We start from the raw sequence: 115,343 nt of genomic DNA, 5'->3' as shown, positions 1-115,343 counted from the left end.
TTCTTCCCGAACATTCGCTGGCTATGAGTACCGTACGGAAAGAAGGAATCTTCCCCGAAGCGGTGCTGAGTTATGAACAGGCAGTGGCTTATTTGCGCAAGGAAGCCGTGACTCTTTCGCCTGAAGTTCCACGAGGCTATGTGCTTCTGACTTACCGCGGAATTCCTTTGGGATTTGCCAAGAATATAGGCAACCGTGCCAACAATCTCTATCCGCAGGAATGGCGTATACGAAGCGGATATTTGCCGGAGAATCTTGTTTTCCCTTTGTAATTACTAAAAAATAAAGACAATGTCACTGATAAGAGTTATTCTTGCTATTATTTTCCCACCTCTTGCCATTATAGACAAGGGATGTGGTTCCGTCTTGATTATTCTGCTTCTTACCCTTTGCGGTTGGGTACCCGGAGTAATTGGAGCACTTGTCATACTGAACGGAAAGAAGCAATAAAAACACATAAAAAACGCGACTTGTATCGTCACCCTTCGATACTTGTATCGTATGCTATCGATACAAGTCACGTAAGCCATCGATACAAGTCGCGTTTTTACGTATGTATCCGAAAAGAATTCTTCCGGTATAAATGATTATTTTTCCAGTTCAAATCCCAGTCTCAGTCCGTCGTATGTACTGATAAGCGAATTAATGCTGGATGCCGTGTCGTTTACTTTCGATACTGCTCCGGTGATGGTCTGCAAGGCAGACATCAGTTTGTCTGTATTGAAAACCAGACTCATGTTGTTTCCTGCTACAGTGACTTGGGCAGTCAGTTTGATACCCAGTTTGGCAGACATGGTAATGGTTTTATCGGTATCATTGAACGTATAAGTGCCGCTTACGGTACGGTTCTTCAACTTATAAGAGTAGCTGCCGTCTTCGTTGAATGTAAACTGGCATCCACTCAGACCTATCTTGTCGTATACAGTCTGCATCTGGTCTTCTACTTTTTTCGAAGCCACTTCTCCTCCTGCCTTTGCCAGCAGGTCGTCACTCTCAAACTGACATTCCGGTGCTACATAATTCCATGTTCCTACGATAGAAGAAGCTGTTGTAATTTTGTCTCCCACTACCTCTTTAGCTACTCCGGTAAGGATCGATTTCCAGTCCTGTGCATAAGTTTTGCCTGATATACAGCATAAAAGCAATGCGATACAGAAACTTTTTAATAACATTCTTTTTTTCATTTCTTGTATATTTAGTTTGTATTTAATCAGAAAACAAACAAATATACAATGAAAATTGTTTTTTTGTCAAAAAAAATCTGCCAACTTCTTTCTTTTCAAGACAGGAGCAGGATATTTACAGTTGTTTACTTAACTGCCAGTTTCTGAATTTTTTCTACCTGATATACTCCGTCGTATTCTGCAGCAAAACCTTCGTCCGATTTTCCCATGTCAATCACTTCCAGTTCTGCGTATACGGGAGTCCCGTTTTTCACTCCTCCGGTCAGTTCGTCGTATTGGCGTGCAAGTTCTCCTGTCTTGTCAATCACCCAGTAAGTCAGTGAGTCACCTGTAGCCGTAAAAGCCCGTACTTCGTGTGCAATGACCAATTCTCCTTTGACTGTGCGTATCTGTTTGGCTGGAGTAAGTGTAGCGGCCGGTATACTTTCTTTGGTCTGTATTTCTTGAGCACGTGTATAGGTGCAGACAACTTCTCCCCGTTTCAGAATCAGGCTGTCGGCAGTCAGCTTTTCGATAGTCAGCGTGTCGGAAAAATCAATTGTAAGATGATTCCCGATACTTTTTCCCGAAAGAATCAGTTGGTTTCCTTCTTTTTTCCATGATTCATATTGCAGGGTTGCCATCTCGATAGAAGATGCTTTTCCATTGGCTTCGAGCGTAAATCCTTGCTGCATATCGGGCATACCCGGTACCGGTTCTACCCATGAACCTTCAATAGAGACCTGTTCGCTGCAGGCAGGTAATAATAAGAGTGCGGAAAGAAGAAATAAGTAATTTTTCATAATCGGTTAAATTTAAAAAGTTTAAGAAAGAATATCCAAAGATAGATATTCTCTCTCAAACTTTTGTGCAATTAGATACGATGGAAGAAGTATTATTAGTCAATTAACCTTAATTTTAGTTTCTGTGTTGTTTCTTTTGCTCATGATATCAAATGAATAGTCTATTATTCTTTCATTATCTAATTCGTATATATAATGTAAGTTTTTGCAAGTGACTGCTTGATATCCCTGTTAATAAATGTTATTTGTAATGGCGGGGCGAAATTTATTCTTGAGAAGTTTTGAAAATAAATGGCCGGTTTCAGACAAATTGTTAGAGCTGAGAAACCGGCCATTAGTTCCTGTAGAAAGGAAGTTGATAAGATTAATATTATTGTTTTTCCTTTTTAATAAAGTTGTTGTAAATCCTCTGATTTTATTTCTTGTACAGGATGGAATTGCTCACTGCTCATATAGGCCTTCAGGCTATTAAGCAGCTGACGTGCAGCCGGACGCTCATCCATTTTCTGCCAGAAGTCTATACCGGATAGCACAAGTTTTCCTTTACCTACCTTGAATTCGGTTATCAGTCCCAGTGAGCGGTTTGTAAACCAATCATCGATGACACGTACAATCGGTTGAGCCCCTTTGGCAAGCTTATCCATTTCGATGGCATTGGAGTAAGACATTGCATCCCACCACTGGTAATCGCTGTAGTAATTTGTAGGAAACTGTGAAAGCGCCGGATGATGTGGGTTACATAAAATACCTAACGTATGAGGCGCTTGTCCCAATGTCCAGGCTGTATTCCAGAATATGCTGGAGAATCCTATTTGAATGTCTCCTCCCATATCAGCACGCAGTTTGCCTTTAGGTAATGATAAAAGTACCTTGCCTCCTTTTTCCAATACTTCTTTTGCCTTGTTGTCTAAGCTGTTTGTTACTAAGATGTCATTGTCTGCATACTGGTTTCGGGGAGTAGAGGGATATACCCAAATGTGCCATTCGTTTTCAAAATCATTCACATATACCTTTAGAGACAATTGTTTGGGCTCTGTAATTCCTGACAGAGGGAAGTTGATATTGCCTAATGAAATATTGTTTCCTATAGAAATCTGATTTGCATTCCATTGTCCCTTACCTATTGTTTTTCCATCGTCTGTGGATAGTATCCATCCTAATTTTGGATTTGATAACTGCTTATCGCCAAAATGAGCCACTTCGACGGAAGCAGTCAGGCTTTCATTGTTCGTATAAATCAGTTTGGGCAATCGTGCAAGAGGCACAGTGGTATTGCAGAATTGACGGTATTCTTCGGGAGAAATATATCCTTTTTCTTCTCCGAAGACATTCAGAACTCCTACCAGTGCAGTACCTTGTCCAGGGAAATCGTACAATCCTAAGAGCTGGAATCCTCCAAAATCGGGTGTGCGAAGAGCAGCTTCGATGTCTGCTTTGTAGCAAAGAGCCTGTAATTTACCCGAAGCCAGTAGAAAACTGTCAGCCAAATGAATCATTCCGTTCTTTTTCAGATCATCACGGAATATTTCAAAGTTATGAGCCTTCATCAGTCCGGTATATTTGCTTATTTCCTTGAAATCGGGGTAGACACACCATTGTCCTATTTCGTGGCTGATTACAGGCTGGTTGAACTGTTGTACGTAATTGCTCCAATCGTAGTTGGTACGGGGAGCTTCGGCATTGATAATACTTGTAAGTCCTTGTCCCCATCCTTGTATACGTGGAGTAGGGTCATTTAAGAAATCGTTTATCGGTAAATTAGGCCAGCCTGCAGCAGTAGAATACAAACGGCGTGTATCTTTTTCTTTCCAATGAGTCACAAAATCTGCCAGATAGGGAGTGCTTTTTTCTCCAGACGGTTCGTTTCCGTATAACATCATACAGAAAGAGGGGTGGTTTCCGTATTCACGTACCATACGTTCGCTTTCATCCCGTATGAACTGATCCAAAGAAGTTCCGTCGCCGATTGTTATTCCCTGATTAGCCCATGAAGAACATTCTATTTGCAGATAGAATCCCATTTCGTCGGCTACTTGAAAGGCTATTTCCGGCGGACACCAGGAGTGGAATCGTACATGATTCAAACCATGGTTCCGACAATTGGTGAACATTTTCACCCAATACTCTTTGTCCATGGAGGGGTAACCTGTAAGGGGGAAAGCGGCACAGTCGAGCATACCACGGAAAAATACTTTCCGTCCGTTTATCAGAATATGATTCTGGACAACTTCCAGTTTGCGCATACCAAATTGTTCCGAACAGTGGCTCAGTTCTTTTCCGTCTGTTCCGGAAAGATGCACATTCAGTTGGTATAAATGGGGGTGGAATTCGTCCCAAAGCAAAATACTGTCTCCCATTTCTATTTCTGCATATACGGGAGATGTTCCTGTAGGAAGAGTTTGGCTCTTTTCGAATGCTCGTCCGCCTACTTCCATTTTAAATGTAACTTCTTGTGCTGTGCTGGTAGAATTGAGAGCTTCCAGTTCCACCTTTACCTTCTTATGGTCTATGTCGGGGAAAATATCCAAATGGTTTATCCGTATTTGTGGCAGTGCTTCCAATGCAATTTTTCCAATCACCCCATTCCAGTTGCCTTGAGTATGATCGGTAACACTATGAGAGTTGATACCCGGATTTACGGTCTTTAAGCTATTGTCTACTTTGAGCAAAAGTTCATGTTTGCCGGGAGTAAGCCATTGGGTGAGCAAATAACGATGTGGGGTACCTAAGCTGTGCCCACTTCCTGCATAGCTTCCGTCTATCCACAGTTCTGTATCCCAGTGACAACGCTCAAGTGTAAGCATGACATCGTATTTATCCCAGTTTTGTGGTATTTCTACCGTTTTTTTGTACCAGGCTTCTCCCCGGAAATATTTTTCAGGTTGCAACCAAAAAGGAACTTTGAAATTTTCGGCTGTACGGTATTCTGCATATTTGTCGGCAAAGAAAAAAGACGAGTCGACAATGGTGCCGGTCCATGGAGTAGACATTGAAATGTCCTCTCCCAGACGATTGGAAGTAACACTTCCCGGCAGGATAAGTGACTGGTTCCATTGTGATGTGTCTGTAGTAAACTCCCACGTACCGCTTAAATCTATCTGCTGTATAGAGGGCTTGCACGAAAAACAGCAAATGCAGCTTAATAGAACGAATAAATTTTTCATGATACTATAAATAAGATTCAAAATAAACAAATCGCTTATTATACATTTTCATGTAGTTAGATAATTAATTTTAACAGGACAAAAGTAGGGAGTAAAAGAGATGTAAAAAATAGAATCTTTTCAGGAAAACATGGACAATCTTATTTTTTATATTACTTCTACTGTAATCTTGTAAGATAAAACTTTATGGCGCTGTTTATTTTATGTTGACCTCACGTTATCTTATTGATATTTAACATTTAAAAATGCAGGCTTTCTTGAGGGTTTTCATTTTCTAAGTGAAGAACAGAAGATAAGTTTAACTCTTAAAAGAATAATGTGATGAAAGTATATTCGCTATTGCAGAAAGGATTGATGGCCGTGCTGGTGGTGGCCGGAAGTATGGGAATACAGTCGTGTCAGGATGACGACGACAATAGATATTACGTCAGAGTACCCAATGCACTTGTTACGGCAAAAACCGATGCCGACGAGACTTTTTTCCTGCAGCTGGACGAGGAAACTACCTTGTTGCCTGTAAACATGGCTTCTTCTCCTTACGACGGAAAGGAAGTACGTGCGCTGGTAAATTATGAGGAGGTAGACCAGGCAAGCGGGAGATACACCAAGGCGGTGCAGATAAACTGGATAGACAGTATTCTGACCAAACCGATTGCTGCCGACTTGGGTGAGGAGAACGACGAGGTTTATGGTAACGACCCGGTAGAAATAGTAAACGACTGGGTAACGATAGCAGAAGACGGTTATCTGACCTTGCGCTTCCGTACACGTTGGGGAAATTCTTCCCAGCCGCATTATGTCAACTTGCTCCGTACCAATAATCCGGACAATCAGTATGAAGTTGAGTTCAGACACAATGCCTACGGAGATACTTATGGGATGGTAGGTGATGCGCTGGTTGCCTTCAAACTGGACGGACTGCCCGATACGAACGGAGAAACCGTGAAACTGAAATTGAAATGGAACTCTTTCTCCGGAGAAAAATCTGCTGAATTTGATTATTGTACCCGAAAAGAAGTGAATCCGAACCCCGAAGCACTGACTTCGATGAGAAGTACCTTTAAGGTAAAATAACCTCGGATTGACACGACTGATGGTGTGAGCTCACGGTATTAGTATCGTGGGCTCACGCTATTAATACCGTTGGCCTTCGATACTAATAGCGTAAATCCACATTTCAGGATTGATTTGTGTTGATTACGCATCGAAGCTTTTTCGGAATGTGCATCCGTTTTTCCACTCCGAGCAGCCATAAGCCGTTTTTCCTTTCAGTATCGTACCTTTTCCACACAGCGGACACACTGTACCTACAATGGCATCGCCTTCGGGGAGGGTAGGAGCTGTTTCGGCTTTTGTCTTTTTGGTAGTAGAGCGGGTACGTTTCGGTTTAGGCTCTTCGCCGCTGCTTTCCTTTTTCCGGCTGCTTGTCTTTTTGGGAGCCTCTTTCGGTTCCTCCGGCATCACTGTAATCCGCCGGTTGGTATTGTCGCTCAATACACTATTTACTATCTCCGTCACCATCTGTTTCAGTTCGGCCAGGAATGTACCGGCATCGTAGCTGCGTCGTTCTATTTCGCGCAGTTTCTTTTCCCAAAGACCGGTCAGCTCTGCCGATTTCAGCAACTCTTCGTGAATCAGCTGAATCAGTTCTACTCCGGTAGGTGTGGCTACCAGATTCTTCCGTTCCTTCCGTATGTAGTGTCGCTTAAACAAGGTTTCGATGATGGCTGCACGTGTAGAAGGACGTCCGATACCGTTTTCTTTCAATGCATCACGCAGTTCGTCATTGTCTACCAGTTTTCCGGCAGTTTCCATGGCTCTCAGCAGAGTAGCTTCGGTATAAGGTTTGGGTGGCTGGGTCCATTTCTCGTTCAAATCGGGGACGTGCGGACCACTTTCGCCTACTGTAAACAGCGGCAATACGCGTTCTTCGTCTCCTTCTTTCGGCTCTTCCTGCTGTTCCTTGTTGAAAATCACGCGCCATCCCGGTTCTACAATCTGTTTTCCCGTCACCTTAAACTCTACCTTTTCCACTTCTCCCAGTACGGTGGTCGTAGAAAATTTACAGTCGGGATAAAACACCGCAATAAAACGGCGTGCAATGAGGTCGAACACCCGTTTTTCCATATCGGTCAACCCTTGAGGCTGCACACCGGTAGGAATGATGGCATGGTGGTCGGTTACCTTCGAATTGTCGAATACCTTCTTCGATTTCAACAGCTTTTTCCCTGCAAGCGGTGCGGTATATGCTGCATAATCCTTCAGTCCTGCCAGAATATTCGGACACTTGGGATAGATGTCGTCGCTGAGGAAGGTAGTATCTACGCGCGGGTAGGTAGCCACTTTCTTCTCGTAGAGTGACTGGATAAGTTGCAGCGTCATGTCGGCTGAATAACTGAATTTCTTGTTGCATTCTACCTGAAGCGAAGTCAGGTCGAACAGACGCGGAGGTGCTTCCGTACCTTTCTTTGCCGATACATCCGTTACGGTAAAGTCGGAGTGGCGTACGGTTTCCAGAAACTTTTCTCCCTCTTCTTTCGAGGTAAACTTACCTTTGGTCGCACTGAACGTGGTTTCACGATATACTGTTTTCAGTTCCCAGTAAGGTTCGGGTTTGAAATTTTCTATTTCCTGCTGACGTTTCACAATGAGTGCCAGTGTAGGAGTCTGCACACGTCCGATAGACAGAACCTGCTTGTTCTGTCCGTATTTCAGTGTATACAGGCGGGTGGCATTCATTCCCAGCGTCCAGTCGCCGATGGCACGGCTCAGTCCGGCTTCGTACAGCGGCTGAAATTCAGCCTGATCCTTCAGGTTGGCAAACCCTTCCCGGATTGCCTCTTCCGTCAGCGAAGAAATCCACAGGCGCTTGACGGGGCACTTGGCTCCCGCTTTCTGCATCACCCAGCGTTGTATCAGCTCTCCCTCTTGTCCGGCATCCCCGCAGTTGATGATTTCATCTGCATGCTGCATCAGTCCTTCGATGATGCGGAACTGTTTTTCGATACCCGGATCATTAATCAGTTTGATGCCGAAACGTGGCGGAATCATAGGCAGACTTCCCAGGCTCCACGACTTCCATGAAGGGGTATATTCGTGGGGCTCTTTCAGTGTACACAGATGGCCGAATGTCCAGGTCACCTGGTATCCGTTTCCTTCTATGTATCCTTCTTTCCGGTTTCTGGCGCCGAGCACTTCGGCGATATCGCGTGCCACACTGGGCTTTTCGGCTATGCAAACTATCATGTACGGGTTCTGATGTAATTAAGCAAGTTTAGAATGAGGGTAAAGTAATAAGAGAAAAGTAGGAGTTGAAGCCTCACTGTAACAAAGTATCCGCTTTAACTCCTATCTTGTATATTTTAAGACAAACCGTCTTTCTTTTCTTTTTTCGGAAGAAAGAATCAGTTATGTACCAGCGTACCGATGTTTTCGCCAGACATTACTTTCTTCAGGTTTCCTACTGTATCCATATCGAATACGATAATCGGCAGGTTGTTTTCCTTACACATGCAAGTTGCAGTCAGGTCCATTACTTTCAAGCCGCGAGCCAGCACTTCATCGTAAGTGATTTCGTCGAATTTGGTAGCAGTCGGGTCTTTTTCAGGGTCGGCTGTATAGATACCGTCTACACGTGTACCTTTCAGCATAACGTCGGCTTCGATTTCGATACCGCGCAAAGAAGAACCAGTATCGGTGGTGAAGAACGGATTTCCTGTACCGGCAGACATGATGACTACTTCACCGTTTTCCATGGCTTCAATGGCTTTCCATTTGGTATAGAATTCTCCGATAGGTTCCATACGGATGGCAGTCAGCACACGTGCTTTTACACCGGCAGCTACCAGTGCAGAGCTCAGTCCCAAGCTGTTGATAACTGTAGCCAGCATACCCATCTGGTCTCCTTTCACACGGTCGAAGCCTTTGCCGGCTCCACTCAGTCCGCGGAAAATGTTTCCTCCACCGATTACGATACCAATCTGTACTCCCATTTCGTGTATCTCTTTAATCTGCTGGGCATATTCTCCCAGACGTTTTTCGTCGATACCGTATTTTTTCTCACCCATAAGGCTTTCGCCGCTGAGCTTTAACAGAATGCGTTTAAATCTTGCCATAAGAATTAAGTTTTAGTTATTGAGTTTGTAAGTAGAGGTTTCCATTCGGAGCGCTTCTTACTTGCAGGCAAAGGTAAGAAATTTAGCAGTCTTTTCGGGGTACCGTGTAAAATAAAATTCGTTATTGAGGGATTCTTTTTCCGGATTGGGACTATGGAATGTTACAAAGCAAGCCATTTTATAAGGGCTGAAAACTGTTAAATCTGTTAAATTGTTGAATTTCTGTCGTCTATTTGCTACTTTTGTGAAAACTATGTTAAAAACACTTGCTATATGCATTACTATTTATTGGTAGAAGGTCTGAAGAAAGGGCCTATACCGTTGGAAGAATTAAAAGAAAACGGACTAAGTGCAGAAACCTTGGTTTGGAGAGAAGGACTGACGGAATGGGTAAAAGCTTCCGAACTGGAAGAACTGTCGGAGGTTTTGGCTAGTATTCCACCTTGTCCGCCTTCATCCTCTCAACCAGAAGAAAATGTGAAACAGCCGGAATGTCCCAAAACCTGGCTTCCCGAATCCATTATATCCACGTGTTTATGCTGTCTTCCTTTGGGAATTGTAGCCATTGTCTATGCTGCAAAGGTTGATTCTGCTTATTTGCAGGGAAACTACGAACAGGCTTTGCAGTACTCCAAACTGGCACGTAACTGGACGCTGGCAGCAGCGGGAAGTGCTTTGCTGATAGCTGTGCTGTATGTGATTTTTATTTTTATGATGATTCTTTTGGGAAAATCAAGTTTCGATAACTCTTTAATGATAAGCGTATGAATGAACAAGTTTGTCCTAAAACTTGGATGGTAGAATCTATCCTTGTTACATTGTTTTGCTGCCTGCCTTTCGGTATTGCAGGTATTGTGTATGCCAGTAAGGTAAGTTCTTTGTTTGCTGCAGGCAATTATGAAGCAGCTCTTCAGGCAAGTAATGATGCCGGTAAATGGACTAAAATAAGTTTTATTGTAGGACTTGTAGTAGGGGTAATCTCTTTGATTTTCAATTTATATTATGTCTTGTATGCCTCAATTCACTGAAATGAGCCGTACGATAAAATACATTGGGGGAATTGTGCTGATTGGAGTGCTTGCTGTGTATGCTCTTTTAGACCCGGCTCGGTCGGCATTATTCCCCAAATGTCCTTTTTATGTGCTTACCTCACTGAAATGTCCGGGATGTGGTTCGCAGCGTGCCCTCCATGCTTTACTCCACGGAGATGTTCCCGGAGCCTTTTCTTATAATGCGCTGCTGGTAGTGTCGGTTCCTCTTGTCTTGTTGTTGCTTTATGCCGAACTGCTTCGCAAAAAGAATCCTCGTCTGTATTTCACACTTCATAAGCCTGGGTTTATCCTTTCCTTGGCCGGACTGATTGTACTGTGGTGGATTTTCCGGAATATCTTTTCCTGGTGACTTAAATCTTATTCCGTAGCAGATAGCCCTGCATCAGTCCTCTTACTGCCAGATACACAAGGAAGGCCATCCACAACGCATGATTGCCCCACGAACCGGAGCATAGAAAGTAAACTCCGAAAAACAGGGTGGAGGCAGTAGCCATCGACTTCAGCATGATGCGTGTAGAGGTGGTGCCGATACAGATTCCGTCGAGAATAAAGGCGGAGAATCCACAGAAAGGAATGGCTACAGTCCACAATAAATAAGTCCCGGAGGCTGCAATGACCTCTGTATCGTTGGTAAGCAGTTGTAGAAAATTCTGTCCTCCCCACAGGTAGGTCAGGGTAAAAAGAAGTGCCATTGCGCTTCCCCATCCAAACAAATTCCGTACCGTCTGATGCAGGCGGATTTTATCGTTACTACCCGTATATTTTCCACTCAAGGCTTCTCCGGCATACGCAAATCCGTCCATGATGTAGGAAAAGAGTGTAAACAACTGCATCAGCAGCGTGTTGACAGCCAGTACTACATCACCATAAGTGGCACCGGTAGAAGTAAAAAATACTGTAACCGCTACCAGGCAGAGTGTACGCAGAAAGATATCACGGTTCACCAGGAAAAAACGTTTCATGGCATTCCGTTCAAACAGTTGCATGCGTCGTACCTGTTGCCGGAACGGATGGTAGTGTGAAATACAGAGCAGATAAGCCATGATTACTCCGGCATATTGTGCAATGAGTGTACCTAAAGCTACTCCTTCTACTTTCATGTGCAGTACAAATACAAAAAACAGGCTGGCCGCAATGTTTACAATGTTTTGGGTAATGGCAATGTACATGGGGTAGCGGGAATTCTGCATACCGATAAACCAGCCGGTAAAACTATACAATCCTAGTGTAGCAGGAGCTCCCCAGATGCAAATATGAAAATAGCGGGTAGCCAGTTCCTGTACTTCGGGACTGGCATCTATCAGCATAAAGGCGATGAGGCGGATGGGATACTGGAGTACGAGGAGAACCTGTGCCAACAGCAGGCTGACGCTGAGTGAGCGCAGCAGAATACGGGTACCCTCCTGTGTGTTGTGCTGTCCGTAAGCTTGTGCCGTAAGTCCTCCGGTACCCATACGGAGGAAACCGAATATCCAGTAAATCATATTAAACAGCATACCTCCTACGGCAATGGCACCAATATAGGAAGCAGAACCTAAGTGACCGACAATGGTGACATCGACCAGTCCTAACAGTGGAACGGTGATGTTTGAAATGATAGACGGGATGGCTATGTGTAAAATCTGTCTGTTGATTGGGCTCATAAAACGTAGGATACTTCTTTAAACATGTATTCGCGTAACTTTCCTTGTTCGTCCTGCAAAATCAGTTTCCCGATAGGGTCGATAGCGTGTATGCGTGCCTTGAATGTACCTGTTGCATCCTGGTACATATAGAAACCGTCCCGGCGGTATAAGACTTCGAAGTAACGGCTGGCAATTGTTTCGTATTCTCCTTTCCGGAGCAGGTCGTAATAATAGGCAATACGTTCCATCATCTGATGAAGTATCTCTTCCCGGTCGTAATGCTTCCCTGTAATCTGAAACAGCGAAACCGGATTGGGGGCATCACTCATAAACGTCTGCTGGTTAAGGTTTACTCCCGTTCCGGAAATGGAACGGCTGATGTGCATACCGGTCAGATCGTTTTCTATCAAAGTGCCGCAAATCTTTTTATCTTTCCAGTAAATGTCGTTCGGCCATTTGATGGTGATGGAGTCTGTGTAGCGTGACAAGACTTCCTGTAGGCCCAAAGCGGTAACTTGCGACAAAAGGAACTGTCGGCGTACTTCCAGAAAATCGGGAAACACCACAAAACTGAATAACAGGTTGGCCCCCTGTTCCGATTCCCAGCTATTGCCCCTTTGTCCCCGTCCGGCCGTTTGAAAATCGCTCCATACGTTAGTCAGGTCGGCAGGTTGTGTATCCCGGCACAGTTCGCTCAGATAACTGTTGGTCGATACGGTTTCTTGCAGATGGATAGGTTCAGGGTAGTTCATGATAAGCCTCCTTTTGTTTACGGGTGAATTTTTTGATTACTTCTTCGTACGAGTGGTCTATCAGTTCCAGAATCAGAGATTCCGATACATCACTCATCAGGTGTATCTGGTTCCAGTATTTCTTGTTGAAATGCCACGCACCCTCTATGCCGTTGTACCGGTCGCGCAGTTCTATGGCATAATCAGGGTTACACTTTACAGTCAGCTTGTCCGGATGATCTAAATCGATTACGGCAAACATACGGTCCATCACTTTAAAGACCAGTGTCGTTTCGTCGAAGGGAAATCCTTCGCTCGCAGCTTTCTTTTCCAGACAATAAGTTCGGATTGTTTCTATATCCATATTCTTATATTACCAGATAGGAGGAAGAAAAGCTTCCTCGATGTGTTCAATTTCGAATGGCGGGCAGGTACCCACTACGGTAATGACATCGAAGCGTACCGGCAAGTCGATGGCAAACAGCTTGATGTATGCATCGGCTGAGGCTACGATGTTTCGTATTTTGCGTGGGGTAATGGCATCTTCCGGATTACCGAACACATCGTTGCGTCGTGTCTTGACTTCTACGACAACCAGTGTCCCGTCTTTTTCGGCCACAATATCCAGCTCCTTCCTACCGGCATGCCAGTTGCGGTGTAAAATTGTATATCCTTTGTCTCTGAGGTAGGCTGAGGCTTCTTCTTCCCCTTCCTTACCCAGTTTGTTATGTGCTGCCATTTTTCCCATTTTTTGCAAAAATACGGATTTTATACTTTGATTTTAGGGGAAGTAACTTTAATTTTGCACTAATTGAGTATTCAGTGATTTCGTTTTTGAGTTGGTAAGTTTATAAGTTCTTGTTATACTTCGACTTAAAAACTTATGAATTTGCAAACAAATAAACTCGTTTATGGTGAATAACGGAAAAAGACGGAAAAAGGTACCCTCGACGGTCCAGCCTCGCAAGCAGCGTATGGTGTGCCTGATGAGCGAAGAAGAAGTACAGATTGTAGACCGCTATCTGGAGAAATATCAGATTACGAACAAGGCGCGCTGGCTTCGGGAGACGATTTTGTCGTTTATTCATCAGAACATGGAAGAAGATTATCCCACTTTGTTTAAAGAGCATGATATGCGCAGATAATCCCCTCTATACATATGGCAGATGATAATTTTTACATGAAGCAGGCCCTGATGGAGGCCGAAAAGGCAGCCGCACGCGGAGAAGTACCTGTAGGAGCGGTGGTGGTTTGTCGTGACCGTATCATTGCACGTACACATAATCTGACGGAAACGTTGAATGATGTGACTGCTCATGCCGAGATGCAGGCCATTACGGCTGCAGCTAATGCGTTAGGAGGAAAATATCTGACCGACTGTACGCTGTATGTCACAGTGGAACCGTGTGTGATGTGTGCCGGAGCCATTGCATGGGCACAAACTGGCCGGCTGGTGTTTGGAGCAGAAGACGAAAAACGGGGATATCAACGTTTTGCCCCTCAGGCCCTGCATCCCAAAACGGAAGTGGTGAAAGGTTTGATGGCCGATGAGTGTGCCGCCTTGATGAAGGATTTTTTCAAGAAAAGAAGATAAAAGAGAGGGAAACCCGATGAACAATCACGGGGTTTCCCTCTCTCTGTTTGATATGGGATTTACTTATTGTACTTTTACATAATCTTCTCCACCAATCAAATCATGGATGTGGGTGGCATCGAATATTTGGAAATACTCTTTGCCATTGTAGTATATTTTGTCTCCATGTATGGAGTATTGTTTTCTATAGCTGCTTTTACTTATATCAGTCCAGTATACTGTTTTTCCGTCACTGGCATAAATGGTTTCCAGTACAATTGCACCGGTATTATGAAATGCTTTCATTTGTGCATCCACTTCTCTGGATTGTCCGTTACTATTGAACTGTAGACCGTATACTCCGAAATCGCCATTGTAATACGCACTACTCGGTTGTTGCTGTTGTTTGTACAATTTAATGATAGATACACAATCTACGTATTTGCTTCCCATCCATACACCTTGCATTTGTTCCCAGCTATATGATGTCGTTTCACCAGAGCCTGATCCGCTTCCTTCTCCAGCTTTGATAAGTGTCCATAGGTAATCATCAGAACCTACAAGCATATTTCCAGACAGTGTAGTAGTGATGCTGTATCCTCCGTCCTGGTCGGTCAAGGTGATTTGATTTCCTTCCACGGTGTAACTGTAAAAAATAGTACTTGTTCCGGAGTATGGCTTCAGTTCATTTACATCTTCATCGTAGTTGTATCGCCAATCCTCTCCGTGATAGTTTACGATTTCCTGTGCTTCCCGTGAACTGGTAAAGGTCAGTGTTCCTTTTCCTTCTTCCCAGGCTGCATCATCGCCTATCCACGAATAGTTGCGTTCCCATTGGCTGCCAATTAGCTGAGCCATGTCGAAATTTCCTCCTTGGTCATCATTGGATGAACAGCTTGACAGATAAGAACATAATAAGATGCTTAATATTATGTTCCACTTAAACATTGTCTTCATAATTTACTTGTTTTTACTTTTATTCTGTTTTAACAATGCAAAGTTATGGCCGTGTAAAAAAATATGAAAAAAGGAATAAAAGCGAACAGTACCATCCGGACAGAATGAAATACTAAGAAATGAAAAAATGTAACTAAAGTGCAGATGTTTATAAGCGCACAGCCACATATCCATGAAATAAACATAAGATATGTGGCTGTGTCATACAGATAAAGTGTCAGTATTATGAAAGATTGACTGGTTTCAGTCCCATCTGTTCAGCTTTTTTCAGCATGTATTCGAAAGCTGCATCATGCTCGTTGGGAATGATGCCATCCAGAATTGCATCTTTGATAGAACTCTTCAGGCTTCCTATTTCGCGGCAAGGCTGCAGATTGAATACTTTCATGATCTCTGCTCCGTCTACCGGTGGCTGGAAATTACGGATGCGGTCTTTCTCTTCCAGATCCTTCAGCTTCTGTCGTACCAGTTTGAAGTTGTCGAGGAAACGCTGTTTGCGTGCTTCGTTCTTCGAAGTGATGTCGGCTTCACAGAGCATCATCAGGTCGTCAATATCATCGCCGGCTTCGAACAACAGACGGCGTACAGCCGAGTCGGTCACTTCTTCGTCGGCAATTACGATAGGGCGCATGTGCAGTCCCACCAACTTCTGTACATACTTCATCTTTTCGTTCATCGGCAGCTTCATCTTACGGAAGATATCCGGTATCATTTTCTCGCCGATGTAGTTGTGGTTGCGGAATGTCCATCCTGTGCGAGGTTCCCAACGTTTGGTACGTGGTTTACCAATGTCGTGCAGCAAGGTTGCCCAGCGCAGCCAAAGATTGTCGGTCACCTTAGAGATGTTGTCTACTACTTCCAGTGTATGGTAGAAATTATCTTTATGTCCTTTCCCATTTCTCACCTCTACACCTTGCAAAGCTACAAGTTCAGGGAAAATCAATTCAAGAAGTCCGCAGCGGTCCAGATCGACAAACCCTTTTGAGGGAACGGGCGACAACAGAATTTTGTTCAGTTCGTCGGCAATACGTTCGCGTGATATAATCTTGATACGTTCCTTGTTGCGCTCCAAGGCCTGGAAAGTATCATCGTCTATATAGAAATTGAGCTGAGTGGCAAAGCGGATGCAACGCATCATGCGGAGTGGATCATCGCTGAAAGTGATGTCCGGATCGAGTGGGGTACGTATGGTACGCTCTTTCAAATCGTCCAAACCACCGAACGGGTCGACCAGCTCTCCGAAACGTGTCCGGTTGAGGCAGACCGCCATGGCGTTAATGGTAAAGTCGCGTCGGTTCTGGTCGTCTTCCAGCGTACCGTCTTCAACGATAGGCTTCCGGCTGTCGTGGCTGTAAGACTCTCTGCGTGCCCCTACAAATTCCACTTCTGTATCTCTGTATTTTACTTGTGCGGTACCAAAATTCTTGAATACGGATATATGAGCTCCACGTCCCAGTTTCTTTCCGAACGCTTCGGCTATCTCTATGCCGCTTCCTACTACTACAATGTCAATGTCTTTCGAAGGGCGGTTCAGGAATATGTCGCGTACATATCCACCTACCACATAACATTCCAATCCCAATTCGTCGGCTGTTTCGGAAATCAGGTTGAATATTTTGCCAGTAAAGTGTTCTTTCAGTTCCATTCTCGTTTGTTATAATTGGAATGCAAAATTACAAAAAAAACACCATTCCTTCCTAATGTTTGAAAGTTGTATGTATTCCAGTGAAGATGATTCTGCTTTTCTTTCTATCCGCTGAGTGGTATGAACATGAAAAAAGTCATGAATTTAAGGTAGATAGGCGAAATAATTGTAATTTTGCCCCATGAAAAATAAGTATAGTAATATGAAGAAGGCAGGATTGACAACCTTGGTATTGGCAGCGTTGCTGACAGCGTGTGGCAGCGACGACAAGAAAGCGGGTGAATTGTTTCAGCGTGCAGAACTTTCGTTTGCTGATGGAGACTATAGTCTGGCTAAATTGCAGATTGACAGTATACGTACTTTATATCCCAAAGCATTTGATGTCCGAAAATCAGCTGTGCGTCTTATGCAGCAGGTCGATTTGAAAGAGCAGCAGAAAACTCTGGTTTATCTGGATAGTGTAATGGCGGTGAAGCAGGCAGAGCTGGATTCAATAAAGGGACGTTTTGTGCTGGAGAAAGATACGGCTTATCAGGAGGTAGGCAATTATTTCTATCCAACTCAGGTTGTAGAGAAAAATATCGGACGTTCTTTCTTACGCGGACAGGTCAATGAATTGGGAGAAATGTCGCTGACTTCCATCTATTGTGCAGGAGGAAATATTCATCATACGGCAGTGAAAGTGACAGCCGGGGATTTGTTTGCCGAAACACCTGCTTCGCTGGATAGTTATGAAACCACCGATTTGGGAAAGGCTATTGAGAAAGCTGATTATAAATTGGGTAATGACGGAGGGGTAATAGCTTTTCTGGTTGCCAACCGTGATAAGAAGAATATCCGTCTGGAATTTATCGGCGACCGTAATTACAAGACTGTAATGCAACCTAATGATGTAAAGGCTATTGCTGAACTAAGCGAACTGGCCCGCATTCTGACAGGTATTGAAGAGATAAAGAAAGAACAGAAAGAGGCCAATCTGAAGATTCAGTTTGTTACCCGTAAAATAGAAGAGGCCGAAGAAGGTAAGGAGCAGGGTAAGGAAGGATGAAGACACTGATTGCAGGTATGATGGCATTGTTGCCATTAGGAGTGATGGCACAGGAAAAGCCGGAAGTAGATTTTGGGATAGACTTTACCAGTGCATATATCTGGCGTGGACAGGATTTAGGTGGAGTAAGTATACAGCCTGAGATTACGGTATCTTATAAAGGATTTTATTTGTCCGGATGGGGAAATGCTGGCTTCGATTCGGAAGATCCAAAGGAAATTGATTTGACTTTGGGCTACGAAACCGGTGGATTTTCTGTTTCGGTAACAGACTATTGGACGGCTGGAGATACAGGCTATTTTCACTATGGAGCTACGAATACATCGCATACTTTTGAAGCACAGGTTGGTTATGATTTCGGTTTCCTTGCATTAAACTGGTTTACTAATTTTGCCGGATATGACGGAGTAAATGCAGAGGGAAATCGTGCTTATTCATCGTATGTATCGCTGGAAGTTCCTTTCCGGTTAGGAGGATTCGAATGGACGGCAGAAGTGGGAGCCGTACCCTATGCAACCAATTTTTATAACGACGGAGTCAATGGATTTGCTGTATCGGATGTAGGATTGAAAGTACAGAAAGAGGTAGCGGTGACTGAACGCTTCTCTCTTCCTTTGTTTGCAAGAATCAGTTGGAATCCGGCTACAGAGGGAGCTTATTTTGCTTGTGGATTAAGTTTTTGATATATATCTGATGTCTCTTAAGAGTATGATATAAAAAAGATTTCCTTCGGAAAGAAGGAAATCTTTTTGTTTTTTGGATATTTAGCTTAGCAGCGTGCTGCTACCTTTCCCCAGTCTACCAAATGCCAGAACGCTTCAACGAATGCGGCGCGACGGTTTCTATAATCTATGTAATAGGCATGCTCCCATACGTCGATAACCAGTACAGGTTTCAGTCCCTGACGCAGTGGATTTCCTGCATTGCTTTCTGCTTTTATTGACAATTTACCTTCTGCATCGGCAACCAGCCATACCCATCCGGATCCGAACAATCCTACAGCTGCTTTGGAAAATGCTTCCTTAAAGGCTTCTACCGAACCGAAATCGCGTGTCAGCAAATCGGCCAGTGAGGCAGGTATGTCGGTCTGTGCCGGAGTCAGGCTTTGGAAGAAGAAAGTATGATTCCATGCCTGAGCTGCATTGTTGAATACAGGTCCTTCTGCCTTGCATACCATTTCTTCCAAAGTACTGTTTTCATAAGGTGTGCCTGGAATCAGTTTGTTCAGGTTGTCTACATAAGTCTGCAGGTGTTTGCCGTAGTGATAGTCTAATGTTTCTTTGCTCATGTGTGGAGCAAGTGCTTCCATCAGATAAGGAAGTTCGGGCATTGTGTGTGTCATAGTGTTTTGTATTTAAATGATTAGTAATATATATAGAACAAGCCGGCAGCAGTAAAAGTTTTATCTGCTACCGGAAAAGTCTCTATAATCTTTTCAAAGCTAGTTTGATGACTTGCTCTACGGTAGCTTCCGGAGTTTCTTTCAGAATGGCGGCAGTTACCTTTTGCGACGGAGCTTGCGGGAATCCCAACATGGTGAGTGCGGCTACAGCCTCTTCGTATATTTCGGAGTGAAGCATGGTATTTGCTGCTGTTCCAGTTTCTGCAGGCTGGATGCCGGTTGAGGCGATTTTGTCTTTCAGGTCGACAATGATGCGTTGCGCTGTTTTCAGTCCGATACCCTTTACCGTTTTCAGCAGTTTATCGTTTCCGCTGCTGATGACATTACACAGCTCCGACGGACTCAGTGCCGAAAGAATCATGCGGGCAGTGTTCCCTCCGATACCCGAAACGGTGATGAGTAAAAGGAAGAGCTCTCGCTCCTGCTTGGTAGCAAAACCATATAATATGTAGGCATCTTCGCGTATCGCTTCATAAATATAAAGCTTTACTTCCTTTTTTCCCTGAATGGCAGAAAAGGTGTTGAGCGATACATTGATGGCATAACCTACTCCGTTACATTCTACTACTGCTACCGCCGGAGTAATTTCGGTAAGTTCTCCTTTGATATATTCAATCATATTTTACTGATAAATTATAAATTCAATACAAAAATAACCATAAGAAAGTTATAAATTGTAAGTTGGGGCAGAATATTTTCAAAAACGTAGCCTATCTATTAGTTTAGAATGATTCTAATTCTGTATTTTTGCAATATCAAAATTCATCCCTCTTTTGTTATATAGATAAGAGGAAAAACAAATTAAGAGTATTCACTAAATAAAAGAAGAAATATGAAAAAAATTAGAGCAGCTGTAGTAGGTTACGGTAATATCGGTAAGTTTACAATTGAAGCACTGGAAGCTGCACCCGATTTCGAAATTGCAGGTGTGGTTCGTCGTCATGGCGCAGAAAACAAGCCGGCAGAATTGGCTAACTATCCGGTGGTAAAAGATATTAAGGAATTGCAGGATGTAGATGTAGCTATCCTTGCTACTCCAACTCGTAGCGTAGAAGAATATGCAAAACAGATTTTGGCTATGGGTATCAATACTGTAGACAGTTTCGACATCCATACACAGATTACTTCTTTGCGCCGTTCTTTGGACGAATCGGCTAAGGCTGGTAATGCGGTAGCCGTTATTTCTGCAGGATGGGATCCGGGAAGCGACTCTGTAGTACGTACATTGCTGGAAGCAATTGCTCCGAAGGGTATCACTTATACTAACTTTGGTCCGGGCCGTAGTATGGGACACTCTGTGGCTGTCCGTGCTATCGAAGGTGTAAAAGATGCATTGTCTATGACAATTCCTGTTGGTACTGGAATCCACCGCCGTATGGTATATGTAGAATTGGAAGAAGGTGCTGACTTCAAGACTGTAGAAGCTGCTATCAAAGCTGACCCTTACTTTGTAAACGACGAAACACACGTAATCCAGGTACCTTGCGTAGACGATTTGAACGACGTAGGTCACGGTGTGAACTTGGTTCGTAAGGGTGTATCAGGTAAGACTCACAACCAGTTGTTCGAGTTCGATATGAAGATCAACAACCCTGCATTGACAGCTCAGGTTTTGGTTTGCGTTGCTCGTGCTTCTATGCGCCAGAAACCGGGATGCTACACCATGATTGAAATTCCGGTAATCGACCTTTTGGCTGGCGACCGTGAAGAACTGATTGCACACTTGGTATAATCTCTATCTAGATAAAAATAGAAAACGCCACGAACGGTAGTCTCCGTTTGTGGCGTTTTTTTTGTGTATATATCTCGGAGTGCAAAGGAATTTTCTGCTTCTGTTTCTTTGCAAAAACGCGACTTGTATCGTGAGCTTATGATACAAGTATCGTTGGCCTTCGATACAAGTCACGTGAGCTCACGATACAAGTCGCGTTTTTAGAGGGTATATGATGAGTGCTGAGTGAAAATTCGCATCTTATCTTAAAAGTATTAGGAAAGAACTAGTACTTCTTTTGGAGGTTTGTTTGATTTTTGTAATTTTGGCAGATATTTTTATCAAACAAAGTTTTTTCCGGGGAATATGATGGATCCATTGATTTTGAAGCAATTGAGGGCGGGAGATGAAAAAGTCTTTCGTGAAATATACGACCGTCATTATGTACTTCTCTGTCGTTTTGCCAACCAGATATTGAATGATGCAGCACTTTCGGAGGAGATTGTAGATGATGTGATTTTTTACCTGTGGGAACATCGGAAAGAGGTAGAAATCACGTATTCTATACGTGCTTATCTGATGAAAGCTGTACGGAACCGTTGCCTGAATGAGCTGAATTCGAGGGCTCGTCGTGAAGAACTGCTTTTTTCCTCTTTTTTACTTCCTGAGAATATGGATTTTCTCGATACCTTATTTACTGAAACCGAACATCCGTTGGGAATGTTGTTGGAGCAGGAACTGGAGGATGAATTATACCGGAGCATTGAAGAACTTCCGGCAGAATGTCGTACCGTGTTCAAAAAAAGTCGGTTTGAGCAGAAGAAATATGAGGAAATAGCATTGGAATTGGGAATATCGGTCAATACCGTGAAATATCATATCAAGCAGGCACTGGCTTTTCTTCAGAAGCGTCTTGGAAACTATCTGAAGCTGTTGTTGGTGTATTTGTTTATGGAAATTTGATATTTTGTCTATCAAGAAAAACGAGGGAGAAAACAAGGTTTTTAGAGAAAAACGAAAAAAAATAATATTTTCACTACCCGCTTATTCATTTTTTTTGTCTTACCTATAAAAGCACTTGAATTATGCAGCACGATAAGCATACACAGATAGATGAATGGATTGTAGATTACCTGAATGGTACATTAGATCGGAATGCCTTCGACCGTTTGACACAATGGGCTTCGGAGACAGAAGAAAACCGTCGGTATATCCGTCAGCATTTGGAATTGTGGTTCGCTTCGGAAGAAGCAGCTAAAAATATCTCTTTTGATAAAGAAAAAGCATTTCAACGTTTTCTTGAGCGGACTGCCGTGGCTAAGGAAAATGAAATTCCTGTTGCAGATATACATGTGTTTGAAAAGAGAAAGGAGAGAGTATATTTCGGCTCTTGGAAAACTTACCTTCGGGTGGCAGCTGTGATACTGATTTTGTTGCTTCCGTTTGTAGGTTACTGGCAAGGCAAAGAAGCAGTCAGACATTCTTTTTCGGATATTGTGGTAGAAGCCCCTATGGGAGCCCGTACAAAATTGTATTTGCCTGACGGTACATTGGTGTGGCTGAATGCAGGTTCTCGTTTAGCCTATTCACAAGGCTTTGGGGTAGACGACAGACGGTTGAATATGGAGGGAGAAGGTTATTTTGAAGTTTCTCGTAATGAAGCGCTCCCATTCGAAATACAGACTCGTGAAGTCGGTTTGAAGGTGTTAGGAACCAAGTTTAACTTCCGTAACTATTCGGATGATGAAGAAGTGACTGTAAATTTGATGGAAGGAAAGGTATCTCTGCACAATGAAGTAAAATCAATGCCCGAACTTTATCTGGCACCCAATGAAAAAATGGTGATGAACAAGTTGACAGGAGAAATGATAAAAACACGTACCGATGCTTCTCGTTCCAATGTGTGGATAAATGATGAATTATTTTTTGATGAAGATTTACTGGAAGATATAGCCAAGCGTCTGATGCGGAGTTATGATGTGCAGATAGAAGTGGCCGATTCTTTGCGTGATCGTCGTTTCTATGGCAGTTTTACGGTGATGGGAAATACCATAGAAGAGGTCTTATCCACCATTGCTTCTACCAATCAGATGCGTTATCGTTACGAAAATGGAAAATACATATTATATTAATTAATTTGCATGAATGTTAAACCTTAAAAGCCTATTGCGTATGAAACATTGTAAAAAAACGGGATAAAAAACAAATCGGAGCATGTGGACACATCCTCCGATTGAATAGAAGTTGTTTTTGGGACGAAACAACTTAAATTTAGGACTTTACAAATATAGTAAATCCTTAATTCTTATCAATTAGAAATTATCTTTTTTAAACTTAAATCAGAAGAATTATGAGATCTATTAGTAAGGCTATGCTAATAGCCTCAACAGCCTTTTGCTTTCATTTATCGGCCTTCTCTCAAGATATATCGTTGAAAGTCAATGATGTGACGGTGAAAGAAGCAATGGAGCAGTTGAAAAAAACATCCGGTTATTCGTTCGTATTTTCTTCGAACGATGTGGATACCAAACAGCGTATTTCGATTTCGGCGGACAATGCTACATTGGATGAAGTAGTGAAACAGATACTGTCCGGACAACAAGGGGTCGGTTATGAAATTCAGGGGAAGAAAATTATAATTAAAAAAATACAGTCCGTTCAAAAACGGACTGGTAAGCGAACCAAGGTTACCGGTAAGGTTGTAGATGCAAAAGGGGAACCTGTTATCGGAGCAACAATTAGGGAAGACGGAACCTCAAACGGTACAATCACCGATTTCGATGGTAACTTTTCATTGGATGTATTTGCTAATTCGTTGTTGGAAGTTTCTTATGTAGGCTATAAGAGTCAGCAGCTGAGAGCCGATGCGAATGGAATACTGAATGTAACACTGAAGGAAGATACCGAAGTGTTGGATGAAGTCGTGGTAACTGCATTGGGTATCAAACGTAAATCGAAAGCGCTGGGCTATAATCTGACCGAAGTTAAATCGGATGAGATTACAGCTGTAAAAGATGCGAACTTTGTTAAGTCATTGGCTGGTAAGGTTGCCGGTTTGCAGATTAACAGTTCGGCTGCGGGTGTAGGTGGTAGTACCAAGGTCGTATTGCGTGGAGCCAAGTCTATTACTAAAGATAATAATGTACTTTATGTTATTGATGGCGTACCTTTGTTTAATACGAATTCTGGAAGTGTACAAGGTATGTTTGATCGTCCCGGAGGAGAAAGCATTTCCGATATTAACCCTGAGGATATTGAAAGTATGTCTGTATTGAATGGTCCTTCGGCGGCAGCTCTCTATGGTAGTAATGCAGCCAATGGTGCTATTTTGATTACAACAAAAAAAGGTGCAGCTGGAAAGGCAAAGATTACATTTACCCATGCTACTGATTTTATGAAGCCTTTTGTTACTCCTAAATTTCAGAATACTTATGGAAACTTGCCAGGGGAATATACGAGTTGGGGAGCCAAATTGGATCAGCCTTCCGATTATGATCCGTTGGATTTCTTCCGGACAGGATACAACGTATCTAATTCCTTTACTTTGTCTACTGGTACGGAGAAAAATCAGACTTTTCTGTCTTTAGGAACAAATAATGCAGAAGGTATTATGCCTGGCAATACCTATAACAGATATAATTTTACTATTCGAAATACGTCTAAACTCTTTAACGATAAAATTACACTTGATTTAGGGGCAAGTTATGTCAAACAGAATGATAAGAACATGGGTACACAGGGACAGTATTTCAATCCGTTGATTCCGTTGTATCTGTTTCCGCGTGGAGAAGACTTTGATAAAATCAGAACGTATGAGCGTTATGATGAAACCCGAAACATCTATACCCAGTACTGGCCTTATGGAGACGGAGGTACCAGTATGCAAAATCCTTATTGGATTATTAACCGTAATCTTTTCCTCGGGGATAAGGACCGATATATGTTTAATGCTGGTGTAACCTGGAATGTTGTTGATTGGTTTAATTTGTCTGCACGTGCCCGATTGGATAATGATATAAAAGTTTCAGAATCAAAATATTATGCGGGTACATCCGGTAAGTTTGCACAAGAAAAAGGATATTTTTCTCATGCTGAAACAACGAATATGCAGGCTTATGCCGATGTGATGGGTAATGTAAACAAGTCGTTTGGCGATTTTGATTTAACAGCTCATGTGGGTGCCAGTTTATCTCATTTGAAGCACAGCGAAATGGGGTACTATGGTCATTTGAAACAGATTCCTAATTTCTTTGCGGTAAAAAATGTGGATTTGAATGCAAGTGCTTCAGGAGTCAGTCACCAGCGTTATACAGATGTAACCCAGTCCATTTTTGCCAGTGCTGATTTGGGATACAAAAGTATGGCTTATCTGAGTGTAACAGCCCGAAATGACTGGGCTTCTGCTTTGGCTAATACTGAACAGCTTTCATTTTTCTATCCATCGGTAGGTGGTTCCGTGATCCTTTCAGAAATATTTAAAATGCCAAAGTGGATTACTTTCTTAAAGCTACGTGGTTCATACAGTGATGTAGGTTCTGCTATTCCCCGTTTCCTGTCTATTCCTACCTATCCATACGACAATCAGGGAATTCTTGGTACCATCACTCAGTATCCGGTAGGAAAACTTTATCCTGAAAAAACACGGTCTTATGAATTAGGAGTAAATTTCCGCACTTTTGAAAATCGTTTGAATTTGGATGTTACCTATTATAAGTCGAATACATACAACCAGACTTTTACCGCTCCTATTTCGGCTTCTACCGGTTATTCCAGTATTATTGTTCAAACAGGTAATGTGCGCAACTGGGGTATTGAAGCTTCGTTGAGTTATAGCGACACTTTTGGTAAAGATTTCTCTTGGGATTCCCAGTTGACCTTTTCTATGAACCGAAATAAGATTGTATCTTTAGTGGATGGATTCAATGACCCAATAACAGGATTGCCTCTCAATATGCCGGAAATGGAGTTTTCGAAGGCTGGTACTTATTTGATGAAGTTGGTTCCAGGTGGATCTATTGGTGATATTTATGCTACTAGTTTTTTACGTACCGATAATCAGGGAGATATATGGGTAGATCCAGGGAGCAATACTTTGGGAACTCCAGTAGATGAAACTATTAAGGTGGGAAATTCTAATCCTGATTATAATCTTGGTTTTCGCAATAGTTTCTCATGGAAAGGAATTAATTTGAGTTTCTTGCTCTCTGCTCGTATTGGCGGTGAAGTGGTTTCTGCTACTCAGGCTGCTCTCGACAATTATGGAGTATCGGAGGCATCTGCTATTGCTCGTGATAATGGAGGTGTACAGGTGAATAATGGTAAACTGGATGCACAGTATTTCTACCAATTTATCGGTGGAGGTGAAACCGGTATGATTTCACAATACGTGTATAGTGCTACTAATGTACGTTTGCAGGAGTTGACCTTGGGGTATACTCTTCCACGTGAATGGTTTAAAAATAAATTAGGATTGACGGTTTCTTTTATAGGAAGAAATCTGTGGATGATTTATAATAAAGCTCCATTCGATCCTGAACTGACTTCTTCTACCGGTACTTATTACCAAGGATTTGATTATTTTATGCAACCCAGTACACGTAACTTAGGATTTAGCGTAAAGTTTGACTACTAATTTATAATACGTATGAAAAAGACAAATTATGTAAAGCTCATAGCAGCTTCTATAATAATAGTATTTACCTCGTGTACAGGTCGTTTCGAGGAGTTTAATACTAATCCGGATGAGCCGACAGACGATATGTTGGATGGTGATAATTTTAAAGTAGGAGCTTTTTTCCCTACGATGCAAAATTGTGTAATACCCACTCATCCTCATCAGTTTCAGGTATCCCAAAATTTGGTAGGTGATGTGTATGCCGGTTATATGGCAGGTATTGGGGAGTGGAATCAAGGGAAAAATGGTACGACCTATGCCTATATCATTGACGACTGGACGGATATTCCGTTTAAGCAGACTTTCGTACAAGTGATTGGAGCGGATATGAATGTGCGCAAGCTGGTAGGAAACGATATAACTAATCCTACTGTGGCTCTCTCTACTATCATCAAAACGGCTTCAGTGCATCGTTTGTCCGATTTATATGGTCCACTTCCGTATTCAAAGATAGAAGTCGGTGGATCACTGAATATCGAGTACGATTCCCAAGAAGTATTGTACAAGAAGTTTTTGAGTGACTTGGATGAAGCCATCAATACCTTAACCGATTTTGTAACTCAATATCCTAACAGCCGCCCTTTGGAGGATTATGATTTGGTGTATGATGGTGACTATACCAAATGGATTCGTTTTGCAAATTCATTGAGATTGCGCATTGCCATGCGTTGTGTCTATGTAGACAATCAGTTGGCATATGAGCATGTGAAGAAGGCTTTAGAACATTCGGGCGGTTTAATTGAAAAAAATGACGATAATGCTGCTTTGAAAAGTGGGAAGGGTTTTATAATAAAGAATCCTATTCAGACTATGTGGGATACCTATTCTGATATTCGTATGGGAGCACTGATGCAGTCGTTTATGAATGGGTATGAAGATCCGCGTTTGAAAGTTTATTTCCAGCAGGCTACAATTAACGGAGCGACCGGATATTTTGGAATGCGTACAGGAGTGGCTGTAACAAATAAAACGAAGTGGAAAGACTTGTCTTCACCTGCCGGTCTGTTTACCGATCCAATTGTATGGTTTTCGGCGGCAGAAACTTCTTTTTTAAAGGCCGAAGCAGCCTTGCATTGGCCGGGTGATTTTGGCGGTGAAGAAGCTATGCAGACCGCTTACGAAGAGGGTATTCGTCTTTCGTTTGCCGAAAAGGGAGTGGACGGAGCCGATACTTATCTGCAAGATGATACGAAAACGGCTGTGAAATTTGTCAGCAAGATAGATGGAAGTCATTCCATCGAAGCGAAAAGCGATGTAACCATCAAATGGAATCCTTCTGACAGTGAAGAACGTAAGTTGGAGCGCATTATTACTCAAAAATGGATTGCCCTCTATCCTAATGGAGCGGAGGCTTGGTCGGAATACCGCAGAACTGGCTATCCGGCACAATATCAGGCTATCAATGACTATAGTAATGGTACAGTAGATGCCAAGATTGGTCCGCGCCGTATTCCGTTCCCGCCCTCAGAGAGACGTTTGAATCCTGAAAATATTGAAAAGGCAACCCAACTTTTGGGAGGACCCGATGAAGCCGGTACTCCGCTGTGGTGGGATAAAAAGAAACATTAATCTAAATATATTATCATATGAAAGCAAAATATATATTTGCCTCTTTATTGCTGGCATTGGGTGTCAATTTATTTGTGTCGTGTGACTCTTGGACCGAATTGGAGAATATTAAAATACAAGATGTAGAAGATAATTCTTCCTTGAATCCGAAATCGGAAGAATATTGGGAAAATTTGCGTGCCTACAAACGTTCGGACCATCAACTCTGTTTCGGGTGGTTTGGCTATTGGGATGGAGGAGTAGGGGCTTCTGGGCGTTCCAGTTTGTCCTCGGCTCCCGACTCTATTGATATTTTTTCGGTATTTGGTAAATATATGTTTAATCTGACTCCTGAGCAGATTGCAGATATGCGTTATGTACAGGAAGTAAAAGGTTCGAAGGTGGTATTCACTTTTCTGATGCAGAATGTGGGCTTTGGTTTTCCTCAGACACCGGAAGGGGTGATACAGTATGCCCATGCTCTGTGTGATACGGTCAGAAAGTATGGATACGATGGGATTGACTTAGATTATGAACCCAACTATGGAGGGGCTGGTTATTTCTCTGACAAAAAGGAAGTGGCTCGTTTTGTAAAGGAGTTGGGTAAGGAGTTAGGTCCTATGTCGGGAACAAATAAAGTGTTGTATCTGGATGGAGAGTATGATTATATATTGCCTGAGATCGTGCCTTACTTTAATTTGGCTATTTCGCAAGCTTATAATGCGACTAGCAATTCAACTTTGGATAACAGAATGAGAAAGGCGGTAGCGATAGGCTGGAAGCCCGAACAATTCTTGGTATGTGAGGAATTTCAGAAGTATGCCAGTACAGGAGGAGTGGATTTCCGTCTTCCCGATGGTACGGTTGTCCCTTCTTTGATAGGTATGGCAATGTGGCAACCCAAGGAAGGACGGAAAGGCGGTTGCGGTGCTTTCCATATGGAGTTTGATTATAATAATTATCCGGACTGGAAATATATCCGTGAAGCAATACAAATTATGAACCCTGCTGCTAAATAATTATTAAAGATGAAAAAATTATTTGTTTCTATATGTGCGGTAGCACTTTTCTGTCTGGCGGGATGCAAGGCAGAATACGATCCGATTACGGAAAATATTTACATTGCAGATGCAGAGAATGTAAACTATAAGCGATTGACTATAGATAATGAGGGAGGGAGTACTTCTTTCTCAGTGCGGATGTCGGCTCCCGCTCAGTCACAAGTGAAGGCAACCTTGCATAGCGATCCTGCTGTATTGGAGGAATATAACAAGTTGAATGGCACCAATTATCTTCCGTTGCCGGAACATTTGTATTCTTTGAGTGAGGAAGAGATAACGATTGAGCCGGGTAAACTTTCTGCTTCTCCAATCAAAATCAATATTAATCCCTTGGATGAAACGGTAAATGATGCCGATAAATATGCTATTCCGGTAAGTATTGCTGGAGTCAGTGGTACTTCTTTATTGGAGGCTTCTTCACATTTGGTTATTGTTTTAGATAGGGTGATTGTAACTAATATTCTAAAAAATGCAAAGTTTTCAAAATTTGAACTGCCTAGTGATACCGAAGCAGCAAAAGATATGAGTAAATGGACAATTGAGTTTTTGTTTCGAGTTGATCAATTGTATAGGAATCAGCAGTTATTCTGGGTAGATGACAGGAAAAATGTTAATAGTGTATTCGTGCGATTAGCTGAATTTGATCATCCGGTAGACGAACTTCAGTTTAAGCTAAATAATACCCCGTGCTATGGACCTACAAGGTATCAGGCAAATGTATGGCATCATGTTGCTATTGTGTATGATGGTGTTTCTTATCGAATATTTAAAGATGGTAAACTCGATTTGCAAATTGGAGCGGGAACAAATGCGGGGTTAACATGTTCATGGAGATATTTTGAGATTACGGCAAAGTCAATGAGTGAATTAAGAGTTTGGTCATGTGCCCGTACAGAGTCAGAGATTGCTAATAATATGTATGCGGTGAATCCTGATACAGAGTATCTGGAATTATATTGGAAAATCAATGAAGGAGAAGGTAGTGTAATACATGATTATGCTAAATATCACCATGATATGACAGCAACAGGCACTTGGGTTCCAGGACAACGCTTCCCTGAAAATATGGAATAATTTTTGTTTTATAAAAAAGAAAAGCCATGTTAGCTGAGGAAATGATTAAGCTAATGTGGCTTTCTTTAAAATAAGTATTTATTAGTAGAATATTATGTGGATTGGAGGTGTTGGGTATATAAATACCATAATACGATTTAATTCACTTACTTATCAATTTATTTATGAATTATCGAAAACTATTAACCTGCTGTATATGTATTTGTGGTTTTTCGACCTCTTTTTCTACTGTTCACAAACTATGGTATGAACAACCAGCTAATCTTTGGGTAGAGGCTCTGCCATTAGGTAACGGCCGAGTAGGTGCTATGATGTTCGGTAACCCTCATGAGGAGTGCTTTCAGCTTAATGAAGAGACTGTATGGGCAGGTTCTCCCTATAATAATACGAATTCTCAGGCAGCTGCTTATCTTCCTGAAATAAGAAAGTTGATTTTCGAGGGAAAGAATAAGGAGGCACAAGATTTGTGTGAGAAAGCTATTCTTGCTCCCAACAAGGCATACGGTATGCCGTATCAGACAGTAGGAAGTTTACAACTGACTTTTCCTGATATCGCATCGTATGATGACTATTATCGGGAGCTGGATATAGAAAAAGCTGTAGCAAAGGTAAAATTCATTTCTAAAGGTGTGGAGTTTGAACGGGAATCTTTTGTCTCGCTGGAAGATCAGCTATTGGTAGTCAGACTAAAAGCGTCAGAAAAAGGTAAGATAACTTTTTCTGCACGTTATCGTACTCCTTACGATCGGACAAATGTATCTGTTACTTCTGATGGGTTATTGCGCTTGGATGGGAAAGCCGACAGTCATGAAGGTATAGAGGGAAAGATACAGTTTACTACATTATTAGATGTAGATATACAGGGGGGAAAGCAAATACAGCAGGGGGATTCACTATTATATATAGAGGAGGCTGATGAGGCTACTCTTTACCTTTCTATCGGTACGAATTTTCTTAGTTATAAGGATGTATCAGGTAATTCAGAAGAAAAAGCTGCTTTTTATTTGAAGGGGAAAAGGTCGTTTGCTGAATTAAAGCAACGTCATGTCGCTCGCTATTCCAGCTTATTCGATAGAGTGAAACTGGATTTGGGACATACTTTGCAAGGTAATAAACCGACTGATGTTCGTATTAGGGAGTTTGCACAAGGAAACGATCCTGATTTGGTCGCTTTATTCTTTCAGTTCGGACGTTATTTGCTGATTTCATCTTCGCAACCTGGGGGACAGCCTGCTAACTTACAAGGAATATGGAATGAGAAAAGGTTGGCTCCTTGGGACGGTAAGTTTGCCAATGATATTAATATAGAAATGAATTATTGGCCTGCTGAAATTACCAATTTGTCAGAAATGCACCTACCATTCATTGATTTGGTTAAAAATACAGCTATACAGGGTAAGGAAACGGCTCAGATGTATGGTTGCAGAGGTTGGACCTTGCATCATATAACAGATATTTGGTGTGCGACGGGAGCAGTGGATCATCCGTATTATGGAGTATGGCCTACCTGTAATGCATGGTTTTGTAGTCATTTGTGGGAACGGTTCCTTTTTTCAGGAGATGTCTCTTATCTGAAAGAAATTTATCCACTTATGAAAGAGGCATGTCATTTTTATTTTGATTTTTTAGTAAAAGAACCTGCGCATGGGTGGCTTGTTGCAGCTCCATCTTATTCACCAGAAAACAGTCCCATGATAAATGGTAAACATTCTTCTGTATCGATAGCTGCCGGTGTAACGATGGATAATCAGATGATCTTTGATTTGTTTAGTAATACACTACAAGCTGCAACTTTATGCAATGAACATGAAAATTTTAAAGATAGTGTAAAGAATGTATTGTCTCAACTTCCACCGATGCAGATAGGCCGTTGGGGACAATTACAGGAATGGATGGATGATTGGGATGATCCGACAGATGATCATCGCCATGTGTCTCATCTGTGGGGAGTATATCCAGGCCGTCAAATTAATGGCTTTGATACACCGGAACTTTTTGAAGCAGCAAAGAAGTCTCTTCGGGCCAGAGGAGATCATTCTACCGGATGGTCGATGGGATGGAAAGTCTGTTTGTGGGCAAGATTCCTTGATGGAAATAAGGTATGGCAGATTTTGAAGGAGCAGCTTACTCCTACATTAGCACAAAAGGGAACACATGGAGGTACTTATCCTAATTTGTTCGATGCTCATCCTCCTTTTCAAATTGATGGTAATTTTGGAGCGACTGCTGGGATTGCTGAAATGCTGGTTCAAAGCCATGCGGGTGCAGTACATTTATTGCCTGCTTTGCCGGATGCTTTACCGGAAGGTGAGGTGAATGGACTTCGTTGCAGGGGTGGTTTTATTCTTGATAAACTTATCTGGGAGGATGGCAAGGTGAAGGAAACTCATATTATTTCTCAGAAAGGTGGTGTATTGCGTGTTCGTACCTCTGTTCCTTTGAAGTTAAAAAATGGTAGACTGAAAGAAGCAAAAGGAAATTGTCCCAATTCTTTTTTAGCAGCTCAACAAATAGCCTCTCCCCTTATTTCTAAAGAATGGAAAGGGGATAATGAGTATAGAACTCCCACATATTACGAATATGATATCAATACAGAAGTTGGAAAAACTTATGTGTTATTGCGATTATAATATAACGAAACAAACCTGCGAAGGCTTGCTTTTTTTCATAGATTGTTAAGGTTCAGAATGGGTGAGGAGAGTGCTCCTTTCCCATTTTGTTTTATTGGTTATTGAGGATAATATAAATAAAGTATGTCTAAAAACGTGACTTGTATCGTGAGCTTACGATACAAGTATCGTTGGCCTTCGATACAAGTCACGTGAGCTCACGATACAAGTCGCGTTTTTAGAGGGTATAAACTTTACTTTCCGGTTATGATTTCTATCTCTGTATTTCCCTGATGAGGTGCAAGGACTAAGGCTGTTTGTCGTCCTGCATACCTACCGTTAATTCTGATTTCCTTGATTGTATTTCCATTTCCGGTGCGTCTGATTCGGAGTGTTCCTTGCTGGTAACGTAAGTCGGAAATTGTTTCGAATCCGAAATGCTTCATCAGATAAGGGTTGGGAGTCAGTTGCAGTCCGTTTTCTGTGAATTGCAATCCCAAGATTCCCCGGAATACCATGCGCAGGAAACCTGTGGCCGACCAGGTCTGGTCGTGTATGGAGTCCCATTCGTAGTCTTTTCCGGTTTCATGTCCGGTCTGCCATCCTCCGCAGACTCTTCCTGTATACGTATCATAAATTTCGTAAAAGCAGGACTTGCTGTCTAAAACCAGATTGCATAGGTTCTCCAGTTCGAATACAAACTTATCTGCTCTTCCGGTTTGCAGAGCTGCATCTGCCCAGAATGCGTTGACAAACGGCCACACCAATACATTGTGTCTTCCAGGTCTTTGTTTGGAGAATCTTTTGAATGCGGGATAAACCGATGGCAATCCGTATGGACCTACATACGCTTTATCGACTATTTCTTTAGCTTCATTGGAATCTACAATCCCGAACATGATGGCAAATGCCATACCCAGTCCTTCTTGAAAATGATGTGTGTTTCCTTGTCCGTCGATGAGATAACTCAGCTGACAGGTAGCTGTGTTGAACAGATGTTTCCGTATAGCAGCTTTCAGAGTTTCTGCCTGCTGGCGATAGGTCTCAGCTTCTTGGGGAGATTCCAGTCTGTCGGCCATTTCCGCCATCAGTTGGTAGGCATGATAATAAATACAGTTTGTGCTGAGGCATTTGATAGGCTTGGCATTGGGGTAATCCAATACATAGCTGGAGGTGTTCTTGGGGTCGAAAATCGGCTCTTCGTATCCGGCTATTCCATCATTGAATACAGAGGGACCTGTAAACAGGCCATATTCAGAATCGAAGACTTCGTTTTCCAACTTTTGCATTGTATTTTTAGATGCAATATATGCCTGTTTCAGAAAAGCCTTGTCTTGAGTAGCCAGATAGTGGTCGTAGGCACCTGTTACCCAGATAATCTGATCCCAATACTGATGTCCGATTTGTGTCCTGTGGTTGGTAGTTACATGCCATAAAGAATATTCGGAAACTTCGGGTAGTAGCAGATTGGCGGCATTCCAAGTGTTGATTGAAATATCTCTTGTCCATTCTCCTCCATAAGAGCCTCCAGCCTTGATGATGCTGTCTTTTACATTTTTGTATAGGGTCTGTGTGGCAATTTGGAATACTTTATCCAGTTTCTCGTTGTGAGTGTCGAGCTGTTGTGCATGGCCTTGCATAGCAAGAATTCCGGCCAGAATAGCAGGGATGATGTGTTTTTTCATAATGTGTGTTTTCTGTTCTTTGTGAATGCAAAACTAATAGTTTTGGCTATAAAAGCAAACGGGCTCTTTGGAAAATATGAGTATAAAAAAACAAGGCTACCTCAAATCGATTGAGATAGCCCTTGTTCTGATTTATGAAGAAAAGTAGTTGTTATTTCTTGTGTGCTTCAACCCACTTGCGTGCGTTTACGAAAGCTTCCATCCACGGAGTGATCTGGTCTTCGTGTACACGGTCGAGTGGATAATATGCATTTTCCCACGGGAAGCAAGCACGTTCCAAGTGAGGCATCATTGCCAGATGGCGTCCGTCCTGACTTGCAATACCTGCTACGCTGTAGTCTGAACCGTTCGGATTGCCCGGATATTCGTCGTATGAGTATTTCAATACTACATTGTAGTGATCTTCCGGGTAAGGCAATGAGAATTTACCTTCTCCGTGTGCCACCCAGATACCCAGTTTCGAGCCGCTCAGCGAACCGAACATTACACTGCGGTTCATTGGTACGGTTACACCCAGGAAGTTAGATTCGAACTTGTGTGAATCGTTGTGCAGCATCTTGCCTTTTTTCTTGTCTTCCGGTGTGATAAGTCCCAGTTCCATCATCAGCTGGCAACCGTTACATACACCCAGTGACAAAGTATCCTCACGTGCGTAGAAGTTGTCGAGGGCTGCTTTTGCTTTCGGGTTGAACAAGAAGCTACCTGCCCATCCTTTTGCAGAACCCAATACGTCGGAGTTAGAGAAACCACCGCAATATACTACCATGTTGATATCTTCCAGTGTTTCACGTCCGCTAATCAAGTCGGTCATGGTTACGTCTTTCACATCGAAGCCTGCCAGATACAGCATGTATGCCATTTCGCGTTCGCCGTTGGTACCTTTTTCGCGGATGATAGCTGCCTTGATACCACTTGGAGTACGACGGTCTGGGTTGAGACCGAACTGCGACAACTTACCGGTAAATGATTTGTCGAATACCAATTCGATAGGTTGCTGCTTGTAGTTTTCGAAACGTTTCTTGGCACAGCCGTTCATGCTCTGCTTGCGGTCGAGCAGGTAAGAAGTAGAATACCATACATCACGCAGATAGTCGATACCGAACTGATAAGTTGCACCGTCTTTCGATACAAGAATGTGGCGTTCTTCGCTTGGAGTACCCAATTTGATATAACCTACACCTGCATCTTCCAGAATCTTCTTTACTTCTGCCTTATGCTTGTCGGCTACCTGAATAACGATACCCGGATTTTCTGCAAACAATACTTTTACGATATCGTGGTCTTTCAGCTTGTCGAGGTTGATTTCCATACCACCTTCTACGTTTGCAAAGCACATTTCCAGTAAAGTAGTAATCAAACCACCGGCAGAAATATCGTGACCTGCCAGAATCAATCCCTTGTTCACCAGTTCCTGAACAGCAAGGAATGCGTCGCGGAAGTATTCCGGATTCTGTACAGTAGGAACGTCGTCGCCTACCTTGTTCAATGACTGTGCAAAAGCAGAACCTCCCAGACGGAGCTGGTCGAAACTGAAGTCGATATGATAGAATGTAGATTTTGCTTTGTTTACCATTACCGGAGAAACTACCTTCTTGACATCAGAAACTTCACCTCCTGCAGAAACGATAACAGTTCCCGGGCTGATGATTTTCTCGCCGTTCGGGTATTTCTGAGTCATAGACAGAGAGTCTTTACCGGTCGGTACGTTAATCTGCAATTCGCAGCAGAAGTCAGACAAGGCTTTTACTGCAGTATACAGACGTGCATCTTCACCTTCCTGAGCACGGCAAGGCCACATCCAGTTGGCAGAAAGTGATACGCTGTCCAAGCCTTCTGCAAGCGGAGCCCATACCAGGTTGGTCAATGCTTCGGATACAGCCAATACAGAGCCGGCAGCCGGATTAGCCAAAGCAGCCTGAGGAGCGTGTCCCAATGCAGTAGCAATACCTTTTTCACCACGGTAGTCGAGAGCTACAACACCACAGTCGCTCAACGGCAACTGAAGCTCGCCCTGACACTGCTGGCGTGCAATCTTACCTGTTACAGAGCGGTCTACCTTGTTGGTCAACCAGTCTTTACAAGCTACTGCTTCCAACTGCAATACGCGGCTTACGTATTCGTTCAGTTTAGCAGGGTCGTAAGAAACATTTTCGTAATGACGTTCTACAGTCTTGTCTACCATGTAAGTCTTAGGAGACGAACCGAACATCTGGTCTACTGCCAGATCGAACGGACGTACACCGTCAGCTTGTTCGAAAGCAAAACGATGGTCACCGGTTGTTTCACCTACCACGTACATCGGAGCGCGTTCACGTTCTGCAATCTTCTGTACATGTTCGATGGCTTTTTCGTCGATAAGCAAGCCCATACGTTCCTGCGATTCGTTGGCAATGATTTCTTTTGCCGACAAAGTTTCGTCGCCGATAGGCAACTTATCCATATGAATCAATCCACCACAGTCTTCCACCAACTCAGACAGACAGTTTACGTGTCCTGCCGAACCGTGGTCGTGGATAGATACGATTGGGTTTTCATTTTCTTCGCAGAGTGCACGTACTACGTTGTAAGCACGTTTCTGCATTTCTGCATTGGCACGCTGGATAGCGTTCAACTCGATACCTGAAGAGTAGCGTCCGGTTTCTACAGAAGATACAGAACCACCACCCAAACCGATGCGGTAGTTGTCTCCACCCATTACTACTACTTTGTTACCTGCTTCAGGTGAGCCTTTCAGACAGTCACGCTGTGTACCGTATCCTACACCTCCTGCCAGCATGATTACTTTGTCGTATGCATACTTTTCGCCGTTTTCCTGGTGTTCAAAAGTAAGCACAGAACCACAAATCAGCGGTTGACCGAATTTGTTACCGAAGTCTGATGCACCGTTTGATGCTTTAATCAGAATCTGTTCCGGAGTCTGGTACAGCCATTTGCGGACTGGTAGAACATTTTCCCATTCACGTCCTTCTTCAGTGCGTGGATAAGAAGTCATGTACACTGCTGTACCGGCAATCGGCCATGAACCTTTACCACCACCCATACGGTCACGGATTTCTCCACCAGTACCGGTAGAAGCTCCGTTAAACGGTTCTACAGTAGTCGGGAAGTTGTGTGTTTCGGCTTTAAGCGAAATTACAGTCTTGATATCTTTGATTACGAAATAGTCGGAAGTAGAGTGATCCTGTGGAGCGAACTGTTCTACTACCGGTCCTTCTGCAAAAGCAACGTTGTCTTTGTATGCAGAAATAATTTTGTTCGGGTTTTCCTGAGTCGTTTTTTTGATCATTTGGAACAGTGAAGACTCCATTTCCTGTCCGTCGATGATGAATGTTCCCCCAAAGATTTTGTGACGACAGTGTTCGGAGTTAATCTGTGCGAAACCGAAAACTTCGGAATCAGTCAGTTTACGTCCCAAGTCTTTTTCTACCTTCATCAGGTAGTCCATTTCTTCGCGTGAAAGAGCCAGACCTTCTTTTTCATTGTATTCTTCCAGGTTGTCAATATATACAATGGGCTGCGGTTTGATGTCTACATCAAAGATTGTTTGGTCGAGTCCTTTGTACATACGTTGCAACATCGGGTCGTAATCGGCATTTTCATCCTTTACAGGGAAATACTCTTCAATTCGGTGGATACCGTTGATGCCCATATTTTGGGTGATTTCAACCGCATTGGTACTCCACGGAGTTATCATTTCGCGGCGTGGACCGATGAAATAACCTTTCAGATTATCTTCTGTTTCGAGAGTGGCTTCGCTATAAAGCCAACACAGTTTGTTGATGTCCTCAGCATGAAGCTCCTGATTGCATGCTGTGGCAATTACGCTGTTAGTGGGTGTTCTGAAAAATAGAATCATAGCACTTATAGATTATTAATATATAGTTCGAACTTACTAATGCCTTGCAAAGGTACGGAAATTCTGTGGAATAACCGCGCCGAAATGCAGATTAGTGTGTGTGATTTGCTTTGCGTTGGGCTTGTATAGATGCATAACTTGAATTTGTATGAAAAAGGTAATATGTAAAATGTGTGATATAAATGTTTCATTTCTATGAAAAATAGGGGTTGCTTGAAGGAAATACGGTAATGAAGATATACTGATAAGATTAGAAATGGTACTTTTAAAGTCAAAAAAAATGTATGAAAAAGATATGGATTATAATGGCCCTATGTCTGTTTTCCGGAATGGTATGGGCCCAAAGTGCAAAGGACGAGATTAAGAGAAATCAGGATTTGTCTGCCGGAAAGTATTATGCTTATCAGGTACCTGATGTTACATTGACAGAAGCTCCAGAAGGTTATGAGCCTTTTTATATTTCGATGTTTGCACGTCATGGTTCACGTTATCTGACAAAACAGAAAAAGTATGATAGACCTCTGGCTGTACTAAGAGAAGCGAAACGTTGTGGTGCATTGACTAAAGAGGGGAAAAAGGCTTTAGAGATAATAGAGAGTTTGGCAAAGGAGGCCGAAGGACGTTATGGGGAACTTACTCCTAAAGGAGCGCAGCAGCATAGAGATTTGGTAGCAAGAATGTTTCATCGTTATCCTTCTGTCTTTACAGACGGTGTGCATGTAGATGCTCGTTCTACTTATAAAACGCGGGCATTTTTGTCGATGGCTGCAGCTTGTGTGGAACTGAAAGGGTTAAATCCTGCTTTGGATATTACAATGGATGCCAGTGAGCATGATGCCTATTATATAAAGTATAAGAATCCGGCATATGAAGAAATGCATCTTTCCGAAATGGATGAAGTCTACCGTCTGGCAGACAGTGTCTATATACATCCGTCTCATCTTATGAAGACTTTATTCAACAATCGGAAATATGCCGATTCAATCGATTCTGTCACCTTAATGAAAGATTTATTCGAGTTACATGGAATCAGTCAGAGTAGTTATGGGCAGAAAGATTTGTCTTTCCTCTTTACTTTGGATGAAAAATATGACATGTGGCAAAGAAATAATTTCGAATGGTATTATGAGAAAGGAGCTTCTCCGTTGAGTGATGCCTGTATGTATAAATTGGAGCGTAACTTGCTTGAGAATTTTGTGGTGACAGCCGATTCTGTGATCGCTTCAGGACATCCTGCTGCTACATTGCGTTATGGACACGATACAAATTTGGCTCCATTGACAGTACTGATGGGTATTGATAATTTATCAGCATCCACGTCCGACTGGCAGAAAATAGCAGATACTTTCCGTACTTACCGTATTATTCCGATGTGTGGAAATGTTCAGTTGATTTTTTATCGGAAAAAGAAGAATCCGCAAGATGTTATTGTAAAGTTGTTGCTTAATGAGCGTGAGGTTACACTTCCAATGGTAAAAACAGATATTGCTCCTTACTATCATTGGAAGGATGTAAAAGATTACTGGCTGCGGACAGTAAACAGCATAACACTTCCGGCTTGCGAAAGAGATTCGGAATAATATCGGAGAGGGTGGTTTCTTTTTCCATGAAATTGATACCTTTTCGTTTTTATTTCAATGATATTTTCTTGATGTGAGCATACACTTGGAAAAATCAATATGTCTATGGAGTCTGTAATACTGATATAATAATTATAATCGCCATGATAAAAGCCTTTATCTGAGGTTGCACTTGGAAAGAAATTTCTTGTGCTCCAATTCGATAAAGGCTTTCTTTTTGAGCTTTTCTCATTTATAGGTTAATAATAAATCTGATTTTGGGAGGTAGGATGTAATAATTTTGTAAAACAAATGTGATGAATTTTTAAATAACCTGAAAAGACTATGAAACTGGAATAGTCGACCTTTGTCGCAGTATTTAAAAGATTATAATTATAAAAGCAATGAAAAAAACTTTTAGGGTAGCAGCGATGCTGTTTCTTTCTGCGGCATCTTTAAATGTAGCATGGTCTGAAAATAATGTGGTTTCTCCAGAGTTGGGAGTAATACGTGGACGTGTGGTGGATGCTGGCAAGCATGTTTTGCCGGGAGCATCTATTTATGTAGAAAACTTGAAAACTGGAGTAATCAGTGATATGGATGGTTTTTATACACTTCCCAATCTGAAACCAGGCACTTATAAAATTAAAGTTACTTATGTAGGATATGCTCCCACCGAAATGACAGTGACAGTTCCGGAAGGAAAGACTTTGGAAAAAACAATTATACTGAAAGAGGGATTGGAACTTCAGGAAGTAAGCGTGAAGGGTGTATTCACCGGACAGAGAAAAGCATTGAATGCACAGAAAAATAAAATGGGAGTTGTAAATGTTGTATCTGCCGACCAAGTAGGTAAATTCCCTGATTCCAATATTGGTGATGCTTTGAAACGTATCAGTGGTATCAATGTACAGTACGACCAGGGTGAAGCTCGTTTCGGTCAGGTTCGTGGTACATCTGCCGATTTGAGTTCTGTGACAATCAACGGTAACCGTCTTCCTTCTGCAGAAGGAGATGTGCGTAATGTTCAGTTGGACCTGATTCCTTCTGATATGGTACAGACTATAGAAGTAAATAAGGTAGTTACTTCTGATATGGATGCAGATGCCATTGGTGGTTCTATCAACTTGATTACAAAGAGTACTCCTTATAAGAGAGTGTTGAATGCAACAGCCGGTACAGGATATAACCCTGTAAGTAAAGATGCACAGATGAACTTTGGATTTACTTACGGTGACCGTTTCTTTAACGATAAACTGGGTGTGATGGCTGCTGTTTCTTATCAGAATGCACCTATTGGTTCGGATGATGTGGAATTTGAATACGATCGTGACGAAGAAACAGGTGAAGTTTTCATTACAGATGCTGAAACTCGTCAGTATTACGTAACCCGTCAGCGACAGAGTTATTCATTGGCATTGGATTATAACTTCAACCCCAATCATAAACTGACATTCAAGAGTATTTATAACCGTCGTCATGACTGGGAAAATCGTTATCGTATTTCTTACAAAGATTTGGATGCTGCTGCCGATGGAGAAGCTAAAGTAGAAGTTGAAACAAAAGGTGGTTCGTCGGATAATCGCAATGCTCGTTTGGAATTGCAGCAGACAATGGATTATTCATTGGAAGGTGAACATTTGTTTGGAAAACTGCAGATGGACTGGGGAGCTTCATATGCCCGTGCAAGTGAAGACCGTCCGGAAGAACGTTATTTCAATTTGAAGCAGAAAGACATTTCTCTGGATGTGGTAAATGCCGGTACTCGTTTCCCGTATGTCACCAACTTGATAAATACAAGAGAAGGTGAATGGGAGGTAGATGCATTGACAAATTCAAATCAGAAAATTCATGAAGATGATGCTAAGTTTCATTTGAATTTCGAACTTCCCTTGGCTTCCGGTTTATATGGCAATAAATTGAAATTCGGTGCAAAATATGTGCGTAAGTCTAAAACAAAAGATATAGAAGCTTACGATTACAAAGATGCGTATGGAGAAACCAATACTGATTATTTGAATCATTTGGCTTATCAGGTACGTGATGGATATATGCCGGGAGCACAATATAAAGGTACTGATTTCGTGAAAAAAGAATACCTGGGAGATATGAACTTTGCTTCTATGGAAGGTGAACGCTTGTGGGAAGAATCTTCTGGTAACTATGATGCAACCGAAAGTGTTACTTCTGCATATGTTCGCTTTGACCAGAATCTGGGAAAACGTCATCAGTTGGTATTGGGTCTGCGTATGGAAGCTACCAACTTGAAATATAGCGGATGGAACTGGTTGAAACCGGCGGATGGTGATGAATCACTGGAGCCTACTGGTGAAAGAAAGAACAATTATGTAAACTTCTTGCCAAGTGTGTTGTATAAGTTTGATGTAAACGATGACTTGAAGTTGCGTGCTTCGTTCACCGAAACATTGGCAAGACCGAAATATTCTGCATTGGTTCCGAATGTAGCATTGGATTTGGATGATGAAGAAATTGTTATTGGTAACCCTGATTTGACTCCGACCATTTCGTATAACTTCGACTTGAGTGCAGATTATTACTTCAAGAGTATTGGTCTTGTATCGGCTGGTTTGTTCTACAAACGTATCGATGACTTTATCGTAGATCAGCGTACTCGTGGCGGTTATCCTGGATACGAAGATGTGAACTTTAAAATTACTCAGGCTGTAAACGGTGGTGATGCTGACTTGTTTGGTGTAGAATTGGCTTATCAGCGTGACTTCGGATTCATTGCTCCGGCATTGAAATGTGTAGGTTTCTATGGTAACTATACTTATACTTATACCAATGTGAAGAACTTCAATTTCGAAGGTCGTGAAAACGAAACCGGACTTAGCTTGCCGGGTTCACCGGAACATACAGCAAACCTTTCACTGTATTTCGAGAAAAAAGGATTTAACTTACGTCTGTCTTATAATTATGCTTCTGCCTTTATTGATGAAATGGGCGAACATGCAGAATTGGATCGTTACTACGATGCTGTAAATTATATGGATTTGAATGCAGGCTATACTTTTGGAAAGAAAGTGAAATGTACAGTGTATGCAGAAGCTACCAACCTTTTGAATCAGCCTTTACGTTACTATCAGGGAACAGAAGAACGTACCATGCAGGCAGAATATTATGGTGTAAAAGCTAATGCAGGTATTAAAGTAAGTTTCTAATTTCGAATTGAGACATTTGTAAAACATAGTAATCTCTCTGCAAAACTTATTTTCGTATGAGTTTTGTGGAGAGATCATACAATTTATAATAAATAAACAATAGATTTTTATGAAGAAGATAATTGCTTTATGTTGGGTTGCTTTGATTTCGTTGGCATCATTTGCACAAAACCCACAGGCTTGGAAAGCTTTGGAAAAACCTCTGAACTTTTTCATGGCAAATGATTTGGGACGAAATGGTTATTACGATCAGAAGCCTATTGCCGAACTGATGGGGACAATGGCCGAAAATGTGGATATAGAGTGTGTGGTAGCTGCAGGAGACGTACATCACTTTGAAGGAGTACGTAGTGTAAACGATCCTTTGTGGATGACTAATTATGAGTTGATTTACAGTCACCCGGAATTGATGTTGCCTTGGTATCCGATTTTAGGAAATCATGAATATAGGAGCAACTCACAGGCGGTAATCGATTATACCAACGTAAGTGCCCGCTGGCGTATGCCCGATCGTTATTATACTAAGGTCTTGGAAAATGATGACATAACAGTCCGTTTGGTAATGATTGATACAGCTCCTCTGATTGATAAATACCGTAAAGATACAGAAGATTATCCTGATGCAGCATTGCAGGATATGAACAAACAGTTGGCTTGGATTGATTCTGTATTGACATCTGCCAAAGAAGACTGGGTATTGGTTGTGGGTCATCATCCTATCTATGCTGAAACTTCTAAAAGTGATTCAGAACGTGGTGACTTGCAAAAACGTCTTGATACAATTCTCCGTAAGCACAATAATGTATCCATGTATTTATGCGGACATATCCATAATTTCCAGCATATCCGCATGAAGGGCAGTAATATCGATTATGTAGTAAATTCATCGGGCTCGTTAAGCCGTAAAGTGAACCCTACAGAAGGTACTGTTTTTTGCAGTGATCAGACCGGGTTCTCTCTCATTACTGCCGACAAGAAGGAGCTGACTTTACATATGATCAATAAGAAAGGCGAAGTGCTTCATTCTGTTAAAAAGAAAAAATAGTTATTCTTGGCTATAAAATCTCTTCAAGGAGGAAATGCCCATGAAAGTCTTGCAGGAAAGGCTTTCATGGGCATTTCTTTTTGGAAAATAATCTGTTTATCTTCTTCTTTAGCCTTTGGATTCGATGTATTATTATTTATAAAAAATAGGTACTTTCGTAAAAAAGTATCATCTTTGCATTATGAATTGGATAGAGCAGGTTACCATACTGGATATTTTAATAAAAGGGATTATTGTGGGAGTGGTTGTGTCTGCCCCGCTGGGTCCTGTCGGCGTACTTTGCATTCAACGAACATTGAACAAGGGACGCTGGTTTGGTTTTGTAACAGGTTTGGGAGCTGCCTTAAGTGATATCTGCTATGCCTTGATAACTGGCTATGGCATGAGTTTTATGGACGAGCTGATTCTGAAACATCAGATTTTTCTGCAGGTAGTAGGTAGCATTATGCTGTTGGCTTTTGGTATTTATACTTTTCGCAGCAATCCGGTGAAATCGCTCCGGCCTACTTCTGCCAGTCGCGGTACTTATTTGCACAATTTTGTTACGGCTTTCTTCGTTACATTCTCCAATCCTTTGATTATATTCTTATTTATCGGTCTTTTTGCCCGTTTTTCTTTTGTCATGCCGGGAAGTCCTCTGGAATTGCAGCTGGTAGGATATCTGGCTATTGTGATAGGGGCATTGGCCTGGTGGTTTGGTATTACGTATTTTGTAAACAAAGTCCGTACCCGTTTTAATGTACGGGGTATTTGGATACTGAACCGCATTATCGGAGTAGTCGTTATGATTGCATCTGTAGTAGGTATTGTGATGGCAATTACTGGAAAATCTTTCTCGTAACAAGATATGTATATTTCTCAACAGTTAAAACAACAGAATATTGCAGAGTATCTGCTGTATATGTGGCAGATTGAGGACTTGATTCGTGCCAATGGTTTCGATATGGAAAAAATACGGAAGAATATTATCGATCCGTATCCCATAACCGAAGAACAGAAAAAAGCCCTGGAGCAATGGTATCAGGATTTGATAAATATGATGCATGACGAGGGAGTCATGGAAAAAGGGCATATTCAAATCAATAAGAATGTAATTGTGTGGCTTACAGACCTGCATTTGCGTTTGCTTCATTCGCCTAAATTTCCTTATTACAGTGCTGCCTATTATAAGGCTCTGCCTTTTATTGTGGAACTTCGTGCTAAGGGAGCGGATAAGGATGCTCCTGAACTGGAAACCTGCTTTGATGCCATGTATGGGGTCTTGATGCTGAAGCTGCAGAAAAAGACCATCAGTGAAGAAACACAGAAGGCGCTCAAAGTAGTGGGAGATTTGCTGGCTATTCTTGCAGGATATTACATAAAGGACAAACAGGGAGAACTGGATTTCGAGTAAGAGAGCTCTCTTTGTACGAGCACACTGTAGTGTGCTTTTTATAGTTAAATGTATATAGATAGACTTGAAAAATAATTAGATAGATCAATATAATGAACGCGGAAATAGAAAGAAGACGAACCTTTGCGATTATTGCGCATCCGGATGCCGGTAAGACATCGTTGACCGAAAAACTGTTGCTGTTCGGAGGGCAGATTCAGGTGGCGGGAGCCGTAAAATCGAACAAAATCAAGAAAACGGCTACATCCGACTGGATGGATATTGAAAAGCAGCGTGGTATCTCTGTCACCACTTCGGTAATGGAGTTCGATTATCACGACTACAAGATTAATATTTTGGATACTCCGGGTCACCAGGACTTTGCAGAAGATACTTACCGTACATTGACTGCAGTAGACAGTGTTATCATCGTGGTGGATGGTGCGAAGGGTGTGGAAAGTCAGACTCGTAAGCTGATGGAGGTATGCCGTATGCGAAATACGCCGGTTATTATCTTCGTCAACAAGATGGACCGTGAAGCAAAAGATCCGTTCGATTTGCTCGACGAACTGGAAGAGGAATTGTCTATTCATGTACGTCCGCTTACCTGGCCTATCGAAAGTGGTCCCCGTTTCAAAGGCGTATACAATATTTATGAACAGAAACTGAATTTGTTCCAACCGTCCAAGCAGGTGGTAACAGAGAAAGTGGAAGTTGATATTCATACCGAAGATCTGGACAATCATATCGGAACTCCTTTGGCAGAGAAACTCCGTAGCGAACTGGAGTTGATTGATGGTGTTTATCCGGAATTCCAGATTGAAGACTATCTGAAAGGCGAACTGGCGCCGGTTTTCTTTGGTTCGGCATTGAATAACTTCGGTGTACAGGAATTGCTCGACTGTTTTGTGGAGATTGCACCGAGTCCGCGTCCGGTGATGGCCGAAGAGCGTACCGTAAATCCCGATGAGCCTAAGTTTACCGGATTTGTATTCAAGATTACAGCCAATATCGACCCGAATCACCGTTCGTGTGTAGCATTCTGTAAGGTATGTTCCGGTAAGTTTACCCGTAACACTCCTTATCTGCATGTACGTCATAACAAGACAATGCGTTTTTCATCGCCGACTCAGTTCATGGCACAGCGTAAGACTACTGTAGATGAGGCTTGGGCTGGCGATATCATCGGTTTGCCGGATAATGGTACCTTTAAAATCGGAGATACGCTGACCGAAGGCGAGAACTTGCACTTCAAGGGATTGCCAAGTTTCTCTCCCGAAATGTTCAAGTATATTGAGAATGCAGACCCGATGAAAACCAAACAGTTGAACAAGGGTATCGATCAGTTGATGGACGAAGGTGTGGCTCAGTTGTTTGTCAATCAGTTCAACGGCCGCAAGATTATCGGTACTGTAGGACAGCTGCAGTTTGAGGTAATCCAGTATCGTCTTGAAAACGAATATAACGCAAAATGCCGTTGGGAACCGATTAGCCTGTATAAAGCCTGCTGGATAGAAAGTGATGATCCTGCAGAGTTGGAAGCGTTCAAAAAACGTAAGTACCAGTATATGGCCAAAGACCGCGAAGGACGCGATGTATTCCTGGCCGACAGCGGTTATGTACTCCAGATGGCTCAGATGGATTTCAAGCATATTAAGTTCCACTTTACAAGTGAATTTTAATACACAAAAAGGTCTGAAGAGAAAAACTCTTCAGACCTTTTCTGCTGTGAAAACAGACTTGGATGGACGCTATGAAGCACACTTTTTTATTTTCACCTTTGTAACTTGTTGAGGTACGATACCCATTCTTTTTAATATTTTCCCGACTGTCTTTATATCGTCTGCAAGCTACTGAAAAATATTCAATACGGAACTTAGTAATATAAGTTATTGAAAATAATATATCTATTAAAAGTTTAACGATTTGTTGTTATTTGTAAATGCTATGAAAAATTGGTGGTATTTGTCTTTGTTCGTTGTACTGTTTGTTTCATGTACTGTCGAAAAGAAAGAAGCTTTTATTGACAAGCTGATGCCTGCTCCCAAGGAGGCCGGTTTTATGAGAGACGGGTATTGGATATGGGGATCCTCTGTGATAAAAGGAGAGGATGGAAAATATCATATGTTTGCTGATATGTGGCCCCAAAGTTTGGAATTCGGGAATTGGGTGACCAATACGGAGATTGCTCATGCCGTATCGGATACTCCGGAAGGACCGTATGTGTTTTCTGATATAGCGATAGGACCGAGGGACTCTACTTATTTTGATGGAAAGTGTGCCATGAATCCACGTGTGATCTATTATGAAGGAAAATATTATCTATTTTATGTAGGAACCACATACGACTATCCTCGTCCTCAGCCAGGATCAAAGTTGGTAGACGACTGGTTTGAAAAAGCATGGGTGAATAAACGTATCGGAGTGGCATCTGCAAAATCGCTTTATGGTCCGTGGGAGAGAATGGATAAGCCAGTGATAGAACCTCGCCCGGGACATTGGGATGCTACAATTACCAGTAATCCCTCTCCGGTTGTGAATCCGAAAACAGGAAAAATATTTCTTATGTATAAATCATCGGAAAAGAGCTCGGAACCACCTCTTTTGTTGGGGGTAGCAGAAGCAGATCATCCTCAGGGAGAATATCATAGAATATCAGAAAATCCTATTTTTCAGTTTGCCACAGAAAAAAATAAAGAAAGTGATGTGGAAGATCCTTTTGTATGGTGGGAAAAAGACCATTATGAACTGGTCATGAAAGACCGTTTCGGACACATCTGTGGTGAAGTGGGAGGTGGTGTACATGCCGTATCGGAGAATGGAATAGATTGGACTTTGTCTTCTCCTGTAAAAGCCTATTCCAGAACGATTCGCTGGAATGATAATACGGTTTCTACTCCGGTTAATTTTGAGCGCCCGTTTATTTTGTTTGAAGATGGAAAACCTGCTTATTTATTCGCTGCGGTAGGTGTAGGTCGTGCACAATGGGATTTTGAGAAGACATGGAACATGGTTATTCCATTGAAGAAATAGATTGTTATTAGTCTGTTTGGATTTGTAACGGACTGTACTTGTATGATGTAATCAGCGTCGCTGAATATGTAATTGGCGACGCTGGATGTATAGCCGGCGCTGTCGATTGTATATTCGACGTCGTCGGCTATACAACTGAACAATTACAGTACGATGACTTGTCTGGAGAGGTTGAATGTCTGTAAATGTATAATAGTTGCCTTTTTTGATATGTAAATTGAAAAAATATTTGTAAAAACTTTATTTTCATTTGGTTTATAAAATAAACTTATTTATATTTGCGATGAAAGCAAGAGAGATGCGCGCCTCCTTGCTTTTATTTAACTGCATGTAGTTTATAAAATAAACCATTTTGTAATATTAAAAAAGCATAACTTATGGATGCAATGAACAGCAATACTGGCAATACGAAAGTATGGTCTGTGAAAATGAAATTGAAGGTAGCGCACTATATCGTGATGTGTATTTTTCTATCCGTCATGAACTATGTATTTACCCCTTCTTACTGGTGGGTATTATGGGTAATAGCCGGTTGGGGATTGAGTCTGGTCATGGAACTGATATCCCTATATTATACAGAAGAAAATAACGAACGAAAATAAAGCAATTATGGAAGAAAAGAAATTGACTGAAAGGGAAAGTCTGGAACTAATCTCTCAGATGATTCGTTCTACACGCGAGAATATGGAAGTAGGCAGTGGCAATCAGTTTCTGGCCTGGGGATATTTTTCAACCCTACTGTCGGTGCTGTTGTTTGTATTAGTCACCTCTACCGGAAACAATGTATGGGCTTTAGGGTGGTTTGCCATGTTTGCTTTTTGGGGTATATTGAAATTTGTGCAGCGTGGGCGTAAGACTCCGGTGGTTACTTATATAGACCGGGTGGTAATACAGGTATGGCAGGTGATTGGTGCTTTGTTTATACTGACTGTGCTGGTGATCGTTGCTCTGACTTTTGTATACGGTCGGGGAGATTTCTCCCTTATGTTGCCTTTGGCACTGCTTTATTGCGGAATAGGGACTTCCATTACCGGTATAGTAATTAAAGAGGCGTGGGCAACTTACTCTCCGCTGGCCGCCTTTGTGTTTGCCATTTATATGCTGGCATCGTATACCATAGGCGAAGCACATGTGCTACACTGGTATCTTTATTTCGGACTTTCGTTTGTGTTTATGATGATTGTTCCGGGACATATTATTAACAGAAAGGCAAAACAGATATGCTCAAAGAACTAAACCCTTTACTTCATTCTCAGCTTCGTCTGGCTGTAATGTCTATCCTGCTTTCGGCAGAAGAGGCTGAGTTTGTTTATCTGAAAGAGAAGACACAGGCTACAGCCGGAAATCTCAGTATCCAGCTTGACAAATTGAGTGAAGCCGGATATATAGAGATTGAAAAAAGCTTTGCAGGAAAGAAACCGCGTACTGTTTGCCGCATGACCCCGAAAGGGAGGGAGGCAATGGCAGAATATGTAGAAGCATTGAAAAGTTATTTTTCCGGTCTGTAATAAAAGATATGTTCGGTGGGATTCTTTGTTCCTCTGCATGAAAGTGCTATCTTTGTAGGAAAGGAGGATTGAAATATGAGATTGAAACTGTATGATAAAAACAACAATCCGAATATTCTGCAAAGGGTAATTGATGTATTAAACGAAGGTGGAATCATTATCTATCCCACCGATACGATGTATGCCATCGGTTGTCATGCGCTGAAAGAAAGACCGATAGAACGTATCTGCAAGCTGAAAGGATTGGACCCGCGTAAACATAATCTGTCTATAATTTGTTATGACTTGAGTAACATCAGCGAATATGCGCGGGTGGAGAATGCCACGTTTAAGCTGATGAAGCGGAATCTTCCCGGACCGTTTACTTTTATTCTGAATGCAGACAGCCGTTTGCCCAAGATTTTCCGCAACAGAAAGGAAGTGGGAATACGTGTGCCTGATAATCCGATTATCCGTGAAATCTGTCGCTTGCTCGATGCACCTATTCTGACTACTACCGTGCCTCTGGACGAGGAGGAAGATGTGGAATATGTGATGGACCCCGAACTGATAGATGAAAAATGGGGAGATGAAGTAGACTTGGTTATCGACGGAGGAATGGGAGGTACTGAACCTTCTACCGTGATTTATTGTTGTAATGACGAACCGGAAATAATCCGTCAGGGAAAAGGAATATTGAATGAATAAATAAATTGTAGAATTATGTTGTTAACATTACTTAGTGTCACTCAGAAAATGACATTGGATGATTTTCTGGGTAAACTGGCAGATTGGGGAATAGAGGTTGGGAAGAGTATTTTGTCCGCAGTGATTATTTATATTGTGGGCCGTTTCCTGATAAAACAGATTAGTCGTATTGTAGTGAAGATTCTTGAAAAGCGGAAGCTGGAAATCAGCGTTCAGACTTTTTTGAGAAGTTTTCTTAACCTGACACTGAATTTGGTATTGGCTTTTGCTATTATCAGTAAGTTAGGGGTTGAAACTACCAGTTTGGCAGCCTTGCTGGCTTCTGCCGGTGTGGCTATCGGTATGGCTTTATCCGGAAATCTGTCCAACTTTGCCGGAGGACTGATTATATTGGTATTTAAGCCTTTTAAGGTAGGTGACTATATTGAATCGGATGCCCAGAAGGTGGGAGGTACTGTACGTGAGATACAGATTTTCCATACGATTCTTACTACTCCGGAAAATAAGGTGATTTATGTACCCAACGGCTCGTTGAGCAGTAATGCGATTGTAAATTACAGTAAGCAGGATAAACGCCGTGTAGAACTGGTGATTGGCGTGGAATATGGCGAAGACTATAACCGGGTGAGAGAGGTACTGGAACGTATTATCAAGGAAGATAGCCGTATCCTGCAGGATCCTGCACCATTCATTGGTTTGGGGGCACTTTCAGCCAGCAGTGTCGATATTAAATTGCGCGTATGGACTTCTACAGAAGAATACTGGAACGTTTATTTCGACTTGAATAAGGTGGTGTATGAAACCTTTAATAAAGAAGGTATCGGATTCCCGTTCCCACAGCTTACTGTTCATCAGGCAAAAGATTAAGTTCGTGAACAGAAAATATGAAATAAAAAAATACCGCATTCGAAAGACTGCGGTATTTTTTTGTATTTGAAACTTTCTTCTTATCTGGTCCAGGCTAATGCAGCAGCTCCCAGCAGGGCTGCATCGGCATCGTCCAATTGAGAAATCAGGAAGCGGGCTGTACCTTTATAATTGTCGAATACAGTCTGTTCGTAGGTCTGTGTCAGAGGTTTCATCAGTAAATCTCCAGCTTTGGTCAGTCCTCCAAAGAATATGAATGCTTCCGGATCGGAGAATGTGGCAAAATTGGCACAGGCTTCTCCCAACAGACTTCCTGTCAGTTCGAAAATCTGGTTGGCCAATTTGTCTCCCTGTATTGCCGCATCGTAAATATCTTTGGAAGTAAGTGTTTCTTTCGGAAGTTTACGCAGCAGACTTTCTTCTTTGCTTTGCTCCAACAGTTCGTGAGCAGTACGCACGACTCCGGTAGCCGAACAGTATGCTTCTACACATCCTCTGCGTCCGCAAGGGCATTCTCTGCCGGTTTCCGGACGTACAGAAGTATGCCCCAGTTCTCCGGCAAAACTGCGTTTCCCGTATACCAGTTCACCGTTGACAACAATACCGCTGCCTACTCCTGTGCCCAGCGTAATCATGATAAAATCTTTCATTCCCTGTGCTGCTCCGTACAACATTTCTCCCAAGGCAGCTGCTTTGGCATCGTTGGTCATGTATACGGGAATATCCAGCTCTTTTTCCAGCAAGGCAGCCAGTGGGACAATTCCTTTCCAAGGCAGGTTGGTTGCATTTTCTATGGTCTGGTCCCAATAGTTTACATCGGGTGCTCCGATACCGAATGCTTTGATTGTCTCTTTTCCTCCTGCCTGAGAGATAAGTGCCCGTGCGCTTTCTGTGCACTGGGCCACGTAACTTTCTATGGTTGGGCAATCTCCGGTTTTGAAGGACGAACGGTTCAGAATCTTTCCCTCTTTGTCGACCAGTCCTAAAACCGAATTCGTACCGCCTAAATCGAGTGCTATTACATATTCTTTCATAGCTGATGGATGAATAAGTTATGAAATGAAGTTTATAAATCTCCCTTCAATATTTCGGGATATTCGTGGTATACTTTTACAATGAGTTCTCCGAAGAGGGTATTAACCCAGGCAAACCACGAACGGGTAAAGTCGGCTGCATTGTTTACATTGAAAGATTCATGCATAAATCCGGTACCGGCATCTGTATCGCGCAGCATCTTAAGACATTCTTTGATTTCTTCCGGATTGTTGCTGGTCATTGCTTTCATGATGATACTCATAGGCCATGCGTAATTCAGTCCTACGTGCGGTCCGCCTACTCCTTCACCGTCTTTTCCCGAGAAGAAATAAGGATTGTTGTCGCTCCATATCAGTTTGCGTGTATTCTGATACAACGGGTCATCCTGTTTGCAGTATCCCAAGTAAGGAGCAGCCAAAAGGCTTGGAATGTTGGCATCGTCCATACACAGGCTGTTGCCGAAACCGTCTACTTCGAATGCATATACTTTTCCACAAACGGGGTGATTTACGATGGCATGTTTCTGGATGGCATCGTCTACTTCCTGTGCCAAAGCCAGACATTCGTTGGCAAATGCTTCGTCCTTGTACACCTTCTGCTGTATTTCTGCCAATTGGCGGAGAGATACTACGGCAAACATATTGGATGGGATAAGGAATCCGTATTGGGTTGCATCGTCTGACGGACGGAATGCAGAGACAATCATTCCATTCGGTTTTACCGGTGCACCGAATCCCCCGTTAATCTGAGAGTCTGTCGGTTTTTCGCAGTTACGTGTGAAACTGTACGGTCCGTTGCCTTCTTTACGCTGCTGTTCTTTCATGGTCTTTACAGCCAGTTTCATGGCGTCTTTCCATACCTGATCGAATACAGAAGTATCTCCGGTGAGGATGTAGTAGAAATAAGCTATACGGATAGGATAGCACAAAGAATCCAATTCCCATTTACGTTCGTGCAATTCTTTACGCATATTCTGAGTATTGTCCGATTCCCAAAAACTTCCTGTAGGACCATCGTTGAACGCATTGGCATAAGGGTCGAGCAGAATACATTCTGCCTGTCTGTTGATGAGGCCTGCGATGAGCTGTTGCAGTTTTTTGTCATGCTGCATCAGTTGCAGATAAGGCCACAGTTGGGCAGAAGAGTCGCGCAGCCACATGGCATGAATGTCTCCCGTCAGTACGAAAGTATCGGGTTTCTTGCCTTTCATCTGGAATTTTACGGTTGTATCCAGTGTATTAGGATAACAGTTTTCGAACATCCAGCGAAGTTTAGGATCTTTGATAGCTTCTTTTACTTCGGCTATAATCTTTTCGATGGCTTCCGACGTAAAATGTCTGTCATCTACAGCAGGGCGGTTCGACTGATATTGTGTTTTAGTCTGAGCAAAAGACTGGGTGGGGGAGGAGAGGCTTAAAGCCAGCATCGCTCCTACAATCCATTGGTATTTTTTCATGGTTCTCAAATATTAAAAATTATTTTTTCCAGGTGTTACTTTGAATACTTCTTTCTTGTCGCCATAGAGTACGACCAATTCGAATGGAATATTGGATTCCACTTCAATTTTTGGCTTATCGGATGCAGAATGGCGTGCAGCAGCTTTCATGGTAATGCTTCCATCCGGTCCGAAAGGATAGCGTTCGATACCGTTGGCTTCGGTCAGATTCATATCCCATACAATTTGTTTTTCTGTATAATCTCCTCTGATACCGATAATAAATTCAATTAATTCGCCGATAGGAGCAAGTCCTCCCCATCCTACGAACTCGTCACGAGCCATAAATCCGGGATCTGCCGATTCGGGTGCATAATATTCCCAGAATGTTCCGGTTTTTTTGTAAACCTGAAATACCTGGTCGTAATGGCTTAATGCTATTTCGCGGGCTTCTTTACGGAATCCTTTTTCCATAAGTCCGTTCATAACCATATAGTTGGTGCTGGGCCAGATTCCTCCTTGCCAGTAACGTCCGTTTGCTTTGTAACGGGGATTGTCTGCCGACAAAGAAGGAACACGGAATTTCCGTTTGAAGGTAGCAGGATTGTCCAATTCGCTGACCATGCGTTTGAGTTGGTCGTCATTCAGCACATCAGAATAAAGTGCCCAATATGCACCAATCCCCTTAGTAGTACTCAAAGAACCGTCGGCATACTGGTCGTACAGGAATCCGGTCTTTTCATCCCACATATTTTCACGGATGTATTTTTTCAGCATGGTTGCTTCGTCTTCCAGTTCTTCTATTTCTTGCCAGCGCTCGAGGTAGAAGCCCATTTCCAGCAGAAGATTGGCGGTAAACAGTTGCTGCAGGTTAGTATCCAGCCAAATCATATGTCCGTGGCTGAATATCATATTGTATCCCTGTTTTACACGGGGCATATTGTCCATACCGGTACCCCATCCGCTCGACCAGTAGGTACCGTTACGCCAGGTACGGTTCAATTTCAACCATTTGTAATAGGCGCATAAAACAGGAAATATTTTATGCAGGCGTTCTGTATCTCCAAATTGATGGTAGTATGCCATTTCGCACCAGGGAATCAGATTCGGTCCGGTGCTTACCGGGTCATAGCGTTCGAAACAGTCGGCTCCATTACCCTTTATTTCACGGCAGATAAAACCGTCCGGATGCTGCTTGGCATAGAAGTTATCCAGCGTATACTGGAAGGGGAAGTAACGGGCACCGTAACGTGCAAACATCAGAATGAAGGCACTGTCCCACATAAAGATATTACCATTGTAAGCCGTATCGATATAAGGCATCACGAATCCCGAACCCGGTTCCGGATTGCGGATATTACCCACAGCTATTTCCCAGGCACGCCAATACATTTTTAGCTCTTCTTCGTGTCCGTTCCATATCGGATTAGGAAGAATTTCCTTAGCTTGTGCAAAGTCTTTTGGTAGTGAAGTATATTTCGGCTTTGCAATACGAAATGTATTTTCTGCTACCAACTGCTCTTTGACGTAAGTGTCTTTATACGGCAGTTTGTAGATGCTGTCGTTGCCGCAACTTTGTGCATTTCCATTCAAAGAAAGAAAGCTCAGTCCGGTTACGAGACAGGCAATAAAAGAATGAGGTGCTTTCATGAATACTTGTTTTTTATTATCAGGTTTAAATATTTATTTCACATACAACAAATTTGCAGGGATGTTTTCCATCTTGTTTCCAGAGGGACGTTTCCAGCCCCAACCCAATTCTTCTCCTTCATAGTCTTCGAAATAAAGAAGTTTGTATGAATGAAAACCTTTTTGCAGAGCAATGCGTCCTGTGGCACTGATGGCTGCATGTGAGGCATCGTTGTCTACAATTTTTTCACCGTCGATGTACAACACACTACCGTCGTCCGAACGGGTATAGAAGGTATAGACACCTTCTTCGGGTACATTAATCAGTCCTTCGAATGTATAACCGAAGTGGTCGGGCTGTTTGGCGTTCTTGATAGAAGGTTCCGGCATGACTCCTTTTTCTATTACTTTACCGTTTTTCAGGTCGGCTACTTTTTGGAAGTATCCTTCTACATAAGTGTAGGCAGTACCTTGCTTTCCGGCAGAAACAGACAAGGCAGGACGGAATTCAGCCTTAGTTGCCTGTATAGTCAGTGTACGGCTGGCCTGATAGCCTTCCTTGAATCCTTTTGCTTTGATGGTAGTAGTCTGGTCTATGCTTAACGCAGAAGAGTATACAGGAGATGCTGCAGTAGGTTCACTACCGTCTAATGTATAGTGAATCTGACAGCCTTCTGTAGCAGAAGCCAGTTCTACATCAATATGATTGGTAAACAAATCCAAGTCCTGATCGACATAAGGAGTAGATACAACTTCACCTTCGGTGTGTGAATGAGGATAAGCGGATGGTTCGGTACCACGGGTGTGGTTCGGCTTGTTTGTCAGTGTAAATGCTAGTGTACCTCCCTGCATCAACTGTTCGTAAGTGAGGTAATTGGTTTCAATAACCTGTCCGTTCAGTTCAACTTTATCGATGTATACATTTTTGTCCGGATGGTTGGCGGTAATGGTCAGTGTCTTTCCATTGGCCAGTTTCAGTGTGGTCTGTTCGAACAAAGGAGTTGTCAACGAGAATTCATTGCTTCCCGGACATACAGGATACAATCCCATAGACGACAGAATATACCATGCCGACATCTGTCCGCAGTCTTCGTTACCGATGATACCTTCCGGAGTAGGAGCATACATTTCATCCAGCAGACGGCGAGTCATTTCCTGAGTCTTCCAAGGCTGGCCTACGTAGTTGTACAGATATGCCATATGATGGCTCGGTTCGTTTCCGTGTGCATACTGACCAATCAATCCGGTGATATCTACCAATTCTCCATGCAATTCTGAACTGACAGAGAACAATGAATCCAGACAAGCTGTAAAGGCTTCAATTCCACCAAACTGTTGTATCATACCGTTTACATCGTGAGGCACGAAGAAACGATACTGCCATGCAGTTGCCTCAGTATAGTCACGTCCCGGTTCAAAAGGATTGAATCCGTTGGCCCAGTTTCCATCCATTCTCTTGCCACGGAAGAATTTTGTCTTTCCATCGAATACGTTGATGTAATTCTGGGAGCGTGCAATGTAGGTATCGTATACATCCTGCTTGTTCATGGCTTTGGCCATTTGTGCAATTGTCCAGTCATCGTAAGCAAACTCAAGCAGACACGATACTGATTCTTTCTTAATATTAGCAGGGATAAAGCCATATTTGATATAATAATCAGCGCCTTTCTTATTCTTTTCAGAAGATGCAATCATGGCTTGTAATGCTTTCTCTGCATCGAATCCCCGAATTCCTTTCAGGTAAGCATCTGCAATAATCGAAGTAGAGTGATAACCAATCATGGTACCGGTTTCTCCGGCAGACAGAGGCCACAGAGGCAGTTCTCCGGATGCATCGTACATAGCAAGCATGGAGTTGACCATATCGTTTACCAGTGTTGTATCGGTCAGTGTCATAAGTGGATTCCATGCACGGAAGGTATCCCATGTAGAGAAAGTAGAATACATTTTTCTTCCTGGAGCTACTTTGCCAATGCTCATGTCATGCCGGCGATACTCTCCATTTACATCACTTACAGTATTGGGTACTACCAATGAGTGATACCATGCGGTATAGAAATTGGTACGTTGAGCTTCTGTACCTCCTTTAACCTGTACTTTATCCATGACCTGATTCCAGCTGTTTAAAGCCTGATTACGTATCGAGTCGAAGTCAAAATGAGGTATATCATGGTTAAGGTTTTCCCGTGCATTGTCGATGCTTACTACAGAAACTCCTACTTTAGCTACAATTTCTTTTTCCTGACCGAATCCGGCTACAGCTTGTATACGATTTCCTTTCACTTCTTTCGCATCAGTTGTTTCTTTTCCATCGCTGATGAATTGAACCGATTTCAGTGGCTTGGAGAACTGTGCTACGAAATAGATATGCTGATTGTCTACCCATCCTCTTGTATTTCGCATACCCACCAGTTCATTGTCGGCAGTCTGTTTCAGCTCTGCTTCGTAGATAAATTCCTCTGTCAGCAGATGAGCTAAATCTATAATAATACGAGCTTCTTTTCCTTCTGGATATGTATACCGATGCATGCCGGCATAAGTTGTGGCAGTCAGCTCTGCTTTGATTTGTTCATCGTCTAATGTGACGCTATAATATCCGGGTACAGCTTTTTCTGTGTGGTGAGAGAACGAAGCCGGACGATAAATGTCTCCTTGTGTTTGGAGGGTGACATCGTTTACTGTAGGACGGAATAGGATATCGCCCAAGTCAATACATCCGGTACCACTTAAATGGGTATGTGAAAATCCTAATAACGTAGAATCTGAGTAGTGATAGCCGGAACAGGCATCCCAGTCTCCTCTGCGTGTATCCGGACTGAGTTGGACTGCTCCGAAAGGAACAGTAGCTCCCGGGTAAGTGTGTCCGTGAAAACCTGTGCCGATAAATGGATTTACATACTCTGTAGCTGTCTTATTTTCTTCTGTATTGGTTGTACATGCTCCTAAAAGACATACCCCCATTAAAAAGAATAATGTTTTTTTCATGTGTATTAATTAAATGTGCCTAATAATAAACAATGTCATTCTGACGTTGTAGCAAGAACTGCCTGTATCCGTCAGAATGACAAAGTTAATAGAAATATTTAATGTGAGTCTTTATAAAGACATTAAATAAGTCTTGAGATTATTGTGCGTTACCGAAGTCTGAATATCCAGGTGCCGGATTGTTGATCAATACTCCGTTGCTGTTTTCTATTTCGCTCTGAGGTAAAGGCATGTGTCTATGTTTTGCCGGATCGAAGTTACGCGGTGAATTACCTTGTGCATATACTTCTTTTGCCATTTCCCAGCGAACCAAGTCGTAATGACGTTCGTCTTCATAAGCTAACTCACAGCGACGTTCGTTCACCAAATCCATAAAGTTAATCTGGTCTTTGTGGTCATATCCCGGTGTCTGAGCGAAAGCACGTTCATGTACTTCGTTGAAATATTTCAGAATTGTTGCATCCGAAGTCATTGCATCACGGTTACTGCTGTTCAATCCTTTTTCATTCATCAGTGCTTCTACATACAAAAGCAATACATCAGAGTAACGCAGCAAAGGCACATCAGCTCCTGGTTCCCATACCCAACCGCTCATAGTAGAATAAGCATTTGCATATTTTACACACATGTATCCGGTTGTCATGTCATTGATATTACCCAGTGTCTTTCCTTCTGCTTCAATTTCCTGTCTGTCTTGCTCTGTAGGATTTGTTTTCAGGACAAAAGTCTTGCCGATCCAAGAATATTCATCACCGTCTTGAGCTACTGTAGTTTTACGTCTTAAGTCTCCTTCCTTAAACGCATCTCTCAAGCTCTGTGTTGGAGCAAAATAAAACCATCCTGTACCTCCAGTCAGTGAAGAAGACATTGGTACTACAGAAATGATAGAGCATTTGTGGCGTTCTGGAAGCTGAGTCAGATTGAACAACACTTCATTGCTCTTTTCTCCTGCAGGTGAGAACAGATAATCAAATCCGTTGTCGTTTGCTTTTTCCAGTGAATATTTGCCGGAGTTGATAACTTCCCATGCCATTTCCTTACACTTGTCCATCTTTCCCCAGTGTGCATATACTTTTGCCAGCAAACCGTATGCTGCTCCCAAATTAGGACGTCCCCAATCATCGCTGGTACGTTCCCACAGAGGTTGTCCATCAATGTCTCTAAAATATTCGATGGCATTCAGCAGGTAGGTTTCAATGTTTTTGTAAGTCTGTTCTTTTGTTTCACGAGGTTTGTTGAACTCGGTAGGATTGTTGTAATCATAGAAAGGCAAACCACCATAACGTTTTGCAAGGAAGAAATAAGAGAATGCACATAAATAGTTAGCTTCTCCCAGCATAATTCTTTTCTTGCTTTCAGCCATTTCAATATTGGGGACATTTGCCAATACGTCATTAGCACGACGGATGACTTTGTACATTACTTTCCAGTTATCGTACATCGCCCAATAGGTATTTGTTACAGCAGTAAAGTTGCTTAACTGTCCCATGGCTGCATCTTCGCGGTTTATGACCATGTCATCGCTAAGTAAGCCAGCCCACCAGTGTCCTTCTCCAAAACCTTCTTCTTCGTAGAGTGGAACATAGGCTGCGTCTAATGCTTTTTGGGCATTCTCTTCAGAACTCCACAGATTGTTCAGTCCATAAGGTTCTCGGTCAAGTGAACAAGAGCTGAACAACGGTAAAAATAAAGATATATATAAAAGTTTATTCAGTTTCATACTGTTTATTTTAGAAATTAATATTAACACCCATAAGGAATGATCTTGTTTGCGGGAACTGTCCACGGTCTACAGCCAACTCTGTAACTCCGTAGTTGTCGTTGTTATCTGCATAAGTTTCTCCCAATTCCGGATCATATCCTGAGTATTTGGTAATAGTAAATACATTCTGAGCAGTAACATATACTCTCAGTTTCTGCATACCCCATTTGGTTGTCAGTTTTTTAGGAAGTGTATAACCCAATGTGATGTTTTTCAGCTTCAGGTAGTTACCGTTTTCTACATACAAATCAGAGAACTCTCTGTTGTTGTTGGGGTCTTCCAATGTAACACGTGGTAATGTTCCACTTGGATTATTATCCGGATGGTAACGATCCATGATGTCACTGAACTGATTATACAGTTTGTTTACATACATTCCTTCATAATCTACTGCTTTAAAGATATCGTAGCCAGCTACTCCCTGGAAGAACAAAGACAAATCGAAATTCTTGTATGAACCGTCAAATCCGAATCCATAAGTAAAGTCTGGGAATCCGTCTCCGATATTGGTCTTGTCGTTTCCGTCAATGATTCCATTTTTATCATTGTCTACGAATTTAACATCTCCCAAAACTGCGTTCTTATTGTATTTCTGGTTATACGCATCTACATCTTCCTGCTTTTTAAAGATACCGTCTGTCTTGTAACCATAGAAGTGTGCCATTGGTTCTCCTACCACTGTTCTGGTAATGTTACTTCCACGGTAAGTACTTCCGTAAATTGCTTCACTACCGTTTCCTAAAGAAAGCACTTCGTTTTTAATTGTACTGAAGTTACCATATACATTGTAAGTGAATCCGTTCTTTTCTCCATTCCATGCTGCGCTGAATTCAAATCCCTTGTTGCGTACTTTTCCGGCATTAATCCACGGTTCGCTGTCTACACCAGCCAATGAAGTGACTGGAACTTGCAGCAATACATCGGAAGTAGTCTTGACAAAGTAATCAGCAGTAATATCCAAATGGTCAAATAAACTTAAGTCGATACCGACGTTGGTTTGTGTAGTTACTTCCCACTTGATATCCTTGTTTGCGATAGAAGCTTCGTAACGTCCGCCTACAGCAGTTTCATCTTTCCCGAATACTGCATAATAACCGTCGTCATCCTGTGTGTTGACAACACTGGTATAGGTTGGATAATAGTCGAATATATTCTGGTTACCAAGTTGTCCCCAACTTGCACGGAGCTTGAAGTTCTGTACTGTATTCTTGATATCTTCGAAGAAGGCTTCTTCAGAAATACGCCATGCTCCAGAAACTGAAGGGAAGTATCCCCAACGATTGTTCTTCGAGAATTTAGAAGAACCATCCGCACGGAAGTTTACAGAGAACAAGTATCTGTCTGCGTAAGAATAGTCGAAACGTGTGAAGGCAGACATCAAAGCCCATTCTTTACGTCCGGTCAGAATCCAGTTGATTGTTCCTGCACAGTCCATGAAACGCTGAGATTCATCGTCAGAGGCAAAGTTAGAACCACGCATGTTGGTAAAGTTCATGCTGTAGTTTTCAAAAGACCATCCTCCTAAGGCCATCAATTTATGACGTCCCCATTTGCCATCGTATTTCAAAGTTGTAGTATTAATCCAGCGTGTGCTTTGCCAGTCTTGCTGGGTGAGTTCTGCCACCGAATTCGGACGACCTGCTTCAGGGATAACAGGAGTATATTCTTTTTCCTGCCATTGAGACCAGTCGTAACCAAAGTCTGTTTTGGCTGTTAAGCCTTTAATGATTTCCCATTCTGCATATACATTACCAAAGATACGGTCGCGTGTACGTTTCTTATCAGTACGGTCGATAATAGAAACCGGGTTACGCATATCGGTACCCAATTCTCCACTACCACTGTATCCTCCGTCTTCTGTATATACCGGAATAGATGGGTCGAATACCAAAGCCGAAGAAATAACACCGTTAGAACCTTGTGTATCCATCATGTCTTGTACAGAGTGAGTAACCATCAGGTTTTCTCCAAACTTCAAGTTCTTGGTGATATTCAATTCTGTGTTGACACGGAAGTTTACACGGTCGTAACCGGAATTTTTGATAACTCCGTTTTGGCTGAGATATCCCATTGCTACGTTGTAACGTGCTTTTTCGGAACCACCGGACAAGCCTAAATCGTAGTTACCGGTATATCCGTTGGTGAAGACTTCATCTTGCCAGTCTGTACGTGTAACCTGTGCATATGGAGAGCTATAATATTCCGGAACAGGCTTGTTGTCATTTTCGTAAGCTTCTGTATGGATAAGATTTCTTTGTTCTGCGTTAAGCAATCCGAGTTTTTTCGGGATGGAGTTGAAGCCGTGGTGCATGTTGAAAGTTACATTTACCTTTTCCGACTTTCCACCTTTTTTAGTTTGGATGATAACCACACCATTGGCAGCACGTGAACCGTAGATAGCTGCAGAAGCCGCATCTTTCAATACATCGATTCGCTCGATATCACTCGGGTTAATATCGTTCATATTATCTGCCGGAACTCCATCGATTACGTAGAGGGGGTCGTTGTTACCGATTGTTCCCAAACCGCGCACACGTACGGAAGCAGAAGCACCCGGTGCACCACTGTTGGCATATACTGTTACACCAGACATTTTTCCTTGCAAAGCATGGTTGATACCTGTAACAGACATATCGCTGATTTCCTCTACTTTTACAGAAGAAACGGCTCCACTTAAATCGGCTTTACGCTGAGTAGTATAACCTACTACTACTACTTCTTCCAGTGTTTTGTTGTCTTCTTTCAGAGTAATTTTAAAATCTTTCTTGTTTTTTACGCTAATGTCCTGAGTAATAAAACCGATGTATGAAATGCGTAGTACGGCATTTTCCGGAACATCCAGAGTAAAGTTACCGTCGAAATCTGTAATTGTACCAATCGTTGTACCCTTTACTTGTACACTTGCGCCGATTATGGCTTCTCCATTAGCATCGACTACTGTACCTTTAACGGTTTGAGCATTCTGATTTGCGGAAGGAAGTGTGCTTAGGGGAGCATGTCCTTCTTTTGGAGGTGTGGGTTTACTCATTGATGAAGCAGACAAAGACATCCCTATTGATGCTGCTCCGAGTAAACATAGAAATTTTTTGTTCATACTTTTTGTATTAAAAAGAGTTTAATATAATCCGTTAAGTATATGATAAATTTCAGTTAGTATTTTTCCACCACTGCTTTGAGGGTATATCTGATTTCCATTGTTCCCACTCAATACTATTGTATTTGGGATTAATAACCATAGAACCGTCTCCAATGTCAAAATCAAATGTATATGGCAAACGGTTATCTCCCCAAATACATTTTTTCTTTTCTTTGGTTTTATGGTTTGTCCAAGTCCCTACAAAGTTGCGATTCTCATATCCATCAGCTATGTAAAACAGATCATATAGAAGAACTGTTTTTTGTTTCTCGTCTATATAACAGTAAGAGCTGTATGTACCTTGGAATGTTCCAGAACCATATTGTTTTTTATTTTCGTTCAGAAAATAGCTACCTACAATTCTGTATTCTTTAGGAAAATTCAGACCATAATTCCAGTATCCGTAAATATGTTCAATATGTATTTCTCCAGCAAAATCACAGATAATGTTTTTGACTTTTGATTTTCCGTGTATTTGAAATATTAATGAATCTTTCTGTTCTATTTGAGGATCGATGTACATTTCTATCCGTGTGTAGTTTTTTCCGAGTATGCCATTCGATGGTATAGTATCCCAATAATTGAGTGAACTATCTGTCTCGTCTTCGATAATGTATACTTTAGAACTGAATAATGTTGTTTGGAATGTATATTTATCCTCAATCAATTTATGCGTAAAATCTTTTATATTCTCTGTACTGTCTGGTGTCAGCCAATTTTTATAGGCTGTACTAAAATCCACTTTTGTACTATCTTCTTCATCATATAAACGAAATGGATCATACTGGCAGTCTGTTTTATAAGAACTATAAAGAGTATGTCGACCGTTTGTTTTAGACGACAAAGAGGTTATTGTCAACAGAATGGCAATTAGAAATAAAATTTTGACCGATATTTTCGGATATAATTTCATGTTCTATTTTTTATTGAGTTGCAGTGTTTTTCAGTACTATGCTTTAGGAGTTTCTTATTTCCCCAAATACAGCATATCATCAGGTATAGGTGTTTCAAGTATATTTCTTCCCGAAATGCCGACTTCAAGTTCCTGTCCCATGTAGCTTTCCAGATAAACTAAACGCAATTCATGGAAGCCTTCTTCCAATGCGACTTTACCTTCTGCTCTTTGAGCATTGTGGGAGCCGTCATTATCTACGATTTCTTTTCCGTCAATATACAGTTTAGTGCCATCGTCCGAATAGGTGTAGAAGTTGTAGATTCCTTTTTCCGGAATACGTATCAGTGTGCGGAATTCATAACCGAAATAGTCTTCTGCGGGAGCTTGGGTAATATCGAAGTTTTTCATAACACCGGTCTTTACTTTTTTCCCTTTCAATACTTCGGCTGTTTTTTCAAATTCTCCCTCGTAATAAGTATAAGCTACTCCTTGTTTAGGAGACTGAACCTTACGTGCCGGTAAATAATCTCCTTCTTCCTCCTCTATGGATGTAATACCTGATGGATAATAATAGGTAAATTCTTTTCCATCTGGCGTTGTAATCCATGTATCGAAACTATGTGTACCTTCATGTAATTCTATGATACGTCCGCCCCGTTTAAAATCTCCATAGGCGTCGTCTCCGGTTACTCGTCCGTATGCGAGGGCAATGCCGTATTCCTGACCGATAAAGTCATTGTCGTGGTCATGTCCTACAAAAACTCCCATTATGTCCTGACATTCGATGAAAGAGGTAAACATACCACTGTTTAGTTTGGGCGCACCGGTTCCTCCTTCGTTGCATCTTCCCCAAGTGGTTTTGCGGCCAATCAGGTGATTGAATTCTGGAGTGGCAATGTGGAAGAATGCTAAAGCCGGCAAGGGTTTGCCGTTGTTTTGTGCTGTATAGGCTTGACTTTTTCTGCGATACCAGTCAATTTGGTTAAAATGTATCCAGTCGTAGTGACCGTAATTCTTATTTTCCGGGTAATCGTTTGAGTCGAAACAATACAACAGCGATGAAATGGTGCTTTGTTTTTGGGAGTCATAGATAGGGATGATGGAATTTCCATATCCTTTAATATCAACAGGTCCTCTGTCTCCTACAAAATAAGGAGATGCAGATAAAAGGAGATAAATGCTGTCTTTTGACATATTTTCTGCATCATGATTACCCATCAGTACGGCAAATGGCATTTGGGCTTTTTCAAAGATTTGTATGATAGATTTCCATCCTTCCAATGCGGGAGAATCTGTTACCACATCTCCTGTCAGAATGGCTATATCCGGCTGTTCGGCTTGTAATACAGACTCTATTGTGGAGGCTGTGATACTGCAGTTGGCAGACTGGGGAGCCCAATGAATATCAGTAAATTGAGCAATTTTAAATTTCCCGTCTTTGTGAAACGAAAAGCGGTATTGTGCATACAAAGGTAAACAAAGGAGTATTCCCGCCAATAGTAATAGAATCTTGTTATTCATAATCGTAAAATGTGTTTTTACTGTAGATTAATTATAGGCAAAAGTATTTAAATTTTTGGTATTCTTCACAAATTGGGCTAAATTTTCAATAATTAGGCTAATTTTTCCTATGAAAAAACGATAAGTAAACATTTACAGTTTGTTATGGAAAAGCTCGATATTCTTTCTAAAAATCTAAATATACTATTTTTTGATAACAACCATTTTAATCAAAATCACTCTTTATTTGGGCTTATTGAGCTTAAAATGACTTGTAGAAGGGTAAAATAAGTGTCGTAGAGCATGTTTTACAGATTGAAAAATAAGGAAAAAGGACTTGAATCGAGGGGCAACGATACAAGTAACGAGGGCTGATGCGACTAATCACGTACGCTTTCGTGACTAGTCGCGTAGGCTTGCATCTATAAAAGTATGTTTTTTCGTTGCTGAAAAGGGGGTGGATTGATTATTTTATCGTCTTTTTACATGAAACTCCTTCGGATATTGAATGTGATATAAAGTAGCTTTATGTGAGAAAATAGAGAATATTAAGCGAGGAGTGATAAGAATACATGTATAAATGAGATTTTATGTATAAAATGGAGCGTATTTCCTTTCTTTTTTTATTATGCAAATCCCTTAAAATCAAGGAAAAAATCACCGGACTCGGATGAGGCCTTAAAAAGCCCTGTTTTTAGAGCTCGAAAATATCAAAATGTCAAATCTTACATTTTGTCATTTCTATTAAGAAATAAAAAACTCTTCCTCCGTTTTTTCTTTTTTGATAAAGAAAGTCGGAGGAAGAGAATGAAATATTAGACTGTGTACGGCTTTTATTTTACAACGATTTCGTCGACAAACTGAATGCCACCGTGATCGGCATTGGCAATAGCCTGGTAACGGATATATCGTGCTTTGGCTTCTCCCTGCCATCCGAAGTTTTTGAATGATACAGCATCATCTTTTACTACTTCATGATTTATTTCGGCAAGGGTAGTATAATTCTTTCCGTCTGTAGAGGCCGAGATGATAACCTTGGCAGGCATATATACATCCGGACCACAGATTTGCATGAAGTCGGCCGCAACAGAGTGAATGTCGGTTTCCTTCTCCAGGTCGATTACTACATCCATACGGTGATTGTCGGCAAATCCCAACCAGCGCTTGTCGTTGTAGTTCCATCCACCGCGCAAACCGTCTGTCAGCGTTTTTTCTCCGTTAGCCGGATAGTTAGGCCAATAAGGAATATTGAAGGTTACCTTCTTGCCTACAGCCAGGTGTTCTATCGGCTGGGCTGCTTCCTTACGGTTTCCAATTTCTTTACTTACATCGAACGGATTGTATCCTTTAGCCTGCAATTGCGGGATGATTTTCAGGATACGTTCGTGGAAAGAATCCCACGATTTGTTTTCCGGTTTTGTCCATGCTACTTCGGCCAATGCGATGGCACGTGGGTACAGCATGTATTCCATATGTTCGTCTGTAGGAATGTATTCAGCCCATACGTTTCCCTGTACGCCTTGAATCAGTTTGGCTTCTTCTGTAGTCAGTGAATCGGGTACCGGATTGTATCCGTATACTTTGCTTAATGGAAGATATCCACCGATGGCTTCCGGTTGTGAATACGGAGCATCCTGATAACCATCAAGATAACAGTATTCCCCAGGAGTCATAATGGCATGATGACCTGCACGAACAGCCTTGATACCACCAGCTTCGCCTCTCCAGGACATTACAGTAGCATTAGGAGCCAGACCTCCTTCCAGAATTTCGTCCCAGCCCAGCAAATCTCTTCCGTTTGCATTCAGGAAACGTTCGATGCGGTGAATCAGATAGCTCTGCAATTCGTCTACATTCTTCAGTCCTTCTTTTTTCATGCGTGCCTGACAGAGTGGGCAAGTTTTCCATGCTCCTTTACCAGCTTCGTCACCTCCGATATGGATGTATTGGGAAGGGAACATTTCCATTACTTCGGTCAATACATTTTCAAGGAATTCGAATGTTTTCTCGTTTCCTACGCAAAAATCAGACTGCTTGTAGGGTTTGTGTGTGCAGGATAACTCCGGATAGGCAGTCAGCACTTCTTCCGAGTGAGAAGGCATCTCGATTTCCGGAATGACTGTGACGCAATGTTGGCGTGCATATTCCAATATCTCTTTAATATCTTCTTTGGTATAATATCCTCCTTTGGCTTCCGGATCGGTTGCTTCACAGTATTGGTTACCTCCTTTGCCCCATTCTTTCCATGTCTCTCCTTTACGCCATGCGGCAAATTCTGTCAGACGGGGATATTTGTCAATTTCTATACGCCATCCGGCTGCGTCGGTAAGATGCAGGTGAAGACGGTTTATTTTGTATGATGCAAGTAAATCAATCTGTTTCTTTACAAATTCTTTGCTGCGGAAATGTCTGGATACATCCAGCATGATTCCACGATACTCGAAACGTGGCTCGTCTGTAATGGTAGCTGCCTGTATGGCTCCTTTTCCCTGTTCGGCCAGCTGCAAAATACTTTGTACTCCATAGAACAGACCGGCATGTGTAGTGGCTTCAATCTGTATACCGTTTGAAGTAATTTGCAATGTATATCCTTCCGGTGATGTAATGCCTTTCAGTTCGGGGACAAGAGTCAGACGGATAAAATTCGATTTTGGGAGTGCTTCTGTCCATTTTATTGGTTGAGGAGCATGCTGGAATGCCGTTTCTATGATAGAAGTATCGATTTTTTCTCCTTCGGCAAACAATTGTGTCTGTGCATCCCATTGGAATTTTCCTTGTTCTGTTTGATAGGATACAGGAACAGGAGTAAGGGTTTGTACCATATTTTCTTGTTGGGCACACGATGTTGCAAACAGGCTTGCAACCAAAAAACTTCCTACTTTTGAATATAAGCTAATCTTCATGACTGCAGATTAAGGTGGTTGATAAATTTATAATTATACTTCACAAAGTTATTAAATTAAATTTTATTCTTTGAACTAAATGGGTGTTATTTTGTTCTTTAAAGAGATACTCTCTATATAAATGCAAAATTAATGCATTATTTTTTATATTTTTGCACCCCATTTTAAAGACTAAACAATATGACTCTAAACCGAATTCTGTGGACTACAGTGTTAGTAGGAGCCACGTTGGCAATGCCATTAAATGCATCCTTAAATTATAATGAGGAATATCATGTGTTGGAAACTCCGGGACTGTTTAAGAAAAAAAAGGTCGAGAAAGACACGGCATCTGTAAAAAGCGATTATGAAAAGATCGCTTCTGAATCTCATTTGCTGGGAAGGGGCATGTTTAATGTGTATAAACAAGACTCAAAGTATTTTTTTGAAATTCCTGTTGCATTGTTGGAACGGGATATGCTGGTTGTCAATAAGCTACAGAGAGTTCCGTTGGAATTGAATGATGCAGGGGTGAACCGGGGAACCAATTATGAAACGCAGATGGTACGTTTCGAATGGGATAAGGCAGCCAAGAAAATTCTGGTGCGTCAGATGCGTCCGATGCCGGAGTCGCCTAAGCAAGATGCGATTACCCGGTCGGTGCAGAATAATTTCATCTCTCCATTAATAGCCGATTTTAAGATAGAAGCTTGTCATCCCGATTCTACTTCGGTTTTGATACAGGTCAATGATATTTATGACGGTTCGGAAACCAGTATTAACAACGTATTCGATAATATAAACCTTGGTACTTCTGCTGTGAAAGGTTTGTCGAGAATACGTTCTGTCAAGGCTTTCCAAAATAATGTGGTTGCTACATCGGAACTGACCACAAAAGTGCATGAAGGAATGAGTTCGGTGAATGTGACGGTAGAGGTCAGCTCGTCGTTAGTATTGCTTCCGGAACAACCTATGATGGGGCGTTTGGATAATCCTAAAGTGGGATATTTTACAAAAGATTTGCTTTATTTCAGTGATGCACAGCAGAAAACGGAAGAAAAGAAATACATCACCCGCTGGAGGCTGGAGCCGAAACCGGAAGACCGTGAGGCGTACCTGAGAGGTGAACTGGTAGAACCGGCCAAGCCTATTGTCTTTTACATTGAGGATGCTACTCCTTACCGTTGGCGTAAATACATCAAACAAGGTATCGAAGACTGGCAGGTAGCTTTCGAACGTGCCGGATTCAAAAATGCCATTATTGCAAAAGATTTGCCGGATAGTATTGCGGCAGATACGGATGATATCAATTACTCGGTGCTGACTTATGCTGCTTCGTCGAAAGCCAATGCCATGGGTCCTTCCATTCTTGACCCACGTTCGGGGGAAATACTCGAGGCGGATATCATGTGGTGGCATAATGTGATTTCGATGGTGCAGGAATGGATTACTGTACAGACCGGGGCTATTAATCCCGAAGCAAGAGGAATCAAATTACCGGATGATATGATGGGAGATGCCATTCGTTTTGTGGCTTGCCATGAAGTGGGACACTCGTTGGGGTTGCGTCATAACATGATGGGATCGTGGACATTTCCTACCGATTCGTTGCGTTCGAAGACATTTACGGACAAGATGAACTCTACAGCATCTTCTATCATGGATTATGCCCGATACAATTATGTGGCTCAGCCGGGAGATGGAGTTACTGCAGTTTCTCCACATATCGGCCCTTACGATATGTTTGCTATCGAATACGGATATCGTTGGTATGGATTGCCTACTCCTGAAGCGGAAAAAGATGTACTTTATGATTTCCTGAGTCGCCATACAGACCGTTTATACAAATACAGTGAAGCACAAGACCCTCGTGCTGCTGTCGATCCGCGTGCTCAGAACGAAGATTTGGGAGACGACCCGGTACGTTCTTCTCAGTTGGGAATTGCCAACCTGAAACGTATTGTTCCACAGATTATCCAGTGGACTACTACCGGAGAAAAGGGACAGACTTACGAAGAGGCTTCGCGTTTGTATTATGCCGTAATTATGCAATGGAATAATTACCTCTATCATGTGATGGCAAATATCGGAGGTATTTATATAGAGAATACTACAGTAGGTGATGGAGTGAAGACTTACACTTTTGTGGAAAAAGAAAAGCAGGAAGCTGCTCTCGATTTTCTGCTGGATGAGGTGCTTTGCTATCCACGCTGGCTGTTCGATACGGAAATATCAGACTATACTTTCCTGTTGCGCAAGAATCCTAATGGGGTGATAGAGTATGCTCCGAATCAGATATTGAAGAATACACAAGGATATATCTTCTGGGATTTATTATCGAACGACCGTTTGATGCGAATGTTGGAAAATGAATTGAAGAACGGAAAGAAGGCATTCACTGTAGTGGAACTGATGGATAAGATGCATAAATCTATTTTTGCTACTACAATAAAAGGCGGTACTCCAGATGTAATGGAAAGAAATCTTCAGAAAGGATTTCTGGATGCACTGATTACTGCTGCGGCAGAGAGTGAAGGTGTGAAAATCAATAAGCATCTGGTCACCACCAGCGGAAATCCTTATCTGTTGCACGATCATCCTCGTTGCAGTTGTGATGAATTTACTTTCGAACACGCAGAACGTATGGGAGCAAAACGTGAATTGAGTTTCTACGGAGGGCAGGTAAACCGTATATCGGATGCAATCTCTGTAAAACGTGGTGAGTTGTTGCGTATCAAACAGTTGTTGGAAGCCAGACGTAACGGGGCCGATACTGCTACACGTTATCATTACGACGATATGATTTTACGTATCAATACAGCTTTGGGTTTGTAAATAATCAATTATCATTAATATAGTTAGAATGAAAAAACTCTTATTCTTAGTCTTACTTATTGTACAAGCTGCCTGGACAATGGCAGCCGACAGAGTAATTACAGGTCATGTAATTGCTGCCGAAGATAAGCAACCACTAATTGGGGTTTCTGTGTTTGTTTCTGCAGACGACTTGAAGAAAGCCGGAAGCAACAAGACTTCGCTGGGGGTCATTACCGATATTGACGGTAACTTCTCTATCTCCATTCCGGAGGGTGTGAAAAAGCTACAATGTAGCTATATAGGATATACAACTTTAACTATAGAACTGAAACCAGGGAAAAAGAATTATGATGTGACGATGGAAACATCTTCTACCATGCTGGAGGATGTAGTCGTAACCGGTTATCAGACCATTGAACGCCGCAAGTTGACGGCTGCCGTATCGAAGATTGATATTTCGGAATCTACTATCGGAACAGTGAAAAGTATCGATCAGGCCTTGTCGGGACAGATTGCCGGATTGTCTGCGATATCTACTTCCGGTGCACCGGGTGCGCCGGTAAAAATCCGTATTCGTGGTACTTCTTCTTTGAATGGTACACAAGATCCTTTGTGGGTACTCGATGGTATTCCTTTGGAAGGTACAGATGTGCCCAGTTTGGAATCTTTGAAAAGTGTAGATGATGTGCAACAGTCGTCCATTGCTGGATTGAATCCTTCTGATATTGCTGACATTACTGTGTTGAAGGATGCGGCAGCTACTGCTATTTATGGTGCTCGTGCGGCAAATGGAGTCATTGTGATTACGACTAAAAACGGAAAAGCCGGAAAAACAAGAGTAAACTTCAATACTCGTCTGACTTATTCTCCTAAGCAGGATATTGACCGTTTGAACTTGATGAATGCGACAGAGAAGGTAGATTTGGAACTTCAGTTGTTGAAAAGTGGATATAGTTTGAATTCGGATAAGGGAGAAGTTTATCGTATTATCAAGCGTCATGGTGCGGTAGATGCGTTCCAGAAAGACGGATGGAGTGCTTTGCCTGCCGATGCTCAGAAGGAAATCGATGCTTTGCGTCTGATTAATACCGACTGGAATGACATTCTGTTGAGAAATGCATTCAGCCAGGAGTATAACTTGAGTATTTCGGGAGGTAACGAACGTACAACTTTTTATACCTCTTTGGGCTATTCGAAAGAGAATGGAAATATTCCCAGTGTATCTGCCGACCGACTGAATCTGGTGACCAAAGCTAATTATAAATTGAATAAGATATTGAAGGTAGGAGCTTCGGTTTTTGTGAATCGTCGTAATAGCAGTTCATATTTGGCTACAGACGGATTTACCAATCCGATGTTTTATGCCCGTATTGCCAATCCTTATCTTCAGCCATTCGATAAAGACGGCAATTATATCTATGATATGGATATGCAGACCGGATATTCGGAACTGGGCTTCAATACTTTTGAAGAGAGAAACAATACGTCCAACGAATCGGTAACGAACTCTTTTTCTTCGATTTTCGATGTGGAGTTGCGCTTTGACGACCGTTTTAAGATTACGTCTCAGGTGGGTTTGCAGCTCGATAAAACATCACGTGAGCAAATTGCAGACGAGCAGTCGTTTGCCATGCGCCATGAACATCAGAGTCATCAGAGTAACCAGACCTCGTTCCTTCCTCAAAAAGGAGGTTTCCATAAGGTTTATGAGAATTCAAACTCTCAGGTAACTTGGAAGACTATGGGTACATATCGCGATACTTATGCAGACATTCATGAATTCGAAATTATGCTGGGGTCGGAGTTGCGCCGTACATGGGCTACTACTCTTTATTCGGTGGGCTATGGTTACGACCGCCGTACCATGACCAACCGTCCGGTGATTTTCCCGAGTGAAGACCTTGCTTTCCCGTTACATTCGAAGACGAATGTCGAAAATGCTTATGTATCAGGTTTCTCTACTGCTTCTTATTCGTTGCTGAACCGTTATACATTGGGTGGAAGTATCCGATTCGATGGCTCCGACCTGTTTGGGGTAGATAAGAAATACCGTTACTTACCCTTGTATTCGGTAAGTGGGTTGTGGCGTGTGTCGCAAGAACCGTTTATGCAGTCTGCGCGCTGGTTGGATAATTTTGTATTCCGTGCATCGTATGGTTTGCAGGGTAATATCGATAAGAATACTTCACCATTCTTGTTGGGAAAATACCAGAATAATGCGACTCCTATTCTTCCCGGAGGTACAGAAGATATGATTACAGTAAATTCTGCTCCTAATGATAAATTGCGTTGGGAGAAAACTTATTCGGTGAATGCCGGTATGGATTTTGCAGTATTGAATCAGGGTATCAATCTGAGTGTGGATTATTACTATCGTAAAGGGGTTGACTTAATTGGTATGCAAATGTTGCCTCTTGAAACAGGCTTCGCATCGACTACCATCAACTGGGCAAGTATGGAGAACAAGGGTGTGGAAGTGAGTCTGTCTACCCGTAATATTCATACCAAGTCGTTTATGTGGACTACTACCTTCAACTTTGCTTACAACCAGAATAAGGTTTTAAAAGAAGCGATTCGTGAGGATGCGATTTATCCAAGCCGTGAAGGTTATCCGGTAGGAGCTATCTTTGCTTTTCCTTATGCCGGAGTCGACGAAAACGGACAAATGACATTCTATAATAAGGAAAACGGCAAGGTAGAAACCGCTAAAGAGTTTTTCAAAATTAAGGAATGGACATTCGGACAATACGATCTGACACCGCAGGAAGTGCGTAACCGTTATGAGTATATCGGTACAAGTGAATCACCTTATACCGGAGGTTTTGGAAATACATTTACTTATAAGGCATTCGAACTGAGTGTGAACTGTATTTTCAATGCAGGAGGTTATGTACGTACGCAGCCTACTTATGATATTATGGGATACGACAGAGGACAGAATACGAACCGCGATATTTTGAATCGCTGGACTTCCGACAATCCTCATGGAACCATGCCGGCACTGATTGACGGAAACATGGATCCGGATTCTTATATCGTGTTGGGTGGATTGGGTGTATATCAGAATCTGGACATGTGGGTGAAGAAACAGAACTACATGCGCGTACAAAGTATCCGTTTAGGGTATGAACTGCCTTTCGACTTGATTAAGAAAGTAGGTATTACTCAGGCAAGTGTAGCGCTGGAAGCACGTAACCTGTTTGTCTTAGGTTCGAACTATGATAATTTCCTCGATCCGGAAACAATGGGAAATCCGTATGCACAGCCTATTCCGAAATCGTTTACCTTCAGTTTGAATCTTAACTTTTAATTCGTAAACCGTTATGAAGAAATTCTATATAAATATAATTTGCATCTGCCTGATGGCACTTGCCACGGGGTGCGACAACTATTTGGATATTAAGCCTACGGGAAGTGTGATTCCTACTACGCTGGCAGAGTATCGTGCATTGTGGGCTACGGCTTACAATACGGTACCTTCGGATAGAGGATTGGCCAATATGGGGGCAGACGAGATGTTTGTTTCGAACGAATCGGACATGGGAAAGTATTCTGCCATAGAACGTTGGGAGGTCGGAACTTCGACTTCTTCTTCTTCTGTTGCTTTCAACTGGGCCGGATATTATCAGGTGTTGTTTTATGCCAATTTTATCATTGAACATCAAGGTGACATTACTGAAGGTCACGATGCCGAGATAAAGCAGTTGGTGGGAGAGGCATATCTGATGCGTGGATATATGCACTTTGTATTGGCCAATCTTTTTGGGCAACCGTATACTAAGCTAGGAGCAACCGATACTAAAGCTGTTCCATTGAAGTTTTCTACCGATTTGGAAGAACGGGCTCAGCGTAATACGGTAGGAGAAATTTACACTTCGGTACTGAGTGATATACAGACAGCAGAAAGTTTACTCAATGTAGAAAAATGGGATGATATAACTTTGTCTTACCGTTTTACCACACTGTGTGTGCCGGCATTACGTTCGCGTGTGTATCTCTATATGGGCGATTGGGCTAATGCTTATAAGTATGCAGAAGAAGCATTGGCTAAAAAGTCGACTTTGGAAGATTTTCGGGCAGAAGGTTTCAAACTGCCGAATCATTTCCAGTCGGTAGAGGCCATCAACCCACTTGAATTTACCATGAATGCCAACTATAAGAATGCGGTATCGGTATTGCCTTCTTTCCTTTCTTTGTATGGTGAGGGTGACTTGCGTCCTGCAGCTTATTTTGCTCAGCCCGATGATAAGGGAAACCGCAAATGTCTGAAAGGAGGCGACCATAACTTCAGAAATACCATCCGTGTAGCAGAGTTGTATCTGAACAGTGCAGAAGCCGCTGCTCAATCCGACAAATTGCCGGAAGCCCGCAAGCGTGTATTGGAACTGATGGAAAAACGATATACAGCCGAAGCGTATGCAAAGAAAAAGGCTGCGGTAGAGGCGATGGGAAAAGCCGATTTGGTGAAAGAAATCTTGAACGAACGTGCACGTGAACTGGCTTTTGAAGGTCAGCGCTGGTTTGATTTGCGCCGTACTACTCGTCCACGGATAGAAAAAGTATTGCAGGAAAAAAGTTATGTACTCGAACAAGACGATTCACGCTATACTCTTCGTATACCGGAAGAAGCCATTGCTGCCAATCCAGACCTTAACAATTAACGAGTATATGATAAACAAAAAAATGCCATTGGGAACTTTTGGGTTCCGGATGGCATTTCTTTTTGTATGTATATCAAAGAACTGTTTTTATGCAGGATTGTCGGAACGGGAAGCCTTGCGCTTTCTCAATTCCTCTGCAATTCGGTAGTGTAAGGCTGCTTCACTCTCTTTTCCCGCTTTGTCGAGTGCATCGGCAAAGCAGTCGTGTGCTCCTGCATGCTGAGGCTTGAGGGTTGTTGCTTTGTCGAGGTCGGTCAGTGCTCCCTCTGTATCGCCGGTATGCAGGCGAAGCTTTCCTCTGTTGTATACAGCCTTAAAGTCCATGGGGCGTAGTTTGACTGCCTGATTCAGACATTCTTCCGCTTCAGCCATCCGGTTGTCGTCGAAATAAGTTACACCTTTCCGTACCCATGCATCTGTATACTCGGGATAAAGTTCGATGGCTTTGTCGTAATTGGCAAGGGCAGCCCGTACATCATGTGCTTTGGTAATGCATTCGTTTCCCATCAGGTAATATTCGTGGGCATATTTTTCCAGATTTTTCTTCTGTTGGTTCATCTGTTCCTTCAGAAGTCTGTTTTCCTCTTTCAGCTTGTTGATAATGTTCAGCTTTTTGCGGATGAACCGTTGGATAAGTGGCTTTTCTATGTCGTAACGCGAATGGATTGCCTTGAAAAACTGATTCAGAAACTCGGGGAAATCTCCCTTGTCGAAAGATTTTACGGCTGAAGTATATTGTATATCGGCCTGTGCCTGCTTCATGGCACGGTCTATGGCCTGTTTGTTGTTGAACTGTTTGGCAAAGGATACGATTTCGGGACGTACGAAGATGTCTCCCCGTGTAATCTCTCTTTTCAGACAGATTCCTTCCAGCGAAGTACAGCGGCTCAGAGCCACATACGTTTGTCCTCCGGCAAATACTCCTCCGCTAAAGTCTATGATTACGTTACTGAATGTAAGTCCCTGACTCTTGTGTACGGTAATGGCCCATGCCAGTCGGACAGGATACTGGGTAAATGTACCCAACTCTTCTTCTTCAATCTTTTTCTCTTCCTCGTTGTAACGGTAGCGGATGTTACTCCAGCTTTCTTTTCTCACATCAAATTCCTTACCCTCTTCTGTAATGACATAGAGAATACCGTCGTCCGAAATGCCGGATATCGTTCCGATTGTTCCGTTGACCCATCGCTTTTCCTGGTCGTTTTTGATGAAGATAATCTGTGCACCAGGCTTTACTTCCAGTTCCATCAGAGTAGGAAGACTGTTTTCGGGAAACTCTCCATGAATTTCTCCTTTCAGAACTGTAGATTCACCCGGAAGTCCGGCAAGTTTCTGTTCGTTGATATAGTCTACCGTGTCGCGTCGTGTAGCCAGAGTGATGTACAAGTCGTTTTCCTTCTGTTTCAAAGGCACATTATAGCGCGTATTCAGAAGTTGCAGGTCGGCAGCTCCGGCTGTATTGGTACGGATGTGGTCGAGTACGTTGACAAATACTTTGTCCGTTTGCCGGTATACTTTTGTCAGTTCGATAGACACTAGTTCCATTTCCTGGAAGATACGAGCCGAAAAGAAGTAAGGATTAGGGTAGAAGCGGTTGATGATTTCCCTTTCATCATTTTTTACGACAGGTTCCAACTGATATACATCGCCTACCAGCAAAAGCTGTTTCCCTCCAAAAGGTTCGCGCATGTTCTGCGAATACACCCGTAGTACTTTATCAATAAAATCGATAATATCGGCACGGACCATGGAAATCTCGTCGATAATAACCAGTTCGATGTTTTTAATCAGTTTGCGGTGTTCCGCCGGATATTTCAGGAAACTATGCAGTTTTCCCCCTTTCAGACTGAAGTTCGGGTCGTCTGGCAACAATGGATAAAACGGAAGTTTGAAGAAACTGTGCAGGGTACTACCTCCTGCATTGATAGCAGCAATACCGGTAGGAGCCAGTACGATGTGTTTCTTTTTGGTATGCTGGCACACATATTTCAAGAAAGTAGATTTTCCTGTACCCGCCTTTCCGGTAAGAAAAACAGACTGGTGGGTATATTGTATCAGTTTCAGTGCATCCTGAAACTCTGCATTATTGGTATCTATAGTTTGGTGTGCCATAACCGGATTCATCCTTTTCGTGCAAAGATAAGTACAAAAAGGAAATAAAAAAAGTGGTTGTATGTGTACAACCACTTTGATTTATAGTAAGCCTTTCGGCTTGGGATTTCCTTTCATAAAGCTGACAGAGTCAGCTGTTTTTAATTACTTGCGTGAACTTTCGTTCAGCATTACATAGCCCCAAATCATAGGATCTGCATTGGCTATTTTCTTAAAAATACTTTTTACCTTTTTCATAATGTTACCCTTTCTTTTTTAATAAAACAAATACCTGAAAATCTTAAAAACACCTCAGGTGTGCCTCACGGTTTACCTTTGGTCTAACCTTTTTATTCTAATACCCTAAAACAATTATTTTACCTTTTTGTCATCTTTAATTTTGACACTACAAAGATACTTCTTTTTAGCAGGCTTGGTACGCTTTCTTTTATAAAGTTTGCATTATATCCTGTTTTATTGATTCAAGTCAATTGTTTTGCCGGAAACGCTACATATTGTAATTTTTTTGTAACAACGAAAGAACAATTGTCTGCTTATTGAATTCCGGGTTTTGAGGTAATAGATAGGATATATTATGTTATATAACAGAAATTTCGTACTTTTGCAGCTCAATTTTAAAATAAAATCAGTTGTTTAATGAAAAAGTTATTCTTATTAGTCGTGATGATTTGCTTTGCCGGAGTGGTAAAAGCACAGAACATTCAGTTGCACTATGATCTGGGACGTGCCATGTACAATTCTTTGGAAGGTCGTCCGTGGGTTACTACCACTGTAGAAATGTTTAAAGCAGATAAATGGGGTAGTACTTATTTCTTTGTGGATATGGATTATACCGATAAGGGGGTATCTTCAGCGTATTGGGAAATCAGCCGTGAGTTGAAGTTTTGGAAAGCACCGGTTTCTGCACATGTAGAATACAATGGAGGACTGAACTATATTAATAATGCTTTTCTGGCTGGTCCGGCATACAACTGGAACAACGCTGACTTCTCACGTGTGTTTGGAGTTCAGGTATTGTATAAGTATATTCAGAAAAATGCAAAACCTCATAACTTCCAGCTTACAGGCACATGGACAATGCATTTCTGCGACCAAAAGTATACATTCAGTGGTTTCGTAGATTTCTGGCGTGAGAAACATACCGACGTACACGGAAACAATCATGATTTTATCTTTATAAGTGAGCCACAGTTCTGGGTGAACTTGAACAAGTTTAAGCATGTAAATGATGACTTGAACTTGAGTGTAGGTACAGAATGGGAGTTGAGTACAAACTTTGCTACACGCAACGGTTTTTACTACATCCCTACCTTGGCAATGAAATGGAGTTTCTAATTTGTTTTTCGGTAAGGAATAATTATCATGCTTGAAAAATTATTTGGTTTTGATTCTAAAGTCACCCGTGTACGTACAGAAATTCTGGCTGGTATTACCACTTTTCTGACCATGGCCTATATTCTGGCAGTGAACCCGAATATACTTAGTGCTGCGGGTATGGACAAAGGAGCCTTGTTTACTACTACAGTTTTGGCATCGGCTCTTGCTACTTTGTTGATGGCTTTTTATGCAAAGCTTCCTTTTGGATTGGCTCCCGGTATGGGATTGAATGCCTTTTTTGCATATACGGTTTGTCTTACTTTAGGCTACTCGTGGCAGTTTGCCCTGACAGCTGTATTGATAGAAGGTATTATTTTTATTTTGTTGACTGTTACCAACCTGCGTGAGAAAATAGTAGATGCGCTTCCGACTACATTGAAAAATGCCATTGGAGCGGGTATCGGTTTGTTTATTGCATTCATCGGTTTGCAAAATGCCGGTATCATTGTGAATAACGATGCCACTTTAATCAGCTTGGGAAATATTACTTCCGGCTCTCCATTGCTGGGAATGATTGGATTGGCCATTACTTCTATTCTGCTGATTAAACGTGTACGCGGAGCTTTGCTTTTTGGTATTTTGCTTACTACTGTAATTGGTATCCCGATGGGACTTACTCATTTGGATGGGGTAATCAGTGCTCCTCCTTCTATCAGTCCTATCTTCTGTCAGTTCCAGTGGGACCAGATTTTTACCAAGGAAATGGTTGTGGTAGTCTTTACTTTCCTGTTTGTGGATATGTTTGATACCATCGGTACTCTGGTAGGAGTAACTACAAAAGCAGGTATGATCGATAAGAATGGAAAAATACCTCATCTGAAACAGGCTTTTTTGGTAGATGCCATTGGAACAACTGCCGGTGCAGTGTTGGGAACAAGTACCATTACTACATTTGTAGAAAGTGCTTCGGGAGTAGGCGAAGGAGGACGTAGCGGACTGACCGCTTTTGTTACAGCCGTATGTTTCCTGCTGGCTCTGTTTCTTGCCCCATTCTTTCTGGCTGTTCCGGGAGCTGCTACTGCTCCGGTCTTGATTCTGGTAGGACTGATGATGATGTCTTCTATCAAGAAAATCGATTTGCTGGATTATTCAGAAGCCATACCTGCATTTATCTGTATCATTTTTATGCCTCTGGCATATAGTATCTCAGATGGTATTGTATTAGGTATGATAAGCTATGTATTACTGAATTTATGCTGCGGAAACTTTAAGAAACTGTCACCGGCTATGTATATTTTGGCTGTGATATTCGTCTTTAAGTTTTTTATGTAGTGTTTGTCGATATCATTATATGCGAATGAGACCGTTTCAAAATCATTTTGAGACGGTCTCATTCTTTTTTATATCCAATTAAGAAAGCCATTCTTTGCCATGAACATAGATTCATGTTTTTATTTGCTTGCTTTAGCTGACGTCGCCGGCTGCACATTCGGCATCGCCGGCTGTACGGCCAACAACGGCGACTTTACAACCGGCGACGTCGATTGAAGTCTCCGACGTTTACCGGCGCCTTTTATTACTTATTCCAATTCTACGTTGTTGACTCTTTCAAGCAGGAATTTGCTTTTGTTCCAATGGAAAGGCTTATATTCGGTATTTGTTCTGATAATATTATTCTTGAACATAAGCCCGTCTACCGATTTGGCATAGAGAATTGGAGCATCGAATACATCAAATTCGTTATCAGTTATCTGTATGGCACCTTTTTTCCCACCATGGAAATATTTTATTTGTTTTTTAAGGTCGGGGATTTCAGGGTAAATTGATATCACTGCATTGGTAAACTGAAACATACTTGTAAGAGAGTTGATGAATTTGTTGTTTCTGATAATCACCTTGCGGCATGCTCCTGTTTCAAACCATCCATTGCAATCTCCGCATAATAAAATGGCAGTACCTGAAGTATGGTCAAAAATATTATTCTCCACAACAGTCTTTTTCGGAGTGCTGAACAAGCTGCCTCTTGCACGGTTGTTGCGTATCGTATTACCTGCAAAGTAAACTTCGGGAGTCCATGTAAGATTTTCTATTCCGAAGTCTCCTTTTTCGGAAATGGATTTATGGACCGGCTTCTCAAAGATTATCTTGAATTCTTTAGCTCCGCTGACTGATTCTTTATCGTAGGGAGTGATGGATTTGATTCTATTGCTTCCATCAAGCACTTCCATAGTCTGTGAGGCAATGAACTGAATCTCATCCCCTGCAAATCCCCAGTCGAATCCCCATGTCTGATGATGCATATATCTGCCTACCAGAGTATGGTCATCAATACGTTTCACCACTTTAAGATAAGTGCCATGTACATTTATTGCATCGTCCATCATGCCTTCGTATAATCCGTTTACAGATACAATCTTACCTTTGCAACCCGAGAAGTGTGTTGCATCGGCTTGTGTAGTAAAAAATCGCTTGTCGTCATCTCCTTTCAGACATACCGAGAATCCGTCAAGAGTGATATTCTCCGTAAGCTGAGCCAAAAGTCCCATTCCGCGGGCATAATGTACTTTTATATTGTTGAGGATAATGTCTTTTGAATTTGAGACAAACACGCCTGGAGTAGGCCGTTCCCATGTTCTCATTGCTACTATAGTGCCCGGCAAAAGAGTTTTCTTTTCATCTTTCCAGTTGGGCGCATAAAGGATTTCTCCTTTATCTGCATATTTATCTTTCTTGAGTTTATATATCCCTTTTGTGGAATAGGACAGGTCGCTGGAATTATACACAATATGTCTGGTATCTTTTTCGAAAGCAATTCCAGAATTGGGGCGTGCGGTCCATCCTTCACCGTAAGCCTCGAAGATAGAATCCTGGGTAATACGATATTTTACCCATTCGGCCGGACGAAAAGCCATTCCTGCTGTACCATTGTTTTCTACAATCTCAATCTGGAATATATGAGGATTTTCGAAATCTATACTTAAATTCTTTATTGTGCAGTTTTGAGTATTCAATATAGATAATGGAAGCATTACACCGTGAAATACGAATTGAGAGTCTTTACCGTCTATTGTAATATTTTGAGTATTCTCTAAAGCTATTCCCACAAACTTAGGATTGTCTTGGTCGTGGTTTGAGATGTAATATTCCCTTTGTATCTTTGGGGAGGGATAAAAATGGTAAACTCCCGGAGCAAATTCAATGGTAATATTCTCGTTTTTGTCTCTATTCCCATTTATTTTCTCAATGGCCTTAAACAACTTGTATCCCAAAGACTTGCTGTTGCCTGGCTTAATTCCGTAATCTGTCAGAGAAATGGTTCTAGACTGTGGTGTCTTTTCTTCATTTTGTGCGAGGAGTGTTGAAAAGCATAGAAATAAAAACAATGAAAAGATAATGACTTTTTGCATAATCCTATTTTTTGTGTTAATCATAATTTGTTTAAATGGAGTTCGAAGATACAAATAATTGGGGATATACCCTAAAGGTAAGTCTCGGATGGGCATAAAAAGGTAATAACAGAAATCAGAAAACCTCCACAGACTGCTGTACATAATGGAGAAGTCTGGGAGGTCATCTTATAGATATCTCGATATATCTTATTTATCCTCAGAAGGAGAATCGGATTTTGTTTGGGTAATGCGGCATTCTATCGACTCCCCTCCGCAATAAATGGTTATGGTAGCTAGCCTGTCGTAATCCTTGTCGTTGGCGAGTAAGACCGCTTTAATAACATGTTCTCCTTTCTCGCCCGATGTGGGGGTAATGCTTATCCAGTCTTCATCGGTTACTTCTTCTTTTTCCATGTAAAGCGTGGTATTCCAGTCCTGCAAGGTTGTAAAATGTATGGTACACTCGGAAGCTGTTTGAGGAGCGGTTTGTATTTGCTCGGTAGCTTGGGTAATCATGATATTTCCTTCGAGTGGCGGAAAGTCATTTGTATTTTCGTTGCAACCAACGGAAAAAAGAGCGGTTACTGCAATGCAAAGCATCATTTTCAAATAAGAAAAATAGAGTTTCATAGCGATTAAATGTATGTTTTATTGGTAAAGATACGTTTTTTATGGATTGTAAATGATATTTGGAAAGTTTATTATTAAAAAACGGATGTATTTCTTGGGGAACTTATGCGTCTGTTACATTTTATAAAATAAAAATCTCCTGAATATCCATAAGATACTCAGGAGATTCCTTATTAAAGAGGGTAAAATTATTCTTCAGTATCGAGTAACAGCTCCATTACCTGACAAGCTGATTTGGCTACAGATGTACCCGGACCAAAGATTGCCATGACTCCGGCTTTGTACAGGAAGTCATAATCCTGTGCTGGAATAACTCCTCCGGCAAAGACGAGGATATCTTCGCGTCCCATTTTTTTCAGCTCGGCAATGATTTGCGGAATCAGTGTCTTGTGTCCTGCTGCAAGAGAAGAAACTCCTACTGCATTGACATCGTTTTCCACTGCTTCGCGTGCTGCTTCTTCCGGAGTCTGGAACAACGGTCCCATGTCTACGTCGAATCCGCAGTCTGCAAATCCTGTTGCTACTACTTTGGCACCTCGGTCGTGTCCGTCTTGTCCCATTTTGGCAATCATGACACGTGGGCGTCGACCTTCTTTCTTTGCAAATTCTTCGGTCAGTTCGCATGCTCGTGCGAAATCTGCATCTTTTTTACTTTCTGATGAATACACGCCTGATATAGTTCTGATTACTGCTTTATAACGTCCTACTACCACTTCGCAGGCATCGGAAATTTCTCCCAATGTAGCACGTACTCTTGCTGCTTCTACTGCCAGTTCCAGCAGATTACCCTTTCCGGTCTTGACACATTCGGTGATAGCAGCCAGAGCTTTGTCTACTTCTTCCTGATTACGTCCTTCTTTCAGACGGCGTAAGTTCTCAATCTGTTCCTGACGTACGGCTGTATTGTCGACTTCAAGAATATCAATCGGGTCCTCTTTTTCCAGTCTGTATTTATTGGTACCTACGATAGTCTGTTCTCCTGAGTCGATACGTGCCTGTGTACGTGCCGCTGCTTCTTCGATACGCATCTTAGGAATACCGGTTTCGATTGCTTTGGCCATACCGCCCAACTTTTCGATTTCCTGGATATGTTCCCAGGCACGATGAGCCAGTTCGTTGGTCAGAGATTCTACATAATAAGAACCTCCCCACGGGTCGACATTCTTACAGATTTGTGTTTCTTCCTGAATGTAAATCTGAGTATTACGTGCAATACGTGCAGAGAAGTCGGTTGGCAGGGCAATCGCTTCATCAAGAGCGTTGGTGTGAAGAGACTGAGTATGTCCCAATGCGGCAGCCATTGCTTCAATACAAGTTCGTCCTACATTGTTGAACGGATCCTGTTCGGTCAGTGACCATCCTGAAGTCTGAGAGTGAGTACGCAAGGCAAGTGATTTCGGATTCTTCGGATTGAATTGTTTTACAATCTTTGCCCATAACATACGTGCAGCACGCATCTTGGCAATTTCCATAAAGTGGTTCATACCGATAGCCCAGAAGAACGACAAACGAGGAGCAAATGCATCGATGTCGATACCTGCCGCTACTCCGGCACGAAGATATTCCAAACCGTCGGCAAGAGTATAAGCCAATTCGATATCGGCTGTTGCTCCTGCTTCCTGCATGTGGTATCCGGAAATGGAGATAGAGTTGAATTTCGGCATTTTCTGTGATGTATATTCGAAAATGTCCGAAATAATCTTCATAGAAAATGCAGGTGGATAAATATAGGTATTACGTACCATGAACTCTTTCAGAATATCGTTTTGGATAGTTCCTGCCATTTCTTCCAGTTTGGCACCCTGTTCCAGACCTGCATTGATGTAGAACGCCATAACAGGAAGTACGGCACCGTTCATGGTCATGGAAACAGACATCTTATTCAATGGAATACCGTCGAACAGCACTTTCATGTTTTCCAATGAACAGATAGATACACCAGCCTTACCTACATCACCTACTACACGCGGATGATCGGGGTCGTAACCGCGATGTGTCGGAAGGTCGAAGGCTACAGACAAACCTTTCTGTCCTGATGCCAGATTACGGCGGTAGAATGCATTCGATTCTTCTGCTGTAGAGAATCCTGCATACTGACGGATAGTCCAGGGACGGAAAGTATACATCATGGAATATGGACCACGCAGATAAGGTGGAATACCTGCTGCGTAATTAAGATGTTCCATGCCTTCCAAGTCTTCTTTTGTATATACCGGTTTTACTTGAATCTGTTCCGGTGTTCTCCAGTTGGCTGTGATGCCATTTTCTTTTTGCCATTCCATTCCGTTTTGTGGTTGGAATCCGGCATATATATCAATGTGTTTAAAATTCGGTTTCATGAGACTACTTTACTCCTAACTTTTCGTTATACTCTTTCAATGTTTCTAACACGTTGCAGCGTACATGGATGAAGTTTTCGATGCCTGCAGCTTTCAGGTCTTCCATGCAAGCCGGTGCACCGGCTACGATAAACATAGCACGTCCGTTCACAGCCTGGAAGGCAGGAATTGCATATTCTGCATATTCATCATCGCTGGAACAGATAACCACAATGTCTGCCTGTGCTTTCATTGCAGCTTCTACTCCTTCTTCTACTGAAGCAAAGCCCAAGTTGTCTATTACCTCATAGCCTGCACATGCCAGGAAGTTGCAGGAGAACTGCGCACGTGCCTGACGCATAGCCAAGTTACCGATAGTAAGCATGAATGCTTTTGGACGTTTACCAGAGTGTTCGGTCTGCAAACGTAACGCTTCGAATTCGCTTGCAGCACGGTCGGTATTCAGTTTTGCAAAAGTTGTATCTTCTTTTTCTTTGATTTCACAACTGCATGACGAAGAAACCGGAGTCTTTTCTCCTGCCAGTTCGTTGAAGTTAGGATATTGGTTGGTTCCCAATAGAATTTCTTTTCGTTTTGATACAGCTTCATGACGAGCCTTGTTGCTGGCATTGACAGCATTCTGTACACTTTCTGACAAGACCGCTTTCAGCATACCACCTTCATCCTCTGTTTGCAAGAACAGTTCCCATGCCTGTTTTGCAATAGCTACAGTCAGGTTTTCAATGTAGTAAGAACCTGCTGCTGGGTCTACAATACGGTTGAGGTGTGCTTCTTCCTTCAGCAGCAACTGCTGGTTGCGTGCAATTCTTTCAGAAAAATCATTCGGAGTTTCGTATGCCTTGTCGAAAGGAGTAACGGTGATAGAGTTTATGCCTGCTATTGCGGCGCTCATTGCTTCTGTCTGTGTACGGAGCAGGTTGACGTGTGCATCAAACAAGGTCAGGTTGAAACTTGATGTTTCAGCATGTGCAAGCATTTGACAAGCACATTTGCATGCAGGTTTGTATTCGTTGACAATGTTGGCCCACAGCATACGAGCTGCACGGAATTTGGCTATTTCCATGAAATAGTTGGAGCTGATACCGAAATTGAATTTGATTTTTTTTGCAGCCAGATCAGCAGGAACACCGGCTTCTGTCAGTTTGCTTAAGTATTCATTTCCCCAAGCGAGAGCATACCCCAGTTCCTGATAGATATAAGCTCCGGCATTGTTCAGAAGGAGGGAGTTGACAGCAATACAACGGAAGTTAGGATATTCAGCTAAAACTTCTACCAATTCTTTTGCTGAGTCAATCACAGAAGTAAGGTCCTTTCCTTTCTTCAACATTTTACTGATAGGGTCGAAGTTGACAGAACCTTGAATCTTTTCGGGATTATATCCTTTTTCTTTAAAATAACCCACTAAGATTTTGGCTAACTGTACGGTGTGTCGCTGACAAGTGGAGAAGTTCAGTTCCACACATTCGCAGCAGATATCTTTTAATAGTACGCGAACTAATTCCTCACTTACTTCGTCGCCTTTGATTGTGAAGCCTAATGAATCAATCCCTTTATTTAAAATATCGAGTGCTTTGGCATTGGCTTCTGCAGGATTGTTTACTTGGATATCTTGTCGGATAAACCATGTATTGTCATCTTTTTTATTTCCTCTTACATAAGGGAACTGTCCTGGAAGTCCTTCTGTGGTTTTTATTCCTTCCAAATCTTCCTGACGGTAGAAGGGTTTTACTTTAAATCCTTCATTGGTTTTCCATACCAACTTCTTTTCGTAGTCGGCTCCCTTTAGGTCGACTGTGATTTTATCCATCCACTCTTGTGTGGAAACGGAAGGAAAATCTGAAAAGAGTGTTTCTTTACTATCTGCCATAGTGAAAAGTGTTTTTTTGATATTATGATTTAATGTTCTCTATGCATATGATTGTAAACCCATGCAGGGCAAATATACGAATAAATTGCATAGAGTAATGAAAGAGTGAAGTTATTTTTGGTATATTATATCGGGAGAATTGTGAAAAGAAGGAGCCTGAAATCTTTTTGGGGATATTAACTTAAAATAGGAGAATGATAATATTCTTTTATAAAACGAAGCTCGGTTGTTATAATTTTTTTCACCAAATAATAGTTGATTGATTCTTTTTATTTGTCTACATTTGTCGCAAAATTTAGAATTTAATATTATGAATTGGCTACAAGATTTATTGACAAACCCTAACTCCATCGCGCATATAGTGGCACTTTATGCCTTTGTGATTGCGGCTGGAGTCCTTTTAGGAAAGATTAAGCTTTTTGGAATCTCATTAGGGGTTACTTTTGTCTTGTTTGTTGGAATCTTGGCCGGACACTTCGGATTTACCGGTAATCCGGCTATTTTATCTTTCGTACAAGACTTTGGATTAATTTTATTTGTTTTTTGTATTGGTCTGCAAGTGGGACCTTCTTTCTTTTCTTCTTTTAAGAAAGGGGGAATAACCATGAATATGCTGGCTGTGGGAATCGTAGCCCTGAATATTGTGGTTGCATTAGTATTATATTATGCGCTGCAAGGTCGGGTTGATATTCCGATGATGGTGGGTATCCTTTGTGGGGCAGTTACCAATACTCCTGGTTTGGGTGCTGCGAACGAAGCTCTCCAACAGCTGCATTATCAGGGACCGGAAATTGCGATGGGATATGCTTGTGCGTACCCGTTGGGTGTAATGGGTATTATTCTTTCCTTGATTGCTATACGTTATATATGTAGAGTAAATATGCAGAAAGAAGCAGAGGATATCCAAAAGGAGGAGGAAGCTAATCCTCACCTGAAGCCTTATCACATTGTATTGAAGGTACAGAATGAGGCTTTGAGTGGAAAGAAAATGTCTCAGGTGCAAAACTTCCTGGCTCGTGATTTCGTTTGTTCCCGTATTCTTCAGGACGGACATGTATATGTGCCGAATGCTGATACGGTATTACGTTTGGGAGATGAAATGAACATTGTCTGTGCCGAGGACGATTCTGAAGCTATTCAGGCGTTTATTGGTCCCAAAATCGACGGGGTAGACTGGGACAAGCAGAGTAAGCAGGATAAGCCGATGGTATCACGCCGTATTCTTGTTACTCAGCCGTCTATTAACGGTAAGACCTTGGGAGAACTGCATTTCAGTAGTATGTATGGTGTAAATGTGACTCGTGTAAACCGTTCGGGTATGGACTTGTTTGCGGCTCGTCAACTGACTTTGCAGGTGGGTGACCGTGTGATGGTGGTAGGTCCTCAGGATGCAATTGAACGTGTGGCAGAACTGTTAGGTAATCAGTTGAAACGTCTGGATCATCCGAATATCGTAACCATTTTCGTAGGTATTCTGGTTGGTATTCTGTTTGGTAGTCTTCCTATTGCATTCCCTGGAATACCGACTCCGGTTAAACTGGGTCTGGCAGGAGGACCATTGATTATTTCTATTTTGATAGGTCGTTTCGGACACAAGGTAAAACTGGTAACTTATACAACAATGAGTGCCAATTTGATGCTGCGAGAAGTGGGACTGGTTTTGTTCCTTGCCAGTGTCGGTATTAAAGCTGGAGAGAATTTCGTGCAGATGGTTGTGGAAGGCGATGGTATGTTGTATGTAGGTATTGGTTTCCTTATTACAGTTATCCCATTGCTGATTATCGGAATGGTGGCTCGCTGGGGTCATAAACTGAACTATTATACATTGATGGGATTGATTGCTGGTAGCAATACAGACCCTCCTGCATTGGCTTATGCGAATCAGATTTCAGGTAATGACGCTCCGGCTGTAGGATATTCTACTGTATATCCGTTGACTATGTTCTTGCGTATTCTTACCGCACAATTGCTGATTCTGTTTATGGCAGGATAATTCTTTTATCAGATAATTAAAATCCGCTATCCGGTTTCTTTCCGGATAGCGGATTTTCTTTTAAAAAAGAATCCGGTACAGAAAGAAAGTTTTTTCTTTGTACCGGATAGGATATAGAGAGTGTGATTAAGTCTGTTTTAGAAACGGCAGCGGATATCTACTCCAACCTGTACCGGACGTCCCATTTGTGCAAACCCACGACTCATTGTTTCGAAGTAGAATGCCTGATAGTCGGTATTCAGTGCGTTGTTTACCCAGAATCCTATCTGGCCATTTCCTTTGTTGAGGCTGATACGGCCATTCAGTGTGCCGTAAAGAGATTGGCTGGCATCATTTTTTTCTGTCCAATAAATACGTCCTGCTGCTTTATAATTAGCATTGAATGTGATATTGTCGAGTATGCTGTTCTTACGCAATGTCCATATATATTGTGTTCCTACACTGAAGGTATGTTTCGGCACGAAGGGTACGTAGTGACCATTATAGCTTATTTTTACTATTTCTTTTCCTGACTTTTCATTCGTTTCATAATCGGTAAAGGTTGCGTACGTGTATCCGTAGTTACCATTCAGGCTCCATGCATCAGTGAGTTGCGCACGTAAAGAGGCTTCGGCACCTATGCTACGGCTCTTTCCCGCATTGACAGTGATTCGTCCTAAACCGTTGTCTGAGAAGCGTGAAATCTGCTGGTCGCGTGTATCCATATAGAAAGCAGCCAAATCTGCCTGTAGTTTACCGTCGAATAGGGTGAGGTGAGTTCCCACTTCATAGTTCCAGGAATACTCTGGCTTGTAAAGAACCGTTTCACTGACGTTGGCCGGCTGGTCTTTGTACTTTTCGAACATGCTGGCAAACTTACTGAAGTTCGGATCTTGAGCCAGTGCATCGAGCATGGCATTTTTCAGAGAACCTTGAATTAAATCCGAGAACATCTGTATGTTGTATCCTCCGGAACGGTATCCTTTGGTGGCAGTTACGTATACATTATTCTGCTTGTTCCAGGCATATTGTATCGTGAATTTAGGTAGTAACTGCAGATAGTCGGTCGACTCTTTTCCTGTAAATGATGAAAGTGCATCCAGATTTTTACTTTCCATCTGCATAGGGCCCATTTTGAATAAGAAGTCAAAGTTCATGGCACTATGTGCATTGTAACTCATCTTTATCTTTTCATAATCCAAACGCAGACCGGCTGTTACAGACAGACCCTCTACCAGTAGATCGTTCAGTGTAGATTGGTGGTAGATGGCTCCGTTCAAAATAGGAGTATCGTAGCTTCCCGGTACCGGCATAGTAGGATTGTTCACAGTCAGATGCATGGTAGGCATCATCGGAGAGCCACTTGGAAAGATGCTGTTTACATTATCTTCAATCATACTTTTTACTCCATCCTGCTGGAAGGTTACAGGAGCGTCGGTAGTCAGCCACTGATAGAATCCGCTTATACCGGTAGTCCACTGCCAGCGTTGTCCGGCTTTCGATTTCAGCACCAGTTCTTCTGTCAGTGTCTTGGAATTCTGCTTCTGCATCATGGTGTAAATATCTAGTTCTGTAAAATCCTGGTCAAGATTCATCTGGTCGTACAGATACTGTACACCGGTAGAACTGCTCAGTATAAAATTGTCTGCCTGGTAAGAAAGGTTCATTCCGGCATTCAGAAGATTACGTTTGTATCCACATTCGTGGTTGTAGGAAATCTGGTTGATATATTCTGCACGATCTTCCTCTCCGCTGGTTTTTCCGGTATACATATATGGATATCCACCTTGATTGGTGTATTCGTAGTTAAGGGTGAAGTCCAGTTTCAAGTTTTCAGTAGGCAGATAGATAGCGCGGATGCGTCCTCCGAATTCGTCATCGGTGTCAATGCGTTTGCCGTTGTAACTGTTTTTGAAGAACCCTCCATTGTGCTGGTAAAAGAATCCGGCCGAAAAGGCAAACTGTGAAGAAATACGGTGATAATGTGTAAGCGATGCTTTGTAGTCATTATATGTGGCTGCACTGAGCCGTACATCTGTTCCCTGATAAGTGAAAGGTGATTTGGTAAAGACACGAATCAGTCCGCCCATGGTATTTCTACCATAAAGTGTACCTTGAGGACCTCTCATTACATCGATACGTTCGATGTCTGAATAGTTGAAATCGAAAGCCGACTTGTCAATAAAAGGAATATTGTCTACATACAATCCGATTGCTGGAGTATTGATACGTGAGCCGATTCCACGTACATAAACAGAAGTGGTCAGCTTTGAGCCATAATCGGGGATGAACAGGTTAGGCACCAGTCCGGAAATGGATTTGATGGAGGTCACTGCATTGTTTCTCATTTCATTTTGAGAAAATGAAGTAGACGATAAAGCCTGTTGACGGAGGCGGTTGTTTTCTTTGGGAGTAGCAATTACCACTACTTCTTCAATGTCTATCACTTTGGTGGTATCTTTGCTTTCAGGTACATAGCCTGTTTCGTTTGCTGCCATTGCAGCACTTGCTACAGTTGTGAGTGTGAGCAATAAAGCACTTTTTTTCATCCTCGTATTGTATCTGTTAATACTGTTTTTAAATTCGGTTGCAAAGTAAGTGCGAACAAGTGAAACGTGCAATCCTAATTTATGAGGATTTTATGCAATGGAAAGAGTAAAAGGAACTGTATACAAGAAGCGTCCCACTGCAAGGAGACGACCGTCCCACTACAAGGAGACGGGTGTCTCATTACAATGGTACGACCGTCCCACGGCAGTGGGACGCCTATGATAACCGGACTCGACTTATCCGATATTCTTTACTTTGATAAGATATTCTGCGATTTGTACAGCATTCAAGGCTGCTCCCTTCTTAATCTGGTCACCTACAATCCAGAACGTCAATCCGTTTTCGTTTGCCAGGTCTTTACGGATACGTCCTACATATACAGGGTCTTTTCCTGCAAGGAACAATGGCATCGGATATTCTTTCTTTTCCGGGTTGTCCATCAGAATCAGTCCTTCTCCTTCTTCGAAAGCCTTGCGTGCTTCTTCTACAGATACCGGACGTTCTGTTTCAATCCAGATGCTTTCTGAATGAGAACGAAGAGCAGGTACACGTACACAAGTAGCACTTACCTGTATATCAGAGTGCATGATTTTCCGTGTTTCGTTGTACATCTTCATTTCTTCTTTTGTATATCCGTTTTCAGTAAATACGTCAATCTGAGGAATCAGGTTGAAGGCCAACTGATAAGCAAATTTTTCTACTTTTACAGGCTCTCCTGCCAATACCTGACGATATTGTTCGTACAATTCGTCCATAGCAGCTGCACCGGCACCACTGGCAGCCTGATAAGTAGATACGTGTACACGTTTGATGTGTGTCAGGTTTTCGATAGCTTTCAGTGCTACAACCATCTGAATAGTAGTACAGTTCGGGTTGGCAATAATACCTCTCGGACGGTTCAGTGCATCTTCAGCGTTTACTTCAGGTACTACCAATGGAATATCGTTATCCATACGGAACGCACTTGAATTGTCGATCATTACTGCACCATACTTGGTGATAGTATCAGCAAATTCTTTAGAAGTTCCTGCACCTGCAGAAGTAAAGGCAATGTCTACACCTTTAAAGTCATCGTTGTGCTGCAGAAGTTTCACTTCAATCTCTTTTCCACGGAATGTGTACTTCTTTCCGGCACTACGTGTAGAACCGAACAATACTAATTCATCGACAGGGAAGTTTCTTTCTTCGAGCACACGCAGGAATTCTTGACCTACGGCTCCGCTCGCACCAACAATTGCTACTTTCATTTTCTTCGTTTTTATTTTCTGATTAATGTTAGTTCTTTATCCAGTTATCGGACTTTATGTAATGTTATATTGCTTTTTTGTAATGCAAAATGTTGCAATTCTCTAACTGACTGCAAAAATAAGACATTATTAAATATAAACTCGGTGAAATGGGAAGTTTTTTGTAATTTTGTTGTTAAAATGAAAATAGCTTATCTGTTTTATGAAAGAACTGTTCGATTTGATGAATTTTGATATAAGTTTTCCTATTACAGATCCTACATGGATATTCTTTTTGGTATTGGTCATCATTTTGTTTGCGCCGATAGTACTGGAACGGCTTCGCATTCCGCATATTATTGGTATGATTCTGGCCGGTGTGGTAATAGGGGAGCATGGGTTCAATATCCTGGCACGCGACAGTAGTTTTGAATTGTTCGGTAAGGTAGGGTTGTATTATATCATGTTTCTGGCTGGTCTGGAAATGAATATGGAAGATTTTAAGAGCATCCGTGTTAAGGCTACGGTCTTGGGATTGCTGGCTTTTATCTTTCCATTGGGTATAGGTATCTGGACGAATCTGAACCTGCTGAACTACGGTTTGATGACTTCTGTGCTGCTGGCCAGTATGTATGCTTCACATACCTTGATTGCTTATCCGATTGTGATTCGCTACGGTATTAACAGGCAAAGGGCTGTCAGCATAGCTGTAGGAGGTACGGCGGTCACTGATACGCTGACTTTGTTAGTGCTGGCTGTGATTGGAGGTATGTATAAAGGTGAGACTTCCGAAATGTTCTGGATATGGCTGGTATTGAAAGTCGTTGTGCTCAGTGCGGTTATTATGTTTACCTTTCCCCGTATCGGACGTTGGTTTTTCCGTCGTTACAGTGACAATGTCGTGCAATATATCTTTGTGATGGCCATGGTTTTCCTTGGAGCCGGTCTGATGGAGTTTGTCGGTATGGAGGGAATCTTGGGAGCCTTTTTGGCTGGTTTGGTATTGAATCGTCTGATACCTCATGTTTCTCCTTTGATGAGTCATCTGGAGTTTGTCGGAAATGCCTTGTTTATTCCTTATTTCCTTATCGGCGTGGGGATGTTGATTAATGTCAACGTTTTATTTGGACATATCGACTCGGTTAAAGTAGCTGTGGTAATGATTGTGGTGGCTCTGCTAGGAAAGTGGATTGCTTCATGGCTTACACAGAAGATTTATAAGATGCGGGCATTGGAACGTGAACTGATGTTTGGATTGAGTAATGCTCAGGCTGCTGCTACATTGGCTGCAGTGTTGGTCGGATATAATATTATTCTTCCTTCGGGCGAACGCTTGCTGAATGAAGATGTACTGAATGGAACAATTCTGCTTATATTGGTAACGTGTGTAGTTAGTTCTTTCATTACGGAACATGCAGCGAAACGTATTGCTATGGATGATGCGGCTGTAACCGATGAAAAAAAACAGGAGAAGGAATGTTTCCTCATACCGGTTGCCAATCCGGAAACTGTAGAAAATTTGATGAATCTTGGATTGGTGGTACGGGATGGTAAAATGAACAACAATCTGGTTGCTTTGAGTGTAATTAATGATAATAGTGACTCGGCTGTCAAACAGGAGATGAGGGGAAAACGTAATCTGGAGCGTGCGGCGCAGATTACAGCCTCTGCAAATGTGGACTTGAAAACAGTCAGCCGTTTCGATTTAAATATTACAACAGGAATCCTGCATGCAGCTAAAGAACATGAAGCGACCAATATCATCATTGGTTTGCATTATAAGGTGAGTATTGTTGACTCTTTTTTCGGAAGTTTGACGGAAAATTTGTTGAAGAATACTTATTTGCAGGTGATGGTAGCCCGCTTCCTTATTCCTGTGAATACGTTGAGGCGTATCATTGTAGCTGTACCTCCGAAAGCTGAGTTTGAGCATGGCTTTATGAAGTGGATTACTCATATGTGTAGAATGAGCGGACAGTTGGGATGCCGTGTACATTTTTATGCGCAAGCCCGTACATTGGGGTATATCAAAGGTTATATTCAACAGAAGCATAAAGAAACAAGAGCTGTTTTCTCTGAGTTGGAAAACTGGGATGACTTGTTGATTCTGACCGGACAAGTGAACTATGATCATCTGTTGGTTATTGTCAGTGCACGTCGTGGCTCCATTTCTTATGATTCGGCTTTCGAAAAACTGCCGAATCAGATTTCCAAGTATTTTAATAACAACAGTATCATGGTGCTTTATCCGGAACAGAAAGGAGACCCGAACGAGAGTCTTTCTTTCTCCGATCCACGTGGCTGGGCTGAAACTCAGTATTATGATAAAGTAGGTAACTGGTTTTATAAATGGTTTAAGAAAAATTCATGAGTGAAATAAAGAAAGATTGGCAACAGCGTACAGAACTGTTGCTGGGAGAGGAAAAGATGGAACGTCTGCGTCGGGCACATGTGCTAGTTGTTGGACTGGGAGGAGTAGGAGCCTATGCTGCCGAAATGATTTGCAGAGCAGGAGTGGGAAAAATGACCATTGTAGATGCCGATACTGTTCAGCCCAGCAATATCAACCGTCAGCTTCCTGCCACTCATTCTGTATTGGGAAGACCAAAAGCAGAGGTATTGGCCGAGCGGTTTAAGGATATTAATCCGGAGTTGGAGCTGAATGTCTTGCCTGTATATTTAAAGGATGAGGCTATTCCGGAGTTGTTGGATAGTGCTTCTTTCGATTTTATTGTCGATGCTATCGATACGGTTGCCCCTAAGTGTTATCTCATCTATCATGCACTTCAGCGAGGACTTAAAATTGTAAGCAGCATGGGAGCAGGTGCCAAACGGGATATCACTCAGATACGTTTTGCCGATTTGTGGGAAACCTATCATTGCGGATTGAGTAAGGCGGTTCGGAAACGCTTGCAGAAGATGGGAATGAAGCGGAAGTTGCCTGTTGTCTTCAGTACGGAACAGGCTGATGAACATGCGGTGATTCTGGTAGACAATGAACAAAACAAGAAATCAACAGCAGGAACAGTTAGCTATATGCCGGCGGTATTTGGATGTTATCTTGCTGAATATGTAATTCGTAAAATCTGATCATATGATACAATTAGAAAGTATTACGAAAAACTTCGGCTCTTTACAGGTGTTGAAGGGAATAAGTTTTACGATTGAAAAAGGAGAAGTTGTAAGTATAGTGGGACCCAGTGGAGCAGGAAAGACTACTTTACTGCAAATAATGGGCACATTGGATAGACCGGATAGCGGACAGGTCTGGTTGAACGGAACAGACGTCAGCCGGATGAAGGAGAAGGAACTTTCAGCTTTTCGAAACCGGGAGATTGGTTTTGTCTTTCAGTTTCACCAGTTATTGCCCGAGTTTACAGCATTGGAAAATGTAATGATACCTGCCTTGATTCAAGGTGTTTCTTCAAGTACAGCTCGTAAATCGGCTATGGAAATGCTGGATTTCTTAGGATTGTCTTCTCGTGTATCGCACAAACCGGCAGAACTGTCGGGAGGAGAGAAGCAGCGTGTGGCTGTAGCCCGTGCTTTAGTTAATCATCCTTCGGTTATTCTGGCCGATGAGCCTTCGGGAAGTCTGGATACACAAAACAAAGAGGAACTGCACCGTCTGTTTTTCGATTTACGTGATAAACTGGGCCAGACTTTTGTCATTGTAACCCATGACGAAGACTTGGCTTCGAAAACAGACCGTACTATTCATCTGATAGATGGCCGGGTTGTTTCACTTTAAGGAAATAAAAAAACTCCTGTCAATGACGGCAGGAGTTTTTTTATGTAGGAATAATAAGTTTGGGGAATTACGCGTTAACACGTTTTTCCTGAATTCTGGCTTTCTTACCAGTAAGAGCACGCAAGTAGTACAATTTAGCACGGCGTACTTTACCAACCTTATTAACTGTAATGCTGTCGATAGCCGGAGATTCCAAAGGGAAGATACGTTCTACACCTACAGTTCCTGACATTTTACGTACAGTGAAACGTTTCTTTTCACCGTGACCTGAGATTTTGATAACAACACCGCGATACAACTGAACGCGTTCCTTGCTACCTTCAACGATACGGTATGCTACTGTGATTGTGTCACCAGCTTTGAATGAAGGATGTTGTTTACCAGTAGCAAATGCTTCTTCTGCAATTTTAATTAAATCCATTGTTTTTTAAAATTAAATTGTTTATCGTTACAACGCAACATATCAAGTAACTCTTCTTTGACAGCGATTGCGCGAAAGCGGTGCAAAGTAAATGATTTTTCGGCATATAGCCAAACGTTTATGGGATATTTTGGAAATAAAACGTTGTAGGGCTTACTTTTTTTCGTTACTTTTGAAAATAAAATGAATATTGTATGAAACTGAATTGTATGAAGCAAGTGGCAATGTCTGCTTTGCTGGCCTGTGTAATAGGAAATACTGCATGTACTTCCAGTTATTCGTTGGTATCGGTAGAAGGAGGAAGAGTTGCCATGACTGACACGTATGACAGACAGGCAGATCAAGCAGCTCTGCAGATTGTCAAGTCTTATAAAGATAGTGTAGATGCGGTGATGGCTCCTATTATAGGTTATGCTCCCGAAGTGTTGAAAGCGTATCGTCCGGAGTCTCCTCTGTCGAACTTGATTGCAGATGTGCTGCGTGAAAGTGCAGAGATAAAGACAGGAGTGCTTCCTGAAGTCGGTGTGATGAATATGGGAGGTATTCGTAATATTCTGAATGCAGGAGCTATTACAGTCAGTTCCATCTATGAAATAAGTCCGTTTCAGAATGCCTTGGTGGTAGTAGAAATGAAAGGAGAAGATTTGTTGGAGTTGTTTGGGCAGATGGCAGCCGTGCATGGCGAAGGACTGAGTGGAGCAAAATTGGTTATCTCGAAAGATGGAAAGCTCTTGAGTGCTAAAGTCGGAGGGCGGAACATCGAGTCTGAAAAACTATATAAAGTGGCTACTATTGATTATCTTGCTGAAGGAAACGATCGCTTGGAAGCATTTAAAAAAGCTGTAAACAAGACCATACCTTCCGATGCCATTTTGCGTGATTTGTTTATTGATTATGTAAAGCGTTGTGAGAAACAGGGAAAGCCTGTACGTGCAAAGATTGAAGGACGTATTGTGGAACAATAGTAAAGGAGGGTATAAGGATGAAAAAAATTTATTTGACTGCATTGTTTTTCCTGTTTGCTGTTGTTGCAACAGCACAAAAGACCAAAGAAGTGTATGTGTTTCATACCAATGATATGCATAGCAGGGTAGAAGCCTTTCCGCAAGATTATCAGGATACATTGTTGGCTGGAAAGGGCGGATTGGTACGTCGGGCTACTTTTATAAAGGAGCAGCGAAGAATGCATCCCGATTTACTGTTGTTCGATTCCGGCGATTTTTCCCAAGGTACTCCCTATTATAATCTCTTTAAGGGAGAGGTGGAAGTGAAACTGATGAACGAGATGGGTTATGATGCCGGTACAATAGGCAATCATGAGTTTGATTTCGGATTGGAGAACATGGCTCGTTTGTTCAAATTGGCTAATTTCCCTATTGTTTGTGCCAATTATGATGTGACGGGTACCGTACTCGAAGGATTGGTAAAGGAATATGTGATTCTCAATCGGGAGGGATTGAAGATTGGAGTCTTCGGTCTTGGTCCTCAACTGGAAGGATTGGTTGCTGCCGAATGCTATGGTGATGTGAAGTTCGAAGACCCTGTTTCGGAGGCTCAGCGTGTGGCTGCCTTTTTGAAAGAAAAAGAACATTGCGATTTGGTTATCTGCCTTTCTCATCTGGGATGGAAAGATGATCCTTATTCGGATATCTCTCTGATAGAAAACACTCGTTATATTGATTTGGTATTGGGAGGACATTCTCATTCTTATTTTGAAAAACCGGAGTTTTATGAAAATTTGGATGGAGAGCGAATCCCCTTGCAGCAAATGGGCAAGAATGCAGCCTTTGTAGGTAAAGTAGTGTTGAAACTTGAGAAAGAAAAATAAATGAACAGACGATTTATATGTAGTATATGGCTTTTGTGTATAGGTATGGCTTTGTCTGCACAGACAACAGGCATATTGAGCCATATAAAAGATACGGTTGCTTGTAACAAATGGGTAGAGGAACAGCTTGCCGGGATGACTCTGAAGCAGAAAATCGGGCAACTGTTTATCCATACGGTAGCTCCGGTTACTACGCAGAAGAACAAGGAGAATATAGCGCAGGCTGTGAAAGAGTATGCTGTGGGAGGACTTCTGTTTTCCGGTGGCACACTCGATAAACAGGTGCAGCTTACAAATTGGGCACAGCAAATGGCTAAAGTCCCCTTGATGATTACTTTCGATGGGGAATGGGGGCTGGCCATGCGATTGAAAGAGTTTCCTGCTTTCCCGAGAAACCGGGTACTTGGATGTATACAGAGTGATACCTTGCTGTATCGTTATGGGCGGGAAGTAGCCCGTCAGTTGCGCGAGATTGGAGTCTGTGTGAATTTTGCTCCGGTAGCCGATGTGGATAACAATCCGAAGAATCCGGTTATCAATACCCGTTCGTTTGGAAGTAATCCCCGCGAAGTCGCACGGAAGGTGATTGCTTATTCACGAGGTTTGGAAGATGGAGGAGTAATGGCTGTATGTAAGCATTTCCCAGGTCATGGAGATACTGAAGTCGATTCGCATCATGCACTTCCAGTGTTGAATTTCGACCGTGCCCGTTTGGACAGTGTGGAACTTTTGCCTTTCAGGCAGGCGATAAATGCCGGTATTAGTGGAATGATGGCCGGGCATTTGAATGTGCCGGCATTGGGGAAAAAGCCCGCATCGGTTTCACCGGATATTGTGCGGGGAGTGTTGCAGGGCGAACTGAAATTCTCCGGTTTGACATTTACCGATGCACTGGCTATGAAAGGTATTTCCGGAAGTACGGATCTCTGTGCACAAGCTTTGATTGCCGGCAATGATATGTTGCTTGCTACCCGTAATCTGAAGAGGGAATTGGACGGTGTACTGGCTGCTATCCGAAGCGGGAAATTATCCGAAGAAACAATCAATCAGAAATGTCGCAAGGTGTTGACTTATAAATATGCCTTGGGTATGAACACTCGTCCGGAAATTCGTACCGAAGGGTTAAAACAACGTATTTATACTGATAATACGGAAAAGTTGATGAAGGATTTGGATAAGGCAGCGGTTACCTTGCTGAAAGATTCAGATTATGTGCTGCCCTTAGACTTGTCGTTATCCGGAACGGTTTTGTTGAGTGTATCTTCTTCGCTGACAAAATCTGCTCCTTTTTATCAACGGTTGCGCGAAACGGTAGACCTTAGCTGGATGCGGGCCAATACGGATTCCTTGTCGGTTATTCGTCAGAAACTTCGTGCTGCGCAGCGGGTAATTGTGGCCTTATATGAGAAAGATTGTACCCCTTATGCTCGCTTGATAAAGGAAATTGCCGGAGAAAAAGATGTGGTTTTTATTTGTTTTACCTCTCAGAAGTCATTGGAGAAAATTCCGTCGGTAATGGAAAAGGTTACGGCTGTAGTATTGGCTCATACGGATACTCCATCTGTACAGCGATATGTAGCAGATGCAATAACAGGAAAGACTTGTATCGACGGACGCTTGTCGGTGGGCGTGTCAGGGCTTTGGACAGCAGGTACCGGAATAGTCCTTGATCCGGATCGTCCGCGTCGCTTTAAACCTGAAGATTTTGGATTGGATTCTCGCGTCTTGTCGTCTATTGATAGTATTGCACAAGAAGGAATCCGTGCGGGGGCTTTTCCGGGTTGTCATGTATTGATACAGAAAGAGGGATATCCTGTTTATAATAAATGTTTCGGACATTTTACTTATGACGAAGCTTCAAGTCCGGTCACAGAAAATGATTTGTACGATCTGGCCTCATTGAGTAAGGCTACGGGGACTTTGCTTGCCGTGATGAAGTTATATGATGAAGGACGATTAGGGTTGACCGATAAAATCAGCCGTTATGTACCTCAGCTTGCAGGTACCGACAAGCAGAATATTACTGTACAGGAGTTGTTGTATCATGAATCCGGACTACCTTCTTATTTACCTTTTTATATGGAGGTAATTGATAAGGAAAGCTGCAAGGGAGGGCTTTATTCGAAAAGGAAGGATGAGTCTCACCAGATACAGATTGCTCCCAGCTTGTATATCTCTACCGATTATAAGTATAAGCCGGAATGGATTTCCAGAACGTATTCTGCAGACTATCCTTTGCAGATTGCCGACAGCTTGTTTATCAAAAAGGAGTTTCGGGATTTGGTTCTGAAAGAGTTGGCTGATGCTCCTCTCAAAAATCGTTCATACCGTTACAGTTGCTTGAATTTTATGCTGCTGAAAGAAATGGTTGAAAATATATCGGGAATGCCGATGGACAGCTATTTGGATAGTGTATTTTATAAACCCATGGGGTTGACACACACGCTTTATAATCCTCTGAATCGTTTTAAAAAGGAGAAGATTGTTCCCTCTGTGGCAGAAGATTTCTTGCGTGGCGGTGTATTGCAAGGGTATGTACACGATGAGGCTACAGCCTTGTTGGGAGGGGTTTCCGGCAATGCCGGTCTCTTTTCTACGGCACGTGAGGTTGCTGCCATTTTTCAGATGATAATGGATCGGGGAATTTACGGCGACCGTCGGTATTTAAGCCGTAATACTTGCGATTTGTTTATGACGATGAAGTCGAAGAATAGCCGGAGAGGCTTGGGTTTCGACAAACCGGATATGAAGGATACAGAAGCCAGTCCTTGTGCGGCAGAAGCTCCCGCAACTGTGTTTGGTCATACCGGGTTTACCGGTACGTGTGCATGGGCCGATCCGGATAATAATCTGGTTTTTGTTTTTCTTAGCAATCGTATTTATCCGGAAGCTTTTGGACGGAATCTTTTGATGAAGCTGAATATTCGTCCTCGTATGCAACAGGCAATGTATCAGTCTTTAAAGAAATGAGTTTATTTAGAATAAGTATAAATATAGTAGTTTTTGCTATGTGGAGGTTACAACATAAGCTAAATTGTTTACCTTTGCAATAACGAATTAGTACTACTATAATAACTTAACTTTTACTACAATGGCTTACGTAATTAGTGACGATTGTATCGCTTGCGGTACTTGTATCGATGAATGTCCGGTTGGCGCAATTTCTGAAGGTGATAAATACTCTATCAACCCAGAAATGTGTACAGAATGTGGAACATGTGCAGATGTATGTCCTTCTGAAGCTATCAGCTTGGGATAATCGATAATCGTCTTATGACAAACTAATATAGGCTGTTCTCGTTAAGAGAGCAGCCTATTTTTATTTATATTCCTGTTTGCAGCCTTTGAAGAATGCTCGATTTTACTGATTTGTCTTGAAATCTCAGGTTGACAAATCGATGTGATTTTTCTTGTTTTGGTAATAAAAATAAAAGAAAAAGCCTTTTGCACTAACTTGTATTTTGCTCAAAACTTATGCTCACGAATGGAATTTGGGAGTATAAATAGAGGAAATATGCGGAATATTCTGTTATACAGCATAAATTAGAGACTTATAATCGAAGATAAAAGTACTTGTATTATGGGCTGATGATACAAGTATCGACAGGTTGTGCGACTAATCGCGTTGCCTTACGCGACTAATCACGTTTGCAGATGTGAATAGAATCCGGTTTTAATGTTGTTTTTGTGGCTATTCAGTCCTTTTTATGAGAAAAATATTCTCCGTTTGGAAAAAGATAAAAAGACTCAGAATAATATTTATTGGAGGCATATTGTAAAAGACTAGAACTGTTTGTAGGAAAATGGGATGAAAATGTCTGCATTCTCTTTCTTTGTGAATTTTCCAAATGCCGGAAAACGGGCAAATTTCTTATGACTTCTGAAGGAGGAGACGAATAGCGCCGTGTAGAAGCCTCTGATTTGACATTTTGTTATTTTCTTTTTCTCCGTTGGGGGAGTTGTTTCTTTTTTACATTTTGTCAGTTGGGGCGGGTTTTATCAGTCGTTGGAAATTCTATCCATGCCCTATATTGTGGTGGACTGAAATCCGGCAGAGCATGGATAGAATGGGACACAGATTACTTGTTTTTGGATAAGAACTTACGGCTAAGCCATTTTCTGACAGGTTCGTCGTAACACTTCAAGCACAGATAGGCCAGCAGGATGCTTCCTGTGTATACAAGGGCAGCCATTTGCCAGCATTCTGTAAATGTATAAAGCTTGTTTTTTATCAGCCATGCATAGAACAGGTACATAAGCGGATAGTGAATGGCATACAGAGGGAACGAGATGTCGCCTAAAAAACGGCAGATGCGTGTAGACTGTTTGTCTGTAGTTTTACCGGAGGCGGCTATCCAAACCAATGCAGGAAAGACAAGAGCGATACAGATCAACTCGTATACTCCGTTCAAGCAGACCGGTGATTTTCCTTCTATATAGGGAACGCAAAACAGTATCAGCAATACGGCCGAGCAAATCCAAAAAGCTCCTCTTATTTTTATGGGGCGGAAGTGTCGGGATAATAGCATACCCAGTGAAAACGGAAAGAGCATACGCAGCATGCCTCCCCAGAAATTGGCACCATCGAGTGTCCATCCTACTCCCAGCATGCCGTATCCTACAATGTCGAAGAGTGCAAACCAGGCCAGTCCGATACCTGAAAGGGCGACCAGTATAGCCAGTCCCCTGTTGGAAAGACGATGGATGAATAAGGCATACAGGATATTTCCAATGTATTCAAAAAACAGAGACCAGCTGGGACCGTTCAGAGAGAACATTTCTCCATTTCCCCGTACGTCGTAGCCCGCTCCCGGATAGGCCGGAATAAAGAACATGGCGGCCAGCAGGGCAAGCATAACGGCTGAGGTAGCAACGTGGCTTCCATCCCACTGTACAGAACCTTGAATGCAAAAGGTGATAGCTCCAATGATTGTTCCCATAATAATCATGGGGTGAAGGCGAATCAGGCGGCGTGTAAAGAAGTTGCCTAATGTCATGTTTCTTTTCCAGCGGTCATCGTAGGCATAGCCGATGACAAATCCCGAAAGAATGAAGAAAAAGTCGACTGCCAGATAGCCGTGATTGATGGTGGTAATCAATGTACCTCCGGCAGCAAAGGAAAGACCTTCGAAAATATGGTAAAATACGACTAGTAATGCTGCTACTCCTCGTAGTCCGTCGAGAAGCTCGTAGTGTGGCTTTGTATCGGTAAAAGCTGCTGAAGAAATGTGTGACATGATATTTGAATTATTTTGTAGTTATGTTTTTAGTGGGGCAAAAGTAGGTAACTTTATAGAAATAATATTTGTCCTAAAACAAAAACGACCGGACGGACTGAGAAGAAAGACCGATTATTGGGGTTGATAAGGGTAGGATTGAACATTTTGTTTTATGGATATGGATGGTATTTTTGTGATGGGAGGCAAGGGTATGTGTGTGTTACTGTATTGAGGGCTGAATTTTTTTTGATTTTGTGAATAAGGGTTAGTTACTGAAAATAAGAATGTTATATTTGCTTGCGAAAGAAAGATGAAATTTTTTATGAAAAAAAGTGCAAGAAATGTTTGCAAGTTTAAAATAAAGCTGTACCTTTGCAACCGCAATCGAGAACGATACAACGGGCGTTTAGCTCAGCTGGTTCAGAGCATCTGCCTTACAAGCAGAGGGTCGGCGGTTCGAATCCGTCAACGCCCACTCCGATATGAAATCGATTCTCGAAAGCCTTTTTGGGCGTTTAGCTCAGCTGGTTCAGAGCATCTGCCTTACAAGCAGAGGGTCGGCGGTTCGAATCCGTCAACGCCCACCAAAAAGAACTTATTGATCGAATTTCCCTTTCGGGCGTTTAGCTCAGCTGGTTCAGAGCATCTGCCTTACAAGCAGAGGGTCGGCGGTTCGAATCCGTCAACGCCCACTTCCAATAAGCCTCGCAAATGCGAGGCTTTTCTTTTTTTATCTGTTTGGTTCGGAACATTTTTTATGCTGGCGTTGTTTTCTTGAAAGAAACATATTACCAGATATACTTTTATGAAGACGTTGGTGTTGGCCGATAATCAGGATGTGACTTGCATTGGAATAGAAACTGTATGGCAACTGCACGGATTTGGTGCAGGGAAGGGACTGCGTGTTTTTAGTGAGAAAGAGCTGTCGGAAGCTTTGTTGGAAAACAGGGATGCGGTGGTAGTGCTCGACTATACTTTGTTTGATTGTACGGCTGAACAGTTGTTTGTATTAAAGGAACGTTTTTCTGGTATTCATTTTATTCTTTTCAGTGATTCTCTTAGTGAAGATTTTGTGCGCCGCATGGTGTGTGGCAGGGAGGGATTCAGTGTGTTACTGAAAGATTCTTCTTTGGAGGAAATAAAGGCATGTTTTGCGGCGGCTTTGGAAGGCAGATTGTTTGTCTGTGAGAAAGTGTCTTCCTGGTTGTATGCAAAAGAAAAGGTAAAGGAAGAAGTCTTACCTTTGACATCGACCGAGAAAGAGATTCTTCGGGCAATGGCTTTAGGGAAATCGACAAAGGAAATTGCTTCAGAGCGTTTTCTTAGCGTGTATACGGTGATGACGCATCGTAAGAATATCTTTCGTAAGCTTTGTGTGAACAATGCGCACGAAGCGATTCGTTATGCGCTTCGTGCGGGACTTGTAGATATAGTGGAGTATTATATCTGATCGAGGGCCTGTGTCAGATCGGCTATCAGATCGTCTATGTGTTCGGTTCCTATTGACAGACGTACAGTTCCGGGGAGGATGTGTTGTTCTTTTAACTCCTGCTCGTTGAGTTGCGAGTGTGTAGTGCTGGCCGGGTGTATGGCCAACGATTTCATGTCGGCTACATTGGCAAGAAGGGAGAATATCTGCAGGCTGTCGATGAATTTTTGTGCTTCTGTGCTTCCTCCTTTTATGTCGATGGTAAAAATCGATCCGCCTCCTTTGGGAAAATACTGTTGGTATAATCCGTGATTAGGATGGTCGGGGAGAGACGGATGGTGTACGGCTTCTATCTTTGGATGCTGGTTTAGGTATTCTACTATCTTCAATGCATTTTCTACGTGCCGTTCTACACGAAGTGAAAGTGTTTCCAGTCCTTGTAGCAATAGAAATGCATTGAATGGGCTGATGGCAGCTCCTGTATCGCGAAGCAGAATGGCGCGTATGCGGGTTACGAATGCGGCAGCTCCGGCTACTTCAGTAAACTTAAGTCCGTGATAACAAGGGTCTGCTTCGGTAAGTTGCGGGAATTTGCCGGATGCTTTCCAGTCGAACTTTCCTGAGTCGACAATAACGCCTCCTAGACTTGTACCATGTCCTCCGATGAATTTGGTAGCCGAATGTACTACGATGTCTGCTCCGTATTCAATGGGGCGAATCAGATAAGGAGTTCCAAACGTATTATCGATGATGAGGGGAATGTGGTGGCGGTGTGCAATGTCTGCTACCTTTTCGATGTCGATGAGGTTTGAATTGGGATTGCCTAAGGTTTCGATAAAGATAAGCTTGGTGTTTGTCTGGATAGCTTCTTCAAAATTCTCGATACGTTCTGGGTCTACGAAGGTGGTATGTATCCCTGATGCGGGAAGAGTGTGCGCCAGAAGATTGTATGTACCTCCATAGATGGTCTTTGCGGCTACAATATGATCGCCTGTCTGGGTGATGTTCTGGAATGCATAGGCGATGGCGGCTGCTCCAGAGGCTACAGCCAGTGCGGCAACTCCTCCTTCTAGGGCGGCTATGCGTTTTTCGAGCACATCCTGAGTGGGGTTGGTTAGTCTTCCATATATATTGCCGGGGCGTTGCAGGGCAAAGCGTGCTGCTGCATCGGCGGAATTATGGAATACGTATGAGGTTGTTTGGTAGATGGGTACGGCGCGAGCATCAGTGGTAGGGTCTGCCTGTTCCTGGCCGGCATGAAGCTGGAGGGTTTCGAAGTGTAGTTTGTTTAAATCCATAAGTTGTATTTGTTTTTTGGGTTATTAAAGTGGGTATTCTTTGAATGCATATAATACGGTTGACAAATATCGTTCTCCTGTGTCGGGAAGCAGTACGACAATATTTTTATTCTTGTTTTCGGGGCGGGAGGCAACTTGTATGGCGGCGTATGCGGCAGCTCCGGATGAAATTCCTACTAATAGTCCTTCTTTCAGAGATAACTCTCTTCCGGTGCGGATAGCGTCATTATCTTTTACACGTATAATTTCGTCGACGACTTCAGAATGGTAAGTGTCGGGGATAAAGCCTGCTCCGATGCCTTGTATTTTATGTGGCCCTGGTTTGTCTCCGGACAATACGGCTGATGAGTCAGGTTCTACTCCGATGATTTTTATGTGAGGATTGTGCTGCTTGAGTCCAAGTCCGGTTCCGCTTAAGGTACCTCCGGTTCCCACTCCTGCGATAAAGATATCAATCTTTCCGTCTGTGTCCTGCCATATTTCTTGCGCTGTAGTAGCTGCGTGTGCCTGAGGATTGGCAGGATTTTCAAATTGTTGTAGGATGATAGAGTTGGGGGTGTGCTGATGAAGCTTGTTGGCTTTTTCTATTGCTCCGTTCATTCCTTTTTCTCCTGCGGTTAGTACAAGCTCAGCCCCCATGGCTTTGAGCAGATTCTGGCGTTCGATACTCATTGTTTCCGGCATGGTGAGAATAGTCTTGTATCCTTTTACTGTGGCTACCCATGCTAATCCCACTCCGGTGTTTCCGCTTGTAGGTTCAATGATGGTTGCGCCAGGTTTGAGTAGTCCTTTTTGTTCGGCGTCTTCTATCATGGCCAGTGCAATCCGGTCTTTTACGCTACCTCCCGGGTTGAAAAATTCCAGTTTGGCTATAAGATTGCCTTCTACCTGGTGATGTTGTTTGATTCGGTCCAGTGGTAATAATGGAGTATGTCCGATTAATTCGGTCAGTTGCTTTTTTATCCGTGCCATATCTGTATGTTTTTATATTGAAAACAAAAGTAGTGGAAAGTGAATTGGGATGCAATACCCTAAATAGGGTATATGATGGGTACGGATAAAATAAAAAAAAGAGGAGCGATAGGCTTCTCTTTGAAATTAGTTGCGGAGGCCTGACTCGAACAGACGACCTTTGGGTTATGAGCCCAACGAGCTACCAACTGCTCCACTCCGCGATGTTTAATAAAGTAATGCTTAGTTGCGGAGGCCTGACTCGAACAGACGACCTTTGGGTTATGAGCCCAACGAGCTACCAACTGCTCCACTCCGCGATGTTATGATTTTCCGTTTTCAATGGATAGCGGAGAGACAGGGATTCGAACCCCGGGTACCTCGCGGTACAACGGTTTTCAAGACCGCCGCAATCGACCACTCTGCCACCTCTCCAAAATCCTTGTGAAGGATGCCTTATTTCTCAAAAGCGATGCAAAGGTAGGGATTATTTTTGAATATGCAAAACTTTGGCCACTTTTTTTTGAAGAAAAGAGTATTATGGGATTTTTTATATGAAAATATGTACCTTTGTTATTGACAAAAACAATACAAAACAATATATGAATATGAATAAGTCGATTATTACAGTTGTAGGTAAGGATACGGTGGGTATCATTGCAAAGGTATGTACGTACTTGGCAGAAAATGAGGTGAATATTTTGGATATTTCGCAAACAATCGTGCAGGAATATTTTAACATGATGATGATAGTAGATGTAACTCGCATGCAGAAACCTTTTGAGCAGGTTGTAGCAGAGCTGGCCGAATTGGGAAATGAGATAGGAGTGCAGATTAAGTGTCAGCGTGAAGAAATCTTTAATAAAATGCATCGTATTTAATTTTATAACTTTTCTTGTATGATTAATATTTCAGAGGTTATTGAAACCAATAAGATGATTGAACAGGAAAATCTGGATGTACGTACTATTACAATGGGGATTAACCTGTTGGATTGTGCGGATAGCAATCTGGATGTTCTTTGTCAGAATATATACAATAAAATTTTCCGCTATGCAGAAAAGTTGGTGAGTACAGGAGAAGAGATATCAAAGGAGTTTGGTATTCCTATTGTAAATAAACGTATCTCAATTACTCCCATCGCATTGGTGGGAGGCTCTGCATGTAAAACTCCTGATGATTATGTAAAGATTGCACAGACATTGGATCGCGTGGCGGAAGAGTTGGGTGTGAATTTCATTGGAGGGTACTCGGCGATTGTTTCGAAAGGGATGACTCGTAGTGATGAACTTTTGATTCGTTCTATTCCGAAGGCTTTGGCTTGCACGGAACGTATTTGCTGTTCTGTTAATGTCGGTTCTACCAAGACAGGTATCAATATGGATGCTGTTAAACTGATGGGTGAAATTATTAAAGACACGGCAGAAGCTACAAAGGAACGCGATTCTTTGGGATGTGCCAAACTGGTAGTGTTGTGCAATGCCCCGGATGATAATCCGTTTATGGCAGGTGCATTCCATGGGGTATCGGAAGCTGATGCTATCATTAATGTGGGAGTCAGTGGTCCGGGTGTTGTGAAGTATGCATTGGAACAGATTCGCGGACAAAGTTTTGAAGTGCTTTGTGAAACAATCAAGCGTACTGCATTTAAAATTACTCGTGTAGGGCAATTGGTTGCACAGGAAGCATCTCGCCGTTTAGGTGTTCCTTTCGGTATTATAGATCTTTCATTGGCACCAACACCAGCTGTAGGTGATAGTGTAGCTGAAATTTTGCAGGAAATTGGTTTGGAATATCCGGGAGCTCCCGGTACGACTGCCGCACTGGCATTGTTGAACGATCAGGTGAAAAAAGGAGGGGTAATGGCTTCTTCTTATGTAGGAGGATTAAGTGGTGCATTTATTCCGGTCAGTGAGGATAAGGGAATGATTGATGCGGTAGAAGCCGGAGCACTGACTATAGAAAAACTGGAAGCGATGACTTGTGTCTGCTCTGTGGGACTGGATATGATTGCGATACCGGGAAGTACATCGGCTGCTACTATTTCGGGTATTATTGCCGATGAAGCTGCTATTGGTATGATTAATCAGAAAACAACAGCCGTACGTGTTATTCCAGTCGTAGGAAAAGAAGTCGGTGAAACCGTAGAGTTTGGTGGATTACTTGGATATGCACCGGTTATGCCAGTCAATTCGTTTAGTTGTGAAGCTTTTGTGGGACGAGGAGGACGTATACCGGCTCCTATTCATAGCTTTAAAAACTGATAAAACATAAAAATTCCCGTTGTTTCTTAGTGAAAATTGTGTTTTTCTTAGTGAAACAACGGGATGTTTTTTTGTGAACAATCTTTTTCTCTCGAAATACTTCAATTGTTATCCTGATAGAATTGAAGATTTCTAAAAACTAAACCTACTTTAATTAACCTTTCTCTATAACCTTAATAATATCTAATGCAACTCTTGTTTGATGATTTTAGGCTTGTTTTGTAAAGTAAACAATATTGTCTCCTGATTTGTTCATAGCTATCTAAAATTTTTCTGGAATTGCGTATCTTTGTACCGGTCAATCTTATAACAGGTAGACTTGGTTTATAAGTAAAATAGGAGTATGATGAAATAAAACCATTGCAACCCTGTCGGCTTATAAGCTCGAAAACAGAATATCTACAGAATATTTATGGTGAATTATTTGGATGAACTGAATGAAAGTCAGCGCGCTGCCGTACTTTATAACGAAGGACCTTCTTTGGTAATTGCAGGTGCAGGGTCGGGAAAGACACGTGTCTTGACTTATAAAATAGCGTATTTGCTGGATAGTGGTTATGATGCCCGTTCTATATTGGCTCTTACATTTACCAATAAGGCTGCCCGTGAAATGAAAGAGCGTATTTCTCGCCAGGTAGGTGTAGAAAGGGCACGTTACTTGTGGATGGGTACATTTCATTCTGTCTTTTCACGTATATTACGTACGGAGGCAGAAAGCATAGGCTTTACATCTAATTTTACTATTTATGATTCTTCCGATTCTAAAAGTCTGATAAAGTCAATCATTAAGGAAATGCATCTGGATGATAAAGTCTATAAACCCGGAACAGTGCAGGCGCGTATCAGTAACGCGAAAAATCATCTGATTTTACCCGATGCTTATGCAGCTAATGCCGAATTATACGAAAGTGATGCGGCTGCGAAGATACCTGCTGTCCGTGATATTTATCGGTTTTATTGGGAAAGATGCCGTCAGAGTGATGTAATGGACTTTGATGATTTGCTGTTGTATACCTATTTGTTGTTTAAACAGTATCCGGATATTTGCAGACGTTATGCCGAACATTTTCAGTATGTATTGGTTGATGAGTATCAGGATACAAACTTTGCACAGCATAGTATTGTGCAGCAGTTGACTGGCATTCACCGCAAGGTTTGCGTGGTGGGAGATGATGCGCAGAGTATTTATTCTTTCCGTGGAGCAAATATAGACAATATCCTGAAATTTACTCAGCTGTATAATGATGCCCGCTTGTTCAAATTGGAGCAAAACTATCGCTCTACCCAAACCATTGTAAAAGCGGCCAACAGTCTGATTGAGAAAAATAGAGAACAGATACGGAAAGAAGTGTTCTCGAAAAATGAGGCAGGAGAACCGATTACTGTCTTCAGTGCTTATAGTGATGTGGAAGAAGGGGAGATTGTTGCCGGGAAAATTGCTCAACTTCACACTCGTGAGGGATATGGGTATGATGATTTTGCTGTATTGTATCGTACCAATGCGCAGAGCCGTATTTTTGAAGAGGCATTGCGCAAGCATGCTTTACCTTACCGTGTATATGGCGGATTGTCTTTTTATCAGCGTAAGGAGATAAAAGATGTAATTGCTTATTTTCGTCTGGCGGTTAATCCGCATGATGAAGAAGCCTTAAAACGTGTCATTAATTATCCGGCACGTGGTATCGGGGATACTACTTTGGGAAAAATTATCAATGCTGCCAATATACATAAGGTAAGCCTGTGGACGGTGTTGTGCGAGCCGTTATCATATAATGTCAATTTGAATAAAGGTACACATGCCAAGTTGCAGGGATTCCGTGATTTGATAGCAGGATTTGTAGAAGCTGCAACTTCCAAAACTGCCTACGAACTGGGAGGTGAAATCGTGCGTCAGTCGGGTATTATCAGTGAGATTTATCAGGACCGTTCACCGGAGAATTTAAGCCGTCAGGAAAATATAGAAGAATTGGTGAATGGTATGCACGATTTTTGTGCTACCCGTCAGGAAGAAGGAAACGAGCATATTTTGTTGCAGGACTATCTTTCTGAAATTGCCTTGCTTACCGATCAGGACAACGATAAAGATGAATATGTCCCTCAAGTTACATTGATGACGATTCATTCAGCCAAAGGATTGGAGTTTAAGAATGTATTTGTGGTAGGTCTGGAGGAAAACTTATTTCCGAGTCCGATGTCCGGTTCGTCATATAAAGCACTGGAAGAAGAGCGTCGTTTGTTTTATGTAGCCATTACCCGGGCCGAAGAACATTGCTTTCTGTCGTATGCCAAAAGCCGTTTTAAGTATGGTAAAATGGAGTTTAGTAACCCAAGTCGTTTCCTGAGTGATATAGATTCCCGTTATCTGAATTTACCACAAGGAGAGGCTATCGCCCGTAAGGTAGACGAAGGAGCTACTCGTTTCCGGCAAAGTAATCTGTTTTCTGCATCTCGTGAGGAAAGGGAAGAGCGGTATATCGACCGCCATACACCTTCCATGTTCGATGGAGGTGAAATTCCTCAGGAACCTCATCGCTTTGTAAAACCTGCACCTCCCCGTACATTAAGAAAAATACCGACTGCAGGCACTTCGGTATCCTCTTCCGCTTCTACGCATGGTGTATCGGTAGGACAGACCATAGAACACGAACGTTTTGGGTTGGGAGAAGTAATCCGTGTGGAAGGTACAGGTGATAACTGTAAGGCTACAGTACGTTTCCGCAATGTTGGAGAAAAGCAACTTCTGTTGAAGTTTGCACGTTTTAAAGTTGTCAATCAATAAAATAAATATACATGGAAATAGAAAAAATAATTAAATCGGCAGATATTCCTTGTTATGTGATGGAGGAGGATTTGCTAAGAAAAAATCTGACTCTGATAAAGAGTGTTGCAGAACGTGCAGGAGTCGAAATTATTTTAGCCTTTAAGGCATTTGCGGTGTGGAAATCTTTTCCTATTTTCAGAGAATACATTCATTACACAACAGCAAGTTCTGTGTATGAAGCCCGCTTGGCTTACGAGGAGTTTGGAAGTAAGGCACACACTTACTCGCCAGCCTATACTGACAGAAATATTTCTGAATTTTTGAAATATAGCAGTCATCTTACTTTTAATTCTCTCTCTCAGTTTGAACGTTTTTCTTCGCAAGCACGGAAAGAGGGTGTTTCGTGCGGAATACGTATTAATCCTGAATACTCAGAGGTAGAAGTGGAATTGTATAATCCTTGTGCTCCTGGTACTCGTTTTGGAGTTACTTCCGATTTATTGCCGGAGGTATTGCCCGAAGGTATTGAAGGCTTTCATTGTCATTGTCATTGCGAATCAAGTTCTTACGAATTGGAACGGACCTTACAGCATATAGAAGAAAAATTTAGCCGTTGGTTTCCTCAGTTGAAATGGTTGAATTTAGGAGGAGGACATCTGATGACACGCAAAGACTACGATGTAGAGCATTTGATTGGGCTTTTAAAAGGTTTGAAAGAGCGTTATCCTCATTTGCAGATTATTCTGGAACCTGGTTCTGCTTTTACATGGCAGACAGGTACATTGGTAGCATCGGTTGTAGATGTAGTAATGAGCCGTGGTATACGGACTGCTATTTTGGATGTAAGTTTCACTTGTCATATGCCCGACTGCCTGGAAATGCCTTACCAACCTCGGGTACGTGGAGCAGAAAGTCTTCCTGCCGATGCAGTGAAAACAGCATCAGCTGAGGATCATGTGTACCGTTTGGGAGGAAATAGCTGCCTGAGTGGAGATTATATGGGCAGCTGGAAGTTTGATCATGAGTTGCAGATTGGAGAAAGAATTGTTTTTGAAGATATGATTCATTACACCATGGTGAAAACCAATATGTTCAACGGAATTCATCATCCGTCTATTGCTTTGCTTCATACAGACGGTGAACTGGAAGTGTATAAGACCTTCCGATATGAGGATTATCGTGACAGAATGTGCTAATTGATTATATAGTCTGATTCAGTTGTACGGTTCATCTCGAAGTACTTTGTAGACTTCGGTATGAACCGTTTTTTTTTCTGTATAAAGGTTTTGTTTGTTTTATTCCATAAAAAAGTTTGCTGCTTTGAGATTGCAGAAAGTGAGATTTTAGTGGGATAAGTACAAGAAAAATCTACTTTTCTGAAAAAAAATGAAGCTAATTTTTGCAGATAAGGAAAAAAGCACTACTTTTGCACTCGCAATCGAAAATCACTTCCGATTGTGTAATTAAAATAATTGCGGAAATAGCTCAGTTGGTAGAGCATAACCTTGCCAAGGTTAGGGTCGCGAGTTCGAG

The 115,343-nt window shown here is 42.1% G+C and carries 83 protein-coding genes and 6 tRNA genes (1 of these 89 running past the window's edge); 51 read left to right on the top strand and 38 right to left on the bottom strand.

All coding sequences use genetic code 11. The features are described 5' to 3' along the window. Together O6P32_RS10065 and O6P32_RS10060 are read left to right on the top strand one after the other, a co-directional pair. Positions 1 to 272 carry the end of a methyltransferase RsmF C-terminal domain-like protein gene (locus tag O6P32_RS10065; RefSeq protein WP_178265997.1) on the top strand. 1,132 nt of this gene lie to the left of the window's left edge, so 272 of the gene's 1,404 nt are visible here — the last part of the coding sequence; the start codon falls outside the window, past its left edge; its stop codon occupies positions 270 to 272. Positions 273 to 291: 19 nt separating this feature from the next. Continuing rightward, positions 292 to 450, top strand: coding sequence for a YqaE/Pmp3 family membrane protein (locus tag O6P32_RS10060; protein WP_178265996.1), 159 nt, complete (start codon positions 292 to 294; stop codon positions 448 to 450). A 137-nt stretch (positions 451 to 587) separates the two neighbouring features. Here O6P32_RS10060 and O6P32_RS10055 read toward each other — a convergent pair whose 3' ends face one another. The 3 genes from O6P32_RS10055 to O6P32_RS10045 all read right to left on the bottom strand — a co-directional run bounded on the left by O6P32_RS10055 (position 588) and on the right by O6P32_RS10045 (position 5,130). Beyond that, positions 588 to 1,184 (bottom strand): DUF4923 family protein, encoded by a 597-nt coding sequence (locus O6P32_RS10055; protein WP_269878345.1) that lies wholly within the window; start codon positions 1,182 to 1,184, stop codon positions 588 to 590. 125 nt (positions 1,185 to 1,309) lie between these two features. Next, positions 1,310 to 1,966, bottom strand: a complete 657-nt coding sequence (locus O6P32_RS10050) for a lipocalin-like domain-containing protein (protein ID WP_269878344.1) — start codon at positions 1,964 to 1,966, stop codon at positions 1,310 to 1,312. A 386-nt stretch (positions 1,967 to 2,352) separates the two neighbouring features. Beyond that, positions 2,353 to 5,130 carry a glycoside hydrolase family 2 TIM barrel-domain containing protein gene (locus tag O6P32_RS10045; protein ID WP_269878343.1) on the bottom strand — a complete coding sequence of 926 codons (2,778 nt, stop codon included), beginning with the start codon at positions 5,128 to 5,130 and terminating at the stop codon, positions 2,353 to 2,355. A gap of 321 nt (positions 5,131 to 5,451) precedes the next feature. Here O6P32_RS10045 and O6P32_RS10040 point away from each other — a divergent pair, with 321 nt between their 5' ends. Next, positions 5,452 to 6,204 carry a NigD1/NigD2 family lipoprotein gene (locus O6P32_RS10040; RefSeq protein WP_269878342.1) on the top strand — a complete coding sequence of 251 codons (753 nt, stop codon included), beginning with the start codon at positions 5,452 to 5,454 and terminating at the stop codon, positions 6,202 to 6,204. A gap of 123 nt (positions 6,205 to 6,327) precedes the next feature. Here O6P32_RS10040 and O6P32_RS10035 read toward each other — a convergent pair whose 3' ends face one another. Both O6P32_RS10035 and pyrH read right to left on the bottom strand, forming a co-directional pair. Beyond that, positions 6,328 to 8,376 (bottom strand): DNA topoisomerase 3, encoded by a 2,049-nt coding sequence (locus tag O6P32_RS10035; protein ID WP_269878340.1) that lies wholly within the window; start codon positions 8,374 to 8,376, stop codon positions 6,328 to 6,330. A 158-nt stretch (positions 8,377 to 8,534) separates the two neighbouring features. Then, the gene (pyrH, locus tag O6P32_RS10030; RefSeq protein WP_008143602.1) at positions 8,535 to 9,245 is read right to left on the bottom strand and encodes a UMP kinase; all 711 of its coding nucleotides are present in this window, start codon (positions 9,243 to 9,245) and stop codon (positions 8,535 to 8,537) included. A gap of 273 nt (positions 9,246 to 9,518) precedes the next feature. Between pyrH and O6P32_RS10025 the strand changes: the two genes are divergently transcribed. The 3 genes from O6P32_RS10025 to O6P32_RS10015 are packed head-to-tail and all read left to right on the top strand — an operon-like array spanning position 9,519 to position 10,646. Next, positions 9,519 to 10,013, top strand: a complete 495-nt coding sequence (locus tag O6P32_RS10025) for a CD225/dispanin family protein (protein ID WP_178265986.1) — start codon at positions 9,519 to 9,521, stop codon at positions 10,011 to 10,013. Beyond that, positions 10,010 to 10,273, top strand: a complete 264-nt coding sequence (locus tag O6P32_RS10020) for a CD225/dispanin family protein (protein WP_269878338.1) — start codon at positions 10,010 to 10,012, stop codon at positions 10,271 to 10,273. The genes O6P32_RS10025 and O6P32_RS10020 overlap by 4 nt, the downstream gene beginning before the upstream one ends. Beyond that, positions 10,257 to 10,646, top strand: coding sequence for a DUF2752 domain-containing protein (locus tag O6P32_RS10015; protein ID WP_269878336.1), 390 nt, complete (start codon positions 10,257 to 10,259; stop codon positions 10,644 to 10,646). Before O6P32_RS10020 ends, O6P32_RS10015 begins: the two co-directional genes overlap by 17 nt. 1 nt (position 10,647) lies before the next feature. Here the strand turns inward: O6P32_RS10015 and O6P32_RS10010 are convergent, their stop codons facing one another. From O6P32_RS10010 to O6P32_RS09995, 4 genes are read right to left on the bottom strand one after another with little or no spacing between them, the layout of a single operon-like run. Beyond that, entirely contained in the window at positions 10,648 to 11,940 is a 1,293-nt protein-coding gene (locus tag O6P32_RS10010) for an MATE family efflux transporter (protein ID WP_269878334.1), read from the bottom strand. Continuing rightward, positions 11,937 to 12,674: a biotin--[acetyl-CoA-carboxylase] ligase gene (locus tag O6P32_RS10005; RefSeq protein WP_269878332.1), complete on the bottom strand. Its 738-nt coding sequence runs from the start codon at positions 12,672 to 12,674 to the stop codon at positions 11,937 to 11,939. The genes O6P32_RS10010 and O6P32_RS10005 overlap by 4 nt, the downstream gene beginning before the upstream one ends. Continuing rightward, positions 12,661 to 13,017: an MmcQ/YjbR family DNA-binding protein gene (locus tag O6P32_RS10000; protein WP_269878331.1), complete on the bottom strand. Its 357-nt coding sequence runs from the start codon at positions 13,015 to 13,017 to the stop codon at positions 12,661 to 12,663. Before O6P32_RS10000 ends, O6P32_RS10005 begins: the two co-directional genes overlap by 14 nt. Positions 13,018 to 13,026: 9 nt before the next feature. Then, positions 13,027 to 13,392 (bottom strand): YraN family protein, encoded by a 366-nt coding sequence (locus O6P32_RS09995; RefSeq protein WP_178265980.1) that lies wholly within the window; start codon positions 13,390 to 13,392, stop codon positions 13,027 to 13,029. Between the two features lie 172 nt (positions 13,393 to 13,564). On the opposite strand from O6P32_RS09995, the gene O6P32_RS09990 reads away from it, so the two are divergent. Next, positions 13,565 to 13,798: a hypothetical protein gene (locus O6P32_RS09990; RefSeq protein ID WP_178265979.1), complete on the top strand. Its 234-nt coding sequence runs from the start codon at positions 13,565 to 13,567 to the stop codon at positions 13,796 to 13,798. 14 nt (positions 13,799 to 13,812) lie between these two features. Continuing rightward, positions 13,813 to 14,247 carry a nucleoside deaminase gene (locus O6P32_RS09985; RefSeq protein WP_178265978.1) on the top strand — a complete coding sequence of 145 codons (435 nt, stop codon included), beginning with the start codon at positions 13,813 to 13,815 and terminating at the stop codon, positions 14,245 to 14,247. 63 nt (positions 14,248 to 14,310) lie between these two features. On the opposite strand, the gene O6P32_RS09980 is transcribed toward O6P32_RS09985, so the two are convergent. Together O6P32_RS09980 and O6P32_RS09975 are read right to left on the bottom strand one after the other, a co-directional pair. Beyond that, the gene (locus O6P32_RS09980; protein WP_269878329.1) at positions 14,311 to 15,183 is read right to left on the bottom strand and encodes a hypothetical protein; all 873 of its coding nucleotides are present in this window, start codon (positions 15,181 to 15,183) and stop codon (positions 14,311 to 14,313) included. Between the two features lie 223 nt (positions 15,184 to 15,406). After that, complete coding sequence (locus O6P32_RS09975; RefSeq protein ID WP_178265976.1) at positions 15,407 to 16,828, bottom strand: CCA tRNA nucleotidyltransferase; 1,422 nt, start codon at positions 16,826 to 16,828, stop codon at positions 15,407 to 15,409. Between the two features lie 202 nt (positions 16,829 to 17,030). On the opposite strand from O6P32_RS09975, the gene O6P32_RS09970 reads away from it, so the two are divergent. Further along, positions 17,031 to 17,876, top strand: a complete 846-nt coding sequence (locus O6P32_RS09970; protein WP_269878375.1) for a hypothetical protein — start codon at positions 17,031 to 17,033, stop codon at positions 17,874 to 17,876. Next, entirely contained in the window at positions 17,873 to 18,559 is a 687-nt protein-coding gene (locus O6P32_RS09965; RefSeq protein ID WP_269878327.1) for a hypothetical protein, read from the top strand. Before O6P32_RS09970 ends, O6P32_RS09965 begins: the two co-directional genes overlap by 4 nt. Positions 18,560 to 18,645: 86 nt before the next feature. Here O6P32_RS09965 and O6P32_RS09960 read toward each other — a convergent pair whose 3' ends face one another. Further along, complete coding sequence (locus O6P32_RS09960; RefSeq protein WP_269878326.1) at positions 18,646 to 19,218, bottom strand: superoxide dismutase; 573 nt, start codon at positions 19,216 to 19,218, stop codon at positions 18,646 to 18,648. Between the two features lie 82 nt (positions 19,219 to 19,300). Further along, positions 19,301 to 19,897 carry a Holliday junction branch migration protein RuvA gene (ruvA, locus tag O6P32_RS09955; RefSeq protein WP_269878325.1) on the bottom strand — a complete coding sequence of 199 codons (597 nt, stop codon included), beginning with the start codon at positions 19,895 to 19,897 and terminating at the stop codon, positions 19,301 to 19,303. A gap of 213 nt (positions 19,898 to 20,110) precedes the next feature. Here ruvA and O6P32_RS09950 point away from each other — a divergent pair, with 213 nt between their 5' ends. The 8 genes from O6P32_RS09950 to O6P32_RS09915 all read left to right on the top strand — a co-directional run bounded on the left by O6P32_RS09950 (position 20,111) and on the right by O6P32_RS09915 (position 32,976). Then, positions 20,111 to 21,010, top strand: coding sequence for a diaminopimelate dehydrogenase (locus tag O6P32_RS09950; protein WP_178265971.1), 900 nt, complete (start codon positions 20,111 to 20,113; stop codon positions 21,008 to 21,010). 345 nt (positions 21,011 to 21,355) lie between these two features. Beyond that, entirely contained in the window at positions 21,356 to 21,952 is a 597-nt protein-coding gene (locus O6P32_RS09945) for an RNA polymerase sigma-70 factor (RefSeq protein ID WP_408636060.1), read from the top strand. Positions 21,953 to 22,074: 122 nt separating this feature from the next. Beyond that, the gene (locus O6P32_RS09940; protein ID WP_269878322.1) at positions 22,075 to 23,121 is read left to right on the top strand and encodes a FecR family protein; all 1,047 of its coding nucleotides are present in this window, start codon (positions 22,075 to 22,077) and stop codon (positions 23,119 to 23,121) included. Positions 23,122 to 23,339: 218 nt separating this feature from the next. Next, positions 23,340 to 26,621, top strand: a complete 3,282-nt coding sequence (locus tag O6P32_RS09935) for a TonB-dependent receptor (protein ID WP_269878321.1) — start codon at positions 23,340 to 23,342, stop codon at positions 26,619 to 26,621. A 12-nt stretch (positions 26,622 to 26,633) separates the two neighbouring features. Further along, positions 26,634 to 28,232, top strand: a complete 1,599-nt coding sequence (locus O6P32_RS09930) for a SusD/RagB family nutrient-binding outer membrane lipoprotein (RefSeq protein ID WP_269878320.1) — start codon at positions 26,634 to 26,636, stop codon at positions 28,230 to 28,232. A 17-nt stretch (positions 28,233 to 28,249) separates the two neighbouring features. Then, on the top strand, positions 28,250 to 29,230 hold the full coding sequence (locus tag O6P32_RS09925; RefSeq protein WP_269878319.1) for a glycoside hydrolase family 18: 981 nt from the start codon (positions 28,250 to 28,252) through the stop codon (positions 29,228 to 29,230). 9 nt (positions 29,231 to 29,239) lie between these two features. Beyond that, positions 29,240 to 30,346 (top strand): BT_3987 domain-containing protein, encoded by a 1,107-nt coding sequence (locus O6P32_RS09920; protein WP_269878317.1) that lies wholly within the window; start codon positions 29,240 to 29,242, stop codon positions 30,344 to 30,346. Positions 30,347 to 30,510: 164 nt separating this feature from the next. After that, a complete protein-coding gene (locus O6P32_RS09915) occupies positions 30,511 to 32,976 on the top strand; it encodes a glycoside hydrolase family 95 protein (RefSeq protein ID WP_269878316.1) in 2,466 nt (821 codons plus the stop codon). 233 nt (positions 32,977 to 33,209) lie between these two features. Here the strand turns inward: O6P32_RS09915 and O6P32_RS09910 are convergent, their stop codons facing one another. Beyond that, complete coding sequence (locus tag O6P32_RS09910; protein WP_269878315.1) at positions 33,210 to 34,640, bottom strand: MGH1-like glycoside hydrolase domain-containing protein; 1,431 nt, start codon at positions 34,638 to 34,640, stop codon at positions 33,210 to 33,212. Positions 34,641 to 34,791: 151 nt separating this feature from the next. Next, the gene (purL, locus tag O6P32_RS09905) at positions 34,792 to 38,496 is read right to left on the bottom strand and encodes a phosphoribosylformylglycinamidine synthase (protein ID WP_178265969.1); all 3,705 of its coding nucleotides are present in this window, start codon (positions 38,494 to 38,496) and stop codon (positions 34,792 to 34,794) included. A gap of 284 nt (positions 38,497 to 38,780) precedes the next feature. Between purL and O6P32_RS09900 the strand changes: the two genes are divergently transcribed. The 12 genes from O6P32_RS09900 (at position 38,781) to O6P32_RS09845 (ending at position 51,749) form a co-directional block, all read left to right on the top strand. Next, the gene (locus O6P32_RS09900) at positions 38,781 to 40,076 is read left to right on the top strand and encodes a histidine-type phosphatase (protein WP_269878314.1); all 1,296 of its coding nucleotides are present in this window, start codon (positions 38,781 to 38,783) and stop codon (positions 40,074 to 40,076) included. 383 nt (positions 40,077 to 40,459) lie between these two features. Next, entirely contained in the window at positions 40,460 to 43,237 is a 2,778-nt protein-coding gene (locus tag O6P32_RS09895; RefSeq protein WP_269878313.1) for a TonB-dependent receptor, read from the top strand. A gap of 109 nt (positions 43,238 to 43,346) precedes the next feature. Beyond that, complete coding sequence (locus O6P32_RS09890) at positions 43,347 to 44,282, top strand: metallophosphoesterase (protein ID WP_269878312.1); 936 nt, start codon at positions 43,347 to 43,349, stop codon at positions 44,280 to 44,282. Positions 44,283 to 44,463: 181 nt separating this feature from the next. Further along, positions 44,464 to 45,123 (top strand): LysE family translocator, encoded by a 660-nt coding sequence (locus tag O6P32_RS09885; protein ID WP_178265965.1) that lies wholly within the window; start codon positions 44,464 to 44,466, stop codon positions 45,121 to 45,123. A 6-nt stretch (positions 45,124 to 45,129) separates the two neighbouring features. Beyond that, positions 45,130 to 45,675 (top strand): DUF4924 family protein, encoded by a 546-nt coding sequence (locus O6P32_RS09880; protein ID WP_178265964.1) that lies wholly within the window; start codon positions 45,130 to 45,132, stop codon positions 45,673 to 45,675. Positions 45,676 to 45,767: 92 nt separating this feature from the next. Beyond that, on the top strand, positions 45,768 to 47,336 hold the full coding sequence (locus O6P32_RS09875) for a peptide chain release factor 3 (RefSeq protein WP_178265963.1): 1,569 nt from the start codon (positions 45,768 to 45,770) through the stop codon (positions 47,334 to 47,336). Between the two features lie 265 nt (positions 47,337 to 47,601). Beyond that, positions 47,602 to 48,687, top strand: a complete 1,086-nt coding sequence (locus O6P32_RS09870; protein WP_269878311.1) for a glycoside hydrolase family protein — start codon at positions 47,602 to 47,604, stop codon at positions 48,685 to 48,687. A gap of 377 nt (positions 48,688 to 49,064) precedes the next feature. After that, on the top strand, positions 49,065 to 49,289 hold the full coding sequence (locus O6P32_RS09865; RefSeq protein ID WP_178265961.1) for a 2TM domain-containing protein: 225 nt from the start codon (positions 49,065 to 49,067) through the stop codon (positions 49,287 to 49,289). 7 nt (positions 49,290 to 49,296) lie between these two features. After that, positions 49,297 to 49,923, top strand: a complete 627-nt coding sequence (locus O6P32_RS09860) for a hypothetical protein (RefSeq protein WP_269878309.1) — start codon at positions 49,297 to 49,299, stop codon at positions 49,921 to 49,923. Further along, positions 49,908 to 50,195 (top strand): winged helix-turn-helix domain-containing protein, encoded by a 288-nt coding sequence (locus O6P32_RS09855; protein WP_269878308.1) that lies wholly within the window; start codon positions 49,908 to 49,910, stop codon positions 50,193 to 50,195. The genes O6P32_RS09860 and O6P32_RS09855 overlap by 16 nt, the downstream gene beginning before the upstream one ends. Positions 50,196 to 50,270: 75 nt before the next feature. Continuing rightward, positions 50,271 to 50,882: an L-threonylcarbamoyladenylate synthase gene (locus O6P32_RS09850; protein WP_269878307.1), complete on the top strand. Its 612-nt coding sequence runs from the start codon at positions 50,271 to 50,273 to the stop codon at positions 50,880 to 50,882. Between the two features lie 15 nt (positions 50,883 to 50,897). Continuing rightward, a complete protein-coding gene (locus O6P32_RS09845; RefSeq protein WP_269878306.1) occupies positions 50,898 to 51,749 on the top strand; it encodes a mechanosensitive ion channel family protein in 852 nt (283 codons plus the stop codon). An 80-nt stretch (positions 51,750 to 51,829) separates the two neighbouring features. On the opposite strand, the gene O6P32_RS09840 is transcribed toward O6P32_RS09845, so the two are convergent. The 9 genes from O6P32_RS09840 to O6P32_RS09800 all read right to left on the bottom strand — a co-directional run bounded on the left by O6P32_RS09840 (position 51,830) and on the right by O6P32_RS09800 (position 68,948). After that, positions 51,830 to 52,783 carry an ROK family protein gene (locus tag O6P32_RS09840; protein WP_269878305.1) on the bottom strand — a complete coding sequence of 318 codons (954 nt, stop codon included), beginning with the start codon at positions 52,781 to 52,783 and terminating at the stop codon, positions 51,830 to 51,832. A gap of 32 nt (positions 52,784 to 52,815) precedes the next feature. After that, complete coding sequence (locus O6P32_RS09835; protein ID WP_408636059.1) at positions 52,816 to 54,240, bottom strand: glycoside hydrolase family 125 protein; 1,425 nt, start codon at positions 54,238 to 54,240, stop codon at positions 52,816 to 52,818. A gap of 12 nt (positions 54,241 to 54,252) precedes the next feature. Next, entirely contained in the window at positions 54,253 to 55,869 is a 1,617-nt protein-coding gene (locus O6P32_RS09830; protein WP_269878304.1) for an MGH1-like glycoside hydrolase domain-containing protein, read from the bottom strand. 33 nt (positions 55,870 to 55,902) lie between these two features. After that, positions 55,903 to 58,833 (bottom strand): GH92 family glycosyl hydrolase, encoded by a 2,931-nt coding sequence (locus tag O6P32_RS09825; RefSeq protein ID WP_269878303.1) that lies wholly within the window; start codon positions 58,831 to 58,833, stop codon positions 55,903 to 55,905. Between the two features lie 139 nt (positions 58,834 to 58,972). After that, complete coding sequence (locus O6P32_RS09820; RefSeq protein ID WP_269878302.1) at positions 58,973 to 60,553, bottom strand: RagB/SusD family nutrient uptake outer membrane protein; 1,581 nt, start codon at positions 60,551 to 60,553, stop codon at positions 58,973 to 58,975. A 10-nt stretch (positions 60,554 to 60,563) separates the two neighbouring features. Next, complete coding sequence (locus O6P32_RS09815) at positions 60,564 to 63,689, bottom strand: SusC/RagA family TonB-linked outer membrane protein (protein WP_269878301.1); 3,126 nt, start codon at positions 63,687 to 63,689, stop codon at positions 60,564 to 60,566. Between the two features lie 52 nt (positions 63,690 to 63,741). Then, positions 63,742 to 64,644 (bottom strand): hypothetical protein, encoded by a 903-nt coding sequence (locus O6P32_RS09810; RefSeq protein WP_269878300.1) that lies wholly within the window; start codon positions 64,642 to 64,644, stop codon positions 63,742 to 63,744. Positions 64,645 to 64,698: 54 nt separating this feature from the next. Beyond that, positions 64,699 to 66,147, bottom strand: a complete 1,449-nt coding sequence (locus tag O6P32_RS09805; protein ID WP_269878298.1) for a PA14 domain-containing protein — start codon at positions 66,145 to 66,147, stop codon at positions 64,699 to 64,701. 812 nt (positions 66,148 to 66,959) lie between these two features. Further along, complete coding sequence (locus O6P32_RS09800; RefSeq protein WP_405371721.1) at positions 66,960 to 68,948, bottom strand: glycoside hydrolase family 20 protein; 1,989 nt, start codon at positions 68,946 to 68,948, stop codon at positions 66,960 to 66,962. A gap of 315 nt (positions 68,949 to 69,263) precedes the next feature. On the opposite strand from O6P32_RS09800, the gene O6P32_RS09795 reads away from it, so the two are divergent. The 3 genes from O6P32_RS09795 to O6P32_RS09785 are packed head-to-tail and all read left to right on the top strand — an operon-like array spanning position 69,264 to position 76,486. Then, positions 69,264 to 71,843: a zinc-dependent metalloprotease gene (locus tag O6P32_RS09795; RefSeq protein ID WP_408636061.1), complete on the top strand. Its 2,580-nt coding sequence runs from the start codon at positions 69,264 to 69,266 to the stop codon at positions 71,841 to 71,843. A gap of 28 nt (positions 71,844 to 71,871) precedes the next feature. Further along, a complete protein-coding gene (locus O6P32_RS09790; RefSeq protein ID WP_269878294.1) occupies positions 71,872 to 75,135 on the top strand; it encodes a SusC/RagA family TonB-linked outer membrane protein in 3,264 nt (1,087 codons plus the stop codon). Positions 75,136 to 75,148: 13 nt separating this feature from the next. After that, positions 75,149 to 76,486, top strand: a complete 1,338-nt coding sequence (locus O6P32_RS09785; RefSeq protein ID WP_269878293.1) for a RagB/SusD family nutrient uptake outer membrane protein — start codon at positions 75,149 to 75,151, stop codon at positions 76,484 to 76,486. A gap of 87 nt (positions 76,487 to 76,573) precedes the next feature. Here O6P32_RS09785 and O6P32_RS09780 read toward each other — a convergent pair whose 3' ends face one another. Then, positions 76,574 to 78,598 (bottom strand): AAA family ATPase, encoded by a 2,025-nt coding sequence (locus tag O6P32_RS09780; RefSeq protein ID WP_269878292.1) that lies wholly within the window; start codon positions 78,596 to 78,598, stop codon positions 76,574 to 76,576. 636 nt (positions 78,599 to 79,234) lie between these two features. Here O6P32_RS09780 and O6P32_RS09775 point away from each other — a divergent pair. Both O6P32_RS09775 and O6P32_RS09770 read left to right on the top strand, forming a co-directional pair. Then, on the top strand, positions 79,235 to 79,933 hold the full coding sequence (locus O6P32_RS09775) for a nucleoside-specific channel-forming Tsx family protein (protein WP_269878290.1): 699 nt from the start codon (positions 79,235 to 79,237) through the stop codon (positions 79,931 to 79,933). A gap of 27 nt (positions 79,934 to 79,960) precedes the next feature. Next, a complete protein-coding gene (locus O6P32_RS09770; protein WP_269878289.1) occupies positions 79,961 to 81,247 on the top strand; it encodes an NCS2 family permease in 1,287 nt (428 codons plus the stop codon). Between the two features lie 248 nt (positions 81,248 to 81,495). On the opposite strand, the gene O6P32_RS09765 is transcribed toward O6P32_RS09770, so the two are convergent. From O6P32_RS09765 to mutA, 4 genes are all read right to left on the bottom strand, one after another. Continuing rightward, positions 81,496 to 83,322 (bottom strand): alpha-1,3-galactosidase-related protein, encoded by a 1,827-nt coding sequence (locus O6P32_RS09765; RefSeq protein ID WP_269878288.1) that lies wholly within the window; start codon positions 83,320 to 83,322, stop codon positions 81,496 to 81,498. A 189-nt stretch (positions 83,323 to 83,511) separates the two neighbouring features. Then, positions 83,512 to 83,934, bottom strand: a complete 423-nt coding sequence (locus O6P32_RS09760; RefSeq protein ID WP_269878286.1) for a BACON domain-containing protein — start codon at positions 83,932 to 83,934, stop codon at positions 83,512 to 83,514. A gap of 188 nt (positions 83,935 to 84,122) precedes the next feature. Next, positions 84,123 to 86,273: a methylmalonyl-CoA mutase gene (gene scpA, locus O6P32_RS09755; RefSeq protein WP_269878285.1), complete on the bottom strand. Its 2,151-nt coding sequence runs from the start codon at positions 86,271 to 86,273 to the stop codon at positions 84,123 to 84,125. Positions 86,274 to 86,277: 4 nt separating this feature from the next. After that, positions 86,278 to 88,140 (bottom strand): methylmalonyl-CoA mutase small subunit, encoded by a 1,863-nt coding sequence (gene mutA, locus O6P32_RS09750; protein WP_178265938.1) that lies wholly within the window; start codon positions 88,138 to 88,140, stop codon positions 86,278 to 86,280. A gap of 310 nt (positions 88,141 to 88,450) precedes the next feature. Here mutA and O6P32_RS09745 point away from each other — a divergent pair, with 310 nt between their 5' ends. Next, the gene (locus tag O6P32_RS09745) at positions 88,451 to 90,133 is read left to right on the top strand and encodes a putative transporter (protein ID WP_269878284.1); all 1,683 of its coding nucleotides are present in this window, start codon (positions 88,451 to 88,453) and stop codon (positions 90,131 to 90,133) included. Positions 90,134 to 90,270: 137 nt separating this feature from the next. Here the strand turns inward: O6P32_RS09745 and O6P32_RS09740 are convergent, their stop codons facing one another. Then, positions 90,271 to 92,661 (bottom strand): TonB-dependent receptor, encoded by a 2,391-nt coding sequence (locus O6P32_RS09740; RefSeq protein ID WP_269878282.1) that lies wholly within the window; start codon positions 92,659 to 92,661, stop codon positions 90,271 to 90,273. A 237-nt stretch (positions 92,662 to 92,898) separates the two neighbouring features. Continuing rightward, positions 92,899 to 93,909 carry an aspartate-semialdehyde dehydrogenase gene (locus tag O6P32_RS09735; RefSeq protein WP_178265935.1) on the bottom strand — a complete coding sequence of 337 codons (1,011 nt, stop codon included), beginning with the start codon at positions 93,907 to 93,909 and terminating at the stop codon, positions 92,899 to 92,901. A 202-nt stretch (positions 93,910 to 94,111) separates the two neighbouring features. Between O6P32_RS09735 and O6P32_RS09730 the strand changes: the two genes are divergently transcribed. Genes O6P32_RS09730 through O6P32_RS09720 form a run of 3 tightly spaced genes read left to right on the top strand, consistent with a single transcriptional unit; the run spans position 94,112 to position 97,639 of the window. Beyond that, positions 94,112 to 96,259, top strand: a complete 2,148-nt coding sequence (locus O6P32_RS09730; RefSeq protein WP_269878280.1) for a cation:proton antiporter — start codon at positions 94,112 to 94,114, stop codon at positions 96,257 to 96,259. Further along, positions 96,256 to 96,978, top strand: a complete 723-nt coding sequence (locus tag O6P32_RS09725; RefSeq protein ID WP_178265933.1) for a tRNA threonylcarbamoyladenosine dehydratase — start codon at positions 96,256 to 96,258, stop codon at positions 96,976 to 96,978. Before O6P32_RS09730 ends, O6P32_RS09725 begins: the two co-directional genes overlap by 4 nt. 4 nt (positions 96,979 to 96,982) lie before the next feature. Beyond that, the gene (locus O6P32_RS09720) at positions 96,983 to 97,639 is read left to right on the top strand and encodes an ABC transporter ATP-binding protein (protein WP_178265932.1); all 657 of its coding nucleotides are present in this window, start codon (positions 96,983 to 96,985) and stop codon (positions 97,637 to 97,639) included. Between the two features lie 67 nt (positions 97,640 to 97,706). On the opposite strand, the gene rplS is transcribed toward O6P32_RS09720, so the two are convergent. Then, positions 97,707 to 98,060: a 50S ribosomal protein L19 gene (gene rplS / locus O6P32_RS09715; RefSeq protein ID WP_178265931.1), complete on the bottom strand. Its 354-nt coding sequence runs from the start codon at positions 98,058 to 98,060 to the stop codon at positions 97,707 to 97,709. Between the two features lie 194 nt (positions 98,061 to 98,254). Between rplS and O6P32_RS09710 the strand changes: the two genes are divergently transcribed. The 4 genes from O6P32_RS09710 to O6P32_RS09695 all read left to right on the top strand — a co-directional run bounded on the left by O6P32_RS09710 (position 98,255) and on the right by O6P32_RS09695 (position 103,147). Further along, positions 98,255 to 99,025 carry a 5'-nucleotidase C-terminal domain-containing protein gene (locus O6P32_RS09710; protein WP_269878279.1) on the top strand — a complete coding sequence of 257 codons (771 nt, stop codon included), beginning with the start codon at positions 98,255 to 98,257 and terminating at the stop codon, positions 99,023 to 99,025. Positions 99,026 to 99,042: 17 nt separating this feature from the next. Next, the gene (locus O6P32_RS09705) at positions 99,043 to 99,888 is read left to right on the top strand and encodes a bifunctional metallophosphatase/5'-nucleotidase (protein WP_269878277.1); all 846 of its coding nucleotides are present in this window, start codon (positions 99,043 to 99,045) and stop codon (positions 99,886 to 99,888) included. Further along, positions 99,889 to 102,858, top strand: a complete 2,970-nt coding sequence (locus O6P32_RS09700; protein ID WP_269878276.1) for a glycoside hydrolase family 3 N-terminal domain-containing protein — start codon at positions 99,889 to 99,891, stop codon at positions 102,856 to 102,858. 121 nt (positions 102,859 to 102,979) lie between these two features. Continuing rightward, positions 102,980 to 103,147: a 4Fe-4S binding protein gene (locus O6P32_RS09695; protein WP_178265928.1), complete on the top strand. Its 168-nt coding sequence runs from the start codon at positions 102,980 to 102,982 to the stop codon at positions 103,145 to 103,147. Positions 103,148 to 103,967: 820 nt separating this feature from the next. Here the strand turns inward: O6P32_RS09695 and O6P32_RS09690 are convergent. After that, a complete protein-coding gene (locus tag O6P32_RS09690; RefSeq protein WP_269878274.1) occupies positions 103,968 to 105,125 on the bottom strand; it encodes an acyltransferase family protein in 1,158 nt (385 codons plus the stop codon). Between the two features lie 382 nt (positions 105,126 to 105,507). On the opposite strand from O6P32_RS09690, the gene O6P32_RS09685 reads away from it, so the two are divergent. From O6P32_RS09685 to O6P32_RS09670, 4 genes are all read left to right on the top strand, one after another. Beyond that, positions 105,508 to 105,582: transfer RNA gene (locus O6P32_RS09685), tRNA-Val, on the top strand. Between the two features lie 34 nt (positions 105,583 to 105,616). Then, positions 105,617 to 105,694, top strand: a tRNA-Val gene (locus O6P32_RS09680). A gap of 30 nt (positions 105,695 to 105,724) precedes the next feature. After that, positions 105,725 to 105,799: transfer RNA gene (locus tag O6P32_RS09675), tRNA-Val, on the top strand. Between the two features lie 113 nt (positions 105,800 to 105,912). Further along, the gene (locus O6P32_RS09670) at positions 105,913 to 106,557 is read left to right on the top strand and encodes a helix-turn-helix transcriptional regulator (protein WP_178265926.1); all 645 of its coding nucleotides are present in this window, start codon (positions 105,913 to 105,915) and stop codon (positions 106,555 to 106,557) included. Here O6P32_RS09670 and O6P32_RS09665 read toward each other — a convergent pair. The 5 genes from O6P32_RS09665 to O6P32_RS09645 all read right to left on the bottom strand — a co-directional run bounded on the left by O6P32_RS09665 (position 106,548) and on the right by O6P32_RS09645 (position 109,220). Beyond that, positions 106,548 to 107,834 (bottom strand): O-acetylhomoserine aminocarboxypropyltransferase/cysteine synthase family protein, encoded by a 1,287-nt coding sequence (locus O6P32_RS09665; protein ID WP_269878272.1) that lies wholly within the window; start codon positions 107,832 to 107,834, stop codon positions 106,548 to 106,550. The genes O6P32_RS09670 and O6P32_RS09665 overlap by 10 nt on opposite strands. Before the next feature lie 24 nt (positions 107,835 to 107,858). Beyond that, positions 107,859 to 108,806, bottom strand: a complete 948-nt coding sequence (gene cysK / locus O6P32_RS09660; protein WP_269878270.1) for a cysteine synthase A — start codon at positions 108,804 to 108,806, stop codon at positions 107,859 to 107,861. 130 nt (positions 108,807 to 108,936) lie between these two features. Beyond that, positions 108,937 to 109,009, bottom strand: a tRNA-Met gene (locus O6P32_RS09655). A 23-nt stretch (positions 109,010 to 109,032) separates the two neighbouring features. Beyond that, a tRNA-Met gene (locus tag O6P32_RS09650) sits at positions 109,033 to 109,105 on the bottom strand. Positions 109,106 to 109,135: 30 nt separating this feature from the next. Next, positions 109,136 to 109,220: transfer RNA gene (locus O6P32_RS09645), tRNA-Ser, on the bottom strand. Between the two features lie 173 nt (positions 109,221 to 109,393). On the opposite strand from O6P32_RS09645, the gene O6P32_RS09640 reads away from it, so the two are divergent. The 4 genes from O6P32_RS09640 (at position 109,394) to nspC (ending at position 115,006) form a co-directional block, all read left to right on the top strand. After that, positions 109,394 to 109,666 carry an ACT domain-containing protein gene (locus O6P32_RS09640; RefSeq protein ID WP_178266681.1) on the top strand — a complete coding sequence of 91 codons (273 nt, stop codon included), beginning with the start codon at positions 109,394 to 109,396 and terminating at the stop codon, positions 109,664 to 109,666. Positions 109,667 to 109,684: 18 nt separating this feature from the next. Further along, the gene (locus O6P32_RS09635; RefSeq protein WP_269878269.1) at positions 109,685 to 111,049 is read left to right on the top strand and encodes a PFL family protein; all 1,365 of its coding nucleotides are present in this window, start codon (positions 109,685 to 109,687) and stop codon (positions 111,047 to 111,049) included. A 412-nt stretch (positions 111,050 to 111,461) separates the two neighbouring features. After that, positions 111,462 to 113,828: an ATP-dependent helicase gene (locus tag O6P32_RS09630; protein ID WP_269878268.1), complete on the top strand. Its 2,367-nt coding sequence runs from the start codon at positions 111,462 to 111,464 to the stop codon at positions 113,826 to 113,828. An 11-nt stretch (positions 113,829 to 113,839) separates the two neighbouring features. Continuing rightward, the gene (gene nspC / locus O6P32_RS09625; protein WP_269878266.1) at positions 113,840 to 115,006 is read left to right on the top strand and encodes a carboxynorspermidine decarboxylase; all 1,167 of its coding nucleotides are present in this window, start codon (positions 113,840 to 113,842) and stop codon (positions 115,004 to 115,006) included. Positions 115,007 to 115,343: the final 337 nt, after the last annotated feature.

The sequence above is a fragment of the Phocaeicola acetigenes genome (assembly GCF_027529745.1).
GTDB lineage: Bacteria > Bacteroidota > Bacteroidia > Bacteroidales > Bacteroidaceae > Phocaeicola > Phocaeicola acetigenes.
The sequence above is the reverse complement of the archived record's forward strand: the minus strand, read 5'-3'. Positions and strand labels throughout refer to the sequence as shown.

Coding starts and splice junctions, on each gene's coding strand:
- O6P32_RS10060 (WP_178265996.1), top strand. CDS start 292: ATGTCACTGATAAGAGTTATTCTTGCTATTATTTTCCCACCTCTTGCC.
- O6P32_RS10055 (WP_269878345.1), bottom strand. CDS start 1,184: ATGAAAAAAAGAATGTTATTAAAAAGTTTCTGTATCGCATTGCTTTTA.
- O6P32_RS10050 (WP_269878344.1), bottom strand. CDS start 1,966: ATGAAAAATTACTTATTTCTTCTTTCCGCACTCTTATTATTACCTGCC.
- O6P32_RS10045 (WP_269878343.1), bottom strand. CDS start 5,130: ATGAAAAATTTATTCGTTCTATTAAGCTGCATTTGCTGTTTTTCGTGC.
- O6P32_RS10040 (WP_269878342.1), top strand. CDS start 5,452: ATGAAAGTATATTCGCTATTGCAGAAAGGATTGATGGCCGTGCTGGTG.
- O6P32_RS10035 (WP_269878340.1), bottom strand. CDS start 8,376: ATGATAGTTTGCATAGCCGAAAAGCCCAGTGTGGCACGCGATATCGCC.
- pyrH (WP_008143602.1), bottom strand. CDS start 9,245: ATGGCAAGATTTAAACGCATTCTGTTAAAGCTCAGCGGCGAAAGCCTT.
- O6P32_RS10025 (WP_178265986.1), top strand. CDS start 9,519: ATGCATTACTATTTATTGGTAGAAGGTCTGAAGAAAGGGCCTATACCG.
- O6P32_RS10020 (WP_269878338.1), top strand. CDS start 10,010: ATGAATGAACAAGTTTGTCCTAAAACTTGGATGGTAGAATCTATCCTT.
- O6P32_RS10015 (WP_269878336.1), top strand. CDS start 10,257: ATGCCTCAATTCACTGAAATGAGCCGTACGATAAAATACATTGGGGGA.
- O6P32_RS10010 (WP_269878334.1), bottom strand. CDS start 11,940: ATGAGCCCAATCAACAGACAGATTTTACACATAGCCATCCCGTCTATC.
- O6P32_RS10005 (WP_269878332.1), bottom strand. CDS start 12,674: ATGAACTACCCTGAACCTATCCATCTGCAAGAAACCGTATCGACCAAC.
- O6P32_RS10000 (WP_269878331.1), bottom strand. CDS start 13,017: ATGGATATAGAAACAATCCGAACTTATTGTCTGGAAAAGAAAGCTGCG.
- O6P32_RS09995 (WP_178265980.1), bottom strand. CDS start 13,392: ATGGCAGCACATAACAAACTGGGTAAGGAAGGGGAAGAAGAAGCCTCA.
- O6P32_RS09990 (WP_178265979.1), top strand. CDS start 13,565: ATGGTGAATAACGGAAAAAGACGGAAAAAGGTACCCTCGACGGTCCAG.
- O6P32_RS09985 (WP_178265978.1), top strand. CDS start 13,813: ATGGCAGATGATAATTTTTACATGAAGCAGGCCCTGATGGAGGCCGAA.
- O6P32_RS09980 (WP_269878329.1), bottom strand. CDS start 15,183: ATGAAGACAATGTTTAAGTGGAACATAATATTAAGCATCTTATTATGT.
- O6P32_RS09975 (WP_178265976.1), bottom strand. CDS start 16,828: ATGGAACTGAAAGAACACTTTACTGGCAAAATATTCAACCTGATTTCC.
- O6P32_RS09970 (WP_269878375.1), top strand. CDS start 17,031: ATGAAGAAGGCAGGATTGACAACCTTGGTATTGGCAGCGTTGCTGACA.
- O6P32_RS09965 (WP_269878327.1), top strand. CDS start 17,873: ATGAAGACACTGATTGCAGGTATGATGGCATTGTTGCCATTAGGAGTG.
- O6P32_RS09960 (WP_269878326.1), bottom strand. CDS start 19,218: ATGACACACACAATGCCCGAACTTCCTTATCTGATGGAAGCACTTGCT.
- ruvA (WP_269878325.1), bottom strand. CDS start 19,897: ATGATTGAATATATCAAAGGAGAACTTACCGAAATTACTCCGGCGGTA.
- O6P32_RS09950 (WP_178265971.1), top strand. CDS start 20,111: ATGAAAAAAATTAGAGCAGCTGTAGTAGGTTACGGTAATATCGGTAAG.
- O6P32_RS09945 (WP_408636060.1), top strand. CDS start 21,356: ATGATGGATCCATTGATTTTGAAGCAATTGAGGGCGGGAGATGAAAAA.
- O6P32_RS09940 (WP_269878322.1), top strand. CDS start 22,075: ATGCAGCACGATAAGCATACACAGATAGATGAATGGATTGTAGATTAC.
- O6P32_RS09935 (WP_269878321.1), top strand. CDS start 23,340: ATGAGATCTATTAGTAAGGCTATGCTAATAGCCTCAACAGCCTTTTGC.
- O6P32_RS09930 (WP_269878320.1), top strand. CDS start 26,634: ATGAAAAAGACAAATTATGTAAAGCTCATAGCAGCTTCTATAATAATA.
- O6P32_RS09925 (WP_269878319.1), top strand. CDS start 28,250: ATGAAAGCAAAATATATATTTGCCTCTTTATTGCTGGCATTGGGTGTC.
- O6P32_RS09920 (WP_269878317.1), top strand. CDS start 29,240: ATGAAAAAATTATTTGTTTCTATATGTGCGGTAGCACTTTTCTGTCTG.
- O6P32_RS09915 (WP_269878316.1), top strand. CDS start 30,511: ATGAATTATCGAAAACTATTAACCTGCTGTATATGTATTTGTGGTTTT.
- O6P32_RS09910 (WP_269878315.1), bottom strand. CDS start 34,640: ATGAAAAAACACATCATCCCTGCTATTCTGGCCGGAATTCTTGCTATG.
- purL (WP_178265969.1), bottom strand. CDS start 38,496: ATGATTCTATTTTTCAGAACACCCACTAACAGCGTAATTGCCACAGCA.
- O6P32_RS09900 (WP_269878314.1), top strand. CDS start 38,781: ATGAAAAAGATATGGATTATAATGGCCCTATGTCTGTTTTCCGGAATG.
- O6P32_RS09895 (WP_269878313.1), top strand. CDS start 40,460: ATGAAAAAAACTTTTAGGGTAGCAGCGATGCTGTTTCTTTCTGCGGCA.
- O6P32_RS09890 (WP_269878312.1), top strand. CDS start 43,347: ATGAAGAAGATAATTGCTTTATGTTGGGTTGCTTTGATTTCGTTGGCA.
- O6P32_RS09885 (WP_178265965.1), top strand. CDS start 44,464: ATGAATTGGATAGAGCAGGTTACCATACTGGATATTTTAATAAAAGGG.
- O6P32_RS09880 (WP_178265964.1), top strand. CDS start 45,130: ATGTATATTTCTCAACAGTTAAAACAACAGAATATTGCAGAGTATCTG.
- O6P32_RS09875 (WP_178265963.1), top strand. CDS start 45,768: ATGAACGCGGAAATAGAAAGAAGACGAACCTTTGCGATTATTGCGCAT.
- O6P32_RS09870 (WP_269878311.1), top strand. CDS start 47,602: ATGAAAAATTGGTGGTATTTGTCTTTGTTCGTTGTACTGTTTGTTTCA.
- O6P32_RS09865 (WP_178265961.1), top strand. CDS start 49,065: ATGGATGCAATGAACAGCAATACTGGCAATACGAAAGTATGGTCTGTG.
- O6P32_RS09860 (WP_269878309.1), top strand. CDS start 49,297: ATGGAAGAAAAGAAATTGACTGAAAGGGAAAGTCTGGAACTAATCTCT.
- O6P32_RS09855 (WP_269878308.1), top strand. CDS start 49,908: ATGCTCAAAGAACTAAACCCTTTACTTCATTCTCAGCTTCGTCTGGCT.
- O6P32_RS09850 (WP_269878307.1), top strand. CDS start 50,271: ATGAGATTGAAACTGTATGATAAAAACAACAATCCGAATATTCTGCAA.
- O6P32_RS09845 (WP_269878306.1), top strand. CDS start 50,898: ATGTTGTTAACATTACTTAGTGTCACTCAGAAAATGACATTGGATGAT.
- O6P32_RS09840 (WP_269878305.1), bottom strand. CDS start 52,783: ATGAAAGAATATGTAATAGCACTCGATTTAGGCGGTACGAATTCGGTT.
- O6P32_RS09835 (WP_408636059.1), bottom strand. CDS start 54,240: ATGAAAAAATACCAATGGATTGTAGGAGCGATGCTGGCTTTAAGCCTC.
- O6P32_RS09830 (WP_269878304.1), bottom strand. CDS start 55,869: ATGAAAGCACCTCATTCTTTTATTGCCTGTCTCGTAACCGGACTGAGC.
- O6P32_RS09825 (WP_269878303.1), bottom strand. CDS start 58,833: ATGAAAAAAACATTATTCTTTTTAATGGGGGTATGTCTTTTAGGAGCA.
- O6P32_RS09820 (WP_269878302.1), bottom strand. CDS start 60,553: ATGAAACTGAATAAACTTTTATATATATCTTTATTTTTACCGTTGTTC.
- O6P32_RS09815 (WP_269878301.1), bottom strand. CDS start 63,689: ATGAACAAAAAATTTCTATGTTTACTCGGAGCAGCATCAATAGGGATG.
- O6P32_RS09810 (WP_269878300.1), bottom strand. CDS start 64,644: ATGAAATTATATCCGAAAATATCGGTCAAAATTTTATTTCTAATTGCC.
- O6P32_RS09805 (WP_269878298.1), bottom strand. CDS start 66,147: ATGAATAACAAGATTCTATTACTATTGGCGGGAATACTCCTTTGTTTA.
- O6P32_RS09800 (WP_405371721.1), bottom strand. CDS start 68,948: ATGGTACAAACCCTTACTCCTGTTCCTGTATCCTATCAAACAGAACAA.
- O6P32_RS09795 (WP_408636061.1), top strand. CDS start 69,264: ATGCCATTAAATGCATCCTTAAATTATAATGAGGAATATCATGTGTTG.
- O6P32_RS09790 (WP_269878294.1), top strand. CDS start 71,872: ATGAAAAAACTCTTATTCTTAGTCTTACTTATTGTACAAGCTGCCTGG.
- O6P32_RS09785 (WP_269878293.1), top strand. CDS start 75,149: ATGAAGAAATTCTATATAAATATAATTTGCATCTGCCTGATGGCACTT.
- O6P32_RS09780 (WP_269878292.1), bottom strand. CDS start 78,598: ATGGCACACCAAACTATAGATACCAATAATGCAGAGTTTCAGGATGCA.
- O6P32_RS09775 (WP_269878290.1), top strand. CDS start 79,235: ATGAAAAAGTTATTCTTATTAGTCGTGATGATTTGCTTTGCCGGAGTG.
- O6P32_RS09770 (WP_269878289.1), top strand. CDS start 79,961: ATGCTTGAAAAATTATTTGGTTTTGATTCTAAAGTCACCCGTGTACGT.
- O6P32_RS09765 (WP_269878288.1), bottom strand. CDS start 83,322: ATGCAAAAAGTCATTATCTTTTCATTGTTTTTATTTCTATGCTTTTCA.
- O6P32_RS09760 (WP_269878286.1), bottom strand. CDS start 83,934: ATGAAACTCTATTTTTCTTATTTGAAAATGATGCTTTGCATTGCAGTA.
- scpA (WP_269878285.1), bottom strand. CDS start 86,273: ATGAAACCGAATTTTAAACACATTGATATATATGCCGGATTCCAACCA.
- mutA (WP_178265938.1), bottom strand. CDS start 88,140: ATGGCAGATAGTAAAGAAACACTCTTTTCAGATTTTCCTTCCGTTTCC.
- O6P32_RS09745 (WP_269878284.1), top strand. CDS start 88,451: ATGAATTGGCTACAAGATTTATTGACAAACCCTAACTCCATCGCGCAT.
- O6P32_RS09740 (WP_269878282.1), bottom strand. CDS start 92,661: ATGAAAAAAAGTGCTTTATTGCTCACACTCACAACTGTAGCAAGTGCT.
- O6P32_RS09735 (WP_178265935.1), bottom strand. CDS start 93,909: ATGAAAGTAGCAATTGTTGGTGCGAGCGGAGCCGTAGGTCAAGAATTC.
- O6P32_RS09730 (WP_269878280.1), top strand. CDS start 94,112: ATGAAAGAACTGTTCGATTTGATGAATTTTGATATAAGTTTTCCTATT.
- O6P32_RS09725 (WP_178265933.1), top strand. CDS start 96,256: ATGAGTGAAATAAAGAAAGATTGGCAACAGCGTACAGAACTGTTGCTG.
- O6P32_RS09720 (WP_178265932.1), top strand. CDS start 96,983: ATGATACAATTAGAAAGTATTACGAAAAACTTCGGCTCTTTACAGGTG.
- rplS (WP_178265931.1), bottom strand. CDS start 98,060: ATGGATTTAATTAAAATTGCAGAAGAAGCATTTGCTACTGGTAAACAA.
- O6P32_RS09710 (WP_269878279.1), top strand. CDS start 98,255: ATGAAACTGAATTGTATGAAGCAAGTGGCAATGTCTGCTTTGCTGGCC.
- O6P32_RS09705 (WP_269878277.1), top strand. CDS start 99,043: ATGAAAAAAATTTATTTGACTGCATTGTTTTTCCTGTTTGCTGTTGTT.
- O6P32_RS09700 (WP_269878276.1), top strand. CDS start 99,889: ATGAACAGACGATTTATATGTAGTATATGGCTTTTGTGTATAGGTATG.
- O6P32_RS09695 (WP_178265928.1), top strand. CDS start 102,980: ATGGCTTACGTAATTAGTGACGATTGTATCGCTTGCGGTACTTGTATC.
- O6P32_RS09690 (WP_269878274.1), bottom strand. CDS start 105,125: ATGTCACACATTTCTTCAGCAGCTTTTACCGATACAAAGCCACACTAC.
- O6P32_RS09670 (WP_178265926.1), top strand. CDS start 105,913: ATGAAGACGTTGGTGTTGGCCGATAATCAGGATGTGACTTGCATTGGA.
- O6P32_RS09665 (WP_269878272.1), bottom strand. CDS start 107,834: ATGGATTTAAACAAACTACACTTCGAAACCCTCCAGCTTCATGCCGGC.
- cysK (WP_269878270.1), bottom strand. CDS start 108,806: ATGGCACGGATAAAAAAGCAACTGACCGAATTAATCGGACATACTCCA.
- O6P32_RS09640 (WP_178266681.1), top strand. CDS start 109,394: ATGAATAAGTCGATTATTACAGTTGTAGGTAAGGATACGGTGGGTATC.
- O6P32_RS09635 (WP_269878269.1), top strand. CDS start 109,685: ATGATTAATATTTCAGAGGTTATTGAAACCAATAAGATGATTGAACAG.
- O6P32_RS09630 (WP_269878268.1), top strand. CDS start 111,462: ATGGTGAATTATTTGGATGAACTGAATGAAAGTCAGCGCGCTGCCGTA.
- nspC (WP_269878266.1), top strand. CDS start 113,840: ATGGAAATAGAAAAAATAATTAAATCGGCAGATATTCCTTGTTATGTG.